Here is a 99740-nt window from a genome sequence, read left to right as displayed (position 1 = left end):
CCAACGCGACTTGGATACAAAGCGAGCTCGCGACTTCGAAGGCAAGCTGGAGGTCCATTATTCTTCGCCCAGTTGTTCGGCGGCTTCTTTGACGGCACGGATGTCGTCTTCGGAGATCGATTCGGATTTCAGCAGGCTCAGGACCATCGAGCGAGTCGATCCGCCAAAGAAGCGATCGGCAAGTGATTTGATCATCCGTTGCTGCACTTGGTCACGAGTGACTTTTGCAGAATAAGTGTATGCTCGACCGATCTTTTCACCGCGACTGACGATGTCTTTTTCTTCCAAGATCTTCATCGTGGTCATCACCGTGGTGTAGGCAAGATCACGTTTGATCGCATCCACGACATCGTTGACGGTGACGCTTTCTTTTTCCCATACGACGTCCATGACTTCGGCTTCGCATTTGGTCAATTCGATCGTCTTCTGATTTGAAGGTGGCATGGGAAGAAGCTATGGGCTGGTGAATGACAGTGAGGGGGAAATCGTATGAGACGCTAGCGAGGGTAGAGCTGAGCCGAGCGTTGGTATTCGATCAGGTCGATGTTCTCGGAAACCAATGAAACGTGACCGTCGCCCCACAGGAAGTTCGCGCCGCCGGGGTGCCGGCTGGAGAAATCTGATTCATCGGCCAAGGGATGATTGATGCCTTGCAGTGCCGAGCCGACCAAGCGAGCCGCGGCGTCTTCGCCCGCCAAGCTGACACCCAGCCAAGTCGAAGGGACCTGCGCCATCGTGCGTTCACCCACGATCACCGTGTGGGAAAGGCCCCGCAAGAAATCACGGAACCGTACGACTCGGTTTTCCAAAAACGTTCCGTCGCCGATCGGGGCGGGGATTTCGTCGTCGGATTCCAATGTTCCAAAGACGCCAACGTAGTTCGCCGTGGGAAGACGCATGATCGCTTCACTTTGAACGGACGGCATGAACGGTTGCCCGGTGTAGCGTCCTTCCTTGCCTTCGTCATCCTCTTCATCACCTTCGTAAAGCGTGAACATCGGGTCGACGATATCCGAAGGGCAGAGCATCAGGGGCAACGATGTGTTCCGGGCTTCTGTAAGTTGCGGAGCACCCAGCGGGGTTTTCAAATCGATCTGGGAGGCGACAGCAGCTTGTTCGATGTACGGCAGTAGCGGCACCGTCCACCCATAAGCGGACGAGGCAGTGGGATCGAATTGCCAGCCGGCGGGCAAGCTGCGGCGGACTTCGTGGTGGTGGTGCAGTGCGATGCCCAGTTCACGGAGGTGGCTGGCACACTGCGTATACCGGGCTGACTCACGCGCGGCCCCCAACGCGGGCAGCAAAATTGCTAGCAAAATACCGATGATGGCGAATGACACCAGCAGTTCGAGAACCGTCAGTCCGTGACGGGAGGGGCGGTGAGCGGTTACCACGCGAGGCATCTTAGGGGCATCATGATTGCCGAGTGAGTGCGACTTCCTTTTCGTTTCAAAGTCGCAATATACGAAGCGTCTAGTTTTTCGCCAACGTCATTCTGATCAGGTTTTGCCGAGGCGGGAAACCAGAGTTGATTTATGTACTAGCGATTTAGTAATTAGAGGTCTCTTGTGCCCCTCTTTGCATGAATCGATGTATGACGTTGCTGAACCGGTCCTCTCGCGCTCTGTTTGCGTTGCTGTTGCTGCTCTCGCTGGAGCGCGCTTACGCGGACGAGTTTGTCGACGCTCGTTTTGACGTGCTCGATGATGTACCGACGTGGGTACACAATCCAACCGCGGATCCGTCGATCAAGTTAATCACCGCTTCACTCGCATGGGACGACGAGCAACATGATGCGATGTTGGGTGAACTTGGGATTTCGAGCGAGCCATTGCCGGAAGCGAATCCGATTCCGCTGGCGAACGAGCCGTATGATCCGAGTTGGATGAGTCCGCCTTTCCGTCGCCGAAAAGCACGCCTTGCGCGAGAGCTATCACAAGGCCAGCCGAGTTTGTGGAAAGAGATCCAGCTCGACCATTTGAACTACTACGACTTGGAAACGATCAAGTTACTCGGGACAGGAATGTTGATCGGTGCGGCGATCGCCAATACCAGCTTGGATGCCCAGGTCGAACGCCATTTCCAAGCGAGTGTGCGTGGCGCGACCAGCGACGAGTGGTTCGAGTATTTGCACTCCAGCAAAGAGCTTGGTAATGGACGCTATTCATTACCGATCTTTGCCGCGGCATGGGCAGCCGGCGAAGTGTTCGATGATTCCCCGATGATGCAAACGACAGGGACCTGGGGGAAACGAACGATCCGATCGTTTTTAGTTGGAGCCCCGCCGTTGATTTTGGCTCAGCATTTGACGGGCGGCTCACGTCCGCACGAAATCAATCATGCGTCACGCTGGCGACCGATGCACGACAACAACGGTGTCAGCGGGCATGCGTTTATGTCGGCGCTGCCGTTTATCAACGCCGCCAAGATGACGGATCGCCCACTACTCAAAACGATGTTTTATGCCGGTTCCTTGCTAGGTCCGATTTCGCGAGTTAACGACCAAGCCCACTACCCATCGCAAGTAGCGTTGGGTTGGTGGATGGCGTATGTCGCTTCCTCGGCGATCGAGCGGACCGATTTGGCGGGCCGCAACTTCGCGGTCTATCCCTATGTTGCTGAAACCGGCGCGATGGGCGGAATGCTGGAGTGGAATTACTAAAGCAATCCGGTTCCGATCCACTACGCGAACGCTTTGCGAAGCATCTCAAGGCTTTTCGGAATCGCGGTTTCGTGAGCTTCCTTGCCTTCGAATTCCAACGAGATGTAACCGGTGTAGTCGACATCGCGAAGGATCTTGGCAACACGATCGTAATCGATGTCGAGCGTGTACCAGGTGCCGCCGCCGAAGTACGTTTTGGCTTGAACGAAGACGGCTTTGGGGGCCATCATCTTGTACTGTTCGTATTGGTTTTCCAGGAAGTTGCCGGTGTCCATGGTCGCTTGCAACCAAGGCGAATCGATCTCGTCGATGATGCGGACAACAGCGTCAGCGTTTCTGCCGATGCCCCAGTGGTTTTCGAGGCCCAAGGTCACGCCGCACTTTTCAGCAGTGGGCAAACACTTTTCCAGACTGTCGATCACCCAGCCAAAAGCGTCTTCGTCGGTGTAGCCGTCTAAACGCGGCTCGATGCCTTTGTTGGCCATCAACGTGTCGAAGTCTTTGCTGGTTCCCCAGCGTCCGGTGTTGACGCGGATCGTCGGGATGCCCATCGCATAGGCCATCTCGATGCAATCAATGGTGTGTTGAATGTTTTCTTGACGCTCTGCTTCGTCGGGAAAGACAAAGCTTTGGTGGGTTGAGAAGCCACACAGGTCCATGCCATGAATAAAGGCACGCTGTTTGATTTTTTGTAGTGCACCAGGGGAGGTGTCTTCCATTTGCACGTGCAAAATTTCGACGCCATCAAAACCGGCTTCGGCGGCCAAGTCGATGCATTCACCGATGGTCAGCTTGCTGTCGTCACGATAGCGCCAGTACGAATACGTCGACACGGCGATCCGGTTGGGACGCTTGCTGGTCGCGGGAGCGTCTTCGGCCCAACTTCGCTGGGTGGTTGCGGCGGATAGCGTTGCGGCGCCGGCGGCTGCCATCAGGTCACGTCGATTGAGCTTCATCGTGTTCTCACAGGAAGTGGGCTGGACTACATCGGAGGTGGCGAAGGCGACGCCTGCGGCGCTGGCAAGCCGAGTGGGCTAGGAGCCATGTCGCCAAACGAGTCGCGCCGCAACCGCCAAATCTTCCGGGCGGTTCAGGATACACGCCACACCGAGCTCTGCGATCACGGCAATTTCGTTGGTCGACCAAAAACGTTTTTGACGATCGATTGCCACGAACTGCATCACATCATGATGACTGACCGCGATTTGTGCGATCGCGAGCGTGATTGTGGAGCAATTTGTCGCGTCAACTTCCCAGAGTACGAAACAATCCTCCACCGCAGTCATCGTCGAGGCGACAGCTGAGCGGACCCGGGCCGGATCGATCGCTTCGACACGCACCGCCATACGGAATTGGTCTGTCGGTTCGTCCGCGGCCGCATGGGCGAACGGCCCCACGAATCGCCGCGCGGCATCCAGCCAACGACGGTGCGATGCGGCGACATAAAACGGGACTGGCTGTCGCGTGACGGGAGCTGAGAAGCCGCGGATCAAGGTTGCTCGTCCTCGTATGTCTCGAGTTTTCGCAACAACCGGGCTCGCGAGATGTTCATCCGCCTGGCGGCTTCGGCGCGATTGCCGTCGGACGAATCGAGTGTCGACAAAATCAGCTTTCGTTCGAACTCCGCGACGGTTTGGTCGAGATCGAAAGGCAGCGACTCGGTCGCCAATGCGGTGGGGCGATAAGATCGGATCGCGAGCGGCAGGTCTTCTAAGTCGATCGCGGGTTGTTTTGCGGCGCGGATCGCATGGCGAACGGTTTGGTCGAGTTCGTGAAAATTGTTCGGCCAAGGGTACAGCACCATCGCATCCAAGGCAGCACTGGTGAACCGATCGGCCGTGCCTTCGCCGGCGGCGCGGCGGCGATTCAGCATCGCGCTGGCGATCGGAGGCAGGTCTTGCAGGCGTGCGGCTAGCGAAACCAAGCGGATACGAAGACCACAAAACCGTTCGGCGAGTTCGCTGGTGATCGATTCGTTCGCTTTCTCTTGCTCGGCGTTATCGATTGCTTCCAAGTCATCTTGGTCGCCTTTGCCATTCGTCGTTGCACAGGAAGCCAAGCCGATTAAACGCAGACGTTCGCCATGTTCGTCGAGGTGTTCGAGCAATCGTTGTTGGGCTTCGGGGACGGTCGCGTCGATGTCTTTCACAATCACACTGGCGTCTTTCTCATCAGCCAAGTGATGTAGGATGGGCCATAAGCTGGCATCAAGCAACTCGCGGTCCATCAACGACCCATCAATCACGACAACCGGTTCGTCCGCAGCGGAGCGATGGTGGATGTCGCGGGCGATGGCTTCGTCCAAGCATCCCGGCGGTGATTCGATCAGGACGTCACTGCGCAAGCGGCCGGCAAGTTTGATTTGACGTTGCAATCGTCGAGCGTATTTGGAATCGCCCAGCAACGACATCGACGCCAAGTTGCTTTGGTGCTGGCGCCAAGTATCCAGGCGTTGACGAAGTTGTCTGGCAAAGTCGATGTCGGTATCGACCGCGGTGTCGTTGAACGAACCGGTGATCGCAAACACAAAGGCTTCGTGTGCGTCGCCTGATTTGACGAAGCGCGTTTGCATCGCTTTGAATTGGCGTGCACGTTTACCAGACATTGATGGTTGGACGAGCAGCGAAGCGGTGCCGCGGGTGGATATTCCGGGCGGTGGTGCTAGCGAAGCCGCAAGATAATCGAGCGGGTCGTCGGTGACCGAGACGCCAGCAACGCAAAGTCTGCCGACTAGCATTTCGGGTTCGATCGACAACCATTCGCCGACGCTGGCCGAAAGGTACGCGAGCTTTCCGTCCGGTCCGATGACCCAGAGTGGGGCGGACGTTTTATCGAGAAGACGGCTGAGTGGCCGAATGCTGGTGCTCGTCGCCATGAAAGCCAACTCGATGCTTCACGCGAGCCGACCAGCCGAGTGTGTTCGGCCGGTGGCGTCTTGATGAGAGTGGATCGTCGTCGGCCGATGTGACCAACGACGCAATCAACCGCTGCCTAGAACACGTCTAGGATGAAGTGGTGTCCGCTGTGGTAGCGGCGGCTGCTGGGGTAATAGTTGTGCCACTTTTTGTTGTATACCGGAATCCGCATTTCTGGCGGATAGCGGTAGTACATACTGTCGGCGCTCTTGTAGTACTCTTGGCCCCAGAAGTTCTGGGGATAGTACACGTATGGGTAGTGGTAGAAGCGATTCCAGTCTTGAGTGCTAGTGCTCCCGCCCCAAGCTTGGCCATAGGCCCGCTGGTCGGCAGACGCTTGATCGGCCAGCATCAACGCCGATGCTGCCAGAACGGCGACGATGATCAATTGACGAAGCATTGCTGCTTTCCCCCTAGGTCAGCCTCATTCAGCTCTAGCGTCATCCTGACGCAGGCCATCGGTGGGCTTGGTTGATGGTTGTTTCCAAAGTGTCCGCTGCAAGGTGACACGCCGTCGATGTACGGGCATCGCGGTCCCCCCGCCACGGGTCAGCGAATCGCGAACCTTCGAACGTATCGGCAGTTTTGGCTGGAAGGGTTGAGCCGATCGTAGCGCGAATTCCGGGAGAATCGACATCCGCCTTCTCAGCCCACCTGTTTTCCACCTATGATTAAAGAACTCGCTCGGTCCGGCGCCCGTTGCCCGACCGTCAGCTTTAGCCAATCAGGAAAAATCCAGGCCGGTTTCGCACAAAACACCCGGAAAACCGCACTCGGATCACCCTGGCTCCCGGAAAACATTGATGAATAGGCAAAACAACCGAACTTTGACGATGATGGTCGCGTTGTTCGCGGTCGTCGCCGGATCACTTCTCCAGGGCCCCGTCGCGTCGGCGTGTCCGTTTTGTGAGTCGGTCCAGCAAACCATCCGCCAGCAATCCGAAACCATGGACGCTGTCGTCATCGCGTCTTGCTTGGATGGCGAGTCGACTCGGAACCTGACCACCGGCGTGGTCAAAATGAAAGTCGAAAAGGTTCTCAAAGGCGGTCAGGTCGTCAAAGCTGGCCAAACGGTCGACGCCATCTACTTTGGAAAAGTCGAAGTCGGTCGCCGATTCCTGCTCTCCGGGGTCGACCCACCAAACCTACAGTGGTCCTGTTTGCCGGTTAACGAACGCAGCGAACAGTACATCGTCAAGGCGACCGAAGTCGAAGACGATCCTGTTGCACGATTGCTTTTCTTTCGCTCGTACCTCGAAGACGAAGATCCGTTAATTTCGCGTGATGCGTACGACGAATTCGCTTCGGCACCCTATGACGTGATCTCCAAGATCGGTCCGCAAATGGACCATGACCGCTTGATCGAATGGATCCAGCAGCCCGAAATGGGCGTCGATCGCAAACGCTTGTACTTCACCATGCTGGGCGTTTGCGGCGGCAAACAAGATCTCCCGATGCTGGAGGACATGTTGAAGAACCCCTCCAAAAGCATCTCCAATGGGCTCGACGCGCTAATCGCCTGCTACCTGACCCTCGCCGGTGAACAAGGGCTGCCGTTGGTCGAAGAGCTTTACATTGCTAACAAGAAAGCACAATTCTCGCACACCTACGCGGCGATTATGGCGCTGCGTTTCCATGGCACCGAAGGCACTGTGATCCCGCGCAGTGCGTTGGCCGAATCGATGCACAAGGTTCTGGAGCGTGAACAGCTGGCCGACATGGTGATTCCTGACCTCGCCAAATGGCAGGATTGGAGCCAGATCGATCGGCTGTCGAAGCTTTTCAAAGAGGTCGATCCGAAAGACAACTGGCTGCGTGTACCAGTCATTAACTACATGCGTGCTTGCCCGTTGCCCAAAGCCGAAGCGGCGCTCAAGGAATTCGAGGAAATCGACCCCGAAGCCGTTCGCCGTGCCAAGGCGTTCTTTCCTGCCCCCGTCCCCGTTCGTCCCAAAGCGAACGAGGATTCGACCTCCAGCATCCAGCCTGTCGTTCCTAACGCGGGGGGGCAACGCGAAAACATTGAATTGAAAGCTGGCCTTCGCTACGCAGCCCTCGCACCGGCAAAATCCCCAGTGGTGGGTGTGATCGCCGAGAAAAATGATCTGGCGAACGCGTCGAACCCTTGGGAGTTTGCTTGCGTACTGACGGTTTCATTAGCAAGCTTGGTGCTCGCACTCTTTTTGGTCCTCACCGGTGGATCGGTTGGCGATTCGCAACCGGAAAGCCAAACGGCCCTTTAAGAGATCGACGTCGATAAACACGTCACTTCTTACCGTCTTCTTTGCGACTGATGCAAACGATGGCCACCACTGAATTTCAAATGTCGACGTCCGCTGATGCAGCGGACTTTCCCTATCGTGCCCTCAGCCGAAGTGCAATCGCGTCCACGCTCCTGTTTGCGGTGGGACTGATTGGGTTGATGCCCCCGTTTGAAATGGTCTTGGTGCTGACCCTGGTTGGCGTCTTGTTCGGGATCTTTTCGATCCGCTCGATCAACCGTTACCCGGACGAATTCAGTGGTAAAGCACTCGCCAAGTTCGCTCTGGTAGCCAACCTGGTCGTGCTCGTCACAGGCGTTTCGATGCACACGTACACTTACCTGACCGAGGTCCCGCCGGGCCACGTGCGGGTGCCGTTTTCGCAATTGAAGTTTGACGCCGACCCGGATCGTCCGACCGAAGTGGCGTATGACCTTGATGGCAAAGACGTCTTTATTAAGGGCTACATCCACCCATCGAGCGGTGGGGGAATGTTGCGTCAGTTCGTGATGGTCGGTGACTTGGGCACATGCTGCTTTGGCGGTCAGCCGAAGAGCAGCGAGATGATCGAGGTGACCTTGACCGGCGGCGAGACTGTGAAAGGCGGGATGACGCGGCGGAAGCTGGCCGGAAAGTTCATCCTCAACAAGGTTCCCCAGTCCAAAACCGATTTTAACAACTCCGTCTTTTATCGGATAAAGGGTACCTCAGTGAACTGAGCCCTCTGTCGGATTCGGCAATCGGTGTAGGGGTTCAGTCACGCAAGGGCTATGATAAATATCCTTGCCCACCTTCGATCCTCCCACCGAATGCGACCACGATGACTCAGCGGCTTGCCACATTCTTGTTTACCGCAGCGGTAGTGCTGATGCCGGTTTCGGTGTTCGCACAAGCCACTGACGAGGACAAGCCAACCGTTCCGCTTCGTCAAAGCAGCGAAGCCCAGTTGGCGAAAGGCGAAATCAATTTCGATGACTTGAAGTTCGATATCGAAAAAGACGCCGCGTTTAAAGATTCAATGTGGACTGATCGGCTGAAGCGTCTGAACAAAAAAGACGTCAAGCTCCGCGGCTACATCCTTCCACAAAGTGTTTTTCAGCAAGAAGGCATCAAGCAGTTCGTGCTCGTGCGTGATAACCGCGAGTGTTGCTTCGGCCCCGGCGCGGCGCTCTACGATTGCGTGTGGGTCAAAATGACGGAAGGCCAATCGGCCGACTTCTCAACACGTCCGGTCACCGTCGAAGGCAAGTTCTATCTGGACGACGAATCCTTCAAATACCCTGGCGGTAAAGGCCCACCGAACGCCCCCAACGCAACCCACATGGCCGTCTTCCGAATCGAAGGCGTGAAGGTCAAATAGGCTTGATCGCCGAACCGCCGTTACCACAAAATTAACGGCGTGATCCGTTCGGCACCTTCGGCCAGGAGCAACCAGGTGCCTTGAGGCATCGTCGCTTCAAATCGTTCCCGCATTTCGTTGACTTCGCCTGGCCAGCAATACACATACACCACATCGGCAGGCACATGGCATTCATGGTAGCTGCCGTTGATCACGGTGGCGTTTAGCGAATGCTCATTGAGTAGTTCGGATGATCGAGCGGCAAGTTCGCTGTTCAGTTCGATACCGGTCGCTTTTAGTCCCAGCGAGGCGGCCATGCCAATTCCGATCCCAATCCCGCTTCCCCATTCGCAGTATTTTCGACCGCGGATAGTGGTCAGGTAACTGTAAAGCACATAGGGATTGCTGGGGATGTAGTCGAAACAGTCGATGCGTTTGCCGACATCGCCGGCCTGTTCGATCCATTGGACTACGGCTTGCGGAACGGGGCCGTCTTGAGGATCGATGGAGATTGGTCGCAGTTTCATTGGGTGATCCGCTCGCTGGCTTTTGCGGTGACGAACGTGGTTGTTGCGCCGATCGCTGCGAGGTAGGTCCAAGCGACCATCGCTTCACCGGATTCGTTTTTAATCACAAAGCTTAGCAGCGTTAGCACGACGAGGCCCGCCGCGGCCCCAATCAAGACCGATCGTTGATGAATGCCGGGGCTGAACAGGCCCAAGGCAAACACGCCGAGCAGTAGGCCTGCTGCGAAGCCGGCGATTTTTAGCGCGCTGGTTACAACGGTTTGGTCCCAGTGACTGGCCCAGACCGCGATTACCATTTGCAAAACGCCAAACGCGATCGTCATCGCTTGGGTTGTTCGCAATTGCATGCGGTCACTGGGAGTAGGGCGATTGGATTGCTTAAGAAACGGCAAGTAAAAATCGTTCAGCAGGGCGGATGCCGATGCACTCAGCGAACTGGACAGCGTGCTCATCGCGGCGGCTAAGATCGCGGCGAGCATCAATCCGATCAGGCCGACGTTTTGTGGGAATAGGTTGACGATGAAGAACGCGAACACTTGATCGGCGGCATCGGGGGGCACTGTGGTCGAGTTTGCAAAGAAGCAGGCCAGTGAAACGCCGATCCACAAGAACAGCGTGAATTGCAGCATCACGACAAATGCGCTGAGCAGCACCGCGCGGCCTGCATCGCGTTCACTACGGGCACTCAGGTAACGTTGCACCATGATTTGATCGGTGCCGTGTGTCCCGATCGTCAGCACCGCGCCGCCGAAGAGTCCGCCCCAGAAGTTCAGCGGTTTACTCAAGTCCCAGCTGAAATCGAAAACAGTCAGCCGGCCAGTCTCGTGGGCAAAGCCCCAGATTGCTTCGTATCCGCCCGGGACGAGTCTGGCGAGCACGATCACCGCCGCGATACCGCCGATCATGTAGATCACGAACTGGACACAGTCATTCCAGATGACCGAACGCAGGCCGCCGATTGCGGTGTAGGCCATCGTGACAAGTCCCATCACGACGACACACTGCGGCATCGACCAGCCGAGCAATGTTTGCAAGACAATAGCGGCAAGGTAAAGACGCAGCCCATCGCCCAGGTTGCGAGTGATCAGGAACAGCAACGACGTGGCCATTTGAGTGGCTTTGCCGAGTCGTTCTTCGAGCGTTTGATAGGCTGTAAAGATTGGCCGTGTATCGGGCTCCTGCGGCGCCTTTGATGTCGTGGTCTGGCTCCCGCGGAAGTAAATCGGTAGCAGGAATTTCACTACCACGATCCGGCCGAGGATCAAGCCCATTGTGAATTGCAGCCAGCGAAATCCGGTGCCGGCGTAAGCATCGCCTGGCAAGCTGAGCACCGTAGCGGTGCTGGTTTCGGTGGCAACGATCGACCCCAAAATCGCCCACCAGGGCAGGTTGCGCCCGCCGACGAGAAACGCTTCGGAGTCCCGGTTGCTACGTCCGGAGAACACGCCAATGGCGATTGCACCAAACAGCACGGCGATCAAGACGATTAGGTCGAGTGTTCCCAACTCCGACAACATGGGCAATTCGCGCGTGGTGGTTTCGTCTGAGTTCAGGGCCCGGCGTTTAGAACTCGAAATGCCATGGAATCATAATCATCGCGATCGCATAGATGATCAGAGACAGCGGCAGTCCAAAGCGAAGGTAGTCCGAGACACGGTAACCGCCGACGGTGTAAACCATCAAATTGGTTTGGTATCCAAAGGGGGTCAGGAAGCTGGCGGATGCGGCAATCATCACCGCCATCGCAAATGGCAGTTCGCTGACTTGCAAGTTGTTCGCCGCTCCGAGGGCGACACTGAGCATGATGAGTGCCGCCGCGGTGTTGGTGATCAATTCCGTGCACAACATGGTCATGAAGTACACCAGTGCCAGCGTTGCGTATCGGTTGCCTTGGGCGAGTTCGATGACACCTCGGGCGATCGCTTCGGCGGCACCGCTTTTTTCAAGTGCGGAACCGATACCAAGCGTGGCGCCGATGACAATCAAGATCCGCCAGTCGATCGCGCGACGTGCTTCGTTGGCGGTGCAGCAGCGAAAGACAAGCATGGCAAGTGCGGCAACGAGTGCTGCGGTTAAGATCGATACATAAGTCGACGCGGCGACCAGTACCATTGCCAGGATGATATAGATTGCATGCCAGGCGCGGTCATGTCGGCGGACCGCGTTGCTGCCGACGGCGCTGACGAGAAAGAAATCACGCAGTTCTTTGGCGCGGTGGATAAACGACTGTGATGCCTCAAGCAGCAACACGTCGCCGATTTCCAAGCGGACGTCACCGATCTTGCCTTCCAGGCGGCGGTCGCCCCGCGCGACCGCGACAACGGCCGCGTTGTAGTTACTGCGGAAGCGGCCTTCACGGATGGTTTTTCCGAGCAACGAGCAACGCGAACTAACCACCGCCTCGACCAGGGTTCGTCGCCACGCCGGGATTTCCAGTTTGCGACCTTGATCGTCCGGGGTCAGCAGGCCTCGAATTTTGCGAAGGTCAACAACGGAGCCCAACGCACCGACCAAGATCAACGCGTCGTCACCTCGCAAACGCTCGTTCGGTTTCGCGGCGACGACATCATCACCCCGTTGAATCTCGGCAATGTAAAGCCCGGGCAGGCTACGCAGGCCCGCTTCTTCAATTGTTTTTCCGACCAGCGGGCCAGTCGAATCGACCAGCATTTCGACGGTGTACTTTTTGGGGTCGTCGCTCGCGCTAACGGCAGGACGCCGATTCGGAATCAGACGGTGCGCGAACAGCATCATGTAAACCAGTCCCGCAATCGCTGCCGGGATTCCCACGACAGCGGGTGCAAAGAAGCCGATCGTTTTGTCAGTCTGTGACTCGAACGCTTCACGCACAATCAGGTTGGTGCTGGTTCCCATGACGGTGCACATGCCACCGAGGATCGCGGCGTATGACAGCGGCAACAACAACCGGCTGGAGCTTTCACGGATCCGTTTGCAAGTGTCGTCGACGATCGGGATCAATGCCGCGACCACAGGCGTGTTGTTGAGAAACCCGCTCAATACAATCACGGGGGCCAGGATACGGAATTGGGCCCCGCGGAGTGATTTCGAGCGATCGAGATACCAGCCGGTAGCGAGCTTTGTGGCCCCCGTCATTTCCAGGCCCGCGACGACAGAAAACAGCAACGCGATCGTGATCAAGGCCTGGCTGCCAAACCCGGCCACCGCTTGGGAGGGTGTCGGCAGGTCTGGCGTGCCGGTCACGTCCTGCGCGACCACAAGGACCGCTAGGAATGCCAACGCCAAGATATCTGCCGGGGCAACGCGAAATGCCAAGCTGATCAACAATCCGAGCGCAACCAACAGCGATAAAACGGCGGGCCAATCCATCCAAATGCGGCAGTAAAGGGGCGAATGATTGATGACCGACGCCATGGCGCCGGTGTCTTTTTTGGCAAACGATAGTCCGTGTGAGTGGTTTCAGGCAGCCGACCTCTCGTTTTTTCGACTTATTTGCCTATAAACCATCGCCACGTATCTGAATTGGACAATCCCACTACAATTGGATTGAAACGAAGCGTTCCGCTTCGATCCGACCACGATGATTGCTTTTGGTCATGACGAGTAGCGAAAAAACATCACCGATTGACGAGTTGCGAGCTCAGTACGAGGAGCTCGCCGAGCTTTCCGGCTCACTCGCGCACGAGATCAAAAACCCTTTGTCGGTGATTCACATGAACATCGACCTGCTCAGCGAAGACTTGGCCGATTGGCACTCGCCAGAAAGCCGCCGACCGCTTGAGCGTGCGAAGATTATTCGTGAGCAGTGTGTGCGAATGCAAGGCTTACTCCGCGACTTTATGCGTTATGCGCGGTTGCGAGACATCGACTTGGTTTCCGGTTCCTTGAATGACCAGTTGGAAACCGTGCTCAACGCCTACAGTGCCGAAGCGTCACAGCGCGGGATCGAAATCGTTCGCTTCTTGGACAATGACCTGCCGTCGATCGCACTGCACAGCGATTCGTTGCAGGCGGCTCTGATGAACTTGGTCAAGAACTCGCTGGAAGCCACCGACCGCGGCGGACAGTTGTTGGTGCGAACCTACACCACCAATTCAGGTGTCGCCATGGACTTGATCGATACCGGCCGCGGCATCGACGGGAACACGATCATGCACATGTTCGAGCCGTTCTATACCACCAAGGAAGGCGGCAGCGGGTTGGGGTTGCCGACGGCTCGCAAAATCGTCGAGGCCCACTCCGGTAGAATGAGCGTCGAAAGCGACGTCGGTCGTGGTACCAAGTTCACATTGGAGTTTCCCGCGCTGCGCCGGATCATTTAGTCGATTCCGTCACCATTTAGGAAATAGGTCATGCATTCTCGATCACGAATTGTTGCTGGCTTGATCACGCTGGGATGCGGACTGATTTCGATCCAAACGACAGCGGCTCAGGCACCGGTTACCGAAGTAGCGGTGGCGCCAGCGCTAGCGGCGAATGACCAAGTCGACGATCCATCACAAGCCGACACGACTGCAGGGGCTACCGCAGAGGCTGCTGGCAAAGTCCAGTTGGTTGCCCATACGGCATTGATTGAGAACCGGCGGTTGGCACTTCCTTTGTCGGGAATCGTTGCCGAAGTCAATGTCCATGTCGGTCAAACGGTTGCAAAGGGCGACAAGCTGTTGCGGCTCGATGATGAGGCGGCACAGTTGCAATTGGCGATGGTTGAAACGGAGCTGGACGCAGCGCGTCTGGCCAGTAACCGAGATCCGCAACTCCAGTTGGCGTCCCACGAATACGAAGTGCGCAAGCTCACTCAACACAAAGGCGAACTTGCCAACCAAGTCTACGATGGCGTCGTCAGTGAAACGGATTTGCGCAAGTTGCAACTGGAAACGGATCGGGCCCAATTGGTGATCGAGGGCGAAAAGCAACAACGTGCCCTCGCTGGAACCGTGGCCCAGAAAGCCCAGACGAAATTGATGATCGTGAAGTCAAACCTCGATCGTCATGTTTTACGATCGGCTGTTGCCGGTCAGGTTGTCGAAGTAACCACTCGTCCTGGCGAATGGGCAGCCGCCGGTCAAACGCTGGTTCGAGTCGTTTCACTCAATCGGTTACGAGTCATCTGCCACGCTAGCCCAGCGATGATACCCGGCGATCTGCAAGGCCATGCGGTTCGATTCATTCCAGAATCAGAGGCCGGCGGAAACGTCAGCTTGACTGGCAAGGTCACATTCGTTTCGCCCGAGATTAATCCGGCGAACGCAAATGTTGTCTTCTGGGCTGATGTCGATAATCCAGACGGCAAAGTCCGGGCCGGTGCCGCCGGCGTTTTGGAATTGCAATAATCGTTTTCCTCAAACCAGCTGCAAACCATTGTCTTTTTGGTCAGTCATCTTTGCCGGTGTTCGTCACAATTGGCGAACGACCTTATCAGTCGCTCTTGGCGTCGCGATTGCCACGTCGGTGATCGTCGGCGCGCTGCTAGTGGGCGATTCGATGCGCGGCAGCTTGCGAGAGCTTACGGTTGAACGATTGGGGAAAATCGATTCCGTGATCGCTCCGGGCGGCTTTTTCGCAACCGAATCGATCGCCAAGCGTGTTGGTCAGACTCCTGAAACGATCGCTGCCGTGTTGTTGTTTGATCAAGCGGTGATTGAAGCGAACAGCGATGACAAGCTTCGTCGGTCGGGTTCGATTCAAGTGGTCGGCTGTGACGATGCATTCTGGAATCTCGACACGTCGGGCGTTGCACCGAAGGCGACTTTGGATGACAGCTCGGTGGTGATCACCGAATCGCTAGCGACGGAATTGGGGGTGAATGTCGGTGACCAAGTCACGGTGCGTCTGCCGGTCGAGCAAGCGGTTCCTGCGGACAGCCCGCTGGGTCGCAAGGACGTCCAAACCGAAGGCATCCCGCGATTGAAAGTTGCCGAGATTTTGCCCGACAAGGGCTTGGCCCGTTTTTCACTGACCGCGTCTCAAGCGGCGCCAAAGAACGTGTTTTTATCACGGGAGCTGATCGCATCAGTGCTTGATCGCGACGGTCAAGCCAACGTGTTGTTGAGCTCGGCCGAGATCGTTGCCGATCGAGTTCAGCCGACGTTAGAAGACCTGGGGCTAAAGCTGCAGCACGTCACCGAAACATTCGACGGTGAAACTGTCTTCGATTACTACAACGTGACGAGCGATCGGTTGCTAATTAGTGATGCCGCGGTTGATGCGATCACCGATGCGTTGCCCGCCGATCAAGTCACACCGGTGCTGACCTACTTGGCGAATGAAATCCGAAAAGCGGATGCCGGGCCGGACGCGATCGGCGTAACTTACAGCACGATCACGGCGGCCGATTCGTCGCGTCAATTGCCGCTCGATTATGGCGACTCGTTTGATCTCAGCGATGTCGCCGGTGTCGAGATGCCGATTGTCGTCAACTCGTGGTTGGCAGATCGATTGCAGTTGAAAGCCGGGGACCGTTTGGCGATCGATTATTACGAGCCCGAAACGCAAGGCGGCAAAGAAGTCGAGCGGCAGTTTTTTGCCAAGGTCGCCGGTATCGTTCCGTTGACCGAGCCCAAGCAGCCTTATCGCCGTCGCCGCGATGCGGTCTATGAAACACGTCCGACGCGATACAACGATCCTGACCTGACGCCAACGGTGCCGGGCGTTACCGACCAGGACTCGATGAGTGACTGGGACACGCCGTTCGAGCTAACCCGTGAGGTTCCCGACGAAGACGACCAGTACTGGAAAAACCACCGTCTGACGCCCAAGGCGTTTTTGCCACTGCAGGCAGGCCGACAGTTGTTTTCGAGTCGCTTCGGTCACACGACGGGGTTGTTGATTGATCCTTCGGTTGCGGCAAGCGAAACCGAGCTTCGTGATCAATTGTTAAAAGCCACCGCAACGGTGTTGCCAGCACTCGGTTGGCAACCGCGCGCGATTCGAGGCATGCAATTGGCGGCCTCGAAAGGAACGACACCGTTTGACGGATTGTTTCTGTCGCTCAGCATGTTTGTGATCTTTTCGGCTGTGATGTTGATCGCGATGTTGTTCCGGCTTGGCTTGGTGACTCGAAGCGGTGAGCTTGGCACCTTGATCGCGGTTGGGCTGCGGCCGAAACAGGTCAACCGTTTGTATGTCGGCGAAGGATTGTTGGTGTCGATCATCGGCGTCGTGATCGGTATCGCTGGCGGTGTCGGGTATGCCTTTGGCGTGCTCGCGGCCTTGCGAAGTTTTTGGGTTGGTGCGGTGACGGTGCCGTTTTTGACGTTCCACGCGTCAGCGCTCAGTCTGTTCGTCGGTGCGATCGGTGGGTTGGTCTGTGGTGTGGGGGCGTTGTGGATGACGACGCGTTCGATGTTGAAGAACGATGCCGTGACGCTTCTGAAAGGGCAGGGCGAACTAGACGAAATCGACCCGCAAAGCCATTTGCGTTGGCCAAATCTCGTTTCAATCGGATTGGTGGTGGTTGCGTTGGCGGCCGGCGGGTTTGGTGCCGTCAGTGGCGGCCAAGCTGCGGCGGGCGGCTTTGTTGGTGGCGGGATGATGTTGTTGATCGCGATTTTGGTGTTCGTCTACGGGCGTTTCCGTGGCGGCATCAAACAATCGGTGACGACCCATGGTTACAACCTCGGCGTTTTGGCCCGACGCAATTCGATTCGCGCACCACTGCGAAGCACGTTAACGATCGGCTTGATCGCGACCGCATCGTTCTTGATTGTCGCCATCAACGCGTTCCGATTGTCGCCCAGTGACGAAGGAACCGGTGGGTTTGATCTGTTGGCCGAAACGGCACAGCCGCTTTACCAAGACCTTTCGGATGCATCGGTGCAGTCTGGGCTGTTAGGGCCGGATGCAAAATTGCTTCGTGATGCGACAGTGATCCCCTTTCGAGTTCGTCGCGGACAGGATGCCAGTTGCAACAACCTTTACCGCGCTAGCGAGCCGACCGTGTATGGGGTCCCAGTGAAGTCGACGGTGTCGCTCGATCGGTTTCGGTTTTATGCGTCGGCGGCTTCGGGAGATGAATCGCCTTGGGAGCAGATCGATGTGATCGCGGCTGGTACCGAAGAGGATCCGGTTCCATTGATTTTGGACCAGAACACCGCGATGTGGAGTCTGCAGATGATGGGCGGTGTCGGCGAGGTGAAGTCGTTTACCTATGACACCAAGACGATCTATTTCAAAGTGGTTGGGTTACTTGAGAACTCGTTGCTGCAAGGCCGGTTAATGGTCAGCGAAGCCAACTTTGAAACGCTGTTTCCGTCGATCAGTGGGTATCGGTTCTTTTTGATTGATGCGCAGGGCAAGGATTCGTCCGGTGATCAAGCCGCACTGCTCACACAAGCGTTGGAGTCTCGGCTTGGCGATGTCGGATTTGATGTTTCGAACTCGGCTGATGTGCTCGCTGGCATGATGGCTGTTCAGAACACGTACTTGCGAACGTTCCAAAGTCTGGGCGGATTAGGTCTGTTGCTGGGAACGGTCGGGTTGGCGGTTGCGCAAGTTCGAAACCTCCTGCAACGTCGGCGTGAGTTGGCGGTGATGCGGGCGATCGGATTCACGCGGCGGCGACTGGCGACGATGGTGGTTGGCGAAACGGCAAGCCTGTTGGCAATGGGGATCGGTTGCGGTGTGCTGTGTGCGGTGCTCGCGGTGTTGCCTTATGCATGGTCGCAGGGTATCACGCCGCCGGTGCTAGAACCGATTTTGATCGTCGCCGGGATCTTTGTCTTCGGCTTGTTTGCCGGATTGGTGGCCGCGATCCAGGTGGCACGAATGCGTTTGCTTGATTCGTTGAGGGGATCGTGAAGCAGTTGGTCATCACGCCCGAATTGCGGGCTCAGTTTGCTCAACCGGCCTATCAACTGGCACTTGATGAAGCGTCGTTGGTCGCTGCGGAAGCTGGCGAGATCGGGCCTACGTTTCGCACGTGGGAATTGCAACGCCCCGCTGTGGTGCTGGGGCGATCGTCGAAGATCGATTCCGAAACCGATCGCGAGTACTGTCGCGAGCAGGGGGTGGGGATCTTTCGGCGTTGCAGCGGCGGTGCCTCCATCGTGGCCGGCCCCGGCTGCATGATGTACAGCGTGGTGTTGTCGCTGGAAGACTTTCCCGAAGCGGCGAAGATTGACCATGCGCACCAGATCGTGATGTCGCGCGTGCTCGCGGCGGTGCAACGCCAGCTTCCCAGTGCTACCCAGCAGGGGATTTGCGATCTGACATTCGAAGATCGTAAGTTTTCGGGAAACGCACTACGCGTCTGCCGGCGTCATTTGCTGTACCACGGCACCGTTTTGTACGCGGCAGATCTGGCGATGTTGCAGCGGTGCTTGGCGTTCGCACCACGGCAACCGGATTATCGCGAGGGGCGTGATCATGGGCAATTTGTGACCAATGTGCCGCTTGATCCGCAGGTGCTGGCTATTGATCTGGCGACGGGATTTGCTGTGGAGGGCAAGATTTCAGCAACGAATCTGCTGGCGACGGTCGAGTCCTTGGTGCAGGATCGCTATGGCCAGGCCAAGTGGCACTCGCGACATTGACCGCGCGATCGCGAAGACCTTGAACGGCAAGGCAAGGTGTACTCGGGTACCAGGGGGGACTAGGTCGGCCGTTTGGGATGCTGATCGTAGGGGGATGTGGCGACAAAATCTGGTGCCGTCGCGGTAACTTTGTGAAATAGTTTGCGGTTACCTAAGTAAACTGCTGGCGAAAGGTCGCTGTTTTCTAGAAACAGCGTGATTTTGCGAAACAAAATGGGTACCGGGCGGTTTTAAACTGTTAGCGCCCTCATCGATCTCCCCGCAGACAAACGCCCTCCCTTCCGCACCCACCGGTGGACATTCCATGCCTAGATCCTTGCGTTCGGACCGACCTACAAAGTTACCGGAACGCCGTGGAGGCGCCGCAGGTGCCTTGGTCGCCTTCCTTGTCATCGTTTTCATCATTGGCGCGATCGGCTATGCGATGTTTTCCGACCGCAGTAGCGGCGTCAAAGTCGGTAGCCTGATTACCCAGCCGGTGACCCGTGGGCCGTTCGATCACATCGTGTTGGAACAGGGTGAGATCGAAAGCAGCAGTAACATCGAGGTGACCTGCAAAGTTAAATCGCAAAGCGGTGGCGGTAGCGGCGGTGTGTCGATCCTATGGGTCGTCGAAGAAGGCACGCGAGTCAAAGAGGGTGACAAGCTAGTCGAGCTGGATTCGTCAGCACTCGAACAGAAACTGAACGAAGACAAGATCGGCGTGATCACTGCCGAAGCGAACGTGACGTCTGCGAAGGCGTTAGTCGAACAATCGAAAATCGCTCGCCAAGAGTATCTCGACGGTGTTTACATGACCGAAGAGAGCGCACTGAGAAGCGAAATCCTGATTGCCGAGCAAGACTTGGTTAAGGCACAGAAGGCACTTGAGAGTAGCCAGCGATTGGCGGCGAAAGGGTTGATCAAATCGCTGCAATTGGAGGCGGACCGCTTTGCCGTTGCCAACGCTCGTAACCAACTCGAATCAGCTCAGGGACGATTGAAGGTTCTGCAAAACCTGACCAAGAAAAAAATGCTGGTTCAGTTCGATAGCGATATCGAAGCCGCGCAGGCTCAGTTGTCAGCCTACGAAAGCGAGTTGCTTGAGGAAAAAACACAGCTCGCTGATACTGAGCAGCAGATCAAAAACTGCCTGATCACGGCCCCTGCTTCAGGCGTTGTGGTTCATGCCAACCGCTACAGCAGCCGTGGGGGCAGTGCTGAATTCGTCGTCGAAGCCGGTGCGACGGTTCGCGAGCGTCAGGAACTGATTTACCTGCCTGACCCTTCGAAAATGCAAGTCAAATGCAATATTAACGAGTCGCGTATCACGTTGATCACCGAAGGAATGGCGACCAAGATTTCTGTTGACGCGATCCCGGGGTTAAGCCTGAAAGGACGCGTTTCCAAAGTAAACCGTTATGCCGAACCGAGTAGCTTCTTCAGCTCCTCAATCAAAGAGTACGCGGTCACTATCGACATCATCGATCCCCCAGAATCGATTCGTACCGGGATGACCGCTGAAGTGCAGATTTTTGTCGAACAACTCGACAATGCGGTCCAAATGCCGATTCAAGGCTTGTACGAGCACGGCGGAAAAATGTACGCCCTCGTTCAAGAGGGGCCACAGAAGTTCCGCACAGAAGAAGTCGCGATCGGCGCAACCAACGACACGATGGTCACCATCAAAGACGGGGTGAAAGAAGACGATACCGTCGTGTTGAACTTGCGTGATCATTTGGCTTTGATGGATCTGCCCGAAGTGATCGCCGAGGACAACAGCGATATGCGAGAGATCGCTAACGTCGATGAAGATCGACAACCGCCTCGCGGCGAACGTCCCGGTGCGGAACGTGGTGGGCCTCCCGGCGGATTCGACGGCCCGCCCGGTGGCGGTCCAGGTGGACCCGGCGGTTTTAATGGCGCACCAGGTGGTGCACCGCCGAATCCAGCGGCAATCGTTCAACGCATGATGGAACGCAACGATACCGATGGCGACGGTAGTATCTCGGCTGAAGAGATGAGCCAGATCAACGAGAATTTCCGCAGTCGCATCCAGTCAGCTGACACCGATGGAGACGGGGCTGTGTCCCGCGCCGAGCTGATGAAGATGATGAGCCAAGGTGCGGGAGGCTGATCGAAACGATGTCGATGACAGATGCCTATCGCTCCGCAGAATCCGAAGCCGACCCGTCCGCGACCAAGCCGCGACGGTTGGCGACATCGATCCGTGATCTGCAAAAGCACTATGTTCTAAAAAGTGAAACCGTTCGCGCATTGCGTGGCGTTTCGTTCGACGTTCCCGAAGGCGACTATGTTGCCATCATGGGGCCTTCCGGTAGCGGCAAAAGTACGCTGCTGAATCTGCTCGGATGTCTGGATAAACCGACCAGCGGTTCGTTGATGTTGGGTGAAGACGACATCGCGACAATGACTGACGATCAACTGGCACAGATTCGTTCAGAACGGATCGGATTCGTGTTCCAGTCTTACAACTTGATCCAGCAACTCAGTGTGGTCGAGAACATCCAGGTCCCGCTCTATTACCAAGGCGTTATCGGGTCCAAAGAACGTGACCGATCGATCCAACTGGCAACGCAAGTCGGCCTCGGCGAACGTCTCGACCACCGGCCGTCCCAATTGTCCGGGGGCCAACAGCAACGTGTCGCGATTGCACGGTCACTGGTCAACGATCCGTACTTTGTCTTGGCCGACGAACCGACAGGTAACTTGGACTCGGTCACCACCGACGAAATTCTGGGCTTGTTTGACAAGCTGAACGACGAAGGCCGTACGATCATTTTGGTCACTCACGAAAACGAAGTCGCCGCGCGAGCCAAGCGTGTTGTCCGTTTGAAAGACGGCAAGCTTCACCGTGATGAACTCAATTCACAATCCTCGCGCGAAGAAGCACGCGAATCTCAACGAAAAGTCGTCGAACAACTCCTGCGTGAGGCGGACCGGTAATGCTTTGGATTCGTACGCTTCGTCTGGGTGTGAAAAGTCTCGCACTCCACCCGCTCCGCAGCGGTTTAACCATGCTGGGGATCCTGATTGGGGTCTGGGCGGTGATCTTGCTGACCGCGATCAGCCAAGGTGCTAGTGATCAGGTCCAAAAACAGATCGAATCACTTGGTGCCAACACCATCATCGTCCGTAGTCAAAAGCCGCCCGAAGAAAAACTCGCCGGCGGACGCGCAAGCCAATATGGTCTATTGCGTAAAGATCTCGAGATGATCTTGTCGACCGTCCCCACCGTAAAGACCGCGATTCCGATTCGCGAGATCCGCCGCCAATTCACCTATCGTGATCGAGTCGTCGATGGACGCTTGGTCGGGTGCACGCCTGGCTACGCGGACGTTAACGCCCTGTCGATTCGTGAGCATGGTGGCCGCTTCCTAACGGACGCTGACGGCATGCGAAATGACACCGTGTGCGTGATCTCTTCCGGGGTCGCCGATCGGTTGTTCCCGTACGAGGAACCTTTGGGCAAACGGGTCTATATCCCCGAAAGCGAAGATTACTACAAGATCGTTGGCGTTTTGGAAGCACGTAATCCGTCCGCGGCAATCGGCGGTTCGCTGGATTCGCAAGACTTTTCGTCGGACATCTATATTCCGATGCAAACGTTGCGCAAGCGAATCGGCGATACGATCATGACTCGCCGTAGCGGTCAGTTCCAAGTCGAGATCATGGAGCTGAACCAGATCACTTTGCAAGTCGAGTCGGTCAATGAAGTGCGGTCGAGCGCCGCGATGATTGAATCACTGCTTGAACGCAATCACAAAGAGATCGGTGACACGGCGGTGGTCGTTCCGTTGGAACTACTTGAGCAGGCTCGCAACTTGCGAATGATGTTCTTGGGCATCGGTGTTTTGATCGCTTGTATCTCACTGATCGTCGGCGGCATCGGCATCATGAACATTATGCTCGCCAGTGTGACCGAACGGACTCGAGAGATCGGGATTCGTCGTGCACTTGGTGCCAAGCGCGCTGACATTGTTCGCCAGTTCTTGGTCGAAACTCTGGTGCTCAGTATCTGTGGTGCGGCCTGCGGGATTCTGTTGGGTTTCCTAGGCCCGGCGATGTATTCGGGGCTGATCTATGTCGTTCGTGAAGGTTTCCCGGACAAGTTCGCGGCGCTACCAGACGCGATCCGTGAAGCCAAGCCGACAATTGTGTACGAAACGATTCCATTGGCAGTTGTTATTGCCGTCGCGGTCGGGCTGGTCAGCGGTTTGTATCCCGCGATTCGTGCGGCACGAATGAATCCAATCGACGCATTGCGACACGAATAATCTGACTCTGCTGGCAACTGGGCGGCGCAGCCCATTTGTGACTTCCACGTTGGGTGACCATAATGGGAACCCATTCGTGGATTTTGCGAATGTCCTTCGCCGTCGGCCGGGTTTCAATTCTGAGTCTCTCCCGGTGGGCGGAATACCTTCCTACTTCCAACCACTCGAGCCCCCATGCGTTATTGCACCTTCGCCATTGTCGCCGTGTTGTCGTTTGCAGCGACATGTCCCGCCCAGGAGTACCTTAACGGGATCACATGGCAACAGCCGCCTGTTGTCGAGCCCGGGCCAACGGCTGCTTCGCCACCTTCGGATGCCGTGGTCTTATTCGGCGGCGAAGATCTATCGGCTTGGAATGGTGCTGAGAACTGGACCGTCGAAGACGGCGCGATGGTGGCCGGCAAAGGGACTTTGGTGACCAAGGAAAAGTTCGGGGATTGCCAAGTCCACATCGAATGGTCTGCGCCCAATCCTCCCAAAGGCAGAGGGCAAGGTCGCGGCAACAGCGGATTGTTCTTTAACGATCGCTACGAAATCCAAATTTTGGATTCGTACCAAAACGACACCTATTACGACGGGCAAGCTGGGGCCATTTACAAGCAGACCCCGCCGATGGCCAACGCCATGCGCGCGCCGGGCGAGTGGAATACCTACGACGTAATTTGGACGGCACCTCGATTCGAAGATGACGGCAGCCTGAAGTCGCCCGCGTATATCACCGCGATTCACAATGGTGTTGTCTTACTGAACCACTTCGAACTCAAAGGCGACACCCCTTACAACCGACCACCGGAGTACAACAAACACCCCGTGAAAGGTTCGATTCGATTGCAGGATCACAACAACCCCGTCCGTTTCCGCAATATCTGGGTTCGTGAGTGGACCACGGTGACCGGCGAACAAACCCGCGACCCGTTCTTGCGTGACGGTGACAAAGAAATTCCGATCGAAAAATAATTCTGCAGGTCGGTAGCGTTCGGTGGCAGATTGCCTCCGATGACATCGGCGCAGCGGTCGCCTAAACTGGGTGAACTTGCGGTGGTCAATGATGATTACCGCAAGAACGCTTCTCAGCACGAATGACATTCCCGACTGTGATCTGAACCGGGCACCGGAACCGGCTGTTCAGGAAGGAACAACCAACGGTAATCTCGACGACATGCAGTCCCGGAAGTTGGATCTTAATCTTCTTCGCGAAGATAACTATTTCGAAGCCCTCGCCCGTTGGCTTGATTTGGAAGGCGAGGCCGAGCGTCAACGGATGGCTCGTCGCCGGCAAATTCAAAAAGCCCGTGATGCAGAACGCAGCGGCGAGACGCTGTTGGCATTGCAGATTCAAGATCATCAGACCGGCCTGGCCGGGCGGATCTTGTTCGACTTCGTAAAAATCGACGGTCGTCCTCTGCCGATGAACCGTTTGAAGGTCGGGTCGCCAGTTGTGATTTCGGATTCCGATGACCCTTCGGATCACGGCATCGCTGGTGTGGTCAGCCGCCGCAATCAGAACGTGATTCAGGTCGCCACCGAACGTTGGCCCGAGTCGGATCGTTTGCGAATCGATATGTCGCCGGATGAAACGACCCGTCGGCGACAACTCGCTGCAATGGCGTCTGCACGAGTCGCTTCAGGGCGAATCAAGCAGCTCCGCGACATGATTTTAAGCCAACGTCCCATCCGCCAAGGTGACCCGGATGACGTGCGCTTTTTGACATCGCTGAATCCCCCGCAACAAGACGCCGTGAAGTTTGCGTTGGCTTCGCCTGACATCGCGATCTTGCACGGACCGCCTGGGACCGGCAAAACGACTACACTCGCCGAGGTGATTTATCAGGCGGTCGAACGCGGTGACAAAGTGCTCGCTTGTGCGCCGAGCAACACGGCGGTCGATAACTTGCTTGAACGGTTGGTTCCGATGGTTCCCAACGTTCTTCGCGTCGGCCATCCCGCACGCGTCTTTGAATCACTTCGTGGGCATACCTTGGACGAGCTTGTCGATAATGATTCATCCGCCGCGGTGATCAAAGACATGCGGCGTGAATTGGATGAATTACTACGTTCGGCGGCACGACCAGGACGGGGAAAAGACGCGAGACGTCGCCGTAATTTGCTATACAGCACTGCCGGTGACCTTCGCGGTCAGATCCGGTCCTTGGAACGAAGTGTCGTTCGCAGCATTATCGACAACGCGGACGTGATTTGCACGACGACGACAATCGATGATGACTTGTTGGCAGGTTCGACATTTGACACCGTTGTGATTGACGAGGCATGCCAATGTACCGAGTCAAGCGTGTGGCAAGCGGTGCTCCGTGCTGACATGGTCATCATGGCCGGTGATCATTGCCAATTGCCGCCAACGGTGCTGTCTGATCAGGCGGCAAGCGAAGGCATGCGCGATTCGATGATGCACCGATTGATCGAACGCGAAGGCGAATCGGTGTATCGGCGACTGACGGTTCAGTACCGTATGCACCGCGACATCATGGAGTTCTCGTCAGATGAATTCTACGACGGAACACTGATCGCTGACGCCAGCGTTGCCGAACACCGGTTGTGTGATCTGCCTGGTGTTGAGACAACTGATTTGACAGAAACGCCATTGATGTTCGTCGATACTGCCGGTGCGAACTTTTCCGAAGAGATCGAGCGGGATGGCGAAAGCAAATTCAATGCCGGTGAAGCGAAACTGATTGAACAATTCGCAATGGAACTGGTCGATGCGGGACTGGATCCGGACCAGATCGCAATCATCGCACCTTACGCCGCCCAAGTACGTTGGCTGCGCAATCTACCGTCGCTTCGAGAGATCGAAATCGACACCGTTGATGGCTTTCAAGGCCGAGAAAAAGAAGCCGTTTTGATCACGATGACTCGCAGCAATGATCGCGGCGAGATCGGGTTCTTGCAGGACAGGCGTCGTACCAACGTGGCCCTGACCCGAGCACGTCGAAAATTGATCGTGGTCGGTGACAGTGCGACGTTGGGTGGCAACGAGTTTTACGGCCGGATGCTTGAATACTTCGAGCAAAAGCAGGCGTACCGCAGTGTGTTCGAATTCCCAAACGTGTGATGAGGAAATCAGTTGAGGTCGGTTAATTCGACTTCGGCGCGATAATTCTTTCCATCTCGGTGGATGACCATCGGGATGTGAGAACCAATCGGTGTCATGCCAACTTGGGCGACCAAGTGATCGTCATTTTCGACATTGGTTCCGTTGAACTGAACGATGATATCGCCACGTTGCAGGTTGGCCTTCGCCGCAGGTGATCCGCGATGAACGGTTTTTACCAATGCCCCGCCCCGAAGTAACGCGGCAGCGCCAAGGTCTTGTGGCCCAAAGTCAGGATCCAGAACGACGCCCAAGTATCCGCGACGATAACGACCATAGCGGACCAATTCGTCGGCGACTCGCATAGCCATATTGATCGGAATCGCGAAACCGATCCCTTCGCTTCCGCCGCTGCTGCTGGCGATAGCGGTGTTCAGCCCGATGACTTCGCCACGTAGATTCAACAGGGGACCGCCGCTGTTACCTGGATTGATCGCGGCATCGGTTTGAAAGAAGTCTTGCAAGTCAATCTTCTTGTCACCGAGCGACAGATCTCGTCGGCCTTTGGCGCTCAGGATCCCAAACGTTACCGAGTGGCTGAGTCCAAATGGGCTGCCGATCGCGATCGTAAAGTCACCAATCCCGACGGACTCGCTGTCACCGACATGAGCAGCCGGCAAGTCCATGTTCGTTACTTGCATGACGGCAACATCGGTGCCTTCATCGGTATAGATTTGCGCCGGCCGGAATTGACGTCCGTCGGAGCTTCGCAACATGATTTCGTTGGGACGAGCACCTTGGATCACGTGACGATTGGTCAATATCCAGAGGCCACCGGAAATCGCGACGACAACGCCACTGCCGGCTTCGTCGTAGGATTCGTATTTTCCGTTGTTGGTTTCAGTCTTGTGCGCTTCGATGTGAATCACACTGGGTTTCACCAGGTGGGACACCTTGCGGACCAAGCGTCCTAAGCGGTCGAAAGCGTTGAACTCTTCGGCCAGTTCTTCGAACAGGGCTTCGCGTTGTTGGTCGATCATCGCCGAGGCATCGCCTGCGGAACTGCCCAACGCACTTCCCAGTGATGGGGTGCTGATCTCTGGCGGCGTCGGAAGCGATGGACGCTCGAGCGACGGACGCATCAGTTGATACGTTTCACCCGAGGCGTTGCCCTGTGTGGGCGAGTCAATTGAGACCCCTTTGCTGTGACGTTCGTATGCGCCGGATTGATTGGCAGGCGGGGCATGCGATTGGCGGGATGCCGTTTGGGCCGTTGCACTGTTGCACGTTGCAAATGTCAAAGCCGCGACCGCGGACAAGGCGAACGAACGAACACCGCTTTGGCGCAGCATACAGCTCAATCGTCTGCGAGCATCGGACTCGCTTGAACGCAGGAGTTGGACCATAGGGAGTGCCATACTTAGAAAGGGGAGGTTGCGACGGGGAGGCGTCGTCCCTGTAGCAATCGTCGATTGCAAGCAAACAACTTTGGTTTGCTTGCAAGGGCTATCCCTGGCCGAACAGAAGCGAAGAATCGTTAACGCTAGAACAATACAGACCGGCCGATTCTCTTAACGACGGGCGGTGGTAACACCCCTACAGACGGTCTAGACGACCGTTCAGTAAGCAAGTGAGCACCGATTTTCAAGCACCATCGGTCTGGTACGAATCGATCATTCGGCTCATGTGGGCGGCCGGATGCGAGCGTCGTTGTTCGGCAAGACGGTGGCAACCAATGCATTCACGGGCATGCGGGACGGCTCGCAGCCTGGTGAGGGGAATCGGCTTCCCGCATTCTTCGCAGGTACCGTATTCGCCACGATCGAGTCGTTCGATGGCCTGATCGATCGCGGCAAGCTCACGGCTTTCAACTTCGAGAAGTTGGCTATTGAGCTCCGATTGAACGGTATCAGCGACGGCATCAAGCACGTCAGCCGATTTGTTGGCTTTGCCTTGAAGCAAGCTGAGGTCACCCAAAGCCGATCGCACGAGGGCGTCGCGGCGTTTTTGGAGGATTTTACGAAGCTTTTCGAGCGAGTCTTTTCTGGCCATCGGAGCACCTAGTTTCTGTTCTCTAGCACAAACTGCCATCTGCGGCATCTCTGTTGAGCCCCCGCTCACACCCTAACTTACGCAGCGGGCCGCCGTTGGATCATGCCGAAATTTCAATTCGTAACCGCCGCAACTGGTTGTGGCACCACGCGGTGCCTAATAGTAGGAGCGATTGCCACAAAGTCACCTCTGAAAGCTTTCGAAAAGGCCCTAATGGTCAACCAAGGGAGTTTTAACGGCCAATTATCCGGTTTTTATGCGACCAGGATCGCCCTCACCACCCTGGCAGCGTGAGACAGTTGGAAAAACGGATGTCACCCCCTAATCAGGGCGTCCTGGGCAGTTGGCCCGCGCAAATCGTTATCGATGTTCCCGATTAGCTTCACACGGGCAACCCAACCAGCCGAAACGAAGAAAACGGCTGCGCCCATCACCCACCCAAAGCGGCACCACAGACAAATCGCACTTGAACGAAGGATGCGTGGTGTTTGCGAATCCAATCCAATCCTCGGAGTCGGGCCCAGCAAATCAGACCGGAGCACGATCATGGAAGATTTCACCCAGTCGCATAACGAATCGATGCAAAGCGAGCTGTTCACAAAAGGCTTTGCTTCGGCAGCTGCCGAGCAGACTCTCGGAAACCCGATGACGGTTCATACTACCGGCGCAATCGAGTTTCGCGTCATTCGGCCCGGCACGCCATCGCGGCGATTGCGTCTGACCGGAAACCGCTACACCTTTGGCAGCGGCGAAGGCTGTTCGATCCGTCTAGAAGACCCGGCGTTGCGTCCAATGCACGCGGTGTTGCTGCGCGACGCCCAGCGTGTGCTGATGCGTGCCTATTCAGTGCCTTTGGAATACAACGGCGAACGAGTTGCCGAAACGGATTTGCGTGTCGGCGATATCATCCGGATGGGCGACTATCGATTTGAGTTGCTGACACTGCCTTCCGATCCCGCCGCCGCGGCGCGTTCGTTGTCTCTGCCACGTTCAGCCGCTCCCCCGAAAAACCAATTTGGGCCGAACAACGAAACGTTGATGCGGCAGCGACTGACCGAACTCAGTCAGCAGTGGCATGCCCGCCATGCGGAATGTGAAATCCGTGAAACGCGTTGCGACAATCGCGAGACGGCGTTGCACGGTCGTGAAACAGAGCTTTGGCAGCGTGTCAACGATCTGCAGAAACGCGAGTCCAAACTGGTCGCGCAGGAATCAGCCGTTCGTGAAATCCAAGCGACGTACGCCGCCGCGCAAGATGAGCTGAAATCGCTTCGGGAACGCGAGAAGGCCACCGGAGAAGAGCTCGCCGAGAAGGAGGCCGAGCTGCTACGACTTCAAGAGACGCTTGCCGACCGTCAAGCAGAGCTGGAACAAAAGCAAGACGAATGGTTGAAACGTGAAGAGGAGTACTCGCAGCGTTCTGCCGAAGTACAGCGACAACTTGAGCAGACTCAATCGCAAGCCAAGTCGGCCAGCGATGCGATCGGACGAATGCGAAACGAGTTCGCGTCCTTGAACGAGCAACTCAGCGAGCTTCGGGAACGACACAGCGAACTCCAACAGCGCGAGCGTCAAGAGCAAGAGACTCACGAACGACTTCGCGCCGAATTGGAATTGAATCGCGATAACGCGGTCATCGAACGTGACCAAGCAATTGAGGCCCGCGCGATTAGCGAAGCGGCCCGCGCCGCGAAGGAAACGGAGCTCGATCGGTCTGCCAAAGAGCTCGAAAACACACGCGCCAAAATAGAAGAGCTTCGGAAAGAAAGCCAAGCTCGCCAACAAGAGCTGGAAGCCAAATTGCGCACCAGTGGCGAGGAGTTGGCACAAGCACGCAATGACGCCAAACAAGCTCATCAAACTTCCGATCAATACCGTGATCAGCTCTCCGCTGCCGAGTTGAAGGAAGCTGAGTTCGAACAGTCGATTTCTGAGTTCGAAGCGAAGGCAGCCGAGTATCAAGCAGAGCTTGAAGCCGTCCGCAAGCAAGCGTCGGAAGATCAGCAAGCTGCTTTGTTGGAATGCGAACAGACTCAGTCGCGAATCGACGAACTGGAAAAACAGCTTGCAGATCTGCGTGAAGCAAACGATGACCAGCAATCCAGCTCCGACCAGCAGGTCACCGAGCTGAAAGCGAAGGCCGAATCGGCAGAGTACGAGCAGCTGGTCGCCGAAGAGACAATCGTTTCGCTCAAGCAGGAAATCGCTGAGCTTCAAGAAAGTCTGTCCAAAGCCGCTGAGCAAGCTTCGAAATGGCAGAACGAATTTGAAGGCGCTAACGCCTCGATTCGCCAATTGGAACTGCTCGTCGATCAAAATCAGAACCGACAGACGGCCCAACAAGACTCGTGGGAGATCGAGTCCGACCAGCTGCAAAACACAATCAACGAATTGTCGGTGCAGCTTTCCGGTGCCAACACCGAACTGGCAAAGTTGCGTGAAGCAAACGAGGCGCTGACTCGTGATCTGTCCGACGCGACAGCCAAAAGTGACGAGGGTTCGGCGTCGACGATCGACCCACAGCGATTTGAGGATCTTGAAAATGAGTTGCGGAACGCACGTGAGGACATCGAGCGTTTAAAAACCGATCATGCCGAAACCGTTGCCAAGCTGGAAACCGAACGCCAGTCAAGCGAATCAGCTTTGCGGGAAGAGATTCAAAAACTGCAGGACGAGATCTCTGCTGCCCAACATGCTGCCGCCCAAGCCGCTGAAATGGTGGCATTGCCACAGAACGCGGACGCTGATGTTTCCGTTCAAACGCCCTCGCCCAACGATTGGTATACCGATCAAGCTGACAGTTTTGATGGGGCGGCAGACGCGGTCACCGAAGAATCAGTAGGCGACGACGAAGCGGCATACGACGAAGCATCGGCATCGTGGTCGTCAGACGAGCAACTTCGCGAATCAGAGCCAATTGATCCCTTCGCAGACATCGATCTGGAATCGGTCGAGGACGAAGACGAACACGAAATGCCATTGGCGGAAGCCTATCATGGCCGCGAGACCGATTCGATCGTCAACCTGGACGACATTTCAGTCAACGACGAGGAGCAGCTTGTCGGTGAGGCGGACTCGTTCAGCGAAGAGGAAACGGAATCGCAATACGAGCTTGAAACCGAAGCACATCTGGCGACCGAAGTGGAGATTCGTCTGCCGAAATGGTCGAAGATGAATCGGTGGAGGATCAGCAATGGCGTACCGATGCGGCTGCCGAAGAAGGGCACGAAATTCCCAAAGCGTCTTCATGGGGATATGAAGAAAGCCCGGTAGACGAGGCGGCGAGTGCTGAGTCGATCAGCTGGCAGGATGAGTCGCCGGAACAATCTGTTTCGGACGCGATCGATGACTTGGAGCATCACGTGCAACAGGCGATCGACGAAACCGAACGCAAAGAGTCTGTTGCTTGGGATGCCGATCAAGCTGCATCCGATTTCGCACACGAGTCGTCTGCACTTGAGTCACCCGAGTATGAAGCGACGGAGCCGGAACAGCAGATCGAACCACCTGCTGAGCATCTCGACGAGCAATTCGACGAGCAACTCGTCGAAGAGGAGCCCATCGTCGAACAGTCAATCGAGCGAGATCAACCGCTAAGCTGGGCGGACTTCATGCCCGGTGAACAAAGCCAATTCAGTACACCGGATGTCGAAGAGCCAGAGAATGCGATCGACGAGGTAGAGCAGGTTGCGGAGGAAGAGATTCACGCATCGCATTGGTCGAGTGAAGAATCTTCTAGCGAAGCGGACGAATCCTATACTTCGACGCAAATGTGGCAGCCAGGCGAAGAGGCTGGCGGAACGGAGTTCGATCAGCCGTTCGGTCAACAGGATAACGAGCCGCACGAAGAACCGCAGGACGAACCGGCGATCGGAAGTCTTGCCCAAATGCTGATTCGTGATTTAGATGCCGAGCGCGAACATGAAAATGCATCGCATCAGGATTTTGATGAGTCGGCGGATTCTGATCACGAACCCACGATGGTGATGGCCGATCGCGATGAACTCGCTGAATCGGGTGGGCAATGGAACTTCGCCTCATCTCGGGACGAATACGACCGCGCGGATGAACGCGACGAACGATACGACGATCAAGATGATGCGCAGCCTTTGGCGACATCCTTCGATGACAATACAGACACTGCCCAGCTAAACGCACATCAAACGCTTCCATCGGCCGAACCGTCCGCAGAGGACGATTCGATTGAGGCCTACATGAGTCGTTTGCTGCAACGCGTGCAAGGTGGCAGCACGCCTGCTCCCATGCCAGCCCCCATCCAGCCACCGGCTCCCGCACCAGCCCTCGCTGCCGCTGCGAAAGCAAAGCCAAAAGTTCCGAACTACGACGAACTAGACGAAGACGATTCTGATTCAGTCGTTGATCTGGATGAGGAAGCGGTTGCAAAATCGCCCGCCATCCATGCGGAACCGCTTGTGCCTCGTTCACAAGCACCGGAGTTGAAGAAGAATCTCTCCGCGATGCGTGAGTTGGCCAATCAGTCTGCACGCAATGCGGTCGCCCGCAGCATCCGAATTCAAGCTCGCGATACGCAAATGAACGCGATTTGGAAAACGGCTTTGTCCGCATCCTTCGTGCTCATGGCGTTGGGCGTTTTCATCTTTGTAAGCTGGTCGTCGACGATCAAGCTGGTGATGGTCGCCGCATTCTTGGTGCTGGCAGGAGTGTTCGGACAAGAGGCATTTGTGCTTGCTCGTGATGCTCGCAGGCGTTTGAAGCTTGCCAATGAAGGCGGCGAAGCTGGCAAGAACGATGCGGAGATCGCTGAAGAGATGCAACGCATCGCGGAAGAAACCGAAGCCAAGTAATTCGGATTCTGCGAGATCAAAAAAAACGCGTCCCGTGAAGTTCATCACGGGACGCGTTTTCATTTCCAAATGAGGCGTTGTTGATCTTAGGCTTCGAATTCGATGTCGATGTTATTTTCACTCGCCGCCGAGCGAAGCTTTGCCAAAGCCCGTGCTTCGAGTTGGCGAACGCGTTCCTTGGTGACACCCATTTCCTCGCCGACTTCCTTCAACGTCAACGGTTCGCTGCCACGGTCCAGTCCGAATCGTGCCGCAATGATCTTCTGTTCGCGATCGTCCAAGCGATTGAGAATCTTCGACAGTTCGCGTTTGCGGTTCCGCTGAACCGTTTCTTCCATGTACGGATCCAGACGTTCGTCTTGGCGCGACAGGAACAGTTCCTCGGTTGTCGTCCGAAAGCGATCACGGTGTTTGAATTCGTTGGGGATTGTGCGGGCGAAGTTTTTCATGATCGCCCACGAAGCATAGGTACTGAATTTGTTGCCACGGGAGTAATCAAATTTCTCGACCGCCCGAATCAGCGACATGTTTCCGTCGCTAACAAGAGCAAAGAAATCGTCGTTGCTGGACAAGTGGCGTTTGGCGATCGAAACGACCAGTCGAAGGTTAGCCTGGACGATTCGGTTCTTCACCTTGACCGCCTGTTCGTACAAATCTTCGATCTCATTCATGATCGCCGATTTACCGCTGGCTTCTTCGCCGATCGACTCGCGGAGTTTGCTGGCCTTGTGTTTCAGGTAGTTCATCTTTCGAAACAGATGATGTTCCTGCTCACGCGACAGCAACGGCACGTCGTAAAGCGATGCCAAGTAACGCGGCAGATCGCTTGGGATACGGACTTTTCGTTGTTCCGCGTCTTCGATCGGTTCGTCACCGAAGAACTCGGCTTCGCGTCGAGTGTCTTCAAAGTCTTCGTTATAAATGTAATCCAACGGTAATTCGAAAATACGTTGGCGACGCATTTCGATCAGGATCCGCTGGATGCTCGTTCGGGTTCGCTTGAACCGGCGGCACAATTGCGCGAGCGTGACGCCGCCAAGGAATTGGTTGAAGATCGAACGCTTGTCGTCGTCGGTTAAGACGCCTCGGTGATTTGGGAAAATCGCGATCGAAGCGTTGTCGGCATCGAAATTCTTCAGCGTGTAGCGAATTGTTTCGGCGCTGCGGCCCATCTGGTTTGACAACATGCGTGTCACGTCTGCCAGTGCCGCACCGCCTTCAACCAATTGGCGGGCACGTTCGATAATCTCGCTCTTTTCGTCTTCACTGAGCTGGCTGAAGCGTTCACCACGCTGGATTTTTTCTTTGTTACGTGAAACGAATTGTTCCACGCTACTGTTGAGAAAACCGACGCGTTTACGGCCACCAAAAAGCAGTCGACGACTGACCAGCCCGGCTTCACGCCAGCGGCTGATGGTTTTGGTCGACACGTTGAATTGTCGGCTGAGGTCTTGAACGGTGTGGACTTGTTCTGCGATCTCTTCGACCGACAACTCCGCCAACTCGCTGAGATCTTCGATCAACAATCTCAGGTCCTGTGAGAGGTCAATCGAAGCGATATTGTGTCGACTCGATTGTTCGGGTCGATAGTTGGTGATACGAAAACAAAGGTAGTCGTATGCGTACTCGCGACCGTCATCGATCTCGCAGAGCAGCGTTTCCGCCGCAGCTGCTTGCTCGATCAACTTCGTCTTCTGATTGAAACGAAGCTGGTCACGGAGCTCCTTGATTTTGCTGTCGCGATAATTGTTGTGCATAACAGTGGTCTCCCAGCGCTTTGGCGTCGGACTGGCCAAACATCCCTGCGATCCCGGCGGATCGCCCAGTCGACTGTGCCTCGGTTGCCCGGGTTCACCTGTCTCCTCCAGGTGATTTGGTTGTCTGATCCAGTCCCTTGATGTCTTGAATCTCGCAGATTCGTCGACACCTTTGGTCACCCGATCAGACTCCGGTTGCTGACTCCGTGTCAGCGGTTTCTGCACCCATTTGGATGCACACTAAGACGAAACAATTCAGCCACCGGTTCACTCTTTCCCCACAAGGGAATCGCGAAAACCGGCCGTTCTTACATCAGAAAACGGAAATTTAGTCCATTTTTCCGACAAACGAACATTCGAAGCCGGTGGCAGCGGTTGTCTTCGTCCGGGACACTCCGTAGGAAATTTGGGGCCAATTCGCAGGCCGGTTGGGGCGATTTTTCCAAAATTTGGCGGTAAGTCCTTGACGGCACTTGAGTTGAGTTTTTTTGATCATCTCCCACGATTTGCGGGAGAGCATCAAAAGTGTCCAACCGGATGTAAAAATTTCATGCGGCGTGCACAAACGGCAGTCGCAATGCTGCTGAAAGTGTCGTCAATGCGATGGCTTCTGGGTTTCTTCTCTGCGATTCGACTTTAACGACCACGGGAGCTGTGTGGTTGGCAATCTGGGCTTGGGAGTTCGATTCACCCGGATGCGGCAATTCTTCTGAATGAGTGTCTTCGCCGCGGTCGATCAATCACCAGTCTCGCATCGCCAGCGTTCTGACCGACGCGTCTCCAGCAACCCTCACCGTCTGTCGTTACACGGTTCGAGAGAAGGCTGGGGCAAACACGCCACGCCGCCGCAACAGTAAGGGATGACTTCGATGGATCGCCAAACACCCCCAAATGCCACCCGCCGCGCTTTCCTCGCTAACTCGGTCGTCGCCAGTTCCGCGATCCTGGCTGCGTCCAACTCGTGGTGGGGCAGCCACGCGCTCGCTGCTACCGATCAAAAGAACGCCAAGTCCGCAGTGGAGATCACGGTTACTCGCCAGCCGTTGGTGCGTTGCCGATTGGAACTTGAAGTCAAAGGAAACGTCAAGGTTCCTACTGACCCTCTGCAGTCGCAAGAAGCCAAGACGACGTTGCCGGTCAATTCGACTGCATCGTTGGACTACGAAGAGCGTTTGTTGATGCCGGCGCAAATCGCAGACCACTCTGAAGTCGTCGCGGCCGAGCGTTATTACCACACCGCGACGAACTCCAGTGTTTTGAACAAGACCACCGTTGAACAGAAATTGCGTGAGGAGATGCGGCACGTCGTTGTTCGCCGCGACGTCCTTCCCGAAGTTGTCTATTCACCGGAAAACTACTTCAATCATGACGAACTTTCATTGCTGAAGCTGCCGATCTCGAGCGTCGCGGTCGATCGCCTGCTGCCGAGCGGAAAGGTTTTGAAAGATGACCGCTATGAAATCGATTTGGCGGCCCTGTGTTCGGTGTTGAACATGACGACCATTGAAAAGGGCAAGGTCGAATGTGTCGTTTCGGAAATCGATGACGAGGGCGTGCGGTTCCAGATTGAAGGCGACGTCGAAGGATCGGTCGACGGTGTGTCCACGCGGATGCGTTTGCTTGGCAAGATGACTTATGATCGGTCGATCAAGGCTTGCACTTGGTTGGCCTTGGCGTTGCACGAAACCCGCGAGATCAGCAAAGCCGAACCAGGCTTCGACATTCTCGCAAAAGTGCGTCTGCTCCGTCGTCCTCTGGATCAGCCTGTGCGATTGCCCGCAGTCGCGGCAACGGTCGATTTCGACTCGCCACCGCCGGAAGATCGATTGTTTGTCGAGCTGCAGAGCCAACATGCCAATGCGGCGGTGATGATGGATCGACGCTGGCGAATGATCAGTGACGACCCCGGTCGTTGTGTGATGCGAATGATCGATCACGATTCCAGTATCGCCCAATGCGACTTGCGAAAATTGGTGAACCTGCCCGCTGGCAAGCACCTAACCCTGGAAGCGTTCGAAGCCGACGTCCGACGCTCACTTGGCGACCAGCTGGTCCAGCTCGTCGAAGCCGATCAGGGGCTTTCCGCTCAAGACCTGCGTGTCATGCGAATCGTCGCCGATGGGCAGGCCCAGGGCGTGCAAGTGCGGTGGATCATGCTGCACTTTTCCAATGACGCCGGAAATCGCGTTCAAGCAACCTTTACCATGTCCGGGCAGCAAGTGGACGCGTTCGCCGGGTGCGACGCGCAGTTTGGCGACACGTTGCGTTTTCTCGCTCCCGATTCTGTGCCGGCGGAATCCGAACCAGCCTCTGAATCTGCGCTCACCAAGAACGGACAAGCGAATCCGACGGTTGCCGAGAAGGAAACACGCAGCGCGAGTGATTTGAAATAGCGTTCGAATAATCGCAGTCTGAAACTTGCGGCCAATGAAGAAGGCGGCTCAACCCGGCTGACTTTTTTTTGGGGGGGCTGGCGATGTCGAAACGGCAACGGTTGCTCCTGTAAGGCTTAAAAACAGCACGATCGCCGTCTGAGGGGGCTCGCGAGGGACAAAAACGCCAAACGGGCTGGCAAAAGTCACCCCGTCTCGACCGATAAAACACTCTCGGTGCAGGAATTTGGCGAAAGACTAACTAGACTTTGGCTGTGCAACGACTCTTCCACCCCTTTGCTCGATCAAGCCGACAACCCCCGACTGCGAGAATTGCCGCTCGAGGCCATCTGAAATGACCACTTCGACTTCCAAGCGTAACGCCGTCCGTGATCTGCTGAAGCGTGCTTGCCGAAAGGGGCTTCCGGCGATGTTGCTTGCCGCCGTGGCGATGCCTGCTTTGTCACCGCAAGCGAATGCACAGCAGCCCGGTGAGCAGGGGGCGACGCAGCAGCAAACACAATTCGCTCCCGGTGTGGTGACGGTCATACCCGGCGATGCGAGTCCAAGTGAAACTTTTGATGGACCGTTGGCATTGAGCCGTTTCATCAAGGCCCATCCGGAACTGGAGTGGGATCCCACGAAATTCGAGAACGGCCGCCCGCACTTCGATCCGCGTTCGCGAACTCTGATTGAGATGGCGAAGCAAGTCGTCTTTCGCCGCGAGATCTACTGCCTAGAATTCGCGTTCAAGCCACTCCGCCAGATTTACGTCGACGTCCCGTTGGCCGGTGGTCAGGTGCAACGCAAGTTGGTTTGGTACATGGTTTACCGCGTGCGTTATCGCGGTAACGACCTGCGTCCGGCCGCTGACGAAATTGGCGGCTCGAAAATGTACAGCCGCATCGAAACGGTATCGTACCAATCACGCCGCTTCTTCCCGTTGGCGACATTGAAAGATCAAGTCAGCGAACGTGAATACCTTGATCGTATCATCCCAAGTGCGACACCGTTGATCGCCGCACGCGAACAAATCACCGCGCCGCTCTATAACAGCGTTGAAGTTTTCAACCAACGCATCCCACTGTCGACGGACGAAGACGCACCTGGTGTTTGGGGCGTGATGACTTGGATGGACGTCAATCCCGATGTCGACTTCCTGTCGTTGTACGTGTCCGGCTTGACCAACGCTTTTGAACAAGACGGCGAAGGCCCTGATGCACCGTATCGTCGCAAGGCGTTGCAACTGAACTTCTTCCGTCCCGGTGACGCGATGAATCAGACCGCCGACACGATTCGCTTCGGCATGCCTCCTTATTCGAACGAACAAGAGCACGCCTACATCTTGGACAAATACAACGTCGAAGAACTGCGAAACTATCGCTGGGTGTTCCGCTCGGTTAAATAGGTCTTACTTGCCGAGTCGCTGATCAAGGCGCTGTGATAATTGTGCAAGCGTCTTCGCGTGCTCGGCGTCTTTGGCAAGGTTCGTGATCTCACCGGGATCGTTGACCATGTCGTAAAGCTCTTCGCTGCCGTTGTCGTATCGCATGTAATGCCAATGGTCATTCCGCAGTGACGCGCCTTTGTGAATCGAAAGCGCGTCCGGACGTAGTTCTTGCGATGGATCGTCCAAGACCGATCGCAAGCTCAGCCCTTCGGCGGCATCCGGAATCGGCGTTCCCATCAGATCGCAAACGGTTGGGTACAAGTCGACGAGTTCGACGAACGAGTCGGTTCGTGCCGGTTTGGATGTCGGCGTTCGAATGACCAGTGGGACGCGGACGACTTCTTCATGCAGATTGCTTTTCTGCCAAAAGCCGTGTTCTCCCAAATGGTACCCGTGGTCGCTGGTGAAAATCACCGTGGTGTTGTCGGCGTAAGGCGAGTTCTCGAGGGCTGACAAGATTCGCCCGACTTGGTCGTCCATGAAAGTGACGCTGGCGTAGTATGCGCCCCACATGCGTTTTTGATTGTCTGGATACTTTCCGATTGGGTTTTGGTCGTTTCGGGTGCTGGCCAAGCCTGGTTTGGGGATATCGCTGGTGTCGTCATCCCAGTTTGCGGGCATCTGGATGCGTTCAATCCCGTATGGTGTGAAGTAGTCTCGCGGTGCAACCATCGGATAGTGTGGGCGGACAAGTCCAACCGCTAGGAAGAATGGTGCGTCGTGTGATTCGCCAAGTATCTCGACGGCCTTTGAGGTCGCTTTGTAATCTGCTTGGTCGGTACCAGTGCCATCCGCTTTGACCGAGACAAACATTCGGTGCGGCATCCTGGTCGATTGGCGATTCAGCAGACTCTCGGTGACGATGTTCAGATTCAAACAAGCGTATTCGCCGGGCGTATGGGCCTCTGGTCCTTGAGCGTTGAAACGCCGGGTCCAGCATTCGGGTACGTCCGCACCATCGGTACCATCGATGATGTCACCGGGGACTCGCATGTGAAAAATCTTGCCGACGCGAATGGCGTTTGCACCGTGTCGTTGCAATTGTTCGCCCAGCGTCACGTTCTTTTTGTCGGTGTAGCGTCCGTGCATGAACGAGGTTCGCGAAGGGGCACACCAAGTGCCTTGGCAATACGCACGTTCGAACACGGTGCCCTGGCTGGCCAAGCGGTCGAGGTTCGGTGTCTCGCACACTTCGTCGCCATAACAGCCCAGCACGCTGGCTTTCAAGTCATCGGAGACGATCAGCAGCACGTTGCCTGGCGATCCCGCCGACGCCACAGTGCTGTCCGGATCGGCAGCGCTGTCTGGATCTGCAGCGGTTGATGGTTCGCAAGCCGAGATGCCGTACGACAAAACGAACACGGCAATTAGAAATCGTACAATCATGACTCGTCCTGCTGATCTGCCCTGTGACTGAAAACCTGTCGCTTAGTATAAACCGTTGCCCTTCGGTTCGTTGGTTCCATCAGCCACTCCGCTTCGCTCTCGTCTCTTCGATGCATCACTCGACATGACCGACAACAATCAAGTCACCAATTGGATCGAGCAAGTTAAACAGGGTGACTCGCATGCCGAGATCCAGATTTGGCAACACTACTTTGACCGGCTCGTCCGGACCGTGCGAAATCACCTTTGCGGTCAAAACCGTGCGATCTCGGACGAAGAGGACATCGTTGCCAGTGTTTTCGAAAGCTTTTACCAAGCCGCCGAGGCAGGCCGGTTTCCTGACCTCACTGACCGTGACGAACTTTGGCGGTTGCTTTTGAAAATGTCTTCTCGAAAGGTCATCGACAAGCGACGTCGTGACCAGCGTCAACGTCGTGGCGACGGGATCCAACCGCAGTCATTGGTGGGACCTGATGGCGAGATGGTTCTGGAAGTTGTCGGTGACAATCCGACTCCAGAAATGGTTGCCATGATGGCCGAGACGATGGGGCAGCTGTTCGAGATGCTCGGGGCAGGGCAGCTGAAAGAGATCGCGGTGGCGAAACTCGAAGGACACTCCAATGCCGAAATCGCGACACAGCTTGATTGTTCCGAACGAACCGTCGAGCGGCGTTTGCACCTGATCCGTGAAAAGCTCGAACAGGAAGGCTTGGACGCAAGCGATGACGCGCCGCGTAGCGAATAGGTGCCTGATCGACCGCTAGGGAAGTTCCATGTGTTGATTGTCGTTCAGCGGCATAAATGGATTGTGCGCGAGTTCCCATAAATGCCCATCGGGGTCGGCGAAGTATCCCGAGTAGCCGCCCCAAAAGACCTTCTCCGGATCCTTGACAGCTTTCGCGCCGCAATCGAGTGCGTGTTGGTAGGCCGCGTCTACGTCTGCTTCACTATCGAAGTTTTGTGCCAGCGTCACACCCGAGAATCCCGGATGGCTGTTCGGAACTTGGGCGTCTTCGGCGAGCGAGCTTCTTGAAAACAGTCCCAGTACGGTGCCATTGGATCGGAAAAACGTGACGCTTTCGTTGGACGCCGTCGACTTGTGCCAGCCCAGTCGCTCGTAGAACGCGGTGGACGCGGCAACGTCGTGGACACCCAGGGTGACAAGGTTGATTCGCGATGGCAGCGACATAAAACGTGTGCTCGTTGGCTAGAGTTTGTGCATCGGGCCAAATAGTCGCAATGGGCGGCGACTTGGGATACAGTTTCTGTTCCCCTCCCTTCAACTTATTCGAAGCAAGGAGCCTCCAATGGTTCAAGCCCCCCGCCTCGTTGCCCTGCTGGCAACCGGATGTTTGGTCGTCAGTTGTGTTCAGTCTGTCGCTGCCGCGTCACCAGAGCGGATCCCGCTTTGGAAAGATGGCGCACCCGGATCGGTCGAACGCATGCACGAAGAGGAAAAGCTCGATGGTACCAATGTGACCAACGTTCATCACCCTTCGATCACCGCTTACCTGCCCAAAGAAGACGAAGCGACAGGAACTGCCGTGATTATCGCGCCCGGTGGAGGACACCGCATGTTGTGTTTGGGACACGAAGGTGACTCGCTGGCCGAATGGTTCGCCGATCACGGAATCGCCGCATTTGTGTTGCGTTATCGGCTGTCGAACGAACCGAACTCCATCTACACCTTAAAGGGCCACGCGATGGACGACACGCGTCGTGCAATCCGTACGGTTCGGTTGAACGCCAGCGAGTGGAAGATCGATCCAGATCGGATTGGCATCCTTGGGTTTTCCGCTGGCGGCGAACTGGCTGCTTATGCCGCGATGGAACCAGATGATGGCGACGCGAGCTCTTCGGACCCGGTCGAGCAACAAAGCAGTCGGCCTAATTTTCAAGGCCTGATTTATCCGGGCAAGTCCGGCACCTTCACTGTGCACAAGGGCATGCCTCCCGCTTTCGTTGCCTATGGCTATCACGACCGGCCTGACATCTCGATCGGAATGGCAGAGGTTTACTTGAAGTACAAGAAAGCCGGTGTGCCATGTGAGATGCATGTTTATGCGAACGCCGGCCATGGCTTTGGCTATCGTCCGGGGACAAACTCCGCGGCTGGCGACTGGCCACAGCGATTTGTCGAATGGCTACGTGATTCGAAATTGCTCGGAACTTAGGTTCCCAAGAACTCGTCAACACAACGTGGCTGTTTCAATTCGGCTAAACTGAACGCGGCTGATCAGGCATCGTCCTGATCAGCCGCTTTTCTTTTGATCCCCCAAGCTATTCCCGCCTCTCGTCACCAGCCCTCCCAAGTCAATGTTGTTGATCCAGCGAATGTTTCAAACGTCGGCCGTGTTATTGGCCAACGTCTTTGCCTTCAGTGTTATCTTTTGCACCGCAAATGCGTCCGAGGTGCGTTCACCGGATGGCAAGAATGTCATCGTGCTCGAGTCGCTTGGTAAAGACGGCGTGCCGCGATATTCCGTTCGTCGTCAAGACCGCACGGTGATCTCCCCGTCAGTGATTCGGCCCGTACTCGCCGGTGAACTGGCCGACGATCAAGTCATCCGTATCAATGAGGCAAAGCAGGGCGAGGTCGAAAACGCGTTTACGTTGCCTTGGGGCAAAACCGATGTGGTCCAAGAACGTGCGCGATTCGCGGTGTTTGACCTGGAAAATCGTTCGGGGTTGCGATGGCAAATTGAACTGCGTGCTTACAACGATGGAGTCGCGTTTCGCTACCGCATTCCGGAACAAGCCAAGGTCTCAACGATTACGATTCAAGACGAGTCCACTCAGTTTGATGTGCAGGGCTCGCCGGATGTTCTGTTCAACACGTTTGACAACTTCATCAATAATCACGAATCGCTATATGACCGCCAAGCGATTGACAAGCTGCCGCAGGATCGTTTGATCGAAATGCCAGCCCTGTTCCTTTGGCAAGATGGAAGTGCTGCCGCGATCACCGAAGCCAGTGTTCGGCATTTCGCTGGCGGGTACCTGCAGCATCCGGCTGGTGAGGGCAGTGGGCTTCAGTTTCGGTTGTCGCCGCACCTGGATCAGCCAGCGGTCAGCGTCCAAGGTGATCTGCCGCTTGAAAGCCCTTGGCGTGTGGTGATGCTTGCAGATCAAGCGGGCGAGTTATTGGAAAGTAACTTGCTGTTGTGTTTGAACGAACCTGCCGAAGGCGACTACGCTTGGTTGAAGCCAGGCAAAACAACGTTTCACTGGTGGAACGGAGTGTTCGAGAAAGACTTTGAGTTGCCAGCCGATTCGGACGCTTCGTTCAAACGTCACTGCCGTTACATCGATTTTTGCGCCAAGCACAACATCGCCTACCATGGTTTATCCGGCGACGGATACGCTTGGTACAAACAATCCAAAGTTGGGTATGGCCAACCCGGGGCAGAGGCTGATGTTTGCACGGCGCGTGAGGAGATCCGTTTGCCGGAGGTGATCGAGTACGCCAAACAGCGTGGCGTCGGCATTCGATTGTGGGTTCACTGGGAACCGCTCAGCCGTCAACTCGAAGAAGCGTTCGCAGCGTATGAGTCCTGGGGAATCAAAGGTTTGATGGTCGACTTTCTGGACCGAGACGACCAAGCGATGAACGAATTCTCCGAGCGGATGCTCAAGTGCGCTGCCAAGCACAAGCTGCACATTCAAATTCACGGCAGTCCAAAATACAGCGGCGAACAGCGGACGTTTCCAAATCTGTTCAATCGCGAGGGCGTGTTGAATCTGGAGTACCTAAAATGGAGCGACAAATGCACGCCGGATCACAACGTGAATGTCGCCTACACTCGCGGGTTGACCGGGCCGGTTGACTATCATCAAGGTGGCTTTCGGTCGGTTTCACGAGCGGAGTTCGAGCCACGCGATCTGCGGCCGGTCGTGATGGGAACGCGTTGTCATCACATGGCGATGTATGTCGTTTATGAAAATCCGATGCCGATGGTCGCTGACACCTTGGATTCCTACGAAGGGCAGCCGGGATTCGATTTTGTCGCCCAAGTTCCAACCACTTGGGACGAGACCAAGTTTGTTGTGGGCGAACCCGGCAAGTACATCGTGCTGGCCCGGCGTCAGGGCGATATTTGGTATGTCGGAGGAATGACGAATTGGGATGCGCGTGAAGTTGAACTCTCGCTGGATTTCTTGCCTTCGGAAGTGAAGCAAATCACGCTGTATCGCGACGGCTCGATGGACGAGTCAAAGCCAAACGAAGTCCAGGTCGAACGTCTCACCCGTCAAAACGGCGAACCCCTGAAAATCCAGCTCGCCCCCGGCGGCGGATTCACGATGGTTTGTCAGTAATGCAGAACTGGCATTAACTCCCGAAACGCCGACTGCTAGATTGTTTTGTCGACACGCTCGAGGGAGACCAAGATGAATCAGCAGGCGTCATACCAAATTGAAGCGGACGCGTTGCATGCGCTAGCGGAGTGGAAAGCTGCTTTTGCCGAAAACGTTGCTAGCAAAGCGAAGGAAATCGCCCAGAGTGATTCAGACTCGAACAGAATCACCCTTCAGCATTACCGTCAGGCTGCCGAATTTGCGCTAAAACAATTGGCTTCCAAAATTCAGGATTCAGATTCCAGCGATGGCACTCAAGAAGCAGCCTGATTCTGACAAGCTTGCTATCGACGAGAATGCGGACTCGTGGTTTCGTCAGTTTCTTAGTTGCCTTGAGGCTCATTTAGTGGAGACAGGGCGGGGGCTGAACGCTGATTCCAATCAATTGGAATATGGAATTGCGGCAATGCGGGCTGTCGCGATGACGCTTCATGAGTCTGGTTTGGGCGATGAGCATGTCAGGCTCGTTGTGGAAAACGTGCTGAGCTTGACGTTGCAGAAGCCCGGTTCAACAGAATGGACTGAAACACTGAATCAATGAAGGCTCGAACTTATCGATGGGGAGATTCAAGGTTCCCTGTCGCCTGAAGGGCAGCTTGAGCTCGCGAGGCTTACCGAGCAGATGCGTCAGCACGTCGAAACTGAAGTCGCATTGCCAATGAACGGCGCACGGAAACTGCACCGATATCTTCTTGAAATGGAACCCGGGTCAACGAATTCTGAAGGGTGATTTTCAGTTACCCGGAGCCGAGGCACGAGAGGACTCATGGCCCTTTGGGGTACAGTTCTTACCGTTCGTTTCGCCCTTGGTTGCGCGACGAGTTTATCTTTCGCTGTGTCTATTGTCTGAAACGCGAAATGTGGGGGCAGGTAACTTGTGAGTTCGACCTTGATCACTTCGAACCACAACGTCTGTCGCCCAAAAAGGAGCTTGATTATTTCAACCTTGTCTATGCTTGCCGGCGATGTAATGCGGTCAAAGGTGGAGCACAGCTCGAAGATCCGTTGATCCTCTTGACCTCGGAAAACGTTGTAGTTTCGCCTGATGGAATGCTGGTTAGCGAAGTTGCCTCTGTGAAGCGATTGATTCGTCAAGTCGATCTCAATTCGCCTAGGCTATTGCGTTGGAGGACGATGTGGATGCGAATCGTGGACTTGGCGGTGGAGCGGGATTCTGTATTGGCAAGTCAGCTGATCGGTTTTCCGGATGAACTTCCAGATCTTGCCAAGTTGCATCCGCCGGACAATTCGCGTCCCGAAGGTGTTGAGAAAAGTTGGTATGCAAAGAAGCAACAGGGCAGGCTTCCTGCGTACTACTAACGGCTAAGCATCGTGTTGGCTGCTGTCGCAGTGGCGGTGTAGCCAGTGCATGATCAGGCCTCCGATGATGGTGCTGATCGATTCGCCGAGCGTCCACCACAGGGGCATTCCGGCTTGCAGGTCGATGATGCCTTGCAGGATCCCCAGAGCGATCACTGCGACCGCTAGGGTGCCGATCAAATCGCGGAATCGGTTGAGGTTGCGGGTAAGGTAGACCAGCCCGCCCCCGATGAAGCCGTAGAGTAGTGAGAGATGCCGGGCGAGGTAGAACGCGACCGGGATTGTTGCAAATGACTTTAATCCCATCGATTCGGTGATCGACGTCATCCAGTGCTCCGGCATCAAAGCGGCCGCAAAGGCCAACAATGCCGAGTAGCCGACCAAGGAAAGGTACACCGAAAGCCACATCGCGGGCAGCTTTTGGGCGGGCGTCGGGGCGCTCATGCGGGTATCGGTAGTGGGGGGGCGGGGGTGTCGGTCAGAAAATACCCTACGCAATGCCGCATCGGTCGGCCATACTTCACGCATGGAATCGCAGCAACTTGAAACGACCGAAACTGTCCGTCTTCGACCCGAGCTTCTGGCCCCGGCGGGTGAGTGGGCCTGTGCCCAGGCGGCAGTCGAAAACGGGGCCGACGCAATTTACTTCGGATTGGATTGCGGTTTCAACGCCCGTCATCGGGCCCAAAATTTCCATCTGGATGACCTCGACGAATTGATGCCGTTTCTGCATCGCCGCGGCGTGCGAGGTTACACCACGATGAACACGCTGGTGTTTCCCAGCGAGCTGCCGCGTCTAGTGCCACTGATCGAACGGATTGCCGAGTCAGGCGTCGACGCTGTCCTGGTCCAGGATTTTGGCGTCGCCCGACTGGTCCGCGAAATCTGCCCGCAGCTTGAAATTCATGCCAGCACACAGATGAGCCTCACAAGCGCCGAAACGATTGCGGTTGCCGAGCGTTTAGGGCTCAGTCGCGTTGTCCTCGCACGGGAGCTCTCCACCAAGGAAATCGCCAAGATTGCCGCACACACAACGATGCCTTTGGAGGTCTTTATCCACGGAGCATTGTGTGTCGCCTATTCCGGGCAGTGCTTGACCAGCGAGTCCCTCGGCGGACGAAGCGCCAACCGTGGGCAGTGCGCACAAGCTTGCCGCTTGCCATACGAAGTCGTTTGCGATGGCGAGGACGTTGACCTTGGCGACGTTCGGTATCTGCTTAGCCCGCAAGACCTCGCCGGATACGATTCGATTGTCGCGCTGATTGATGCGGGAATCGCATCACTAAAAATCGAAGGACGATTAAAGACACCTGAATACGTCGCGAACATCACCGGTCACTATCGGCGGGCGATCGATCAAGCGTTCGAGCAAGGCACTGTGTCGATCGACCAGCGGGCTCAGCAAGAAATGGAGCTATCGTTTTCGCGTGGCTTCTCACCGGGTTGGCTCGAAGGCAACGACCACAAGCGATTGGTCCCTGGAAAACAGAGTGCAAAACGCGGTATTCGCTTGGGCCGTGTCGAACAGGTTCGCAACGAACAAGTGCTCACGACGCTTGAGGCCGACCTTGCACTTGGCGACGGACTGGGCATCGAGTCGATCAATCGCGAAGGCAGCGAGCAAGCCATGGAAGGCGGACGCGTTTACTCCATCAGTACTCGTTCTGGTGAAGGTGTCAAAAAAGCGTTGTCCGGTGACGCGGTTTGGATCGGCTTCGGCCGTGGCGAAATCGACTGGGAATCAATCGAAGACGACGCAACCGTCTTTAAAAACGACGACCCGCAGCTAAACAAGCGACTGCGAAAAACTTTCGATACCGGAAAGCCGAATCGCAGACTGGACGTTGACTTTGCCGTTCAAGCAATCGTTGGCCAGCCGCTGACGATCACCGCTTCGGTTGCCGCCACATCGGATCAAACCGCAGACGTCACGGTGAAGCAAGTCACGGTGAAACAAGTCACTGTGAAGTCGGAGCAATTGCTGGAAGTCGCTCGCAAACATCCGGCTGACGAAGCGATGTTGCGTGACAAGCTGGAGCGGTTGGGGACGACGCAGTTCTCACTTCGCGACTTGAACGTAACAATCGAAGGCGGACCGATGGTCCCCGCCAGCCTGTTGAACGAGCTTCGTCGTCAAGTCACCGAAAAACTGGATGTGGCACTAGCGAGCTCCTCCCCGCGTCAGATTCGCAGAGATGCCGCTCAAGCGATGTTGGCACCAATCGTTGCCGAGGAAGCTGCCGAAGAGTCTGCGTCGAATGCATCCCCCAAGCTCGCGTTGCTATGCCGGACGCTGGAGCAAGTGCAAACGGCCGCCGAATCAGGTGCTGATCTGATTTACGCTGATTTCCATGACATCCGCGAGTATGCCAAGGTCGCCGACATCGTTCGGCCGAGCGGCGTGCCGTTCGGAATCGCGACGGTGCGGATGCAAAAGCCTGGCGAGACCGGTTTGCTGCGAGTGCTTGAGCGACATGGCGCAGATTTGATTTTGGCACGCAACTTGGCGGCACTCGGTTACTTTCATGGCAAAGGGATGCCGGTGGTTGCCGATTTTTCGCTAAACGTTGCGAATCATCGTTCGGCGGAATGGATCCGGTCGTTGGGCGCCGAGCGAGCGACTGTGTCTTACGATCTGAACCGAGACCAATTGGGAGACCTTGTCAATTCGCTGCCGTCACATTGGTTAGAGGTCGTGATTCACCAGCACATCCCGATGTTCCACATGGAGCACTGTGTGTTCTGTAGCGTGTTGTCGCCCGGGACCAATAAAACGAATTGTGGACGTCCTTGCGACGAACACGTGGTTCAGTTGCGTGACCGTGTCGGTGCGTTACATCCATTGAACGCCGACGTCGCTTGTCGCAATACGCTTTACAACGCGACGCCGCAGAGCGGTGCCGAGACGACCGGCGAATTGCTAAACGCTGGTGTCAATTGGTTCCGCGTCGAGTTGCTGGAAGAGAATGCTGGCGAAACCAAGCGGACTCTCGATTTGTATCGCCAACTACTGCGTGGCGAAATCGACGGGGCCAGCGTATGGCAAACGTTGAAGGCGACCAACCGTCTTGGCGTGACCCGCGGGACACTCGAATCGAAACGCAACCCATTGGCGGTCTTGTAAAATCTGACAAGACCTCTCAACTCTTCGCGTTTGGTGCCATGACGATTCAAGCCAAGTATCCTTATTACCTCGCCAACAAATCACAGCACTCTCAAGCGACGATCGATGTCACCGACAAGTACAGCGGCGATGTCGTTACCAAGGTTTCAGTCGCCGATGCGGCGGTGATTGACCAAGCGATCGACGCGGCGGTGCAGGCGACGGATGCGATGCGGAAGCTGCCGCCGTATAAACGTCAGGAAATTTTGAGTCACTGTGTGTCGCGGTTTCAAGAGCGTGCCGAGGAGTTGGCGCAAAGCCTTTGTGTCGAAGTGGGCAAGCCGATTAAAGACAGTCGCGGGGAAGTGTCGCGACTGATCGACACGTTTCGAATCGCTGCCGAGGAGTCGGTGCGGATCGAAGGCGAAGTGTTGAACCTGGAGATCTCGGCTCGTGCGAAAGGCTATCGCGGGATGGACCGCCGCGTCCCGATCGGGCCCTGTTCGTTGATCTCGCCATTCAATTTTCCGTTGAACTTAGCCGCTCATAAGATCGCACCGGCGATCGCCGCCGGTTGCCCCTTCGTGCTCAAGCCGGCCAGTCGGACGCCGATCGGGGCATTGTTGATCGGCGAGGTCTTGGCGGAAACCGAGTTGCCTGATGGCGCGTTCTCAATTCTGCCCTGTCATCGTGATGCGGCTGAGGCGTTGACGACCGATGATCGGTTCAAGCTACTCAGCTTTACCGGGTCGCCCGAAGTCGGTTGGGCGCTCAAGGCAAAGGCTGGCAAGAAGAAGGTCCTGCTGGAACTGGGCGGGAATGCCGCTTGTGTTGTCGACGAAGATGCCGACTTGGATGATGCGGTTGAGCGAATGGTGGTCGGTGCGTTTTATCAGTCGGGGCAAAGCTGCATTGGCGTTCAACGTGTTTTAGTGCACGACGCGGTGTATGAATCGTTTCGTGACAAGTTCGTCACGGCGACCAAGCGACTTAAGATGGGGGATCCCAAAAACGATGACACGTTCATCGGGCCAGTGATCTCTGCCGACGAAGGCGAGCGATTGAAGCAGTGGATTGACGAAGCGATTGCCGCAGGCGCAACGTTGTTGTGTGGCGGTGGACGCGACGGCGCGATGGTCGAGGCGACACTCCTCGAAAACGTTCCCTCAGAGTTGCCGATTTGTGCTGAAGAGGCATTCGGTCCTGTCGCAGTGCTGAGCCGATTTGAAAGCTTTGATGAGGCGATTCAAGAAATCAACAACAGTCGGTTTGGGTTGCAAGCTGGCGTGTTTACGCGAGACCTGTACAAGGCGATGAAAGCTTGGGACGAGCTGGTTGTTGGAGGTGTCGTCATCGGCGATATACCATCTTGGAGGGTGGACCACATGCCGTATGGAGGTGTGAAAGACAGCGGCTTGGGGCGCGAAGGCATTCGCTATTCGATCGAAGAGATGACGGAACGGCGATTATTGGTAATCCGCGGTCTGGGGTAATCGAATGGCTATCGGGTCTATGTTAGGTCCGTTATATTCGATCGAATTCTGCACAATGGTCGACCTATGGCAGTTCGGCGGATCAGCAGACCGAAGAATCAAGCGATCACGTTATTGTAGGTGCGTCACCTACAACACGAGGAGCATTTTTCGCCAATGATCAAGATGACTGCCAATGGAGCCGTATTTTCTGCCTGGGACTCTGCTACAGGGACCGGTTGAACTGACCAATTGCGATCGTGAGCCAATCCATATTCCGGCCACGATTCAGCCCCACGGTTGCTTGCTCGTGGTGCGAGTCAGCGACAGGGTGATCGTTTCTGCGAGCGAAAACGTTGACGAATGGCTGGCGACTTCTGTCCCCGATTGCCTTGGGCAACGCATCGAGCAGTTTGATGCTCGCTTGGGCGAACTTGTTGACTCGATCACGCCAATCCGCGAAGGCAAGCGTGTCCGGCAAACCTTCCAGCTAAGGCATCGAAATGTCGTGGCGTCGGCGCACCAGTGTGGCGACCTCTATCTAATCGAGTTCGAGCAGGCTCACGACGAGACCGATTCGGTTGGTGCCGAGCTGATCGGTCAATTGTTTGCCGGACTGGAAGGCAAGCGACTCGAAGACGTCTATCAATCGACAATCGAGATCATCCGTGAGTTCACCGGATTCGATCGTGTGATGCTCTATCGGTTTCACGAAGACGATCACGGCAGTGTCATCGCCGAAGCAAAACGTGAGGATCAGGAAGCGTTTCTGGGACTGCATTATCCAGCCGGCGACATTCCGATTCCCGCCCGAAAGCTCTACGAGCTGAACTGGATCCGATTGCTAGCGGATGTGAATGTCGATGCGGTCTCGATGTGCCCGCCAATGGTGTCAACGGACGGCGATCAAGTCTCGCCCAAGCCGATCAACATGTCGTATGCGCAGTTGCGTGCGATCTCACCGATCCACTTGGAATACTTGCGCAACATGAACGTTGGCGCGAGTATGTCGATTTCGATCTTGAATGGCGATCGTCTTTGGGGCTTGATTGCGTGCCATCATCGTGGCGCGAAGCTGCTATCGCCGGTTCAGCGTGATGTTTGCGAGTTGGCCGGGTCGCTGTTGTCAACTTATCTCTCCAGCCGCCGACAGGAAGACTTGTTGGCTCAGCGTGTCGCGATTGGCGAAAGCATTGCCAAGCATATTTCCAAGCTCGCCAGTCAAGATGATTTTCAGCAAGCGATCATCGAAGCGGCGCCGTGGTTGGTGGACCTGTTAAACGCCGACGGTCTGGCATTTCGCCAAGGAGCACACGTGGCGTGTTGGGGAAGCACACCCGATGAAGAGCAGACAGCGGAGCTGGCAATAAGATTGGATGAGCAAGGTGACGACAATATCTTTTTGACCGATTGCATCGCCGATTGGTTCCCCCAAGCCGCGGATTATCAAGCGACAACGGCAGGGATGTTGGCCATTCGGTTGGGCCGTCGCCAGGCAGGTGAGCTGTTGTTTTTCCGTGGTCCCTATTCGTCGACGATCCAGTGGGCTGGCGATCCGGCAAAGAACGAAGCAGACGAAAGCGGCAGGTTGTCACCACGAAAATCGTTTGCGAAGTTCACAGAGGAGGTCGACGGGCGGTCGCGGCCGTGGACGCCTACCGATCGTGAGGCCGCCGGGACACTGCAGTCGACACTCAACAGCGTTGTGGTGGAGCAAGCCGCAAGGGTACATCGGATCAACGAAGAGTTACGGCAACTGAATGCCGATCTGGATGCCTTCGCGTATGCCGCGTCGCACGATTTGAAGGAGCCGCTGCGGGGGATCAACCACTATCTGTATTTGCTTGAGCAAGGGCCACAAGACGATTCGACCTACCAGCGGGGCATGGTGGGTTAAAACGTTTGGTCGGACGAATGAGTGAGCTGCTGGACGGGCTACTACGCTTTTCAAGGGTTGGTCGGCAGGATCTGCAGTGGGAAACGTTCGAGCTTCAGGACGCGTTTTCTCAGGCCTGTGATATTTTGTTCAGCGGGCGTGCCCCAGACGGGGTTGAGATTCGTGTCAGTAGCCCCCAAACGATCGTTGGCGACTTCGCCTGTGTTCGGGAGATACTGATGAACCTGATCTCTAACGCGATCAAATATAATGATCGAGATGAGAAATGGATCGAAGTCGGGCAGGTTGAATACCTTGATTCGCCGTTTAAAGATTGTTCCGAGTATGGAAACAATGTGATTTACGTTCGCGACAATGGGATTGGTATCGACGAACGCTATCGGGATCAAGTGTTTGAAATCTTCCGGCGCCTGCACCAACACAATCAATATGGTGGCGGCAGCGGAGCGGGTTTGACGATTGTTCGACGGATTGTCGAACGACATGGCGGGAAAGTCGTCGTGCAGCCAGGTCGGTCCGAATCCGGCAAGCAGGAGGGGACGACGTTCTTTGTCGGATGGGAGCCGGGTTTATGATCGCTGGCGTGGTGCAGTTCTGGGTATTGGAAGATAACGACGAGGATTTTGAGCTGATCGAAGCAGCGGTTCGGCGAACCGGTCGAGTGATTCGGTTGCATCGATTCCGAACCGGCGAGGAGCTGTTGAACGCGATCGGCGATGCTGCGCCAACATTGATCTACTTGGACCTTCGCCTGCCCGTCATTGGCGGGATGGAAGTCTTGCGGGCGTTAAAGCAAAATTCCGCGTTCGAATTTGTCCCGAAGTTAGTCTTCTCGACGTCGGCGAATCCGTTTGAGATTCGACAAGCTTATCAGTTGGGAATCAACTCGTTTCATGTCAAACGCGTTGAAACCTCTGCGATGATTGAGGTGCTCGATATAACGCTCGACTATTGGCTGAATGTGGTTGCAATTGCCCCCGATTCCCGTTCGATCCTGCCGCGCGAGAGTATCTGATGAACGATAATCGCGTGGACCGGGTACAGCGAATCCTTTTGATCGATGATTGCGAGGAAGATCGTGCGCGCGTGCGCTCGGCGCTGATGCAAGGTGCGCCGCAGCGTCGGTACCGTTTCCTTGAAGCCGATGATGGCGAGTCGGGGCTCGCGTTGTGCCTGGATCATCCCGAGCCGATCGATTGTGTGATCGTCGACGTTCACATGCCAAAGCTTTCTGGCAATGACTTCTTGGAGCAGATTCGTCGCCCCACGGGCTTTCCGAAGTTCCCAATTGTTGTCCTTACCGGCAGCACGATGAGCCACGATGCGGGTGGCACTTTGCAGTTGGGCGCCCAGGACTATATCACCAAAGATTCGATCTATCCTTCGGTGATGTTTCGCGTTGTCGATAATGCCATCGAACGCCATGACCTGTTGCGGGAACTACATGAAAGCCGTCGTGCGGCCGATGCCGCAAACCGTGCCAAGAGTGCCTTGGTGGGAAATATCAGTCACGAGATTCGCACACCGATGACAGCGGTGTTGGGTATCTGTGAACTGTTGCTCGAAAGTGAGCTTTCGTCCGGGCAAGAAGAACTCGTTCGTACGATGCGGGACAACGGCCAGTACTTGGTCGAAATCGTGAATGACTTGCTGGACCTTTCGAAATTGGAAGCCGGTAAGCTGGAGGTTCAGGACGAAGCATTCGATCTGCGTCAATTGTTCGAACGTTCAATGGAGTTGATGCAGGTCAGGGCAAGAGAAAGCAAGACTTCGCTCGCACTGGCGTTCGATGAAGATCTGCCGTTGGGTGTAAAGGCAGACCCGATTCGCATTCGGCAGGTCGTTTTGAATCTGATCAGCAACGCGATCAAATTCTCACCCGGCGGAAGTGTCGACGTTCGAGTGACACAAACGAAAAATCGTACCAAGCGAAAATTCATCAACGTCGAAGTCGCTGATACCGGATGCGGTATTCCCGAAGATGATTTGGAGCGGATCTTTTTGCCGTTCATGCAATCGGAGACGAAAGGACGTGCAAAGACGGGCGGAGGCACCGGACTGGGGCTGGCTATCTGCCGCCGCTTGGTCAAATTGATGGGCGGGAAAATGCACGTCGAAAGTCGCGTCGATGTGGGGAGCGTGTTTTCATTTACGGTGCCGTTGCATCCCGCGGACGTTCCTGAGCCCTCCGAATCGGAGAGGCCCCGGTTGAGTGCGCCGGTCGAAGAGCTGTTGCAGGGTTGCAAGTTCCTCGTTGCCGAAGACACGACCGCGACGCAGATGATTCTGCAACGAGTGATCGAAGCGGCCGGGGGGCACGCGACGATCGTATCCAGTGGCGTTGAGTTGCTGGAGCACGTTAAACAGCAATCGGACCAATACACCGCGATCGTCACAGACATTCAGATGCCAGAAATGGATGGCCTGGAGGCGACACAGAAGATTCGCGAGTTCAATCAGAAAATTCCGATCGTCGTGTTGACCGCGGATGCCGTTTCAGAGACGCAGCAGCAAGCCACTGCTGTGGGCGCGAATGATGTGCTGACGAAGCCTATCGTGAGGCGAGAGTTGCTCGAAACGCTGGCGCATTACTGCGAAGCACAGAACTCGTGCTAAATCGTCATCCACTGCCGTCACTCAGGTTGCCGGTTCGTGAGGTAGCCCGAGTCGATCAAGGATCTGTGCGAGGAATTCCTCCGTTTTGCGGAACGTCCCTTTGGCCGCGCGAATGGCCGGTTCCGGCTGGACTTCGGCGGACCGCAAGCCTGCGGTAAACACAGGCCAACGTTTGGCCGCATTTTCGGAGAGCTGTTGTAAGAACTCGGTTCCGATTCCTTCTGGCAACTTGTCCTTGGCTTGGCGATAGAGAAACACTCCGCCCATTGAAGAGCCTTCGATGACGTACGCGGTGCCCCAGTCGACAGCATCTGGTGATTCGCTCACTGCGTTTGTGCCCAGCTCGCATGGAGGGTCGATCAGCGGAGCGAGTTGGTCGGCGGAGATCAGGTCTCGATCCAGACAGGCGATTAATTCGTCATTGGGTGCGAGCTCCAACAACGCGGCGACGCGATTGACGTGTCCGCTCAATGCAACATGCAGGGCACGCATCAAACTCAGGTACGCAGCGTAATGGCAAGTCGAACCGAACAGGTCGAGTCCTCGCATCTTGCGATCGAGTTGCTCATGAGAGGAACTGGTTTCGGCACGAAGTGCGTCTCGGAGGTCACGCTGCAAAACAGGTCTCTGTTGAAAAGTAGGAGCTGGGAAAACGTTACGTATTATTCTAACGGTGCGGAGAAGCGAATCGAGATGAAAGTGAACTGATTGCGTTGCCGAAACCCCGCGAACCGTTGACCGTAAACGGCAAGGTTCGACGGACGACCGGATCTCTTCTCGGAAGTGTTTCGGTCACGTGACAGGAGCTTTTGTTGGTTTGGGAGCGTCCGTGATGGGCGGTCTTCGAGCGTTTGCCCCGCATTTTTTATCGAAAATATCGCGTTCGCATGTCGGCCTGCGTCAAGTTGGACAGTTGGCATACGTTGTGCATCTGCGTGGAAACATGATCTGTTGTGTCTTCCACGCGAGATGAGAGATGAACCCTATCAATGACTACCGATACACCAAACCCCATTTAAGGCGAGAGATCCGCGACCGTTTGTTGCGAGGAAATCTTGGTGGCCAACCGGGGGAGTGGACTGCGAAAAAAGCTCAGCTTCTGGTTCGTGAGTACGAGCGCCGAGGCGGAGGATACCGTCGAAATACAATCGCTCGGGTAATGCGAATCGTTGGCGTTTCTCCACGCCAAGCGTCGACTCGATAAGGCCGCCAGCAGACTCCCAAGCCGACAGCGATGCGATATGACTGCGGACAAAGCGGGCTAAGCACAAAGAGGGGAAGGCTAGCAGGGCAACGATTCTAGGGTAGACTATGGCATCCACAGCCGACCGATCGGCGATGGATCCACCAACCCGTGCTCTCGGTATCTGCACTTGTGGGCGAATGCTTGTGCATGCGTCCCGGGCAGCTCGGCACGACGTGCTGCCCCCACATCGCGATGGTCGAATTCTTTCAAAAGCTATTTGAAACCGATGACTTCCCGGCGCGTTGGTACTGTGGAAACTGGTCCGAATTCTTGGGCTGGATGCACATTTTTTCCGACGTCGCAATCTTTGGCGCATACTTCGCGATCCCGATCGCGTTGATTTGGTTCTCTCACAAGCGACGTGACTTTCCGTTTCCAAAGCTGTTCTTGCTATTCGCCGCATTCATCCTTGCATGCGGTACGGTCCACCTGATCGAAGCGATCATTTTTTGGAATCCTATTTACCGCGTCTCGGGACTGGTCAAGGCGTTCACTGCGATTATCTCTTGGGTCACCGTCATCGTTTTGATTCGTCATATGCCGCAGTTGATGGCTCTCCCATCGATCGCGTCGACGATTGAAAAGCTCAAAGAAGAAATCGCGCAGCGGGAAGAGACGGAGCTGCGATTGCGAGAAGCGAAAGATAGACACGATGCGATTTTGCGTGGCACTCGCAGCATCGTTTGGACCGCAAGTTCAGACGGTGAATTTTTGACGCCACAGATTTCCTGGGAGCGATACACCGGCCAGTCTTGGGTTCAGCATCAAGGCAACGGTTGGCTGGATGCGATCCATGACGACGATCGTGTGTCTTTGGCGAGCAATTGGAAACGCGCCGTCGCCGAAGGGAATCTGTATCAAACCACGGGCCGTATCTGGCACCATGAGAGCCAGTCCTATCGCCGGTTCTTTGTCGAAGCGGTACCGGTTTTGAATATCGACGGTTCGACACGTGAATGGGTGGGGACCGTCAGTGATGTCGAAGACCAGGTGCGTGCCGAAACAAGCCTGGGGATGATCCGTACGGAGCTTGAAAAGCAGAAGCGCGAATTGGAACTGATTTATCAAGCCGCCCCGGTCGGGATGTGCTTGGTCGACAGTAACTATCGATTCTTGCGAGTGAACGAGGCTCTTGCGGAAATCGATGGGTTGCCAATCGCTGACCATATCGGCCGACACATCAGCGAAGCGATCCCCGCATTAACGAATCAGCTGATCCCGATCTACGAACAAGTTTTTAAGTCTGGCCAAGAAATGGTTGGGGTCGAAATCGTTGGCACCACCTTGGCCACGCCTGATCGCCGGACATGGTTGGCGAGCTTCTATCCGCTTTGGCTGGGGACAGTCGAAGACCGCGATCAATCCGGTGGCGATGTCTCGGCGGTGAGCGCGATTATTCAAGACATCACTGACCGCAAGGCTCAGGAGCGTCGCTTAAAACGAAGCGAAAAAGCGGCCCAGGCGGCCAGTCGCAGCAAAAGCGAATTCCTGGCCAATATGAGTCACGAGATTCGTACCCCAATGTCGGCGATCTTGGGATATGCCGATGTGTTGCTCGGTCATCTTGATGATCCCGACAATCGAAACTGCGTTCTGATCATGAAACGCAATGGCGAGTACCTGTTGGAGTTAATCAACGACATTCTGGATTTGTCGCGTATCGAAGCGGGCAAGTTGGATATCGATCCTCAGGATTGTCCGCTCCCGGAATTGGTCGCTGACATTCAGTCGCTGATGCAGGTTCGTGCCGAGGAAAAAGGTGTCGAATTTGATGTGCAATTCGAAGGCAAAGTGCCCAAGTCGATTAACGCCGACTCCAAACGTCTCCGCCAAGTGTTGATCAATTTGATCGGAAACGCGATCAAGTTCACCGAAGAAGGTCAGGTGTTGTTAAAGGTCAAGTACCTCGCAAACGGCACGCCATGGCTACAGTTCGCTGTCGAAGACACTGGGATTGGGATGACCGATGAACAGATCGAGCGTTTGTTCAAACCGTTCTCGCAAGGCGATACTTCTGTACGTCGCAAGTTTGGCGGAAGCGGTCTAGGCCTGGCAATCAGCCACCGCTTGGTCGACATGATGAAAGGCGAGATGGATCTGGAAAGCCATCTCGGCGAAGGTTCGACGTTCTACGTTCGTCTGCCGCTGGAGTCCGAAGACAAGATTGAACTTGTCAAACCAAGTCTTGTTGTGCGTGATGAGCCGGAGGAACCGGTTGCTAAAAACCTGCCTTCGCTCTCCGCTAAGATTTTGGTGGTCGATGACCGCCGAGACATTCGCCACATCAGCCAGCACTTCTTGGAAAAAGCAGGAGCCGATGTCGTTACGGCCGAAGACGGTGGTGATGCCCTCCGTATTGTCAGCGAGATAGTGGAACAGGGGCAGCTGTTCGACCTGATCGTGATGGACATGCAAATGCCCAATATCGATGGACTCGAGGCGACCGCGCGATTGCGTTCGATGGGGATCGATTGGCCGATCATCGCGTTGACTGCTGACGCAATGAAGGGCGACCGACAACGCTGTTTGAATGGCGGTTGCGATGATTACCTGTCAAAGCCGATTGATCACGCCAAGCTGGTCGAGATGGCGCTACGCTATACACAGCAAGTCGATCTCGAAACGCTCCGACGACGGCGCAAGGAACGCGCGGTTCGTCTGAAAGATGAGCTTGAAGATCAGGTCTGATAACTGCCACTAGCGTTGAATAACGCTCGGGGGGATGACCTTGATGCCCTCGCGAGTTGACTTTGCACGTCGGCCTTGTCAGGCTGATCCGGTAACCCGTTGACCGCAACCGCTTGGGTGACCCGCCAAATGTCTGGATCGAGTTCGATTCATAAAATGCGATTGGGCATGTTTGTGCTCAGTGTCACCTGTATCCTTGCGGTGATCGGTTACACGTTGGCCGGCTGGACTTTGCTCGATTCGGTCTACATGGTGGCCATCACCGTCTTTGGTGTGGGGTATGGTGAAGTTCGTCCGATCGTCGATCCGGGCCTAAAACTGTTTACCTTGCTTGTCGTTGTTGCCGGTTGCAGTTCCGGTATCTATGTGCTTGGCGGATTCGTTCAGATGATCGCCGAAGGGGAAATCCAACGCGCTTTGGGAGCTCGCCGAATGAGCCGCGGTATCGAACAGACGGACAATCATGCGATCATCTGTGGCTACGGTCGCGTGGGGCAAACTTTGGTGACTGAGCTGCGTTCCACAGGGATTCCTTTGGTGGTCGTTGACCGTGATGCGGAACGACTGATCGATGCGGAACGCAATGGCGTATTCGTCATTGTCGGTGACGCATCTGACGAAAACATTTTAAAGCGGGCCGGTATCGAGCGTGCCTCGGTCCTGGCAACCGTACTAAACGGTGACGCCCACAATGTGTTTGTCACACTGACCGCACGCGAACTGAACAGCACCATTCGGATCATCGCACGCGGCGAATCGGAAGCCACCGAACGAAAACTATTGCGTAGTGGTGCTGATCGAGTCGTCCTGCCAACCATGATCGGCGCCACCAAAATTGCCAATCTGATTTCCTCACCAAGTGTTGAAACGTTGGTGGGTGACGCCAAAGCATTCGGGCGTATGAACCAAGACCTCGAAGCGTTTGGGTTGGGAATGATCGAGATCCCGATCAAGGATAACTCTGTGCTCGTTGGCGCGACGATCAAAGAGATCGAATTGACCGGTGATGGCGGCACCGTGGTCGTCGCTTTGTGCCGTGTCAACGGCGAAGTGCTGCGTAATCCGAAGCAGCCAGACGTCGTTGCCGCAGGGGATCGATTGATCGTGCTGTCACACAAAGAAGACTTGCCAGCGGTGACGCGCAAAGCTGCCCAACAAAGCGGAACCATGGTCTATCGCGGGACGAAGTATTCGTCATAGTCCGTCGACCACCCACAAGCATCCACGCAGCAAGCGTTGCTTGTGGGAGGTCGTCAGTAAACCCATCGGCTATTCGCTGAGCGGTTCGTCGATGATCTCGTTGTTGGCCCGCGTTCCGAGCGCACCCCAAAGGCCATACGGACTGGGCATTCCCGGCGACCGAGCGTCGGTGCCATTCCAGATCACCATCCCGGCTGTCGTCTGTCCCGCTTCGACCGAGTCGGTCATAAACACGACCGAACCATCTCCTAGCAGCAGGTGTGCTCCGCCCTGGTGTCGGCTGCTTGGGCCATAGATGCCCGGACGCCAAGTGCCCGGCCCGCTGCTGCAGATCGGGCTGTTGGGCGGAAGGATCGTTGTGATTCCGGTGTGAACGCAGTAACCGCTCGACCATTTGAATCCGCGTTGACCCTGGTTGCCACCGGTCAGCGTTGCATTGGTCGGATGCCAAAAACGCGGTCGTTCGGCATCGACATCTTCGGCGCAAACCGACGGGTTGGCCATCAGGCGTGCCAGGTTGCCTTCGTCGACCGCTTGTGTGGTTACATTGCGATCGTTGAGGTGCGTGTTCATCTCGCCTGCCATGATCGTATTGGATAGTCCATCAAGGACGTCACGGAATCGAGTGTAAAGTCGCGGGAAAAACATCCCCCGACAAGTTGACTTCGCACGTGGGTGTCCAGGGTTTGCGAACGAGCCGTCTTGGTTGCGGCCGCCGGTGTTTTGGAACTGCAACGCGTCGCCAAGACACATGCCATAGTTGACTCGTGACTGAGCGGCCAAGCCTTGCCCCGGATCACTGGGGCAGCGAAGCATCGGTACCTCCGTCAACCACGGATCGTATTGGAATTGCGCATGCTGGGCCAACGAGATATCCGCGTTGGGGCCCATTGGGCTAAATTCGTATTGCCCCGCCGCCGACGCTGGCTCGCGAACTCGGAACGGATTGCTAATTTGATCCCACAGTCCTTGCTGTTCAAAGAACGGACAAAGCTGAACATGAACGCTTAGGTTGTGAAGATTGTTACCGCCATAGGAGCCGCCGATCGGGCGAGCTTCCCGCGATTGCGGCGCATTGTTTCCGTGAACTCGTGCAGTCCCGCCTCGATTGGCGGGCAGCATTTTGTAGTTGGAATGATAGTTATGGATTGCCAAGCCGATTTGCTTGAAATTATTACTGCAGCTCATTCGGCGAGCTGCCTCACGTGCCGCCTGAACGGCGGGCAATAATAATCCGACAAGGATTCCGATGATTGCGATCACGACCAACAGCTCCACCAATGTGAAACCGCTTTTGCCACTACGTCTGCTCATCAAACTCATCTCCCAAGTCTCAGGTAGAAAAGCCCCTTGGGGCGAAATAAAACGCTTCAAATGCGTCTAACTTCCGGCCGCAAATTCGTCCTCCTCACTCTCGAATTCGTCCGGGTTGTCCTCGCGTTCTTCAGGGTGCTCGTTGAGGTACTCCTCAATCGCGCCAGCCTCAGGGCCTTGGGCTTCCTTGCTGCCGTCGCATCCGATGTTGGTGATCAAGCCAAGTCCGGCCAAGGCGATCACAACGGCAAGATTGCCATGCTTCATCGTTTCCAGTCCTCTTGTTTTCCCGTGCTTGAAATCAAGACAGCTCGCACGCTGTCACCGGGAATTGCGACAAGGTGCCCGCTGCAAGTCATCTGCCCGTTTCGGAAACGCGTCAGCAGTGGTGTGGGAGGCGTCCCGAATGGGAGAGACTTTCACCCGCAAAGGTGGGGTCGTTCTTTATCCTGGGGGACTGGGCGCCAGCGCACAAGCGTTTTCTCGGCACTGTCGTTAAAACGGCCGAGATTGTGCTCGTACCGCAAGGTTGTCCACAAGGTTTCAAGCGGGCGATTGAGTGCAGTCAGGCAAGCGGCCTGTGACTAGAAGAGCTGCCAAGCCTTTGCGTCGAATGACTGTCGAAGTTCTGGCGAGTTTGCGCGTGAAAGCAAATCGTAATAGGCGTAGGGGTACTTAAAGACATGCCCGATACCCAGCGTTTTATCGCCACGTTGTTGCCAGTATTCGGTATCGTCGGGCCGAAGTTTACTGAACCGGTGGTCTTTGATTTTGCGATCACCGTCCTTTGGCCCTTGGCGTGTTACCGTAACGTATTTGCAAAACGCGACGCGGCAGCTTTCCGCCCATTCCACATCACCCATCGCCGCCATCTCGATCAGCGATTGGCCAAACGTCAGCATGTGTCCTGCGAAGCCTTGCCCAAAGCCGGAGAATCGGTCGATCGCGTCGCTCGCTTCTTGCAGGACAAATCGAGAGGCTTCGACCGCGTTGGAAAAGGGCGGTGGTTCGATCGACGGATCAGGCGCGACGTCGCGCCAAGGCTTGATCGACCGCAGCAGTTCGCAAACACCGGTCACTCGTTCTTGGGTCGCAAGCTGCGGCATCATGCGAAAGCCTTTGATGGCGTGCATCGCAAAAATAGCATCATGGCCAACTTCGCGAAGAACACCGCTGCCTTCGGCCAAGGCTTTGCCAACCTGTTCAGTCGCGTCTTCCACTCGGTCGCCTTCCGCGAACGGTTGGCAGAGTTTCGAGTTTGCCCAGTTCAGATTAAACAGCTGGTTGATTCGCTGAGCTGCTTGATCGTCGAACTGGTTATTCACACACATCAGGTGTGCCGAAATCATCGCCGCCCCTCGGTGTCCGTCAGCGAAGTAATTCATATCGGGAGATCGGGCGAGCGCGTTGAGGCCGAGCTCTATCAGACGCTGCTGCTCGATCGCTTCGATCGCGGCGAAGGAGTATTGCGGTTGGTTTGCCAATCCTGTGGCTAAGCCGCCTGCCACAAGAAGTCCGCCAGTGCTAGCGAAGCGTCGTCGCGTCAATTTGTGCGTCATCAGAAGCTCCGAATAGGGGAGGGAAGGGCAGAGCAGGGGGGACGTTATTCTAACGTTTTTCGGCACAACTCCCAAATATTGGTCACTGTCTAGTCAGCGTGGTCGATTCTTCGCCAGCCGATTTTCGGTGCGATCGCCACAGAGCGTCGCTCGGAAGGAGTGCAGAACCTTGGCACAGTCATTGCAACACCAAGCAGTCTTCGATCCGTGATCACGGCGACTCGCGGTATTCTCCCGTTGATTTGCCGGATCATTTCATCCACCAGCAGGACAGGCACAATTATGAACACAGAAACAAAGACGAACCCCGAGATCGAAGCCCAGTTAGATTCGTTGGCAGCACATTGTTGCGAGGTTTTGCAGGGCGAAGCATCGCTATCCGACGATCGCTGCGAACAGCTAATTCGTTCGCTTCTAATGTCCGGTTTTCGAAACAAGAAAGGGATGTCGATTCAGACAGAGCTCGATGCACGTGTCAAAGATCAGTGTGGCGAGCGTGCCATGCACCGTGGCGGCGAGCTCTCATCGATGGCAGCCAAAATCGAATCCAAGTTTGACGAACTCGCACGTTGGGAAACAAAGAATCCTGCTGACGACACGGAGGACCCCAAGCCCGCGAACGTGAGTTCCGCAACCGATGCCTGATGAGTTATCAATGCGGATCGCACGAGTGGACCAGGCAATCTGTTGTCCTAGCGTGAGGTCCGGTGGAAGTAATCTGATAACCAAGTCATCGCGATCGCAGGCCAGAAAAAGAAATCATGCAAGCGATTTTGATTTTGGAAATAAGCGGTGATCGCGTTGACTTTGGATACCGATATTTCGACACCTTGTTCCGCGCCGCTCTCTGCCGGCTCTAAAGCGACATACGAATCAATCTCTTTAACGTAGTCGATGATCTCGCGAAGTGATGTGAATCCATCGACGCCAGGGTTGATGTACCAGCGATACCAATAGAAACCAGCAATTAAAAAGATCGCGATGACGGCTGCAGCAGCTTGTTTTCGCCTGGCGGTCCTTGGCGTGTTTAAGCAGACGGCCACCGGCATCAGCAAGATCGCGTAATGGATCACGTCTTGCGAACGAAGCTGTGTCGCAATCGGACCCGAGATTAAGATCGCAACCGCAGCAATTGCGATCATCAAGTAGTTCGTGTCTGCCCTCCGGTCATCGGTTAAAACCATCCTGCCGTAGCGGCTCGCGCGAAGCAACAAATCAAACAGCGGGCTGGCGAGCCACATCGTGCCGACAAAGATCATGTACACAAGCGCGAGCAGCAACCCGAACAGCTTGATCACGCTGCCGTCATCGGGAAGGCGGATCAGCAACTGCAGCACGATGATTACGCCGATGAATGCGAACAGTTGTGTCTTCGGCGGAAATCGCGATACCCACAATACGTACCGTAGAAACTGGCGGTAGATGATGTTCTTTGCCTTCAGCGATTCAATGATGCCGCTTCGTGCCCAGCTGTTATTGGGTTCCAACCGCAATGCTTCTTTGAAGTGCTCGGCCGCTTCGTCGGGCTTTCCCGCATGCAGTTTCGTCCAGCCATTGTTGGCATGTGAAAACGCGTCTTCGGGATTGTTGGCCAACACCGAATCGATTGTCGCACCGGCTTCGTCGCGCCGTCCCAATTTGGTTAACGCGACGGCCCGCGTGTTGTTGCAGGTGTTGTGGTCGGGGTCGAACTGCAATCCTGTTTCGGCAGCATTCAGGGCATCGTTCCAGCGGTACTGTTGGATCGCAATCAAGCTTTGCAAGCCATGGAAATCCGGATCAGCGGGTTGCAACTGGATCGCCGCATCAATCGATTTGATCGCGTCAGCATACTTGTCACGATGGTAAAGCACCGACGCGAGCGAGTAGTGTGCACCGGGGTTGTCAGGGTCCAGCATCACACTACGCTGCGCCAGTTCGGTGGCTTCGCCGTAGGATTTTTGGGCACACTTGATCAGCGCCAGCATCGCGTACGCGCCACCCTGGTCAGGATCGATCCCGATCGCCTGACGCAACGCCTCTTCGGCAAGTTCATAGCGGTCCTGTGCCGCGAGCAACTGGGCTCGGTTGAGATAAGAATCGTATTGGTCCATGTCGCTATCGCAGTTTCAGATAATCCAAGATGTCGTCGTATGCACCGCCTTGGTTTGAGAACAGTGCATAGTTCTTCGCAGTCGAAAACCACTCGCTGGTTGACGGTTTGACCTTCGAAAGGGCTTGTTGCAGGTCTTTGGTTGTCAGCGGCTTTGGAATCCCCGCTTTCATCGCTTCGGTCAGTTTCGCTTCGATCGCGACGTCAATGACCGCTTTCAGATCGGCGCCGCTGAAGCCATCGGACTTCTTTGCCAGCGTGTCATGGGCAATGTTGTCGACCGGTTTGCCGCTCAACATGATTTCCAAAATTGCCCCACGTGCCGTCCGGTCTGGCGGTGGCACAAACAAGACGCGATCAAACCGCCCTGGTCGTCGGAATGCCGAATCGAGATGCCAAGGGGCGTTGGTCGCTGCCAAGATCAACACGCCTTCGTTGGATGCGTTGACGCCGTCGAGTTCCGACAAGAACTGATTGATCAGGTGCCGGCTGCCGCTGGTTTTCATGTCGGTACGCGAAGCACCCAGGGCATCGACTTCGTCAAAGAACAAGACACATGGCGAGTTGCGTCGTGCCTGTTCGAACAACGCATGTAGTTGTTTTTCACTGTTGCCGATCCACATATCCAAAATTTGGTGGATGCCCACAGACAAAAATTTGGCATTCACTTGGCCCGCGGTCGCACGCGCTAAATGGGTCTTGCCGCATCCCGGTGGGCCGTACATCAGGATCCCGCCACCGATCGACTTGCCGTACGCCTTGTAGATCTCCGGATGCGTCAACGGATGAATGATCTTCATCCGAATTTCCTCTTTGATCGACTCCATCCCGCCGACGTTATCGAACGAAACGTCTGGTCGTTCGAGTTCGAATGTCGATTGTGGGGGACCTTGTTGATCACCAGCCGGTTGTGCCTGACGCCAAGGTTCGGATGGCTGTTCCGCTTGTCCCCAAGCGGCAGACGGATAGACACCGAGCTCTTCGCTCAGCGTGTCGTCAGCGAGTTCTGGATTTTCGTCGATCGCGGTTCGATAGGCATTGGCGGCTTCGCGATGATTGCCGGAGCGAGAATGCAACCTCGCCAGCAGCAACATCGACTCGGCATAGCGGCCGTCCTTTTTGCCAATCGTTTCCAGCAAGACGATCGCTTCGTTGTCTTTCTGTTGCAGAAAGAACACGTTTGCCAATGCCATTTTTAATTCGGTATCGGCGGGGTGTTTCGCCATGCCGGTGCGAATGATTGTCTCGGCATCTTCGTACTTGCGAAGCCCGCCTAAAATTTCCGCAAGGTGCAACCGAAGCGGCACGTTGTCCGGGGAAACTTCTAATGCCAGACGCAGGCTCTCGATCGTTTTCTCGTCGCTCATCTTCCAACACTCATGAAAATTTGAATGGGAAGAGTATACCGTCAACCTAGGCGAGACTCCTATGGCGATGCCGTTCGGCAAGCGAATGGAGACGATGTTTCAAGAATCGTCGTCAATCCACAACATTTTGTGTGTCGATCGTCTTCCCTTCTTGGCTGGGCGGATGATGGGAGAATGGATTCGTCGTCACATTCGCTATGGTGAATCAAAAAAAATACCCCGCGTAATGCCGGGGTACTTTGCGTTTTCGTTCTGCCTCGCTGGTCAACCTGCGGGCAAAGCACATGAGTGTTCAACTCAATTACTGGTCCAAACCGAGCGAGTTGCTAACCGATTCAGTCGCATTTTCAACGGCTTCACCAGTTTTCTTGGCTGCGTCCTTTGCCTGGTTGGCAGCCTTGTTCGCGGTGCTCTTGGTCGATTCGGTAGCGTTCTTGGCGGTGTTGCCAACGTTTTCGGCAGCATCACGCGTCGCCGCAGTTGCGTCGTTCACGCCGTTTTGAATCGTGCTGGCAAACGGCTGCGTTGCTTCAGTAGCCGCATCGGTCGTGTCGGCCTTCAGATCGCTTCGCAGGTCATCAATCGTGGTCCGAAGTTCGTTGAGTTGTTGCTCAAGCTGATTGACTCGATTGTTCAACGCTTCTTTGGATTGCATCGAACGGTTCGAACTGCTGCTGGCATTGGCTTTGGCACCCAACGATGCTCGCAGTTCTTGTTCTTGGCCATCGCGTTTCACAACGAGCGTCATTTGTGAGTTGGCGTCCGCATCGGCGATGCGTTGTCCCAAGGCGTTTGGCGACTCGATCTTTTGGCCATCGGCGGTAACAATCACGTCACCAGTCCGCAAGCCAGCTTTCTCGGCAACACTGCCACGGACGACGTGGGTTACTCGTACACCTTGGTCAGTCTCTTCGATCGAAGCACCCAAACGACCTCGTTGTGATTGGTCTTGGTATGCGACATTCGATGAGGCATGACCGTTTTGATGTCCATAGTACTGCGAGTGATTGTTTCGCATTTGCTGTGGAGCACTGGTATAGACCGCTTGTCCGTTACCGTTCAGGTAGAACCAACGCCCATCGTTGCCTTGGTACAACGCACGACCTTGGCTGGTCATGTAACCTTGGTTGCCATAGCCTTGGTTATTCAGGGTGGTTTGACCATTAACAGTAGCCCTGCTTTGGATCGTCCCGTCAGGGTTGACTCGACGTTCAACGGTTTGGGCGGCTTGATCGACGCCGTCTCGGACGGCTTGGTTCAAGCTGTTACCCCGAATTACGCTGCCTGTTGCACGTCGGATTCCGCTTTCCAATGCATCCCGGGAGTCGATCGGATTGCCGGGGCTCAGTCTGTCTTGCACCGAGTCGGAAATCGCACCACCGACAGTTTGCGCTTGGACGGCAGGCATCATTAGTGCGGCAGCTGCACCAGCAGTAGCAATTCGTGTTCGCAATTTCATCATTGTCTCCTTTTAGATTTCTACTTTGGGGGAAGTGAAGGTCCCAGCAGCCTTCGGCGCGGAGCAAGAGGCCCCGCCCATTTGGCCGTCAATGTTGCGACCATGGGGGAAGCTCGCACACATGGCTTGGTTTTGAAAAGTGTCGACCAAGCTGGGACAACGGGAGAACAACCGTCGCAAATCGAGTTCCAATCTGTGCAAGCTTGCTCAAGTTTGACGGTCAGAAAACCGAGGGCGAGTCACAGTCGAATGAGCATTCACCCCGTCAGAACCGCGTGAAATCGCTGCTGACAATTGACAATTTTTCTCGATCGATCGATGATTCAGCGCGTAAAAATTTCGTTCTCGAAAACAATGCGATGCGTGCTACCCTCCTCATCCTGTTCATCTTTGGATCAGCCTCTGTCGGACGATCAGCCGACCCGACCGAATTGCTGCGCCAAGGGATCGACAGCTACCAGCTTGCCTTGGAAACGACCGACCGCGGATTGCGAACCGAACGTTTTGAAATCGCACAAGCCTACTTTGACAAGGCCGTCGATCAGCAAGGCGATCGTGTGACCGCATCGCTGTGGATCAACCTTGGCAACGCCGCGATCGGTGCCGAGAACTTGTCCGCGGCAGTGCTCGCCTATCGACGGGCGTTGGAACTCGAACCGGATAACGCGAAAGCCCAGCGGAACCTTCGTCACGCTCGGAGTCTGTTGCCCAGTTGGGTACCTGTCCCAAGAGATGACAGCAATTCAATTGGGGCGATGTTTGATTGGCGCCAGCTGGTCCGCGTTGGTGATTGGGGCGGGATCACGGCGATCGCGTTTTTGGCTTTTGCCATTACAGCGTTGCTTTATCAGCAAACCAACCGACGGGTTGTCGCATGGTTTTCCGGCATCGCGTTGGTCGCTTGGCTGATACTGATTGCGGCCACGTTGCTGGTGCCGCCGACGCCACAGCGAGACGCTGTGATCGCCGTTTCAGATGTGATTGCCCGGTCGGCGGATTCGCCCGGGGCACCGCCGTTGCTGAAAGAGCCTTTGCCTGCAGGCGTCGAAGTCACGGTGCTGGAAAACCGTGACGAGTGGGTGCGAGCCGCATTGGCCGATGGGCGTGACGTTTGGCTGCGGCGTTCCGAGATCGCAATGGTTGACCCGAACAGCGATCAATTGGTCTCGACTTCGGATCGCGTCAAGATGCCATCATGATTGGCGTCTAGCTTGTCAAACACGTTCAGAAAACGTCGCGGCGTCTCTGAGCGACTGACTTTACCGTCGGAATCCTTGTCGATGCGATCGAAGGTTGCAAGGCGAACAGCGTTTTCGACCAGCTCACGTCTTCGATTGGCGTTGGATGCCGTTTCAGGTGCGTCGGCACGCGGCACGGACAAGTGATAGTATCCGATCATCATCTCGTCCCAGGTCTGATCGCCCCAGTGGACGGTGGCGTTCGGGTCCGGGTTGTTGAGGTTCTTGCTGCTATTGTCGAACGCGGCTTGGCACACGATGCGATCATTCGCTGTCAGTTCCAGCGGCGGGTCCAGGACGTAGGTCGTTTGCCAATTGAAATCGTATTCCGGGATCGACAACAACACTTTCTTGGATTGGTCTAACGCATACTCGAATGCTTTGCCTCGAACATGCATGTGGGGGCTCATCGCCAGCAGTTTGGCGTCTTCGGGAAAGCGTGGTCCGCTGGCGGAGACTTGGTGGTTTTCCGCATGGGGCGGAATCTCGAATCGTGTTTGCACGGCGCTGGTGGTCACGATTTCACGACGGACTTCTGCATCGTCTAGCAAACAGATCCCCAGTTCGCTTTGGTCCTGGGTATCGACTCCGATCGGGGTGTAGTGAACTTGGAAGATTAGCTCACTGCCGGCGGGGATGCGTTTGGCGTGACCTTCTGGCCACGGATCGACTCGCATTCCGGGGACATACCCGACCAGAAATCCGCGGGCGCCATTGATGTTGCGATCGCCTTTGGGAACCGCAAACGCCAGGATGTGGTGCACGACGCGTCGGTTGCCCGGACGCAGTTCGGCGGCGTGGATCCAGATGTCTTTGTCCAGTTTCGGGTCCATGCGAAAGTATTGGTAACGCACGGTGCCTTCGGCGGGCACGTCAAACGGTTCGGGACTGACGTTGAACACCATGTCCGGCTCGCGAGGCAATTGCCATCCGGCAACCGTTTCGGGCAAGCTTGGCAGGTCGCTCAAATCACCAGCCGGTGCGCCCGCTTCGGCCCAGTCATAAAGCAGTTGTTTCTCGACATCGGTCAGACCGCGTTCATTCGCGAAGTGACCATGGTTGGGATCGGCGTGCCACGGTGGCATCCGTTTGTCGCGGACGACTTCGGCAATCATCTCGGCCCAGCCAGCGACTTCTTCGTATTCGGTCAGTGCGAACGGAGCGATTTCGCCTTCGCGGTGACATTCGACGCAATGTTTGCTCAGGATTTTGGCGATCTGCCCGCCGTAAGTCACTTCGCTGGAGCTCGCGACGTCTTTCTTGCGACCGATGATGCATCCGACCGCTTCGGTTTTGGCGAGCGTCACTGTTTTACCGGCGAGCAACTCGTCCAAGGCAATTTGCAAGTCTTTGCGACGCGGTTCATCGCGAACGTAGCCGATCCCGTATTGGTCGTCGACGCGACCTCGGTAACAAAGTTTGCGGTCCTGGTCGAACACGAACACTTCTGGCGTTCGCGTCGCACCTAGTTCATCAGCAAGCCGCGCACCCGCATCTTTGAGCAATGGGAACGTGACTTGTTGGCGATTGGCAAACGCGGTGATGTCCAGCAACGAGTCATGCCGGTTGCTCATCACACCAATCACGCGAATCCCTTTGGATTGTAGGTCCTCTTGCATCGATTGAAGCCGTGCCGAGTACAGCTTGGCGAGCGGGCATTCGGTTCCCAAGAATGCGACCACCAAAAACTTGTCACTGGCAAAATCATCAATCGTCCAGCGGCGTCCGCGAAAGTCATCCAGGTCCAACCGCGTCAGGCGAGGCGACGCGAGATCGACGGTCGGCGAATCAGCACTCGCCGAATTGATCTCAAGTCCGCCAATGCCATGCATCCAAATCAGGCCAAACAAGACGATCGCGGCGGCCGGCATTTGGGAACGTGTCATGTCCAATCTCATCATGAGCGGGCTGGTGTGGGGCTCGATTCGCAGATTTTGCGTTGCAGGAACGCTTCAGGGTACATTGCTGCTCAACCTACATTACTCGCGGCCATCACCGAAAGTTTCAATTCCCCAGAATCTTTGCCATGCAGTCCGGTACGATTTCTCAGCTTCTTGATACACCCGTTCAAGTACTCGATTGCCGACCGCTGGGCGGCGGTTGTATCAGCGATGTGCGGGTCTGTCACCTCGGATTTGATTCCGAGCCGGCACGCCTCAACACACTCTCGGGCGAATCTCTGCGATTGCCGGATCCGGCCAACGTGGTGGTTAAGCGAAACACCGCCGATCAACTATCGAACTTTCGCTGCGAAGCGAATGGGCTGCTGGCATTGGCGGCGACACAAACGATTCGCGTTCCCAAGCCGATTGCCGTCGGGACGGTCGACGGCGACGCTTACTTGGTCATGGAATGGATTGACGGAAAAACCGGGCGAGCAACCGCAGGTGATTTTCAGCTGTTCGGTCAGCGGCTTGCCGAAATGCATCACGCCAGCCAGGGAAGCGATCACGGTTGGGACGAAGACAACTTTCTTGGTTCCGCGAAACAGATCAATACGCCCGAAATCAACGGGGCGCCGAGCACTTGGGAAGAGTTCTTTGCCGAGCAGCGACTGCGCCGGCAACTTCGCTGGTGCCAAGATCAAGGATTGGCCGAACACCACCTCGTGCAGTCTTGCGAGACAATCATTGAACGAATCGCTGACTTGTTGTCTGGTCGCGAGGCCATTGATAGCCTGCTGCACGGTGACCTTTGGAGTGGCAACTACCTGTTCGACCAAAGCAGCCAACCGGTCGTGATCGACCCGGCGGTGTATCGCGGTTGCCGTGAAGCCGAGTGGGGCATGATCGCTTGGTTTGGCAGTTGCCCACCCGAATTTGAAGCCGGGTATCAAGCGAGCTGGCCGATGCCGGACGGTTGGCAACGACGCGTCGAGATTTACAAGCTGTATCACCAGCTCAATCATTTGAATTTGTTTGGCGCATCGTATCACGGCGCCTGCTTAGCCACCGCCGATCGGGTCTTACGACAAAGTTGACTTGTCGATCGCGATTGCGTTTTGTTTGATCCAGTCTTCGAACAACGCTTGTATGCTGTTGGCCAAGCCTGCGCCATCGCACACCGAACAGGCTCGCAGTTGTTCGCGAGCGGTTCGGCGAAGGTCACCGAGGATCGCGCCCCGCTGGGGCGAATTCGCCAACTCGACGGCTCTCTTGATATAGCCTTCGCGGTCCGACGCGACAAAGCGTTCAAACGGCGTCCCTGTTAACAGACTTGCACTGGTTCGCGACGCCCAGCGATCTCCGCGAAAGGCAATCACCGGAACGCCTTGCCAAATCGCTTCCATCGTGGTCGTTCCGCCGTTGTAGGGAAACGCGTCCAGGGCGATGTCGAATTGATCGTAGTAACGCAGGAACGCGGCGTGCGGGGCGGGGCCGAGCAGCACGAGACGATAGGCTTCGATCCCTTCTGCGCGAAAACAGTCCTGTAAGAATTGGCCGTTGTGTTTCGATTTCAGTTCGGTGTTCCCGAGTGCCAGTTTCGCCCCCGGTGTTTGCTTCAGGATTTCCGCCCATGTTCGAATCACATTTGGCGTGATCTTGTAAAACGTGACCAGTGATCCGAACGTGATCGAACCGGTTTTCAGGCATGGCGGTTCGACCACCGGCGGCGTCTGGTGTGTTACCTCGAATGTCAGGTAACTCTGGTCCAACAACGCGATCGTTTCGCTGTAATACTTGGCTTCTTTCAAGTCGACCGCCATCTGATCGCCGATGATGTAGTCAATCTCTGGTAAACCGCTGGTGGCGTACATGTTGAACCAAGCCGCCTGAACGCCAGCGAAACGTTTCGTGAATAAACCCAATCGATGTGGTGTGCTGTACGCGTTCAAGTCGATCGCGATGTGAACCTGGATCGTTGCAATCAGGCTCGCCAAATCGGCGTTCGATAGCGAACTCGTTTCATGCCAGACGTCACGTCCGTCGAATCGATATCCCGCAATGCCATCGCCCTTTTTGGAGTCGCTGTCGTCGAAGAAGTGCACTTCGAAACGGTCGCGATTCAAGTGGTTGATCAATGCCCAAACGGGCTTCATGTAGTTTTCTTTTTCGAACCAGCTCGAAAGAAAACCGAGGCGGACCTTTTCTTGATCTGTGGTCGGCAACGTCGCCGGCGTCGTTTCAATCGGCGGATCAACATCCACCAGTTTGGATGCGAACGAACGTCGGCAATGAAGGATCGCTTCCTGCGAAACCGATTCGGCACCGGGGGCCATCGTTGCGAGCGCAAGCAGCGGCGACAGGTCTGTCGAGAGCTTTGCGGCTTGCGTCAATTCCTCAAACGCCCGATCGGTTCGGCCAAGCTTGTAAGACGCACGACCGAGGTCATGCCATGCTTCGGGATCCGTCGGATCTTGTTCGACGCTCTGTCGCAACGCATCCAGGCCTTGGGCGAATTCGCCGACTTGGCAAAGCAATTGTCCCGTCAGCTTCCAGTCGCTAGCGATCGCACGCTGTAATCCGATCAGGCGATCAAGAACATGCAACGCGGCGATGGGCCGATTCACTTCGGCCAAGCGATGTGCAGACTGACGAAAGACCGAAGGCGGGCGATCAACCTTCAACCACCCAGCCAGCTCCGCGTCACTGGGCAGTCGGTTATCGCTGGGCAGTCCATTTGCCGAGGTGACGCTTTTGGGGCGTCGCCGTTTGGGAAGCTTCACCACGATTTGGTCCGCAGCTTATTTGACTTTGACGCCGGCTTGTTTCAGCGTTTCGATCGCTTCCGATTTAGCCTTCTCGTCGATCGGATTCCCGTCGATGTACAACCGCAGGAACGGAGCAAAACGGTTGTCGCTTTCGGCGTCTTTCTTGCACGCCTGAACGAGTGGCGAGAGGTCTTGGATCTTGTTGTTCTCCAATCGCAAGATATTGATCGCGGGTAGTTCTGCGATGGGCGTGACATCCGTGATTGCGTTGTTGCGAAGGTCCAACATCGTGATCCATTTCAGTTTGCGGACCGGTTCGGCAGACGTCAGTTTGTTTCCCGACGCATCCAGCGACCAGATCTTTTCGAGAGTCGCGATCGGCTCCAACGTTTCCAATTCATTTTCGGCGACATACAACGTCCGCAGATTGCTCATCGCCGTGATCGGTTGCAAGTCTTTGATCAAGTTGCGCGAGACATCCAACAACTGCATCGCCGTCAGCTCTTTGACAGCCTCCAACGATTCGATGCGATTGCCAGACAGCGAAACGGATTGCAGTCGTTTCAATTGGGCGATCGGTGTCAGGTCGCTGATTTGGTTGTCGCGCAAATCGATCAACATCAACGCCCGGCAGTGTTCGAGTCCTGCCAAGCTTTTGATCTGTTGGCCAACTCCTTCGACGCGCGAAATCTTTTCGACGTCAGCCGCCAAGATCGGTTCATCGTTGTACTTCTTGGCAAAGACTTGTTTGCGGACCGCTTCTTCAAGTGCTTTATCGGGAAAGATCGATGATGGTGCGGCTTCGGACTTTGCCTCGGCGGGTTGCTCATCGGCCTTTTCGTCCGCTCGAGTCGGCGAAATGGCCAAGCTGGTGGTCATGACGAGAGTCAACCAAAAGATTCCGAGCGGTTGGGTCGCGATTCGTTGCATGGCAAACAAGTGACTTTCGGTGAACAGGAGGGATTGGGGCGGGATTCGGGAGCGTCACGCTCACTCGACAGTTTACTCCATCGCGTGTCTGATGTCGCCGATCCCCCCGGCAAGGCGAGCCGTCGATTTGTGAATGTGCGCCCAGGCCGCAGTCTGCCGGTGCCTGTTCTGGTTGCCCGCGATCTCAAAAGGCGTCGTTAGCTGGCAATTCATTCGTAAAATGCGTTCACGCGGCTTGAGTTACGGCGGCAATCGATCGGAGTTCCAATTTTGACCAGCTATCGAAAACGAATCATCGGGCTCGCGTTCTGGACGTCGCTTGCCGCCGCAGCGTTGGGGATTGCGTATGTCACGACACGCAGCAGCACGACACCCAGAAGCGGCGATGACGAAACGCCGGTGAATCTGGGTAAAGCGAACTTAGCGTCTGTCGCCGGCTATTTGATTGGCGCCGAATCGACCGTGGTCCGGATCGATGCTCAGGGAAGACTCAAAAAAGGTGACCCGATTTTTCTAGCGATTCCCAACCAAGATGGACAAGCCGGCAGTGAGACCAACGCGGCAGATTCCGGAGTCGCATTTCGCCAAGTCGGTCATGTCGCCGAACCAGCTGCTCAGCCCGGCGGTGAAGTGCGATTGGTGTGGTACGGCGGTTCGGTGGCTTCGTCAGGCATCGACCCCGAGGCCTGTCAAATGTTTCGCTACCGCAGCACGGGGCGACTGTCCGAAGTCGTCGAGGTCATGTTTCCTCCCGAAAAACAGCGACTGATTCGTGATCGTTTGACGTTGGCGATGAAACAACATGGCGAGGAGCTCGCGCGATCGTTGACCCCTCTCGTCGAACAAACCTTTCGCAAATCACTTCCGCTGATCGAAGACAGTTTCCGCGATTCGGTCGCCAGCCATCGCGTCGAAATCGAACGGCTCGGTCGACGCTGGAATCAGCAGATGGTCGAGAAGCGTCTGATCCCGCTCGCCAAAAAAGAGATCTTGCCGATCGTGCAAAAGCATGGGCGTCCGCCCGCCGAAGAAGTCGGGCGTGAGATCTGGGACCGCGCGTCATTGTTTCGATTCGGTTGGCGAGCGATTTATGACAAGTCGCCACTTCCGCAAAAGGATTTGCTGCGTCAGGAATGGCAACGCTTTGTCGACGAAGACGCGGTGCCGATTTTGGAATCGCACATGGATGAAATCGTCGTCGCAATCCAACGCACCTTAACCGACGTGAGCAACAACAGTGCCGTTCGTCGCGAAGTCACGCGTGCGGCAAACGAATTGGCTTCGGACCCGGAAACACGCAAGCTGGTGCAAGTCATCTTGAAAGAAGCCATCGTCGAAAACGAACGACTGAAACAGTTGTGGCGTGAAATCTGGACCAGCGACGAAGCGACCACCGCGCTGGAGCTTGCCAGTCAACGTTTGGAACCGGTCATCCGCAGCATCGGCGATGACTTGTTTGGCAACGAAGAAATGGGCATCAATCCCGACTTCGCCAGAGTCCTACGCAGCCAGATCCTGCGTGAAGATCGTCAGTGGGTGATTGCTTGGCACACCGGCGCGAACGACGGCGTCATCGAAACGGCAAACGACAACATGCCCTACCCGGTGGTCTACATCGCCGAGACGGAAGAATGAACGACGTCGACGAAACGATTGCTACACCGTTGCCCCAAGCGCATTCGCTGTGTCTGTCAAACTTAACGGTAACAGCCGGCGATCAATGTCTGCTGCGCGAGGTCGATGCGGTGTTCCCCGCCGGAAAGATCACGGTGATCGTCGGTGGCAGCGGTGCCGGAAAAAGCGTGCTGTTGCGGTTGCTGGCCGGGTTATGTCCGCGTCACGGTGACGCGATTCGCTGGTCTGGCAAGATCACCGCAGGAAACGGAAGCGATCAGTCCGAAGCGGCGAAGGCAGCCAAGCCAGCAGTCGGGATCGTGTTTCAGCAGTTTGCCTTGTTTGATGAGCTCTCCGCACGAGGCAACGTGCAGTTTGCACTCGATCATGCCTATCGGCGGAAAGGACAAAGCAAACGCGACCAGCAATCTTGGACGGCGAAGCAGTGGTTGGAGCATCTGCAGGTGCCACAAAAAACGTCCGTGGCACACTTAAGCGGCGGCCAGAAACAGCGTTTAGCAATCGCGCGAACGTTGGCCGCTTCGCCAGACGTGGTGCTGTACGACGAACCGACCAGCGGATTGGATGCGGCAAGCGGTCGACTGGTTGCGGAGCTGATCCGGCAAACCCAAGCCGACTACCACCGAACCAGCGTGGTGGTCACGCACGACTACGAAACCTTGATCCCGATCGCTGACAAGGTTTATCTGTTGGACCCGCAAGCCGAACGCTTGGTGGAAATCGAACGGGAACGTTGGGCAGAGATCCCCGAGTTGATGATCCCAGCACGCGACCGTGGGGATCAGGAAACCGAAGTGCCATCGTTGACCGAACGTTTCGTCGGGCCGGTACTGGAGCAAACGGGCGGCGCCTTGATCGCGGCACTGAGGTTGCCATTGGATTTGATCCCGTGGGTGCCAAGGCATCGCTGGGCAGCCCGCTTCACCATGCACTACGCACGCTTGGTCGCGGGGCCTTCGGCGTGGTTGTACTTGATCATTGCCGGGCTGATCGTCGGCTTTACCGCGACGTACTTTACGTTTCGTTTTTTGCCATTTCGCGTTTACACCCAGCCGCTGTTGATCGACGAATTGTTGTCGTCGATCGGGTTTGCGCTGTACCGCGTGTTGGTTCCGATTCTGGGAACGATCCTGGTCGCCGCACGATGCGGTGCTGCCGTTGCTGCCGATGTCGGCGTCAAGCAATATGGCGGTCAGGTCGATGCGATGAAGACACTGGGGGTTTCGCCGAGGGCGTATTTGTTTTTGCCCATCGTTGTCGCCTTTGTCGTCGGAACGCCGTTGTTGGAGATGCTCGCATTCGAAACGGCACGGTTGATCAGCATGGTCGCGTTTTCGACGTCATTTCCGCAAGTCGGCCCGTACTACTGGGAACTGCATTTCGACCGCAACTTGATCGACGCGTCGCAAGCCATGCCGATCGGCTGGCAGTGGGTGTTGGCAAAGAATGTCGTTTGTGGCCTCGGTACCGCAACGATCGCCTATTACAAAGGCCTCGCGCCAAAACGCTCGGCAAGTGATGTCAGCCGGTCGATCACCTCCACGGTCTTGTGGACGACCCTCTTCGTTTTGACCGTCCATTTGGTCGTCGCTTTGTTTGAATTTTAAGTGCTCCAGCGTAGTGGACGAAGCGATGAGTCCCCGCTTCGAGCTTCGCAATGCTTGGCTGCGTCCATGAGCCGCCTTGGCGATAGCCAGCGGTTGAGTGGCTTTGTTTTTTCGCCGGCATCATCGCCGCAAGCAGGGAACCGAAAATCGCCTAAAGGTTAGACTCCAACGGGGGACGTTACTTTCTGGGCAACCTTTAGGGGGGAATCGCCCTTGCCTTGACTGGCGTGAATACGCCATCCCTGCAATAAATTGCCGTCTCAGCCTGCCTTCAACCGCCTTGTCAGCCGATTTGGGTGGAAATAGATCGCCAGATTTCTACAATACAGCTCTCCCCACCACACGCCGGAACGGTCGATTTTGATCGATATCCGGTCCCGCCTCCACCACTACCCCTGAGCGTTTGTGCCCGATCCAAAGATCGAATGGCTCGCGTCTTGCCTGCAGCGAACGCAGGTTCGTCAGCTGATTGCTGAGCCAACTGCCATCACCAAGACGATTGCTTGGACCGCCGCTTCTGCTGTGCTTGCAGCATTGTTGGGTGGTCAGGCCGCGTTTGCAGAACCACCGAGCGACGCAACAGAATCTGAGCCGGCGAGCGACCATCCGGCCGAATCGGACCAGCTTGCCGCTTGGAAACAGAACGGCTTGCCGCTGATGCAAACGTACTGCGTCGATTGCCACAACGCAGACTACAAGGAAGCCGGGCTGGACCTGACTCCGTTCGAAACACTCGACAACCTCAGCCCGGCAGAAGTCCAACGGGTGTTGGAAATGGTTCGCTTCGGTGCGATGCCACCCGAAGATTACGACACTCCCGAGATCGAAGAACGCAAACAGCTCGTCCGTGCACTCGAAGACGCCGCGTTCTCGTCTACTTGTGACCTGCGTCCCCGAGCTGGCAAGGTCACCGTCCGCCGATTGAACCGCAGCGAGTACAACAACTCGATTCGCGACCTGTTCGGTTTGGATTTGCAACCGGCCAACAAGTTTCCGTCGGACGAAGTCGGCGCGGGCTTTGACAACAACGCGGACGTCCTGTCGCTCAGTCCGATGTTGATCGAAAAGTATTTCCAGGCGGCCGAAGACGTCGCTTCGAAAGTGATCGGTGACCCCGACGATTTGCCATCGATCGGACGTGATTGGGCCCCCGACCAGATTCCTGTTTACGGCCAGTTTCAAGTCGGCAGCTTCAACGGGCGTTTTGTCGATCGCGAAAGCTTTGCTTGGATCGATCTCAACGTTCCCTTTGACGGCGACTACCGCGTCGAAGTCCGCGGGGGCGTGTCGAGTGACAAAGCCGACCCGATCAAAGTTGCAATTGTTGATGGCGATGGGTTGCTGCTCGCCGTCGATGAACTGAAGTACTTTGGCGGTGGCGGCGAATCCGACTCGATGCGTCAAACGGTCAAGCTTCATCAAGGCGCACAGCGGATCGCGTTCATGCCGATCTATGACGATCGCGAGCTAAAGATCGGCAAAACACGCTTCGATCAAGTTCCCGCGATGGAAGAAGCGGTTGCCAAAAAGGTCGTCGAAGACTTGGCGACACCCGTCGCTCCGGATCGACGCATCGATTTTGGCGACCATCCGTTTATGTACCGTTCGTTCCGCGTCAACGGTCCCGACCGACATCCCAAAAAAGCGTTTCCGCCCAAGCACTTCGAACTCGTTCGGCACCTGCCGCCGCGTGACCGTGGACGCTATCGCGAGGTGCGTGAAACGGCCGAAAAGAATTTGCGCGAGTTCATGCCGCAGGTCTTTCGTGGCCCTGTCACTGACGAAGAGATCAAGCCGTACGCAGAACTTGTCGAACAAGCCACCCGCGAACGCGAATCCTTTTACGTCGGCATGCGTCGCGCATTGACCGCGATGTTGGTCAGCCCACGGTTCCTGTTCCGTGCAGAGCTGCCCGATGAAGACGCACAACCGAACGAATTCGGCGACTACCAGCTGTCACAGATTCAACTGGCAACACGTTTGTCGTATTTCTTGTGGAGCAGCACGCCGGATCAAACGCTGTTGGACTTGGCCAACGCAGGCAAGTTAGAAGGCGACGAAGTGTACACGCAAGTCGCCCGGTTGCTAGCCGACGAACGCGGCGGTGCGCTCGCCAAGAACTTTGCCGCACAATGGCTGGGGCTGCGAAACCTGAACGGTCACGAAGCCGACGAACAACGCTTCCCGATGTTCGATGACGAACTGAAGCGGTCGATGAGCCGCGAGACGGAGATGTTGTTCATGCACGTCATCCGCGAAAATCTGCCGGTCAGCGAATTCTTGACGGCCGATTATTCCTTCGTCAATTCGCCACTGGCCAAACTGTACGGCTTGGAGTTGCCGGCTGACTCTTCGGATCACATCGAGTTTGCGAAGGTCTCGCTTGCGGACACCCCGCGCCGTGGACTGCTTTCACACGCCAGCGTGTTGACGTTGACGAGTATGCCGACACGGACCAGCCCGGTGCTGCGTGGGAAATGGATTTTGGAAAACATCCTGGGAATCAAGGCTCCCGATCCGCCAGCCGGGGTTCCAGAATTAGAGGAATCCGGCGACGCGGCAGCCAACGCGTCGCTGCGAGAGCAGTTGGAATTGCACCGCCAAAGCGCCAGTTGTGCGTCATGCCACCGCGTGATGGATCAACTGGGATTTGGTTTGGACGACTTTGACGCGATCGGCCGATACCGTACCGAAGACGGCGGTCACCCGATCGACGCCAGCGGTGCGATGCCGGACGGGCGTTCCTTTAACGGTGGTGCCGAGCTCAGCAAAATGCTCGGTGACACCGAAATCGAAGCCTTGGCACGCACAATGACCGAGCGTTTATTGACGTTTGCGATTGGCCGCGAGTTGACGCCCGACGATCGTTGTACAATTGATGAAGTCATCGAAACCACCCGCCCCAACGGCTTTCGACTAGCTGACCTTGTTTCGGCGATCATTGATAGTCGACAATTCCGCTACCAATCACCCACCCGATAACCCCGCCTCCCTCCGTTTGTCCTGCATCTCCGCAGGCCGTTCCCGCCTACACCGTCCTACCCCAAACGAAAACGCGATGAGCTTTTTGCAGAATCCGACTCAACCGAAGCGTCTCGATCGACGGACCCTCCTTCGCGGTACCAGCGCCGTGCTGGGGTTGCCTTTGCTCGAAGCGATGACGCCGATGGCACGCAGCGCGTACGCGTCGGCCGACTCGATCGAACGTCCCGTGCGTATGGCATGCGTGTTCTTTCCAAACGGTGTGATCGTTCCTGATTGGACGCCCATCAAAGGCGACAGCGACGACCCGCGTGATTGGCAGTGCTCCAAGACATTGGAACCGCTCGCGCCAATGAAGGACAAAATCAACGTGTTCAGAAACCTGACACACGATAACGGCCGCGGGTACAAAGACGGTGCCGGTGACCACGCCCGTTGCAGCGGCAGCTTTTTGACCGCCGCACGGCCACTGAAAACCAGCGGCAACATCCGCTTGGGCGTGTCGGTTGACCAACTGGCCGCATCACAATTGACCGGCAAGACCCGCCTGCCTTCGATCGAACTCGGTCTCGAAGGAAGCCGCAATGCCGGAAGCTGCGATTCGGGTTACAGCTGTGCTTACAGCAGCAACATCTCGTGGCGCAACGAAACCCAACCGATGCCCAAGGAAACCATTCCTCGCTTGGCCTTCGAGCGTTTGTTCGGCAGCGGTGATGCGTCGGAGCGTCGTGAAAAGAACCGCGTCCGTCGCAGCATCTTGGACGTCGTCCGCGGCGACGCCAAGAACCTGATGAAGGGTCTCGGCAAAACCGACAGCCGCAAGATGGACGAGTACTTCTCGGGCGTCCGCGAAATCGAACAACGGATCGAACAAAGCGAGCGTGATGACTTGGCCGCGCTGCCAGACATCGAGGTTCCCTTCGGACGCGTCGAGCAGTTCCGTGAACACGCTCGTTTGATGTTCGACCTGATGGTCTTGGCGTTTCAAACCGATTCGACTCGCGTCGCAACGATGATGTTGGACAACGCGGGCGGGAACCGTCGCTACACCGAAATCGGTATCAGCGACAGTCACCACGGGATGAGCCACCACCGAAACAAAGAAGACTTGATCGAAAAGCTTTCCAAGATCGATCGATACTTGGTCGAGCAATTCGCTTACTTCGTGGAAAAGCTAGACGCGACAAGCGACGCCGGCGGCAGCTTGTTGGACCAATCGATGGTGCTTTATGGCAGCGGGATCAGCGACGGGAACCGCCACCGTCACGAAGACTTGCCGATCGTGATGGCCGGTGGGGCTTCGGGACAAATCGAAACCGGCCGTTACATCGACGCCGGCGAAGAATGCCCGATGGCCAACTTGTTCCTGACGATGCTGGACATGATGGGAACGCCAGCCGAAGCGATCGGTGACAGCAACGGCCGATTGGTGATCTAGACCGATCGCGATTGTTCGATCCAGCCGCCACCGATGACTTGCGTGTCACGGTAAACCACGGCGGCTTGGCCAGGTGCGACCGCGTCGACCGGCTGGTCAAACTTCACGGTGAATCGACTGCGGTCTGTCGCGTCGATTTCGACTTCGGCGACGTGTGGTGAACCGTTGTAACGAATCTGCACCGAAAGCTCGCCTGACAAATCGTCGGTCAACCAGTTGGCTTCGTTGGCCGACAAGCCGACGCTCGCTAAGTGTTCTTTCGTGCCCAACACCACTCGGCATGTTTCCGGTTCGATCCGGACAACGAAGTGCGGGATGCCCAGCGCGACGCCTAGCTTTTTGCGTTGCCCGATCGTAAACGCTTCGTAGCCTTGGTGTTTGCCGACGACGGTTCCGTCCACGGTGACCATCTCACCGGCGGTACTGCCGACCATCTCGGGGCGACGGGCTTTGACAAAATCACTGTGGTGACCTTGGGTGACAAAGCAGATTTCCTGGCTGTCTTTCTTCGTCGCCACACCCAGATCCAGGCCCTCGGCGATTCGGCGGATCTCTGGCTTTTCGAAATCGCCCACCGGCAACATCATCCGGTCCAGTCGGTCAGGCCGGATCCCAAAGAGCGCATACGATTGGTCTTTGTGTCCGTCCAAGCCGCGGTGGAGTTGACCGTCGATCATTCGGGCGTAGTGGCCCGTTGCCACATAGTCCGCGTCCACGCCGTCGGCGTAATCGAACAGACGTCCGAATTTGATCCAGTGGTTGCACTTGATACAGGGGTTGGGGGTCCGCCCGACCAGGTAGTCATCGACGAAGTAATCGACGATTCGGCGGAAGTCGGCCTGAAGGTCCAGAGCGTAAAACGGGATCCCCATCGAAGCCGCCACACGGCGGGCATCGGCCGCGTCACTGGCGGTGCAGCAACCCTGTTTGTGGTCGGCACGGCCTGTCGCAAGTCCCCCCAAAACCGGCAGGGCGGTTCCGGAGCCGGCGTCGACTTTACAAACTTCGCTGGATTCTTCTCCGTGACGCATGAAAATGCCGATAACTTCGTGCCCAGCTTCCTTTAAAAGGTGTGCCGCGACACTCGAATCGACTCCCCCACTCATCGCCAGAACAACGCGTGCCATGTATAGTTCTTTACCTTTTAACGGATGAAATCGCCGTGCGATCAGACCGGTCGCATGTTTGCTTTATCGACCACACGAATCAGCGTCGCGCTGTCCAAGATCGACATCGCGATCGGGAACTACGGATAATTCATGGACGCCGAACTAGTTGGACGCGGTGCCAAAATCAAAAAACGATTGGCTCAGATTTCCGAATCGCTGGACTTTGCTTCCAAATCCGAGCAGGTCAAAAAGATCGAAGCCAAGATGGCCGAGCCCACCTTTTGGGACGACAACGAGTCGGCACAAAAGACCGTCGGCCAATTGAAAGGACTGAAAAGTATTGTCGGTCCTATGAAGGAATTGTCCACCGCCGTCGGCGATTTAGACGCACTGATGGAGATGGCTGACGAAGACGAAGGCTTTCTCGAAGAAGTCAAAACCGAGTTGGAGCGTTTGGAAGGCATCCTCGATGACCTCGAACTCAAAGCACTGCTCAGTGGTCCCAACGACAACGCCGGCGCGATTCTGACCATCAACGCCCGCGATGGCGGTACCGACGCCAACGACTGGGCCGACATGATGCTGCGGATGTACTCCGCCTGGGCCGTCGGCCAAGAATACAAGCTGGAATTGCTCGACCGCCAAGACAACGAAGAAGCCGGCATCAACAATGCCTCGATCGCCATCCGTGGCCCAATGGCATACGGGTACCTCAAAGGCGAAGAAGGTATCCACCGATTGGTCCGGATCAGCCCGTTCAATAGCGAAGGAAAACGCCAAACCAGCTTCGCCGCCGTTAGCGTCGCCCCCGAAATCGATGACTCCGTCGAAATCGAAATCCACGAAAAAGACGTCCGCGAAGACCGTTTCCGCGCCGGCGGTGCCGGTGGACAGCACGTCAACAAGACCGACAGCGCGATTCGATTGACTCACGCACCAAGTGGCGTGGTTGTTCAGTGCCAAAACGAACGCAGTCAGCACCAAAACCGGGCGACCGCATGGAAAATGTTGCGAGCAAAACTGGCCCGCTTGGAAGAGGAGCGACGCGAGGCAGAAGACGCCAAAAGGTACAACACCCAAGCCAAAACCGGCTTTGGTAGCCAGATCCGCAACTACTTCTTGCACCCCGACCAACGCGTCAAAGACGCTCGGACTGGCCACTACGTTGGGAACTTCAATAGCGTTCTCGACGGCAGCGAATTGCAAGGCTTCCTCGACTCGTTCCTCCGCTGGAAAGCAGGGGACGCAGCTCCCGTTGGTGACGAGTAAGCAAGAACACTGGCCGATCGAACCTCAGTGTCGTTCGATCGGCACCGATGTTGTCAATTGCGAAGAAAAGTGATCGTCTGAGCAGGTCGTTGTGGGTAGAATCGCTACCCCCTTGTCTTTCGATGGATCTGCGATGTCAACAAAAGTTCGTTTTCAGTGCAATTCCTGTCCACAAACATTGGCTGTCGACGCCTCCGCGGCTGGAAAAAGCGTTCGTTGCCCCAAGTGCAAAAACATCTGTGTGGTGCCAGCGACTCAGCCTGCCGCGGCACCCCATCGTGCCGGGGCGAATGAGGCAGCCCGCGCCTCCACGTCTGCTAAGCCACCAGCCCCTGCCAAGCCGCAAAACCCTGCCAAGCCGCAAAACCCTGCCAAGCCGCAAAACCCTGCCAAGCCGCAAACCACTGCTAAGCCGCAAACACCTGCCAAGACTCAGGTCCGCTGTGGCAGCTGCAAAACGAAGCTCGCTGTCAAACTGCTCGACCGACCGTCAACGATCAGTTGTCCCAAGTGTGCATCGCAGCTCAAGTTGCCCGCCCACAAGGTTGCTTCTGCCGCAACCCGCGGTCCTGAGGCCATCGCCCGCTCGGAAGCCCGCCCAGCAGCCCAGTCGGAACCTCAGTCAGCAGCGAAAACTCCGGTCGCGTCGCCGGCCCAGCGAGTAAACCCGCCAGCGAATCAACCGACGAGCAAGCCTGCCAACCGTCCGGCGCCATCGACTCGCGAGACCGTCTTGCCGGCGATCCCGATCGGGGCGACCGCCCAAGCGATGGCTCCTGCCGCATCGCCCCAAACCGTAACGCCCATCCAGCCCGAGCCTGATTTCAGTGCCTCTGCTTTCGCGTCGCCTGGTTTCGCTGCACCAGCCGCCCCTGCGAACGGCGGATTTGACGACCCGTTCGCGACAGCCACACCTGCTTACACCACGCAGCCAGCGGCCGACGGCGGTTTTGGGTTTCCGACATCGATGCCCATGCACGCCGCCACTGGTGGGCCACATTCAGCGGGCGGACAACAAGCCAAGTGGCAGCAATCCAAGAGCCCGTCGAGTTGGGTGAAAAAGCACTGGATGGTTGTTGCCATCGGCGTTTCCAACCTGCTCGGTTTGTTGGTGGCGATTGTCTCGTTGCGGTATCTCGTGATGATGGTGTTTCAGCTGCCGATTGGAATCGTGATGGCCGCCTGCCTGTTCATTCCACGCCTGTATGTGATGGATCGTCTCTTCGGCGGAGGCGACAAAAGCGGTTCAGGACAGGGCGGTTCAGGACAGGGTGGTAAAGCTGCGATGAGCGTTGGGGGTGTCGCGGTCGTGATCGTAGGCGTGATCATCAAAGCCGCTTCGCGAATCTCAAGACGGTCCAATGCAGATGTTGATCTGTCTGGGATTGTGCCCGTTCTGGGCGGTTTGTTGGTGATGGCGATTCTCTTTGCAGCTTTCGTCATGCTGTGGAAACGATTCGGCTTTTTTCGCTCCGCAGCAGGGTTTTACCTGGTGCAGTTCTGGCTCACGTTCTTGTTGGGATTGATCGGTCTTGGGGCTGCTGGCAGGATGCCGCCGCGAGAAGATCCGTTTGGCAATTCATCATTCTCCATCGATCGCCAAAGTGGCGACCGCGATCATGACGCGATGCTGAGATACGAAGAAGAAGTGCATCGCCAACATCGAGCGTTGCTTGACCAAATGCGATAGCGAATGGAGACTCACCCCGCAAGCATCATCCCGGCGTTTGTCGCGTTCGCGGGGCTTCTTGGATGATCGCTTTAGGCCGCCAAACCTCGATCGCCAAGTAACTGTTCTAGACGTTGTAATGCGACCAACATCTCGTTCCATTGTCGCACGACGTCCATCGTTGGAAAGCGGACGGGGTGTTCATCGTCGAAGCCAACTTCGCTGACCGTCACTTGATGATCCATCACACGCGGACCCGACTCGCTGATCGATGACGCTTTGCACTGCGAGGTATGTTGCTCGTCATCGACAGGCAGAACCTGCTGCATCGCTTGGTGCACGGCCCACAAGGCCGCCTTTTGACCGGTCTCAGCGTCGACGGTGGTGCGAAGCGTTCCGGATTGCACAAAGTACTTGGCCATAACTGTGTCTCCTACTGAACCGATTCCTAAAGGTGAAACTGGATCGAGAAGCATTCGCTTCCTCCGACACACCATTGATCGCCGACAGCATGACACAACTGGTCCGCACGTGAATTCTCCCCAAAATTGCCGTGTCGTCTGCCAAGATCGTCGCCCCGACGACGAATCGATGGTGCAGTTTAGTAACCCGTTGATTTCCTTGTCCGTGACCGCGAAAGTAGCAGCCTTTTTCAATGTTGTGCGCGAGCACAAGGCGACATCGGAAGAGATCTGCTACTGAAAATCAGCAGGCATCTTAACCGCCTCGTTTCGATTAAACTGGCCGCGTTGATAGCTGACGGCCTATTGATTTTCTAAGTTGTACTGTCCCTATGTCGGCTTTTGCTCCGCAAAAGCAACGGTAGAGAACGCTACATTCGTGGAACGAAAAGCGACACTCGAAAATCAACAGCCTGCTACCCGAACAGCGACGTTCCTTTTCCCCGCACCGTGCTGATGAAACCTGTCCTTAAATGGTTGATTTTCCTGGCGATCGTAGGCGGAATCGGTGCAGCCGTTGCCGGTCCCGCGATGCGATACTGGAAAGAGCGTCATCGCGTTCGCTGGGACACTGCCGAAATCGTCCAAGGCGACATCACACGCTTTGTCAATTCGACCGGTGAGGTCCGTCCGGTACGGTCTGTCTCTGTCGGTTCGTTCGTCTCGGGGCCAATCGTCGAATTAAACGTCGACTTTAACGACGAAGTTAAATCGGGGGATGTGCTCGCGCGAGTCGATCCGCGACTGTTCAAAGCCGAAACGGCTCGCGCCGAAGCCGCCTTGGCAACCCGCAAGGCTGAACTCGAACGCATCGAAGCCGAGCTGCAACAAGCGGTCAATAACTTCGACCGCGGCGAAAAACTACGTGCCAAACGCGAAGGCTTCTTGTCGGAAAGCGAAATGGATTCGCTGACTTTCGAAGTCAAGTCGTTACAAGCCCAACGCAAAGTCGCCGAAGCAACGATCTTGCAAGCTCAAGCGACTCTCGAAAACGCGATGGCGAACCTCAACTACTGCGAAATCACGGCGCCGGTCGACGGCATTGTGATTGATCGAAAAATCGATCCCGGCCAAACCTTGGCGGCCCAGTTCCAAACGCCCGAATTGTTCATCGTCGCACCCGACCTGCGCAAAACCGTCCACGTGTTCGCGTCGGTCGACGAAGCAGACATTGGACTGGTGCAAAAAGCGCAAGCCGAATCCAGACCCGTAACCTTCACCGTCGATGCACATCCCGACATGGTGTTCGAAGGTTCGATCGTACAGATCCGCGTCAGCAGCGCGACAACTCAAAATGTGGTGACCTATCCGGTCGTGATCGAGACGAAGAATCCGGATTTGAAACTGCTCCCCGGAATGACGGCCAGCATTTCTTTTGAAGTCGATTCGATTCAAGACGTACCAAAGCTGCCCAACACGGCGCTGCGGTTCTTTCCCGACGATGCTCAGCAGGTCCGCGAGCAAGATCGCTACCTGATCGACGGGACCACATGGAAGAAACCGACCAGTGATGTTGCCGAAGACGATTCCCTGATGTCTGCCGCTGAAAAAGCCACCCGCCGTCGACAACGGAGCCAACGCCATGTTTGGGTCATCGATGGTGAATTATTAAAGGCCGTGCCAATCGTAACGGGCCTTAGCGAACATGGCTTTACGGAATTGAAATCCGGTGACCTGTCCGCCGGCGATTCACTTGTCATCGGCAAGCAAACCGATTCCGAAAACTCAATGTGATCACGATGTCGTTCTTCGATACCCTACGAACCGCGCTGCGTGCATTGCGAAAGAACAAGATGCGGGCGATCTTGACGATCATCGGTGTCGTGATCGGGATCGCTGCGGTGACGACGATCGTGTCGATCGGCCAAGGCGCCAACCGATTGGTGCAAGGCGAACTTCAGGGCCTTGGAACCAACGTGATCTTTGTCACGCCCGGCCAAAAGCGTGAACGTGGTGTCCTGCGAAACGACGCGCCGACACTCACCGAAGCAGACGCCGACGCGATCGCACTGGAATGCTCCGCCGTGCGTGCGGTGTCGCCGATGATCTGGACCGGCGGACAAGTCATCTTTGGAAACGAAAACTGGAGCCCCAAAGAAATGGTCGGCGTCGGTCCCGATTTCTTGCAGGTCAGGGCATGGCCGTTGGCTGCCGGGTCGTTCTTCAGCGAAGCCGACATGGAATCGAGTGCCAAGGTCTGTGTCATCGGGCAAACCCTGATTGGCAAGTTGTTCCGCACCACCAACCCGATCGGGCAGACCATCCGAATCAACAATGTTCCGATACGCGTCATCGGAATCTTGGCCAAGAAAGGCGCGAACATGGTCGGTGACGATCAGGACAACTTGATCTTGATGCCGCAAACAACCGTGCGAAAACGTTTGGTCGGCGACCCGCTTGATAACATCCACGCGATCATGGTCTCCGCCCGCAGCATGGATCAAATGCATCGGGCAAGCGATCAAATGCGCAATCTGCTGCTCGAACGCCATGAGATTGCCCCGCAAGAAGAACCCGATTTCGAAGTCACCGACATGGAAGAAGTCTCCAGCATGTTGGGCATCGTCACCGGCACACTGACGATGATGCTGTCCGTGATCGCTGGCATCTCGTTGGTCGTCGGTGGCGTCGGCATCATGAACATCATGTTGGTCTCGGTCACCGAGCGGACACGCGAGATTGGGATCCGGATGGCACTCGGTGCCCGCGGTCGCGATATCTTGTGGCAGTTCTTGATCGAGTCGATCATCTTGTCCAGCATCGGAGGACTGATCGGCTTGGCACTGGGTACCGCCCTATCGATGGGCGCCACTGTGGTGATCAACACATACAAGCCTGGTACCGAGTGGCCGATGGTCGTTTCGATTCCGGCCGCGCTCGTCGCAATGGGCTTCGCCGCAATCGTAGGCGTGTTCTTTGGCTTCTACCCGGCGCGTCGCGCCAGCCGTTTGGACCCGATCGACGCCTTGCGATACGAGTAAGTCTGATGGCATTGATCGAGCTGAATGATATTGGGCGCACGTATGACTTGGGCGAAGTCCAGGTGCATGCGCTGCGAAGTGTGACGATGCAAATCGAAGACGGCGAATCGATCGCCCTGGTCGGCCCATCGGGCAGTGGCAAGTCGACACTGATGAACACGCTGGGCTGCCTTGATCGACCGACACGTGGCAGCTATCGATTGGCGGGTGAAGAGATCGTCACGATGACCCGCGACCAGCGAGCGCGAATTCGAAACCGACAGTTGGGATTTGTGTTTCAAAATTTCAATTTGCTCAATCGCACCTCGGCGCTCGAAAATGTCGAACTGCCGTTGATGTATGGGACAAAGGTTTCACCTCGCCAGCGTCGTGACCGTGCCCGAGAAGTACTCGACCTCGTCGGTCTCGGTGATCGCTATCACCATCACCCAAGTCAGCTTTCTGGAGGACAGCAGCAGCGTGTCGCGATCGCGCGAGCCTTAGTGAACCGGCCTTCGATTTTGATGGGTGATGAACCGACGGGGAACCTCGATACCAAGACCAGCCGCGAAGTCATCGAATTGTTCAACCGTCTAAACGAGACCGAACAGATCACCGTGATATTGGTCACCCACGATCTAAACGTCGCCCGCACCGCACGCCGAACCGTCGCCGTCCGCGACGGCGAAATCGTCGTCGACACAACCGACTTCGCCCAAGCAAAAGCAGCGCTCGAATCGGACGAGTCGCTGTAAACGATTGTGACTGAGGAGCACCTTTCGATTGACGAAGAGTTCGCGGTAGGAAGGCCGCGGACGCAATCACATTTCGCGAAAGTCAATGTAAAGTGATCGTCGCTCGCACCAAAACCAATACCGATGGCGCGATAGCGTGCGGTTGCGTGCGGTTGCGTGTCTCATCACAACCTTAGCCGCATGGCGCTAGCCACGGTTCGCCCGCGAGACCATGCCCCAGCAAAACCCCGTGCCTTTGCGACTCCACGCCAGTCCCGCTCAACTAACGGATTGCAAATTGCAAACTGAACATTGCAAATCGCAAATTGGTTCCCGGAACCTGCGTCAAACTAAATGCATCACGCGACTCTTCACCAACACTGGCTCCCCTCGCCGCCCAAACTTGTTTGGGGAGAGGAGCCGGGGGTGAGGGGGAAAAATACGTTCACACCGAATCACTCAACCGCTCGCTATCGCGAATGCGGCTAATAATCGTCGCCCTTCGCCCATCAGCCGATGGCGCGATAGCGTGCGGTTACTCGACACAAAACCATCAGCCGAAACGCGATAGCGTGCGGTTACTCGACACAAAACCATCAGCCGAAACGCGATAGCGTGCGGTTACGTGATGCACCACAACCTAAGCCGCATGGCGATCGCCACGGTTCCCGCGCAGCCCACGCTCCAGCCACATCTCCATGCCTTAGCGTCTCCGCGAAAGTCCCCGTCCAACGTGCCGAACAGTATTGTGTCAGATACCTTCAAGTGAGAACGGGCAAGATAGCGAGGAAAAGGGGAACGCTGATTACACGCTTGACGTTGTCAGTCCTGAAGTAACTCCGACCGGCTGAACGTCGAGTTCCAAGTGAAAAAATAGGCATCCTTGATCAGTCCACTGGCCCAGCCTTGCATGGCTTGATCAGTCACTTTGTCGATCGTTTTTGTGGCAGCGTTGTCTCGATTGATCCACAGTTCGCGTGTTGTGAATCGTACAACGCAAAACATCCAAACCGTTTGCTGTTCTTGTCTGACCGCTTCCAGCAACAGAAATGCCTCTGGATCGGTTCCGGAGGACGACACAAAGGCGAACAGAGCACTGTCGATGGTCGTGGCACTTGTCTCTACCTTTTCTGCGCGGTCATCCAATTCGCGGCATTCACGAGCGACTGGTTGAGGGAGCAAACGAAGTTCATTTTCGACGTTGTCATCGTTGACCTGCATGCCAACATGAAAGCTCCTCGCAAGTCTTCGCATCTGAGAGAGTCGCAGGCTTGGCGAAGTCGCCGGCAGTGGCGCGCCCACAAGCCGTGCGCGATTCGCCGCGTCGTCAGTGGGAATCCAGCGAATTTTGGGCGTCAGCAGGACGTCTTCCAGCGGTTCCGCTGCCAGCGAATGGAATTCATAGAAATCCCTGAACTGTTCTTCGCTCGTTTGCTGAGCCCCGATACATCCAACTGCCTGGATCTTTCCGTTGCCAGTCCACACAAATAGATCGCCGGACCAACCACCTAAACTAGCCCAGCTCATCGCAGGCTTTTCCATCATCACAAACCTCTCGCCCGAATCGCCGGCCGACCGGAGGGTGATCTCGCGTGCGATCGATGCATAGTGATTTCGAAGTGATGCCATCAGGCCAACACCATCGTCTTCTGCATCACTTTGTGAAACGACAAGCAACGTCACAAGCAATGCCAAGAGAAAACGATGCGATACACCAAGCGTTGTTTCTTTGATCATCAACAAATTCCAAGCGGCATGAGGTGATTGATAGACGCTAAGTCTAAGATGGCCGCGAGAACCCGTCAATAAATTCCAACACCGCGTCGCATCAGCCGATGGCGCGATAGCGTGCGGTTACGTGTCTCACCAAATCCCAAACCGATGGCGCGATAGCGTGCGGTTACTCGATACAAAACCATCAGCCGAAACGCGATAGCGTGCGGTTACGTGATGCACCACAACCTAAGCCGCATGGCGATAGCCACGGTTCCCGCGCAGCCCACGCTCCAGCCACATCTGCATGCGCTAGCGCCTCCGCGAGAGTCCCCGCCCAACCAAACCGATTGCAAATTGCAAACTGAACATTGCAAATCGCAAATTGGTTCCCGCCATGCGCGTCCAACAATACGCGTCACGCGTCTCTCTTTCCACACTGGCTCCCCTCGCCAACCAAGCTTGTTTGGGGGAGAGGGGCCGGGGTGAGGGGAAAAACATGTTCACACCGATTCACCCAACTGCTCGCTTTCGCGAATGCGGCTGATAAGCCAACCCGCTCAACAATTCAAGCGTCACTCCCCGATTCCATTCGCACCGCTGTTTGAAATGTGCATGTGACTAGGGAAGCGGCTTGGTATCAGGTTCGATGATCTTGGGGACAAACACGATTGCGAGGTCGTCACGCAGCTTCGGAGCACATCGCATTCCGGGCTTCAGCAAAAACTGTTTGCGTTCAGAATACGACTCTTTGAGAACAGAGCCAATCGATTGCTTCTTCGCTTCATATTCGACAATGATTTGGATGGGCCCATCAGTCTGTGCCGTTGCCGTGATCTGCAAGGCTTGCCCATCATCGAGCTCGATCTTCTTGGGTACACCAGAGTTGAAACTCACTTCGCCAAGATTTTGAATCGGCATTTCCGATGGGATCGAAGGAAATGCCTGGCGGATTTTTGCCTCTTCCCCTGACATCTTGGAACAACCAGTGACCAAGAGTATCGCAAGTAAAAGAGCGTGCCGGCGCAGAAATCGTGTGTTCATCATGACGTTCTGGGCCAAATAAAAACCTCTTCAGGGCGCCGGCAAGCAAAATTGGTTGTTGGAAAACCGATTGCTTGAAGTCGATGCACTATCACAATGTCAACGCGAGACTTCCGAAGTCAGTCACTCGGCATAATTGCTTCTTCTCTACGAAAGCGAAACATGGACGACAGGCAGTCTACCAGCTGTAGATCGATCAAGTTTGATGAAAATCCTTCTCGGACGCTCGCAGCGGCCACGTCGCTTGGAAGGTGTCCGTGAACGCAGCGATGCATGCCGCGATCTCGATCGACTCTCTCAGGCAGCAAGGGCTAGCGAGCCTTGAGAAGACTTGGAGCAAGTTTGTTTCCTAGGAACAAACCGCCGGATGCGGACCTGCATGTCCGGTAGTGTGAGAGGGGGCCGAGAAACCGGGCCCCGATCTCGATATTGGTTCGTCGAATTTACGATCGGCGACGGTTTGCGGTGCGTCGCTCTCACCGCATCTTAATCGATTTGAATCGCCGAGTGCCAATCGCTTTGGGTGTCTCGACAGGCGTTGGATGTCAGCGATACGCTCAGCGACGAAGCGATGCGAGAAATGTCAGAGAGGCTGAAACACTAATCAGCACTAATTCACGCTAATGTCAAGCATTCGTCAGACGGCAAGAACATCCGATCAACGCGGCCAGCAGGACTCGATTAGTGTAGATCAGGGGCGATTAGTGTTCCAAAATTAGGTGCTTGAAATTTCCCGATCTCGGCACGACGAACGTCACGGATCACGCGGTCGCCGCGAACGACTGACCACTTCATTTAACACAACTCGGCGGCTCACGTGCATCGATTGGTTCGCGGTTTAGTCGCGACGGCAGTTTGCAGTTCACCGCTGACGACAAGTTTACCCGATCGGCATTGCGAAGGGTAACGAGTAGCGAATTGGCAGTCGGAACCTCAGGCGTCGGATTGTCTTGAATCGTGCTCGTGCTCAGCAACGCGGTGCTCGTAATCGCAATCGGTTGCCAGGCGTCGGCTTGTCTTCATCGGCCGAGTCGACCGCGCACCGATCAAACCGCGACATCAACTGCGATCAAAAGGAAACAGAAGTTCCGTGAAATCCGATGGGCGAAATTCGAGCGCACCATTCAGCAGCATTGAAGACAGGCGTCGGTCATTGCGGTAAGAACTACCAGCGCGAACGGTTGTGATAACGGGGTCGCGGCCAAGAATCATGAACCCAGGAACCAACAGCATCCGCGACTACCGTTCATCACGTTGTTCGTACGGCCCACACGACGACAGCCAGCAGCATCGTCGCTCGTGAAAAGTTTACTCGATCTGAATCGCGAAGGGTTACAGGACTTGAACGTCAGGCGCCGGATGCTTGCACTCGCTTGTGCGTGTCATCCCAATAATCGCAAATCGACTTACGCGCAATACCCCAAGCGGCATTCACCAGCCAGTCATCCGCGCACCAACTAAACCGCAACATCAAATGCGAATCATAGGAAACAGAGGTTCCGTTGCATCTGCTGGGCTCATTCGAGGGCAACAATCAAACGGTGACATCAAGTGCGATCAACAGGAAACTGCGGTTCCGTGAAATCAGATGGGCGTATTCAAGCACCATGCTCTCGGAAGTCTTATACCGAACTTGCGGCAGTGATGCATAGCACCAGCGCACCTACCCGTGCGAACGTCAGGATTCACGGGGCCGAGCCGTGAGAAGTATGATCTGCCGAAAACACGTGATGCCCGACTCCCGTGCAATCCATTGGTTATCCGCGATTACAGCGGACATTTGTCGAGTATTGCACTACGCGAGTGGAAAGCAAAGACCGAACGTCGCCAGCAACTATTCAGCGCGCGGCCTAGCGTAAAGGAACGGGGGGCGACAACCCGTGCAGCAAATCCAACCGAAGTTTACGAACGTAAAAGCCATGATAGCAATGGCGAACAATCCATGTGGCGTGGGAGCTGCGAGCATATCGGACACAAGACGGTAGGTTGCAAAAAGCAAAAGGCAACACATCACCCCCGCGAGGAATCGAAATATCGGTCGAGCACCGTTCGGTTTCATGCTTGCGGACTTCGGCGTTGTTGAGGAGATCGAGATTGGTTCGTATGGATTCAAAACAGGAGGCTCGTCAACATCACGCAAATCGGCGAACGTCGGCGTTAACCAGGCCCGAGCGGACCGGTCTGTGTTCAAAAGACGGGTTCTTCGAGGGCTCTGGTTCAACGCTTTGTTATCTGCCGGCATTGGGTTTGCGTCGGAATACCTGAGCACCACCAACGATGTCGCCAGAGTGCTTCGACAACGATTCTAGCAGTTGTGTTGAGTCGCATCGGACTGTCGTTGAAAACGTAAAGTGTTCAATCACGGCAGTGACGCCGTCATCAAATAAGTGTTCGCCAATTTTTCGGCCATCAATCATCCACAGGTAAAGGCGATCATCTTCAACGGCTGCAATCGCGAGTCGGCGATATACAATTCGTTCATTGTTCTTCAGTTCGATTTCGACAATTGCGTGAGGATGTTCCTTGGAAATCTCGTGTGTTCGAAAGTTAGCAGCTAGCTGATCGCTATTCTTGCGTGCGGCATCAACCAAAATTGCCGTATACGAACCGTCGCGTTCGATCGACATCTCGAAAGTGCTGATATCGTCAGGAAAGTGGGGATCTGGGGAGGGTATCCACGTGCCAACAAAGCCAAAGTCCCGGTCAGAACAATCCGTGATTACGGCTTCAGTCGGCGCAACCCCAGTCTGTACATTGCAGCCAGTTACGAAGCTGAGAACGCAAAGTAGAAACAGTCGACGCGAATTCATTTTGCTCCTCCGTGGCAGATAACGATTACGATCACGTGGTCGCCGCGAACGACTGACCTCTTCAATGAATACCACTCGGCGGCTCACGTGCATCGGTTGGTTCGCGGTCTACCCACGACGACAGTTTGAAGCTCGCCGCTGGTGACAAGCTTACTCGATCGGCATTGCGGAGGGTAACGAGTGCCGAATTTGAAGTCGGCGCGTCAGGCGTTGGATTGCCTTCAATCGTGCTCGTGCTCAGCAACGCGGTGCTCGTAATCGCAATCGGTTGCCAGGCGTCGGATTGTCTTCCTCGGCCGAGTCGACCGCGCACCAATCAAACCGTGACATCAGTTGCGATCAATAGGAAACTGAGGTTTCGTGATTTCCGATGGGCGATATTCGAGCGCACCAATCAGCAGCATTGAAGATAGGCGTCGGTCTTTGCGGTCACAACTACACGCGCGAACGGTACGGATCACGCGGTCGCCGCGAGCGATCCTCTACTTCAATAACCACGACTCGGCGACTCGTCGTGCATCCGATGGTTCTACCGAATTCTATCCGTTGCCATACCGATTGAGCCAGCGACCAAAGTATTCGGAAATAATCTTCTCACCGTCTATGTTCACGGCGTGGGTTTCGATGGGCTCTAGATCGTCAATTCGCATGAATGTCAGCAGCAATTCATACGCGATTGCATGTTGATCACCGGCCTTCAAGTCCGTGGACAGTCCGTTGCATTGGAACAGTGCCAATAAACGTTGAATGAAGAGATCGACACTCTTTAGCGCGAGTCGCAATGCGATTTCGCGATCATCTTCTGTCAGCGTTGCTGCTGCATCATATTCGACACGATGGAGCCGGCCCATTTGGTTTCGAGATTCTTTTGATGCATTGACATTCGCACTGATCGACGAAGCAACAGACTTCCGGATCGCAAATAGATGCCGTCCAAATACTTCAATAGCGGCCTCGTGCCGTGCGTCGTCATCGTCGGGTAAGTCAGCGTAGGGTATCGAGTCTGGAGGCTTCATTCGGTACACGCCTGGCGACGCAGTTGCACAAAAGGTCGTGGTAGATGCTTACCGGTAGAACGATTTCGATCACGTGGCCGCCGCGAATGACTGACCACTTCATTGAACACAACTCGGCGGCTCACGTGCATCGAGTTGTTCGCGGTTTACCCTGGACGACAGTTTGCAGTTCGCCGCTGTCGACAAGTTTACCCCATCGGCATTGCGAAGGGTAACGAGTTGCGAACTAGCAGTCGGAACGTCAGGCGTCGGATTGTCTTGAATCGTGCTCGTGCTCAGCATCGCGGTGCTCGTACTCGGTTGTCAGGCTTCGGCTTGCCTTCATCGGCCGAGTCGACCGCGCACCAATCAAACCGTGACATCAAAAGCGATCAATAGGAAACAGAGGTTCCGTGAAATCCGATGGGCGACATTCGAACGCAACATTCAGCAGCATTGAAGACAGGCGTTGGTCATTGCGGTCACAACTATCCGCGCGAACGTCCAGCGTCACCCGGTACGCGGAAAAGAGTCACCATCTCAAATCGCCACGACTCGCGTACTCGGGTGCACGCAATGGTTCGTCCGGCTTCCAAGCGGCGACAGGTTGTAGCGAGTCGCTAGAAACTAATTGTACCAAGCCCAAAACATCGCGGGCCAATCGGGCTCTAATTTCAACAGCACCGTCGACAGGCGTCGGACTTTAAATCCTTCGATTCGCGTTCGTTCCGATTTGAAGTCGAGCTTCGTTGCAGCAAGCATTGCAACAAACAGCAGTCGGCAACGAGCATAAGAAATCAGAACCGTTCCATCGATTTCGATCATCAGGAAACACCTGTTCGAACGTCGATCGCTGGGCCAAGTCAAGCATGGGTTAGCAGCAGCATCAACAGGCGTGGGACGAGCATGATCGCGAGCATTGACTCCAGCCACCAGCCGCGACGAACGGTAACGATCACGTGGTCGCCGCGAACGACTTACCACTTCAAAAACCTCAACTCGGCGACTCACGTGCATCGTCGGGTTCGCGAGGTACGCACGACCACAGTCTGCACTGCCACGCTGACGACAAGTCTACCCGATTTGAATCGCCAGGGGGGAACGAGCATTCAATTTGCAGTCGGCACTTCAGGCGTTGGAGCAGATGTCTCGGAGCAAAGATCAAACCGTGACTTCAATTGCAGCAATCAGCTAACGGTTGAAACGTGAAATCAAATGGGCCAGATTTAGCAGCATTGAAGACAGGCGTTGGTTATCGCAGTCGCAACCACCCGCGCGAACGGTACGCGTCACCGGGCGGCGGAAGCCAGGCAACCACTTGTGTAAACTCTCCACCGCCGCTCCGTGTGCACGCGATGGTTATCCGCTCAATCACGACCGTTTAGTCGGTCGCAATGCATTAAACATCCAGCGGACCCAGGTCCGGAGTTCGCGTCGCCGACGCTTGATCATTCTATTGACTCTGTCGTGATACCGTGCAGGAATTGGGTGGTCGAATGAATCATACCACTCGGGCTCAAGCCGATCTATCATCTCGTTGTTTGGGCCCCGTAATATCCAGCCGACATGCGGGTATCTCTCGACTGTGTCCTGAATGAACCGTTGAGCTTCTTCCTCAGTTGCAAACCAAATTGCATGGTCGTCGCCGTGGCGTTCGGGACAACGAGTGCGGAACTGGAGGTGGGGTTTCAGGCGTCTCAGAATCCGTCCTGTGAGCGGGTCAAAGAGTAGAACGGAAAAGTCAGGCAAGGTTTGGAGCAAATTAGACTATGCGGATTTCAGTCGGATAACGATTTCGATCACGTGGCCGCCGCAAACGACTAACCACTTCAATGAACACAACTCGGCGGCTCACGTGCATCGATTGGTTCGCGGTTTACCCACGACGACAGTTCGCAGCTCGCCGCTGCCGACAAGTTTACTCGATCGGCATTGCGAAGGGTAACGAGTTGCGAACTAGCAGTCGGAACGTCAGGCGTCGGATTGTCTTCAGCCGTGCTCTTGCTCAGCAACGCGGTGCTTGCACTCGCAATCGGTTGCCAGGCGTCGGCTTGTCTTCATCGGCCGAGTCGACCGCGCACCAATCAAACCGCGACATCAAGAGCGATCAATAGGAAACAGAGGCCCCGTGAAATCTGATGGGCGAGATTCGAGGGCACCAATCAACAGCATTGACGACAGGCGTCGGTCATTGCGGTCACAACTGCCAGCGCGAACGACCAAAATCACCCGGTCGCGACGAGAGATTGTCCATTGTCAAAACGCCCGACTTCGCGACTCGGGTGCATTTTTTTGTTCAAGTAAGCCGCTACGCGGCGGTTGATTTTGGGAAGCAATCCTGTTGGAAGGAGTGGTTCACGTTGAACCGCTCTGCACACTCCTTCCATCAGGACCTTACGATGGCCAAGTCTAACAATCGCC

General features: G+C 55.8%; 75 protein-coding genes. 43 read left to right on the top strand and 32 right to left on the bottom strand.

Features of this window, described 5'->3' with window-relative positions:
- Positions 1–57: 57 nt before the first annotated feature.
- Both CGZ80_RS23630 and CGZ80_RS23625 read right to left on the bottom strand, forming a co-directional pair.
- A complete protein-coding gene (locus CGZ80_RS23630; RefSeq protein ID WP_094418142.1) occupies positions 58–444 on the bottom strand; it encodes a BlaI/MecI/CopY family transcriptional regulator in 387 nt (128 codons plus the stop codon).
- Positions 445–497: 53 nt separating this feature from the next.
- Positions 498–1403, bottom strand: coding sequence for a DUF1559 domain-containing protein (locus CGZ80_RS23625; RefSeq protein ID WP_094418141.1), 906 nt, complete (start codon positions 1401–1403; stop codon positions 498–500).
- 191 nt (positions 1404–1594) lie between these two features.
- On the opposite strand from CGZ80_RS23625, the gene CGZ80_RS28845 reads away from it, so the two are divergent.
- Positions 1595–2662 carry a phosphatase PAP2 family protein gene (locus CGZ80_RS28845; RefSeq protein WP_233148622.1) on the top strand — a complete coding sequence of 356 codons (1068 nt, stop codon included), beginning with the start codon at positions 1595–1597 and terminating at the stop codon, positions 2660–2662.
- A gap of 20 nt (positions 2663–2682) precedes the next feature.
- Here the strand turns inward: CGZ80_RS28845 and CGZ80_RS23615 are convergent, their stop codons facing one another.
- From CGZ80_RS23615 to CGZ80_RS23600, 4 genes are all read right to left on the bottom strand, one after another.
- Positions 2683–3618, bottom strand: a complete 936-nt coding sequence (locus CGZ80_RS23615) for a sugar phosphate isomerase/epimerase family protein (RefSeq protein WP_094418140.1) — start codon at positions 3616–3618, stop codon at positions 2683–2685.
- Positions 3619–3696: 78 nt separating this feature from the next.
- Positions 3697–4155, bottom strand: a complete 459-nt coding sequence (locus CGZ80_RS23610; RefSeq protein ID WP_143544119.1) for a hypothetical protein — start codon at positions 4153–4155, stop codon at positions 3697–3699.
- Positions 4152–5537, bottom strand: a complete 1386-nt coding sequence (locus CGZ80_RS23605) for a helix-turn-helix domain-containing protein (protein WP_094418138.1) — start codon at positions 5535–5537, stop codon at positions 4152–4154. Before CGZ80_RS23605 ends, CGZ80_RS23610 begins: the two co-directional genes overlap by 4 nt.
- A 116-nt stretch (positions 5538–5653) precedes the next feature.
- Positions 5654–5929, bottom strand: a complete 276-nt coding sequence (locus tag CGZ80_RS23600) for a calmodulin-binding protein (RefSeq protein WP_233148625.1) — start codon at positions 5927–5929, stop codon at positions 5654–5656.
- A gap of 451 nt (positions 5930–6380) precedes the next feature.
- On the opposite strand from CGZ80_RS23600, the gene CGZ80_RS23595 reads away from it, so the two are divergent.
- The 3 genes from CGZ80_RS23595 (at position 6381) to CGZ80_RS23585 (ending at position 9198) form a co-directional block, all read left to right on the top strand.
- Positions 6381–7820, top strand: a complete 1440-nt coding sequence (locus CGZ80_RS23595) for a hypothetical protein (RefSeq protein WP_233148621.1) — start codon at positions 6381–6383, stop codon at positions 7818–7820.
- Between the two features lie 59 nt (positions 7821–7879).
- On the top strand, positions 7880–8557 hold the full coding sequence (locus CGZ80_RS23590) for a hypothetical protein (protein ID WP_094418151.1): 678 nt from the start codon (positions 7880–7882) through the stop codon (positions 8555–8557).
- 101 nt (positions 8558–8658) lie between these two features.
- Positions 8659–9198 (top strand): DUF3299 domain-containing protein, encoded by a 540-nt coding sequence (locus CGZ80_RS23585; RefSeq protein ID WP_094418136.1) that lies wholly within the window; start codon positions 8659–8661, stop codon positions 9196–9198.
- Positions 9199–9218: 20 nt separating this feature from the next.
- Here CGZ80_RS23585 and CGZ80_RS23580 read toward each other — a convergent pair whose 3' ends face one another.
- From CGZ80_RS23580 to CGZ80_RS23570, 3 genes are read right to left on the bottom strand one after another with little or no spacing between them, the layout of a single operon-like run.
- Positions 9219–9704, bottom strand: coding sequence for a hypothetical protein (locus CGZ80_RS23580; protein ID WP_094418135.1), 486 nt, complete (start codon positions 9702–9704; stop codon positions 9219–9221).
- A complete protein-coding gene (locus CGZ80_RS23575) occupies positions 9701–11221 on the bottom strand; it encodes a sodium:solute symporter family transporter (protein ID WP_094418134.1) in 1521 nt (506 codons plus the stop codon). The genes CGZ80_RS23580 and CGZ80_RS23575 overlap by 4 nt, the downstream gene beginning before the upstream one ends.
- Positions 11222–11267: 46 nt before the next feature.
- The gene (locus CGZ80_RS23570) at positions 11268–13097 is read right to left on the bottom strand and encodes an SLC13 family permease (protein WP_094418133.1); all 1830 of its coding nucleotides are present in this window, start codon (positions 13095–13097) and stop codon (positions 11268–11270) included.
- A 182-nt stretch (positions 13098–13279) separates the two neighbouring features.
- On the opposite strand from CGZ80_RS23570, the gene CGZ80_RS23565 reads away from it, so the two are divergent.
- The 9 genes from CGZ80_RS23565 (at position 13280) to CGZ80_RS23525 (ending at position 26563) form a co-directional block, all read left to right on the top strand.
- Entirely contained in the window at positions 13280–14005 is a 726-nt protein-coding gene (locus CGZ80_RS23565; protein ID WP_094418132.1) for a two-component system sensor histidine kinase NtrB, read from the top strand.
- Positions 14006–14035: 30 nt separating this feature from the next.
- On the top strand, positions 14036–15016 hold the full coding sequence (locus CGZ80_RS23560; protein ID WP_094418131.1) for an efflux RND transporter periplasmic adaptor subunit: 981 nt from the start codon (positions 14036–14038) through the stop codon (positions 15014–15016).
- Between the two features lie 28 nt (positions 15017–15044).
- A complete protein-coding gene (locus tag CGZ80_RS23555; protein WP_233148620.1) occupies positions 15045–18482 on the top strand; it encodes an FtsX-like permease family protein in 3438 nt (1145 codons plus the stop codon).
- Positions 18479–19216 (top strand): biotin/lipoate A/B protein ligase family protein, encoded by a 738-nt coding sequence (locus CGZ80_RS23550; protein ID WP_094418130.1) that lies wholly within the window; start codon positions 18479–18481, stop codon positions 19214–19216. The genes CGZ80_RS23555 and CGZ80_RS23550 overlap by 4 nt, the downstream gene beginning before the upstream one ends.
- Before the next feature lie 304 nt (positions 19217–19520).
- A complete protein-coding gene (locus CGZ80_RS23545; RefSeq protein WP_094418129.1) occupies positions 19521–21332 on the top strand; it encodes an efflux RND transporter periplasmic adaptor subunit in 1812 nt (603 codons plus the stop codon).
- 8 nt (positions 21333–21340) lie between these two features.
- Positions 21341–22162, top strand: coding sequence for an ABC transporter ATP-binding protein (locus CGZ80_RS23540; RefSeq protein WP_094418128.1), 822 nt, complete (start codon positions 21341–21343; stop codon positions 22160–22162).
- On the top strand, positions 22162–23493 hold the full coding sequence (locus tag CGZ80_RS23535; RefSeq protein ID WP_094418127.1) for an ABC transporter permease: 1332 nt from the start codon (positions 22162–22164) through the stop codon (positions 23491–23493). The genes CGZ80_RS23540 and CGZ80_RS23535 overlap by 1 nt, the downstream gene beginning before the upstream one ends.
- A gap of 174 nt (positions 23494–23667) precedes the next feature.
- A complete protein-coding gene (locus CGZ80_RS23530; protein WP_094418126.1) occupies positions 23668–24450 on the top strand; it encodes a DUF1080 domain-containing protein in 783 nt (260 codons plus the stop codon).
- A gap of 91 nt (positions 24451–24541) precedes the next feature.
- Positions 24542–26563, top strand: a complete 2022-nt coding sequence (locus CGZ80_RS23525) for an AAA domain-containing protein (RefSeq protein ID WP_233148619.1) — start codon at positions 24542–24544, stop codon at positions 26561–26563.
- 8 nt (positions 26564–26571) lie between these two features.
- Here the strand turns inward: CGZ80_RS23525 and CGZ80_RS23520 are convergent, their stop codons facing one another.
- A complete protein-coding gene (locus tag CGZ80_RS23520; protein ID WP_409994564.1) occupies positions 26572–27894 on the bottom strand; it encodes a S1C family serine protease in 1323 nt (440 codons plus the stop codon).
- A gap of 292 nt (positions 27895–28186) precedes the next feature.
- On the bottom strand, positions 28187–28594 hold the full coding sequence (locus tag CGZ80_RS23515; RefSeq protein ID WP_094418124.1) for a TraR/DksA family transcriptional regulator: 408 nt from the start codon (positions 28592–28594) through the stop codon (positions 28187–28189).
- A gap of 546 nt (positions 28595–29140) precedes the next feature.
- Between CGZ80_RS23515 and CGZ80_RS23510 the strand changes: the two genes are divergently transcribed.
- On the top strand, positions 29141–31867 hold the full coding sequence (locus CGZ80_RS23510) for an FHA domain-containing protein (protein ID WP_158222831.1): 2727 nt from the start codon (positions 29141–29143) through the stop codon (positions 31865–31867).
- Positions 31756–33420, top strand: coding sequence for a hypothetical protein (locus CGZ80_RS23505; RefSeq protein WP_094418122.1), 1665 nt, complete (start codon positions 31756–31758; stop codon positions 33418–33420). Before CGZ80_RS23510 ends, CGZ80_RS23505 begins: the two co-directional genes overlap by 112 nt.
- An 86-nt stretch (positions 33421–33506) precedes the next feature.
- Here the strand turns inward: CGZ80_RS23505 and CGZ80_RS23500 are convergent, their stop codons facing one another.
- The gene (locus CGZ80_RS23500) at positions 33507–35177 is read right to left on the bottom strand and encodes a sigma-70 family RNA polymerase sigma factor (RefSeq protein WP_094418121.1); all 1671 of its coding nucleotides are present in this window, start codon (positions 35175–35177) and stop codon (positions 33507–33509) included.
- Positions 35178–36046: 869 nt separating this feature from the next.
- Between CGZ80_RS23500 and CGZ80_RS23490 the strand changes: the two genes are divergently transcribed.
- A complete protein-coding gene (locus CGZ80_RS23490) occupies positions 36047–37570 on the top strand; it encodes a hypothetical protein (protein WP_094418119.1) in 1524 nt (507 codons plus the stop codon).
- 334 nt (positions 37571–37904) lie between these two features.
- On the top strand, positions 37905–38957 hold the full coding sequence (locus CGZ80_RS23485; protein WP_094418118.1) for a hypothetical protein: 1053 nt from the start codon (positions 37905–37907) through the stop codon (positions 38955–38957).
- 3 nt (positions 38958–38960) lie between these two features.
- Here CGZ80_RS23485 and CGZ80_RS23480 read toward each other — a convergent pair whose 3' ends face one another.
- Entirely contained in the window at positions 38961–40385 is a 1425-nt protein-coding gene (locus CGZ80_RS23480; protein WP_094418117.1) for a sulfatase, read from the bottom strand.
- 124 nt (positions 40386–40509) lie between these two features.
- Here CGZ80_RS23480 and CGZ80_RS23475 point away from each other — a divergent pair, with 124 nt between their 5' ends.
- Positions 40510–41130, top strand: a complete 621-nt coding sequence (locus CGZ80_RS23475) for an ECF-type sigma factor (protein ID WP_094418116.1) — start codon at positions 40510–40512, stop codon at positions 41128–41130.
- Positions 41131–41145: 15 nt separating this feature from the next.
- On the opposite strand, the gene CGZ80_RS23470 is transcribed toward CGZ80_RS23475, so the two are convergent.
- A complete protein-coding gene (locus CGZ80_RS23470) occupies positions 41146–41574 on the bottom strand; it encodes a VOC family protein (RefSeq protein ID WP_094418115.1) in 429 nt (142 codons plus the stop codon).
- 118 nt (positions 41575–41692) lie between these two features.
- Between CGZ80_RS23470 and CGZ80_RS23465 the strand changes: the two genes are divergently transcribed.
- From CGZ80_RS23465 to CGZ80_RS23445, 5 genes are all read left to right on the top strand, one after another.
- Entirely contained in the window at positions 41693–42559 is an 867-nt protein-coding gene (locus CGZ80_RS23465; protein WP_094418114.1) for an alpha/beta hydrolase, read from the top strand.
- A 142-nt stretch (positions 42560–42701) separates the two neighbouring features.
- Positions 42702–44702, top strand: coding sequence for a glycoside hydrolase family 97 protein (locus tag CGZ80_RS23460; protein WP_094418113.1), 2001 nt, complete (start codon positions 42702–42704; stop codon positions 44700–44702).
- Between the two features lie 72 nt (positions 44703–44774).
- The gene (locus CGZ80_RS23455; protein WP_094418112.1) at positions 44775–45011 is read left to right on the top strand and encodes a hypothetical protein; all 237 of its coding nucleotides are present in this window, start codon (positions 44775–44777) and stop codon (positions 45009–45011) included.
- Complete coding sequence (locus CGZ80_RS23450) at positions 44989–45282, top strand: hypothetical protein (protein WP_094418111.1); 294 nt, start codon at positions 44989–44991, stop codon at positions 45280–45282. Before CGZ80_RS23455 ends, CGZ80_RS23450 begins: the two co-directional genes overlap by 23 nt.
- A gap of 233 nt (positions 45283–45515) precedes the next feature.
- On the top strand, positions 45516–46061 hold the full coding sequence (locus CGZ80_RS23445; RefSeq protein WP_143544116.1) for an HNH endonuclease: 546 nt from the start codon (positions 45516–45518) through the stop codon (positions 46059–46061).
- Positions 46062–46064: 3 nt separating this feature from the next.
- Here the strand turns inward: CGZ80_RS23445 and CGZ80_RS23440 are convergent, their stop codons facing one another.
- Positions 46065–46505 carry a hypothetical protein gene (locus CGZ80_RS23440; protein WP_233148618.1) on the bottom strand — a complete coding sequence of 147 codons (441 nt, stop codon included), beginning with the start codon at positions 46503–46505 and terminating at the stop codon, positions 46065–46067.
- 82 nt (positions 46506–46587) lie between these two features.
- On the opposite strand from CGZ80_RS23440, the gene CGZ80_RS23435 reads away from it, so the two are divergent.
- From CGZ80_RS23435 to CGZ80_RS23410, 6 genes are all read left to right on the top strand, one after another.
- Entirely contained in the window at positions 46588–49185 is a 2598-nt protein-coding gene (locus CGZ80_RS23435; protein WP_094418109.1) for a U32 family peptidase, read from the top strand.
- 38 nt (positions 49186–49223) lie between these two features.
- Positions 49224–50657 carry an aldehyde dehydrogenase family protein gene (locus tag CGZ80_RS23430; RefSeq protein ID WP_094418108.1) on the top strand — a complete coding sequence of 478 codons (1434 nt, stop codon included), beginning with the start codon at positions 49224–49226 and terminating at the stop codon, positions 50655–50657.
- Positions 50658–50832: 175 nt separating this feature from the next.
- The gene (locus tag CGZ80_RS23425; RefSeq protein WP_094418107.1) at positions 50833–52533 is read left to right on the top strand and encodes a GAF domain-containing protein; all 1701 of its coding nucleotides are present in this window, start codon (positions 50833–50835) and stop codon (positions 52531–52533) included.
- Positions 52534–52550: 17 nt separating this feature from the next.
- Positions 52551–53108 (top strand): sensor histidine kinase, encoded by a 558-nt coding sequence (locus CGZ80_RS29295; protein WP_143544115.1) that lies wholly within the window; start codon positions 52551–52553, stop codon positions 53106–53108.
- Positions 53090–53548 (top strand): response regulator, encoded by a 459-nt coding sequence (locus tag CGZ80_RS23415; protein ID WP_094418105.1) that lies wholly within the window; start codon positions 53090–53092, stop codon positions 53546–53548. Before CGZ80_RS29295 ends, CGZ80_RS23415 begins: the two co-directional genes overlap by 19 nt.
- Positions 53548–55149, top strand: coding sequence for a hybrid sensor histidine kinase/response regulator (locus CGZ80_RS23410; protein WP_094418104.1), 1602 nt, complete (start codon positions 53548–53550; stop codon positions 55147–55149). Before CGZ80_RS23415 ends, CGZ80_RS23410 begins: the two co-directional genes overlap by 1 nt.
- Positions 55150–55170: 21 nt before the next feature.
- Here the strand turns inward: CGZ80_RS23410 and CGZ80_RS23405 are convergent, their stop codons facing one another.
- A complete protein-coding gene (locus tag CGZ80_RS23405) occupies positions 55171–55767 on the bottom strand; it encodes a biliverdin-producing heme oxygenase (protein ID WP_094418103.1) in 597 nt (198 codons plus the stop codon).
- 820 nt (positions 55768–56587) lie between these two features.
- On the opposite strand from CGZ80_RS23405, the gene CGZ80_RS23395 reads away from it, so the two are divergent.
- Together CGZ80_RS23395 and CGZ80_RS23390 are read left to right on the top strand one after the other, a co-directional pair.
- A complete protein-coding gene (locus tag CGZ80_RS23395; protein ID WP_094418147.1) occupies positions 56588–59083 on the top strand; it encodes an ATP-binding protein in 2496 nt (831 codons plus the stop codon).
- 129 nt (positions 59084–59212) lie between these two features.
- Complete coding sequence (locus CGZ80_RS23390) at positions 59213–60283, top strand: potassium channel family protein (RefSeq protein ID WP_103296759.1); 1071 nt, start codon at positions 59213–59215, stop codon at positions 60281–60283.
- A gap of 69 nt (positions 60284–60352) precedes the next feature.
- Here the strand turns inward: CGZ80_RS23390 and CGZ80_RS23385 are convergent, their stop codons facing one another.
- The 3 genes from CGZ80_RS23385 to CGZ80_RS23375 form a co-directional block, all read right to left on the bottom strand.
- Positions 60353–61597, bottom strand: a complete 1245-nt coding sequence (locus CGZ80_RS23385; RefSeq protein WP_094418146.1) for a DUF1559 domain-containing protein — start codon at positions 61595–61597, stop codon at positions 60353–60355.
- A 66-nt stretch (positions 61598–61663) separates the two neighbouring features.
- The gene (locus CGZ80_RS23380; RefSeq protein ID WP_094418100.1) at positions 61664–61864 is read right to left on the bottom strand and encodes a hypothetical protein; all 201 of its coding nucleotides are present in this window, start codon (positions 61862–61864) and stop codon (positions 61664–61666) included.
- A 317-nt stretch (positions 61865–62181) separates the two neighbouring features.
- Positions 62182–63156 carry a hypothetical protein gene (locus tag CGZ80_RS23375; RefSeq protein WP_094418099.1) on the bottom strand — a complete coding sequence of 325 codons (975 nt, stop codon included), beginning with the start codon at positions 63154–63156 and terminating at the stop codon, positions 62182–62184.
- Between the two features lie 282 nt (positions 63157–63438).
- On the opposite strand from CGZ80_RS23375, the gene CGZ80_RS23370 reads away from it, so the two are divergent.
- Positions 63439–63801, top strand: a complete 363-nt coding sequence (locus CGZ80_RS23370; RefSeq protein WP_094418098.1) for a hypothetical protein — start codon at positions 63439–63441, stop codon at positions 63799–63801.
- 47 nt (positions 63802–63848) lie between these two features.
- Here the strand turns inward: CGZ80_RS23370 and CGZ80_RS23365 are convergent, their stop codons facing one another.
- The 3 genes from CGZ80_RS23365 to CGZ80_RS23355 all read right to left on the bottom strand — a co-directional run bounded on the left by CGZ80_RS23365 (position 63849) and on the right by CGZ80_RS23355 (position 68074).
- Positions 63849–65249 carry a tetratricopeptide repeat protein gene (locus CGZ80_RS23365; RefSeq protein WP_094418145.1) on the bottom strand — a complete coding sequence of 467 codons (1401 nt, stop codon included), beginning with the start codon at positions 65247–65249 and terminating at the stop codon, positions 63849–63851.
- A 4-nt stretch (positions 65250–65253) separates the two neighbouring features.
- Complete coding sequence (locus tag CGZ80_RS23360) at positions 65254–66615, bottom strand: ATP-binding protein (protein WP_094418097.1); 1362 nt, start codon at positions 66613–66615, stop codon at positions 65254–65256.
- A 301-nt stretch (positions 66616–66916) separates the two neighbouring features.
- Positions 66917–68074: a PDZ domain-containing protein gene (locus CGZ80_RS23355; protein WP_158222828.1), complete on the bottom strand. Its 1158-nt coding sequence runs from the start codon at positions 68072–68074 to the stop codon at positions 66917–66919.
- Between the two features lie 359 nt (positions 68075–68433).
- Here CGZ80_RS23355 and CGZ80_RS23350 point away from each other — a divergent pair, with 359 nt between their 5' ends.
- A complete protein-coding gene (locus CGZ80_RS23350; protein WP_143544114.1) occupies positions 68434–69273 on the top strand; it encodes a tetratricopeptide repeat protein in 840 nt (279 codons plus the stop codon).
- Here the strand turns inward: CGZ80_RS23350 and CGZ80_RS23345 are convergent.
- Positions 69231–71198 carry a redoxin domain-containing protein gene (locus CGZ80_RS23345; protein WP_233148616.1) on the bottom strand — a complete coding sequence of 656 codons (1968 nt, stop codon included), beginning with the start codon at positions 71196–71198 and terminating at the stop codon, positions 69231–69233. The two genes, CGZ80_RS23350 and CGZ80_RS23345, sit on opposite strands and share 43 nt — an antisense overlap.
- A gap of 140 nt (positions 71199–71338) precedes the next feature.
- Here CGZ80_RS23345 and CGZ80_RS23340 point away from each other — a divergent pair, with 140 nt between their 5' ends.
- Positions 71339–72292: a fructosamine kinase family protein gene (locus tag CGZ80_RS23340; RefSeq protein WP_094418094.1), complete on the top strand. Its 954-nt coding sequence runs from the start codon at positions 71339–71341 to the stop codon at positions 72290–72292.
- Here the strand turns inward: CGZ80_RS23340 and CGZ80_RS23335 are convergent.
- Positions 72278–73978 (bottom strand): tetratricopeptide repeat protein, encoded by a 1701-nt coding sequence (locus CGZ80_RS23335; RefSeq protein ID WP_094418093.1) that lies wholly within the window; start codon positions 73976–73978, stop codon positions 72278–72280. The genes CGZ80_RS23340 and CGZ80_RS23335 overlap by 15 nt on opposite strands.
- An 18-nt stretch (positions 73979–73996) precedes the next feature.
- Entirely contained in the window at positions 73997–74893 is an 897-nt protein-coding gene (locus tag CGZ80_RS23330; RefSeq protein WP_094418092.1) for a leucine-rich repeat domain-containing protein, read from the bottom strand.
- A gap of 270 nt (positions 74894–75163) precedes the next feature.
- Here CGZ80_RS23330 and CGZ80_RS23325 point away from each other — a divergent pair, with 270 nt between their 5' ends.
- The 4 genes from CGZ80_RS23325 (at position 75164) to CGZ80_RS23310 (ending at position 82555) form a co-directional block, all read left to right on the top strand.
- Positions 75164–76528 (top strand): hypothetical protein, encoded by a 1365-nt coding sequence (locus tag CGZ80_RS23325; RefSeq protein WP_094418091.1) that lies wholly within the window; start codon positions 75164–75166, stop codon positions 76526–76528.
- Entirely contained in the window at positions 76525–78135 is a 1611-nt protein-coding gene (locus tag CGZ80_RS23320) for an ATP-binding cassette domain-containing protein (protein WP_094418090.1), read from the top strand. Before CGZ80_RS23325 ends, CGZ80_RS23320 begins: the two co-directional genes overlap by 4 nt.
- 405 nt (positions 78136–78540) lie before the next feature.
- Positions 78541–81117 (top strand): DUF1592 domain-containing protein, encoded by a 2577-nt coding sequence (locus CGZ80_RS23315; protein ID WP_094418089.1) that lies wholly within the window; start codon positions 78541–78543, stop codon positions 81115–81117.
- Between the two features lie 76 nt (positions 81118–81193).
- Positions 81194–82555, top strand: coding sequence for a DUF1552 domain-containing protein (locus CGZ80_RS23310; RefSeq protein WP_094418088.1), 1362 nt, complete (start codon positions 81194–81196; stop codon positions 82553–82555).
- Here CGZ80_RS23310 and mnmA read toward each other — a convergent pair.
- Positions 82552–83682 (bottom strand): tRNA 2-thiouridine(34) synthase MnmA, encoded by a 1131-nt coding sequence (gene mnmA, locus CGZ80_RS23305; RefSeq protein ID WP_094418087.1) that lies wholly within the window; start codon positions 83680–83682, stop codon positions 82552–82554. The two genes, CGZ80_RS23310 and mnmA, sit on opposite strands and share 4 nt — an antisense overlap.
- 132 nt (positions 83683–83814) lie before the next feature.
- On the opposite strand from mnmA, the gene prfB reads away from it, so the two are divergent.
- Both prfB and CGZ80_RS23295 read left to right on the top strand, forming a co-directional pair.
- The gene (gene prfB / locus CGZ80_RS23300) at positions 83815–84933 is read left to right on the top strand and encodes a peptide chain release factor 2 (protein WP_094418086.1); all 1119 of its coding nucleotides are present in this window, start codon (positions 83815–83817) and stop codon (positions 84931–84933) included.
- 133 nt (positions 84934–85066) lie between these two features.
- Positions 85067–86623, top strand: coding sequence for a hypothetical protein (locus tag CGZ80_RS23295; RefSeq protein ID WP_094418085.1), 1557 nt, complete (start codon positions 85067–85069; stop codon positions 86621–86623).
- Positions 86624–86694: 71 nt separating this feature from the next.
- Here the strand turns inward: CGZ80_RS23295 and CGZ80_RS23290 are convergent, their stop codons facing one another.
- Positions 86695–87024, bottom strand: coding sequence for a hypothetical protein (locus CGZ80_RS23290; RefSeq protein ID WP_094418084.1), 330 nt, complete (start codon positions 87022–87024; stop codon positions 86695–86697).
- A gap of 495 nt (positions 87025–87519) precedes the next feature.
- Here CGZ80_RS23290 and CGZ80_RS23285 point away from each other — a divergent pair, with 495 nt between their 5' ends.
- The 3 genes from CGZ80_RS23285 to CGZ80_RS23275 are packed head-to-tail and all read left to right on the top strand — an operon-like array spanning position 87520 to position 90778.
- Positions 87520–88797, top strand: a complete 1278-nt coding sequence (locus CGZ80_RS23285) for an efflux RND transporter periplasmic adaptor subunit (RefSeq protein WP_143544113.1) — start codon at positions 87520–87522, stop codon at positions 88795–88797.
- 5 nt (positions 88798–88802) lie between these two features.
- On the top strand, positions 88803–90044 hold the full coding sequence (locus tag CGZ80_RS23280) for an ABC transporter permease (protein ID WP_094418143.1): 1242 nt from the start codon (positions 88803–88805) through the stop codon (positions 90042–90044).
- A 5-nt stretch (positions 90045–90049) separates the two neighbouring features.
- Positions 90050–90778, top strand: coding sequence for an ABC transporter ATP-binding protein (locus CGZ80_RS23275; protein ID WP_094418082.1), 729 nt, complete (start codon positions 90050–90052; stop codon positions 90776–90778).
- Between the two features lie 801 nt (positions 90779–91579).
- Here CGZ80_RS23275 and CGZ80_RS23270 read toward each other — a convergent pair.
- From CGZ80_RS23270 to CGZ80_RS28835, 5 genes are all read right to left on the bottom strand, one after another.
- Positions 91580–92494 carry a hypothetical protein gene (locus tag CGZ80_RS23270; protein ID WP_094418081.1) on the bottom strand — a complete coding sequence of 305 codons (915 nt, stop codon included), beginning with the start codon at positions 92492–92494 and terminating at the stop codon, positions 91580–91582.
- Between the two features lie 597 nt (positions 92495–93091).
- The gene (locus tag CGZ80_RS23265) at positions 93092–93445 is read right to left on the bottom strand and encodes a hypothetical protein (protein ID WP_233148615.1); all 354 of its coding nucleotides are present in this window, start codon (positions 93443–93445) and stop codon (positions 93092–93094) included.
- 2297 nt (positions 93446–95742) lie between these two features.
- Positions 95743–96141: a hypothetical protein gene (locus tag CGZ80_RS23255; RefSeq protein WP_094418078.1), complete on the bottom strand. Its 399-nt coding sequence runs from the start codon at positions 96139–96141 to the stop codon at positions 95743–95745.
- Positions 96142–96863: 722 nt separating this feature from the next.
- Positions 96864–97340: a hypothetical protein gene (locus CGZ80_RS23245; protein WP_094418076.1), complete on the bottom strand. Its 477-nt coding sequence runs from the start codon at positions 97338–97340 to the stop codon at positions 96864–96866.
- Positions 97341–97946: 606 nt separating this feature from the next.
- Entirely contained in the window at positions 97947–98144 is a 198-nt protein-coding gene (locus CGZ80_RS28835; protein WP_094418074.1) for a hypothetical protein, read from the bottom strand.
- Positions 98145–99740: the final 1596 nt, after the last annotated feature.

The sequence above is a fragment of the Rhodopirellula sp. MGV genome, from assembly GCF_002251265.1.
In the GTDB taxonomy this organism is placed as follows: domain Bacteria; phylum Planctomycetota; class Planctomycetia; order Pirellulales; family Pirellulaceae; genus Stieleria; species Stieleria baltica_A.
The sequence above is the reverse complement of the archived record's forward strand: the minus strand, read 5'-3'. Positions and strand labels throughout refer to the sequence as shown.

Bases quoted from the DNA above. Each gene is read 5' to 3' on its own strand.
- CGZ80_RS23630 (WP_094418142.1), bottom strand. From the start codon at position 444: ATGCCACCTTCAAATCAGAAGACGATCGAATTGACCAAATGCGAAGCC.
- CGZ80_RS23625 (WP_094418141.1), bottom strand. From the start codon at position 1,403: ATGCCTCGCGTGGTAACCGCTCACCGCCCCTCCCGTCACGGACTGACG.
- CGZ80_RS28845 (WP_233148622.1), top strand. From the start codon at position 1,595: ATGACGTTGCTGAACCGGTCCTCTCGCGCTCTGTTTGCGTTGCTGTTG.
- CGZ80_RS23615 (WP_094418140.1), bottom strand. From the start codon at position 3,618: ATGAAGCTCAATCGACGTGACCTGATGGCAGCCGCCGGCGCCGCAACG.
- CGZ80_RS23605 (WP_094418138.1), bottom strand. From the start codon at position 5,537: ATGGCGACGAGCACCAGCATTCGGCCACTCAGCCGTCTTCTCGATAAA.
- CGZ80_RS23600 (WP_233148625.1), bottom strand. From the start codon at position 5,929: ATGCTGGCCGATCAAGCGTCTGCCGACCAGCGGGCCTATGGCCAAGCT.
- CGZ80_RS23595 (WP_233148621.1), top strand. From the start codon at position 6,381: ATGAATAGGCAAAACAACCGAACTTTGACGATGATGGTCGCGTTGTTC.
- CGZ80_RS23590 (WP_094418151.1), top strand. From the start codon at position 7,880: ATGGCCACCACTGAATTTCAAATGTCGACGTCCGCTGATGCAGCGGAC.
- CGZ80_RS23585 (WP_094418136.1), top strand. From the start codon at position 8,659: ATGACTCAGCGGCTTGCCACATTCTTGTTTACCGCAGCGGTAGTGCTG.
- CGZ80_RS23580 (WP_094418135.1), bottom strand. From the start codon at position 9,704: ATGAAACTGCGACCAATCTCCATCGATCCTCAAGACGGCCCCGTTCCG.
- CGZ80_RS23575 (WP_094418134.1), bottom strand. From the start codon at position 11,221: ATGTTGTCGGAGTTGGGAACACTCGACCTAATCGTCTTGATCGCCGTG.
- CGZ80_RS23570 (WP_094418133.1), bottom strand. From the start codon at position 13,097: ATGGCGTCGGTCATCAATCATTCGCCCCTTTACTGCCGCATTTGGATG.
- CGZ80_RS23565 (WP_094418132.1), top strand. From the start codon at position 13,280: ATGACGAGTAGCGAAAAAACATCACCGATTGACGAGTTGCGAGCTCAG.
- CGZ80_RS23560 (WP_094418131.1), top strand. From the start codon at position 14,036: ATGCATTCTCGATCACGAATTGTTGCTGGCTTGATCACGCTGGGATGC.
- CGZ80_RS23545 (WP_094418129.1), top strand. From the start codon at position 19,521: ATGCCTAGATCCTTGCGTTCGGACCGACCTACAAAGTTACCGGAACGC.
- CGZ80_RS23540 (WP_094418128.1), top strand. From the start codon at position 21,341: ATGTCGATGACAGATGCCTATCGCTCCGCAGAATCCGAAGCCGACCCG.
- CGZ80_RS23535 (WP_094418127.1), top strand. From the start codon at position 22,162: ATGCTTTGGATTCGTACGCTTCGTCTGGGTGTGAAAAGTCTCGCACTC.
- CGZ80_RS23530 (WP_094418126.1), top strand. From the start codon at position 23,668: ATGCGTTATTGCACCTTCGCCATTGTCGCCGTGTTGTCGTTTGCAGCG.
- CGZ80_RS23525 (WP_233148619.1), top strand. From the start codon at position 24,542: ATGATTACCGCAAGAACGCTTCTCAGCACGAATGACATTCCCGACTGT.
- CGZ80_RS23520 (WP_409994564.1), bottom strand. From the start codon at position 27,894: ATGCTGCGCCAAAGCGGTGTTCGTTCGTTCGCCTTGTCCGCGGTCGCG.
- CGZ80_RS23515 (WP_094418124.1), bottom strand. From the start codon at position 28,594: ATGGCCAGAAAAGACTCGCTCGAAAAGCTTCGTAAAATCCTCCAAAAA.
- CGZ80_RS23510 (WP_158222831.1), top strand. From the start codon at position 29,141: ATGGAAGATTTCACCCAGTCGCATAACGAATCGATGCAAAGCGAGCTG.
- CGZ80_RS23505 (WP_094418122.1), top strand. From the start codon at position 31,756: ATGGTCGAAGATGAATCGGTGGAGGATCAGCAATGGCGTACCGATGCG.
- CGZ80_RS23500 (WP_094418121.1), bottom strand. From the start codon at position 35,177: ATGCACAACAATTATCGCGACAGCAAAATCAAGGAGCTCCGTGACCAG.
- CGZ80_RS23490 (WP_094418119.1), top strand. From the start codon at position 36,047: ATGGATCGCCAAACACCCCCAAATGCCACCCGCCGCGCTTTCCTCGCT.
- CGZ80_RS23485 (WP_094418118.1), top strand. From the start codon at position 37,905: ATGACCACTTCGACTTCCAAGCGTAACGCCGTCCGTGATCTGCTGAAG.
- CGZ80_RS23480 (WP_094418117.1), bottom strand. From the start codon at position 40,385: ATGATTGTACGATTTCTAATTGCCGTGTTCGTTTTGTCGTACGGCATC.
- CGZ80_RS23475 (WP_094418116.1), top strand. From the start codon at position 40,510: ATGACCGACAACAATCAAGTCACCAATTGGATCGAGCAAGTTAAACAG.
- CGZ80_RS23470 (WP_094418115.1), bottom strand. From the start codon at position 41,574: ATGTCGCTGCCATCGCGAATCAACCTTGTCACCCTGGGTGTCCACGAC.
- CGZ80_RS23465 (WP_094418114.1), top strand. From the start codon at position 41,693: ATGGTTCAAGCCCCCCGCCTCGTTGCCCTGCTGGCAACCGGATGTTTG.
- CGZ80_RS23460 (WP_094418113.1), top strand. From the start codon at position 42,702: ATGTTGTTGATCCAGCGAATGTTTCAAACGTCGGCCGTGTTATTGGCC.
- CGZ80_RS23455 (WP_094418112.1), top strand. From the start codon at position 44,775: ATGAATCAGCAGGCGTCATACCAAATTGAAGCGGACGCGTTGCATGCG.
- CGZ80_RS23450 (WP_094418111.1), top strand. From the start codon at position 44,989: ATGGCACTCAAGAAGCAGCCTGATTCTGACAAGCTTGCTATCGACGAG.
- CGZ80_RS23440 (WP_233148618.1), bottom strand. From the start codon at position 46,505: ATGAGCGCCCCGACGCCCGCCCAAAAGCTGCCCGCGATGTGGCTTTCG.
- CGZ80_RS23435 (WP_094418109.1), top strand. From the start codon at position 46,588: ATGGAATCGCAGCAACTTGAAACGACCGAAACTGTCCGTCTTCGACCC.
- CGZ80_RS23430 (WP_094418108.1), top strand. From the start codon at position 49,224: ATGACGATTCAAGCCAAGTATCCTTATTACCTCGCCAACAAATCACAG.
- CGZ80_RS23425 (WP_094418107.1), top strand. From the start codon at position 50,833: ATGGAGCCGTATTTTCTGCCTGGGACTCTGCTACAGGGACCGGTTGAA.
- CGZ80_RS29295 (WP_143544115.1), top strand. From the start codon at position 52,551: ATGAGTGAGCTGCTGGACGGGCTACTACGCTTTTCAAGGGTTGGTCGG.
- CGZ80_RS23415 (WP_094418105.1), top strand. From the start codon at position 53,090: ATGGGAGCCGGGTTTATGATCGCTGGCGTGGTGCAGTTCTGGGTATTG.
- CGZ80_RS23410 (WP_094418104.1), top strand. From the start codon at position 53,548: ATGAACGATAATCGCGTGGACCGGGTACAGCGAATCCTTTTGATCGAT.
- CGZ80_RS23395 (WP_094418147.1), top strand. From the start codon at position 56,588: ATGGTCGAATTCTTTCAAAAGCTATTTGAAACCGATGACTTCCCGGCG.
- CGZ80_RS23390 (WP_103296759.1), top strand. From the start codon at position 59,213: ATGTCTGGATCGAGTTCGATTCATAAAATGCGATTGGGCATGTTTGTG.
- CGZ80_RS23385 (WP_094418146.1), bottom strand. From the start codon at position 61,597: ATGAGCAGACGTAGTGGCAAAAGCGGTTTCACATTGGTGGAGCTGTTG.
- CGZ80_RS23380 (WP_094418100.1), bottom strand. From the start codon at position 61,864: ATGAAGCATGGCAATCTTGCCGTTGTGATCGCCTTGGCCGGACTTGGC.
- CGZ80_RS23375 (WP_094418099.1), bottom strand. From the start codon at position 63,156: ATGACGCACAAATTGACGCGACGACGCTTCGCTAGCACTGGCGGACTT.
- CGZ80_RS23370 (WP_094418098.1), top strand. From the start codon at position 63,439: ATGAACACAGAAACAAAGACGAACCCCGAGATCGAAGCCCAGTTAGAT.
- CGZ80_RS23365 (WP_094418145.1), bottom strand. From the start codon at position 65,249: ATGGACCAATACGATTCTTATCTCAACCGAGCCCAGTTGCTCGCGGCA.
- CGZ80_RS23360 (WP_094418097.1), bottom strand. From the start codon at position 66,615: ATGAGCGACGAGAAAACGATCGAGAGCCTGCGTCTGGCATTAGAAGTT.
- CGZ80_RS23355 (WP_158222828.1), bottom strand. From the start codon at position 68,074: ATGAAATTGCGAACACGAATTGCTACTGCTGGTGCAGCTGCCGCACTA.
- CGZ80_RS23350 (WP_143544114.1), top strand. From the start codon at position 68,434: ATGCGTGCTACCCTCCTCATCCTGTTCATCTTTGGATCAGCCTCTGTC.
- CGZ80_RS23345 (WP_233148616.1), bottom strand. From the start codon at position 71,198: ATGACACGTTCCCAAATGCCGGCCGCCGCGATCGTCTTGTTTGGCCTG.
- CGZ80_RS23340 (WP_094418094.1), top strand. From the start codon at position 71,339: ATGCAGTCCGGTACGATTTCTCAGCTTCTTGATACACCCGTTCAAGTA.
- CGZ80_RS23330 (WP_094418092.1), bottom strand. From the start codon at position 74,893: ATGCAACGAATCGCGACCCAACCGCTCGGAATCTTTTGGTTGACTCTC.
- CGZ80_RS23320 (WP_094418090.1), top strand. From the start codon at position 76,525: ATGAACGACGTCGACGAAACGATTGCTACACCGTTGCCCCAAGCGCAT.
- CGZ80_RS23310 (WP_094418088.1), top strand. From the start codon at position 81,194: ATGAGCTTTTTGCAGAATCCGACTCAACCGAAGCGTCTCGATCGACGG.
- mnmA (WP_094418087.1), bottom strand. From the start codon at position 83,682: ATGGCACGCGTTGTTCTGGCGATGAGTGGGGGAGTCGATTCGAGTGTC.
- prfB (WP_094418086.1), top strand. From the start codon at position 83,815: ATGGACGCCGAACTAGTTGGACGCGGTGCCAAAATCAAAAAACGATTG.
- CGZ80_RS23295 (WP_094418085.1), top strand. From the start codon at position 85,067: ATGTCAACAAAAGTTCGTTTTCAGTGCAATTCCTGTCCACAAACATTG.
- CGZ80_RS23290 (WP_094418084.1), bottom strand. From the start codon at position 87,024: ATGGCCAAGTACTTTGTGCAATCCGGAACGCTTCGCACCACCGTCGAC.
- CGZ80_RS23285 (WP_143544113.1), top strand. From the start codon at position 87,520: ATGAAACCTGTCCTTAAATGGTTGATTTTCCTGGCGATCGTAGGCGGA.
- CGZ80_RS23280 (WP_094418143.1), top strand. From the start codon at position 88,803: ATGTCGTTCTTCGATACCCTACGAACCGCGCTGCGTGCATTGCGAAAG.
- CGZ80_RS23275 (WP_094418082.1), top strand. From the start codon at position 90,050: ATGGCATTGATCGAGCTGAATGATATTGGGCGCACGTATGACTTGGGC.
- CGZ80_RS23270 (WP_094418081.1), bottom strand. From the start codon at position 92,494: ATGATCAAAGAAACAACGCTTGGTGTATCGCATCGTTTTCTCTTGGCA.
- CGZ80_RS23265 (WP_233148615.1), bottom strand. From the start codon at position 93,445: ATGTCAGGGGAAGAGGCAAAAATCCGCCAGGCATTTCCTTCGATCCCA.
- CGZ80_RS23255 (WP_094418078.1), bottom strand. From the start codon at position 96,141: ATGTCGATCGAACGCGACGGTTCGTATACGGCAATTTTGGTTGATGCC.
- CGZ80_RS23245 (WP_094418076.1), bottom strand. From the start codon at position 97,340: ATGAAGCCTCCAGACTCGATACCCTACGCTGACTTACCCGACGATGAC.
- CGZ80_RS28835 (WP_094418074.1), bottom strand. From the start codon at position 98,144: ATGATCGAAATCGATGGAACGGTTCTGATTTCTTATGCTCGTTGCCGA.